Here is a 94516-nt window from a genome sequence, read left to right as displayed (position 1 = left end):
CTGTTGCGGTAAGTTTTGTGTGGGGCCCACCTGGGGGGGGGGGGGTTTTTGTGTGCCTGCCCCCCCCCGGGGGGGGGGGCCCGCTCCTGGGGCCGCGCCCCACGGCCAGGTGGTGCGGATGCCGGCAGTGGGGCACACGGCTTGTCGTACGGACCGGTCCGGGCGAGGACCCGGTCGCGGTCAGAACATGGTGTTGTCGTTGGCGCTCTTCTCGGGCACTTCCTGGATCACATCCCAGTGCTCGACGATCTTGCCGTCGGCCAGGCGCCAGAAGTCCGCGACGGCCATGCCCCGGTCACCGGGCCTGAGATGCAGGTTGCTGTGGGTGACCACCAGGTCCCCCTCGGCGACAGCCCGCTTGATGTCCAGACGAAGGTCGGGGAACTGGCCCCGCAGCCAGTGGACGTAACCGATGAACGCCTGCGGACTGTCCTGCGCCTCCGGGTTGTGCTGGATGTACGGAAGCCGATCACCACCGGGCCACCACCGCCGGGGCACCTTCACCGAGCGCCGGCACGAAGCCGGGAAGCGAGCCGTCCCACTGAGCGGGACTCAAAGCCTGCGGCACACATCGGGGGTGGCGAAGAAGCCCCTGGTCGCAGCGGTGCGAGCGAGACCTTCCCGGAGACGGGATTCACCTTCTGCACACTTCATTGATTGTACCGACCGTTGGGTCTATCTTTCCGGCAGCCCCACCCCCGGCGTCGCGCCGGGCATCCCCACCCCTGGACCAGAGCCGCACTCCGGTCCCCGCTCCCCTGGAAGGCCGCGATGCCCCAGACACAAGCCGCCGCTCCGCCGGCCCAGGAAAGATCCCTCTCCACCACGCGCAACGTCCTCGTGGTCGTCGCCCTCGTATGGACCGTCCAACTCGTCGCCCTGATGGCCGCCTTGTCCGGCATCGCACAGGCCGAGGTGGCGATCCACTTCCGGACCACGGACATCGCGTGGTTCACCCTGATGACCTTGCTGACCGGCACCTTCTTCCTGCCGTTCGCCGTAAAGGCCGCCGCGCTGTTCGGCAAGAAGAAGGTCCTGCTCGTCGCGACCGGACTCGGCTTCGTCGGTGACCTGATCGCCGCCGTCGCCACCGACTACCGCACCCTGCTGATCGGGCGCGGCATCGCGGGCGTCTACGCGGCCACCGCGCCCCTGGCCTACGCCATCACTCGTGACGTCTTCCCGCGCCGCTGGGTCGGACTGGCCAGCGGCATCCTCGCGGGCGGCGTCGGACTGGTCGCGTTCGGCGGACCGTTCCTCTCAGGCTGGCTCCTGGACGACTACGGCTTCCGCGGCGTGCTGTGGTTCATGGCCATCAGCACCGCGGTGAGCTTCACCCTGGTGGCCACCCTCGTGCCCGAGAGTCCGGTCCGCGAGAAAGGCGGCCGGATGGACTGGATCGGTGGACTCCTCCTCGGCGGAGCGATCACAGCGATCGTCTACGCCGTCGGCCAGGGCTCGCGCTGGGGCTGGAGCAGCGGGAAGTTCGCGGCGTACATGGTCGGGGCGGCACTTGCGCTGATCGCCTTCGTACTCGTCGAGCGGCGCGTCGCCGAGCCCCTGTTCCCGCTGACCATGACCCGGCGCCGCCAGGTGTGGACCGTGCTGCTGGCCACGTCCGTGGCGGCCGGTGCGCTCAGCGCCGTCGGCGTGGTGATCCAGATGCTGATCCTGATGCCGAAGATCCCGGGCGTCTCCGAGGGGCTGGGCTGGTCCGGCACCCACAACGCCATCGTCACCAGCCCCATCAGCGCCATGATCATCGTCTCGGCCGTCGGCACCGGTTGGCTGGCCCGCCGCCTCGACGCCCGCGTCCTGCTGGGGGCCGGCTCCGCCCTCACGGTCATCGGTTACGGCATCGGCACCCAACTGCACCACAGTGCCCAGCAGATCGTGGGCATGGGGCTGATCGCCGGGCTCGGCACGGGCATGGTCATGGCCATCGTGCCCATCATGATCATCGAGGCGGTCACCCCCGAGGAACAGGCCCTGGCCAACGGTGCCCAGACGCTGGGCCAAGGCGTCGCCCAGATCGTCGTGTCCCAGCTGGCGTTCGTGGTGATGGCCCAGCACGGAGCGATCATGCACGGCACTCAGTTCTACCTCGACTCCGGTTTCACCAACGGCCTGTGGCTGGTGGTCGGATGCTGTGCGGTGGGCGCCGTGCTCGTCGCCCTCATCCCCAGGAACAAACGCCTCGACGAGGTCGAGGTCGGCCAGGCGGTCTGACCCCGCACTCCCCCGGCGCCCCTCGCACGGGACCGGCTCCGATCGCTTCGTCCTTCGCACCCCTCCGGGTGGGGAGGACGGAGCGTGGAGCCGGTCCCGTGCCGTCTCCTGTTCCGGCGGGCGCGTACCCCGGCCCGCGCCGGTGCCACGCCCCCTGCGCTCACACAGCACGAAGGCCGGGCGTCCCGCCCGGCCCCGGTCCATCACCCTCCACACCACGACGTTACGGCGACACGCCCCCTCCACGTGTCGCCGCTCCGCCTACGCGTCCGCGGAACCCCCGGGCAGCGTGAACTGGTGCTGCAGGAACGCACCCGACCACGCCATCAGATCCGACGGCACGTAGTAGCCCTTCTCGTCGTTGACGGCATCCCAGTTCGCCGCGACGTCCTCGATGGTGGCGGGGCCGTCCTGCTGCACGTATCCCGGGGTCGAGGCGATGAAGAGGCGCGCGAAGCGGCCGGCGCCGGCCGTGTAGATCTCCCCGCTGACGGGGCAGCTCTCGTGGGCGAGATACGCCACCATCGGCGCGACCGCGTCGGACGGCATGTAGGGCTGGCCGGGGACGGCCTCGGTGGGCTCCTCCTCGGGGCCGCCGCCCATGCGGGTCATGGCTGCCGGCGCGATCAGGTTGACCTTGATGTTGTGCGGTTCGCCGGCCAGCTTCGCGCTGCGGGCGAGTCCGATCGTGCCGCCCTTGGCCGCCGCGTACGACAGGTTGTTGGGCAGTCCGAGCACACCGCTCGACGTCGTCAGCACGACCCGGCCGTAGTCCTGCTCCACGAAGTGCGGCCATGCGGCCCGCAGCGTGTTGAAGGAGCCGACGAGGTGCACCGCGAGGTGGCGCTCCAGGTTCTCCACGTCGATGTCGGGCAGACCCGCGTATCGGATGATCCCGGCGTTGTTGACGAGGATGTCGACGCGGCCGAAGCTCTCGAGCGCGGTGTCGATGACGGCCTGTCCGCCGGCGGCCGTGGAGACGTCGTTGGTGTCGGCCGCCGCCTCACCGCCCGCCGCGGTGATCTCCTCGGCGACCTTCCGGGCGGGGCTGACGTCCGCGCCGTCACCCTCCATGGACCCGCCCAGGTCGTTGACGACGACCTTCGCCCCACGCGCCGCCAGAAGGCGGGCATGGGCCCGGCCGATCCCCCGGCCGGCGCCGGTGACGACCGCGACGCGTCCTTCGAAACTGAACTCGCTCATGCCTGACTCCTGTTGTGCTGCGGGTGTGGATACGGACGCGGGCCCCACCCGTACGGAAGGGACCCGCGGTTCAACGGCCGGACGTCCCTGTCACCAGGTGACCGGCAGCTCGCCGATGCCGAAGGCGAGCGCGTCGGCCGGCCGGAACGAGAGTTCGTCGCGGTCGACCGCGAGGCGCAGGGTCGGGACGCGCCGGTAGAGGGTGCCGTAGACGACCTGGAGCTCGATCCGGGCGAGTTGCTGGCCCAGGCACTGGTGGATGCCCCAGCCGAAGGCGTGGTGGTGTGTCGCCTTGCGGGTGAGGTCGAGCTTCTCGGGCTCCGGGAAGGCCTCCGGGTCCCAGTTGCCGGCGGGCAGCGGGACGATGATGCCGTCGCCCGCCTTGATCTGCGCGCCCTCGAACTCGAAGTCCTCGGCGGCGATGCGCCGTTGTCCGAACGTCGCGACGGTCAGATAGCGCAGGATCTCCTCGACGGCGCCGGCCGCTTCCCGGGTGTCCTCCACCTGGCGCAGCCGTGCGATCTGGTCGGGGTTCTCCAGTAGCAGGGCGGTGCCCAGCGTGATCATGTTGGCGCTGGTCTCGTGGCCGGCGATCAGCAGGATCATGGAGAGCAGGGTGGCCTCGGGGAGGGTGAGATCGCCGTCCTGGATCCGCGCGGCGAAGTCCGAGAGGACGTCCTCGGCGGGCTCCTCCATCTTCTTCTGGAGCAGCCCGGCCAGATAGCCGCCCAGCGCCTGGTTGGCCGCGTTCTGCTGCTCGGCCGTCTTGTCGCTGCGGGTGGCGAAGGAGGCGTGCTCCTGGAAGAAGTCGTGGTCCTCGTAGGGCACTCCGAGCAGTGCGCAGATCATGAGTGAGGGCAGCGGCAGCGACAGCGCCGTCACCAGGTCCACCGGCTTGGGGCCGGCGAGCATCTTGTCGATGAGCTCGTCGGTGAATCGCTGGATGTCCGGCCGCAGCGCCTCCATCCGGGGGCGGGTGAACGGCCGGGTCATCATGCGGCGGATCCGCGTGTGGTCGGCGCCGTCCGCGTTGAAGATCGTGAGCGGGTGGTGATGGGCGGTCTCCGCCATGGCCTTGTTCGGGTACGGGAAGCCCGGCCGTTTGTCGTCCGAGCTGACCCGGGGGTCGGACAGGACGGCCCGCTGCGCCGCGTGCCCGGTCACGAGCCAGGGGGTGCTGCCGTCCCAGATGCGGGCCCTGGAGACGGGCCCCTCCTCGTTGAGGGCGCGCAGACCCGGCGGTGGGGCGAACGGGCACTTGGCGTCCCGGTCGTCCTGGTAGAAGTACGTGCTCTCGTCGGCGGTCTGCCGGACGGATCCCTCAGCCATGGTCGTCCTTCGGTGATGGGGTGGGGGGAAGGAGTGAGGTTCGAGACGGCTATTCCTCGATACGGATGGCCAGAGCGGGGCACACCGCGGCGGCGTTGCGGACGTCGTCGGCCAGTTCGGCCGGCGGGTTCGGGTCGAGCAGGACGACGATGCCGTCGTCCTCGCGCTGGTCGAACACGTCCATGGCGGCGGCCACGCACTGTCCTGCGGCTACGCACTTGTCCTCGTCGATGACGATCTTCATGGTGCTTCTCCTGGTGGTGACGGGGTGGGGGCGAAAGGGGCTCAGGGGGCGACGGCGAGGTCGTCGAGGATCTCCTGGCGGCGCAGCCGCGTCTGCTTGGGCATGTTCCAGCCGAGGACACCGGTGACGCGGCCCTCGCTGCGGTACCGGGCGACGAAGCGTCGTGCGGCCAACTCCCCTTCCACGATGTCCACTTCGGCGCCGGTCGGCAGGAAGCCGTGGACCTGGAGCTTGGCGTCGAACTGGTCGGTCCAGAAGTAGGGCAACGGGGTGTAGGGCTGCTCGTCGCCGAGGATGCCCGCCGCGACGGCGGCGGCCTGTTCGGTGACGTTGGTCCGGTTCTCCAGGCGGATGAGCCGGCCGAGGTGCTCGTGGTGCCAGCGGGCCACGTCGCCCACGGCGTAGATGCCCTCCTCGGCGCGGCAGCGGGAGTCGCAGACCACACCGTTGTCGAGTTCGAGGCCGCTGTCCGCGAGCCAGGCGGTGGTCGGGACGGCACCGATGGCGACCACCACGACATCGGCCGGCAGCTCCTCCCCGCTCGTCAGCCGTACCCCCGTGACCCGCCCCGCCTCGGAGGTGAATCCCTCGACACCGCTGCCCAGCCGCAGCCGTACCCCGCGTTCGGTGTGGAGCTCGCCCAGGGCGCCGGAGACCAGCGGTCCGACCTGGAGGGCCATCGGCGCCGCCAGCGGGCCGGTGAGGGTGACGTCCAGGCCGAGGGTGCGGGCGGTGGCGGCGATCTCGGAGCCGAGCACGCCTTCGCCGACGACCACGACGCGAGAGGCGCCGAGCAGTTCCTTGCGCAGGGTCAGGGAGTCGTCGACGGTGCGCAGGACGTGTACGCCGGACAGGCCCTCCTGGCCGGGCAGGGTCCGCGGCCGTACTCCCGTGGCGATCACGACGGCGTCGGCGCGCAGCTCACGTCCGGAGCCGGTGCGCACCGTCCGGGTCGCGGTGTCCAGGGAGACCGCCGGGTCGCCGAGGACGAACTCCGCGTCCAGAGCGTCGAGCATGTCCTGTGTGCGCAGGGCGGCGCGGTCCGGTTCCCAGGCCCCGGAGAGCACCTGCTTGGACAGCGGCGGGCGGTCGTAGGGCGCGTGCGGCTCGTCGCCGAGGACCGTGATGCGGCCTTCGTAGCCCTTGCGGCGCAGGGCCTCCGCGGTGGTCAGTCCGGACGCGGAGGCGCCCACTACCAGGACGTGGGCGGGGGCCCTGACGTCGTCCTCGATGCTCATGCTCGGCTCCAGTGGGGCGTTGGTGCGTGGTTCGGTGCGTGGCGGGCGGGGGTCAGTAGAAGTAGCGGCCGCCGTTGACGCTGATCGTCTGGCCGGTCACATAGCCGGCTTCCTCGGAGGCGAGGTAGGCGACCGCGTGGGCGATGTCCGCCGGTGAGCCGGCCCGCTTCATGGGCATGGTGGCCGCGGCGGCGTCCACGTCGACGGGGCCCTGGCGCACCAGCGGGGTGTCGATGAACCCCGGTGGGACGTGGTTCACGGTGATGCCCTGGCCTATGTATTCGAGCGCCAGCGCTCTGGTGAGGCCGATGACGCCGCCCTTCGAGGAGGCGTAGTGCGCCATGGCGGGTGCGCCGGTCTGGGCGGACGACGAGGAGATGTTGACGATGCGGCCCCAGCCCGCCTCGATCATGTCGGGGATGAGCTGCTGGGTGACCAGGAACGGGCCCTTGAGATTGATCCCGATCATGCGGTCCCAGGCCGCCTCGCTGATGCTGGTGAAGGGTTCGTAGGCGGTCGTCCCGGCGTTGTTGACGAGGATCGTGACGGGCCCGAGTTCGTCGCGGGTGCGTGCGGCGGAGCGTGCCACGGCCGCGGCGTCGGCGGCGTCACCACCCACCGCGATGGCCTTGCCGCCTGCCTCGTGGATCTCGGCGACGGTCTTCTCGGCGCCCTCGGTGTTCAGGTCCCAGACCGCCACCGCGGCCCCCTTCGCCGCGAGGACGGTCGCGATCCCGCGTCCGATGCCCCGCGCGCCGCCCGTGACGACCGCGACCTTTCCCTGCAGTGACATGTGTGCTCCTCGTGTGCTCGTGGTGTGCGGGTGCCGGCGACTGAAACCCCGACCGGGTACCGGCGGCTGACACCCCGGCCGGTGGCGGTGGTCAGCTCTCCAGGGCCTCGCGTGCGGCGGTGCGGGCCGCGACCGCGCGCGGGAACCCGGTGTAGCCGCTGGAGTGGTAGATGACCTCGGCGATCTCGTCCTGGGTCAGCCCGTTCGTCAGCGCGATGCGGACGTGGGTCTTGAGTTCCGTCTCCGCGCCGAGGGCGATGAGGATGCCGAGGGTGACCAGGCTGCGGTCACGCGGGGCGAGTCCTTCGCGGCCCCACAGCGCCCCCCACACGCTGGTGAGGCCGATGTCCACGAGGTCCTCCCCGAGGCGGCCGTCCCGCAGGTCGATGTCCTGCTCGGGGAACACGCCCGGCAGGGCGGCCCGCATGGCCTTCCAGCCCGCGGCCCGCAGATCAGTGGCTTCTTCGACACTTCTGTCACTCATGGCTGACTCCCGTTGCGCGTCGTCGCGTCCCTGAGCGAAAGTTAGACCAGACGGTCGGTACAATCAATGTCTCGGATGAGATTCGCATCCATTGAACGAATCCGACCTCTCCTCTACTCTCAGCCTCATTATTCGACTGACCGGTCGACTTAACAATCCAGGCTCACGCGGGAGAGCACATGAGCGAAACCACGAAGGCCGGCCCGGCGGACCAGGGCCTCAATAACCACGGCGGCCTTGTCGACGTGCTGGTCATCGGAGCCGGCGTCACCGGCATCTACCAGCTCTACCGGGCCCAGGACGCCGGATTCTCGGTACGCCTCCTGGAGGCGGGCAGCGGCGTCGGCGGCACCTGGTACTGGAACCGTTACCCCGAAGCGCGCTTCGACTCCGAGAGCTACACCTACGGCTACCTGTTCTCCAAGGAACTGTGGGAGGAGTGGGAGTGGTCGGAGCAGTTCGCCGGCCAGCCCGAGATCGAGCGGTACTTCAACTACGTGGTCGACCGGTTCGACCTGCGCCGGCACATCGTGTTCGGCGCGAAGGTGGCCTCGGCCGTGTGGGACGAGACCTCCGGCACCTGGACGGTGCGCACCGAGGACGGCACCGAGCACCGGGCGCGCCACGTCGCCGCCGCCACCGGCATCCTCTCCGTACCGTTCGTCCCCGACATCCCCGGCCGCGAGGAGTTCCGCGGCGAACAGCATCACACCGGCCGCTGGCCCAAGACGCCCGTGGACTTCGCCGGCAAGCGGGTGGCCCAGATCGGCACCGGCTCCAGCGGCGTCCAGATCGTGCCCGCGATCGCCGACGAGGTCGCGCAGCTGACGGTGTACCAGAAGGTGGCCGACTGGCTGACGCCGCTCAACAACCGGCCCATCACCCCCGAGGAACAGGCCGACCTCAAGGGGAGTTTCGAGTCCATCCGGGACACCCTCAACACCTCGCCCAGCGGCTTCCTCCACCAGATCACCATGCGGTCGGGCCTGGAGGACACCCCGGAGCAACGCCAGGAGTTCTACGAGCAGAAGTGGAACAGCCCCGGCTTCACCAAGCTCTCCGAGCACTACTACGACATGACCACGAACCCCACGGTCAACGAGGAGTTCTGCGCGTTCATCGCCGCCAAGATCCGCTCCATCGTCAAGGACCCGGCGACGGCGGAGAAGCTGATCCCCAAGGGCCACGGCTACGGCGGCCGCCGCCCTCCGTTCGGCACCGGCTACTACGAGGCGTACAACAAGCCCACCGTCGAGCTCGTCGACATCAACGAGACGCCGATCGTGCGGATCACCGAGACCGGGATCGAGACCTCCGAGGGTCACCAGGACTTCGACATCATCATCTGGGCGACCGGCTACGACTTCGGCACCGGGGCCCTCAACCGGCTCGGAGTGCGGGGCCGGCAGGGTCTCCCACTGAAGGAGTACTGGGCGGACGGCCCCTCCACCTACCTGGGCGTCGTCACCGCCGGGTTCCCCAACCTGTACTTCCCCGGCGGCCCGCACGGCGCCCTCGGCAACAACCCGCGCTACTCCGGCGACCAGGTCGACTACGTCATGGACCTGCTCGTCCACGCCCGCGACCACGGCCATGCGGTCGTCGAGGTGACGGCCGCCGCCGAGCAGGAGTGGACGGACCTCGTCAACGCGAGCGAGGCCCAGCTCTCCTTCAACAAGAGCAGCTACTTCTACGGCGCGAACATCCCCGGCAAGGCGGTCAAGCAGCTGCTGAACCCGCTGGGACGCTGGAAGCTCCAGGAGCTGATCAAGGAGTCGGTCGAGAACGACTTCCCGGCCTTCGCCTTCTCCAAGGCGCAGGACAGCACCGACGAACCGGCCACGGCCTGACCGCACGGAACGTCCGTACCGCGGGAGCGGTACGGACGTTCCGTGTTTCGGCGGCCCGTTACGGCAGGAACGTGGTGATCCTGCGCCGGAACCTCCACACACCGTCGTGGCGGAGCAGCGTGTCGTCGTAGCGACCGACCAGCTGCACCGCCCACCCCGCCTCGCCCCGCTGGAAGAAGGCGAGGTTGCTCACGGCCGTGGCCTCGTCCTCGGAGACCGCGGTGACGACCGTGTTGGCCGTCAGGTGCAGCTGCGGCTGCGCGGGGGCGAAGGCGGCGTAGCCCTCGCGGATCGCGTCCCGACCCTCGAAGGTGGCGACGCCGGCGATCTCGGCGACGCCGTCGGGGGTGAACAGCTCGGCGATGTCGTCCGTGTGACCGGAGTCCAGGGCCTGCGCGTAGGCGCCGATGGCGGCCAGCACACCGGCCGCGACCGCGGCTTCGGCATCGGCCTGGGCGTCGAAGGAAGTGGTGCTCATCTCACTCCAAGGTGGAAGGGGCGGCGGACGGTCAGACCTGGTACGTCGTCGTGCGGCGCGACAGCAGCCAGGTGCCGTCGACCCGGCGCAGTGTGTCGTCGTAGTGCCCGGTGACCTGCACGCTCCAGCCCGACTCACCGCGCTGGAGGAAGGCCACGTCGCTCGCCGCCGTTGCCTCGTCGAGGTCGGCGGAGGTCACGACCGTGTTCGTCACCAGGTGCAGCTGGGGCTGCGTCGGCTCCCACCCCTTGAAGGCGGCACGCAGCGCGTCGTGGCCTTGGATGGGGTCGGTCCCCGGCAGCTCCAGCACCGCGTCGGACGTGTACAGCGCGACGATCTCGTCGGTGCGGCCGGCGTCCTGGGCCTGGGTGTGTGCTCCGATCACGGCGCGCACGCCCGCCGCGACCCACGCCTGTGTGGATTCGCTCATCGTCTCTCCAAGTGGTAGGTGTTTCGACCGCTCAGTCTATTGATCTGGGCGGGTAATATGAAGGCCCAAATCTCAAGCAGTCAGACTTGTTGACCGAGCGGTACATTAGAAATAGCATGCGGACGACTGTCGACGGGGACCGTCGTCTAAGGAGGCGTTTATCGTGACGAAGCGTTGGAAGCAGCGGCCGCCGGGTTCGACCTGGGGCGACTTCGGTGAGGACGACGAGCTGGGGCGTATCAACCTGCTCACGGCCGAGAAGGTCCTTCAGGGAGTGCGGGAGGTCGAGCACGGGGTCACCTTCAGCCTGAGCCTGCCGCTCGACTATCCGGGCGGCACCTCGCTGAACCAGCGCCGCTACCCGCCGATCCTGCGGCCCACCGAGGACCTCCAGCACAAGCAGGACGTCTTCTACAACATCAAGGCGAGCGAGCACTTCTCGCCCGACCTGATCGACGTGTGGTCGGACGACGTGGTCACCCTGTGGCTGCAGTACTCGACCCAGTGGGACGCCCTCGCCCACCAGGGCGCCGAGTTCGACGCCGACGGCGACGGCGTCGCCGAGGCGGTCTACTACAACGGCTACCGGCCCGGCGCCGACCTCGTCGGACCGGAGGACGACGCCAAGGGCGACGGCAGCGGGAGCCTCAGCTTCGCCCGCCACCTCGGCCTGGAGCACATGGCGCAGCACGGCGTCCAGGGCCGCGGTGTCCTCATCGACATCGCCCACCACCTGGGCACCGGCTATCAGGCGGTCAACTTCCAGCAGCTTCAGGAGATCATGGCGGCGGACAACGTCGTGGTCGAGCCCGGCGACATCCTCCTGCTGCACACGGGCTTCGCCACCCAGATCCTCGCCTGGCAGAAGAACCCCGACCCCGTGGCGATCCACCAGACCGCGGCCTACCTCGACGCGGACGACCCGAAACTGCTCGAATGGATCGCCGAGTCGCAGATCTCCGCGATCGCCTCGGACAACTACGCGATCGAGGGCGTGGGCGTCACCCAGGCCCAGGGCCCGCACACGCTGCTTCCGCTGCACCACCTGTGCCTGTTCAAGCTCGGTGTCCCGATGGGCGAGCTGTGGTACCTGCACGACCTGGCGGCCTGGCTGCGCGAGCACAACCGCAGCCGCTTCCTGCTCACCGCTCCCCCGCTGAACCTGCCCGGCACCCAGGGCAGCCCGCTCACTCCGGTCGCGACCGTCTGACGGACGGGCGGGACCGGACCCGCCGCCGGCCCGGAAGGGTCCTGCCGATCACGCGGGCCGGCGGCGGAACCACACAGAGGATGCCCCAGGACCAGGTCCTGGGGCATCTCTTCGTCATAGGGCGCCGCGTGCGGTGGGCGCGCTCCTCGGGCGCGCCCACCGGGGGGTCACACCGCCGCGATGCGGCGCAGCGTGTCGGCGATGGTGTCGCGCGAGGGCAGCCACACCCGTTCCAGGGAGGGCGCGTACGGGGCGGGAACCGGGGGCGCCGCGACCCGGGTGACAGGTGCGTCCAGGTGCCAGAAGCCCTCGTCGACAGCGAGAGCGGACAGTTCGGCGCCGACGCCGAAGTCCCGTACGGCCTCGTGCGCGATGACCAGGCGGTTGGTCTTGGCGAGGGAGGCGAGCACCGTCTCCCGGTCCAGCGGGGCGATGGTGCGCAGGTCGACGACCTCCACGCTCACGCCGTCCGCGGCCAGCACCTCGGCGGCGGCCAGGGCGTCTTGCACCATCCGCGACCAGGAGACGAGCGTGACGTCGGTGCCCTCGCGAACCACCTTCGCCTTGCCGAGCGGGACCGTGTGGTCGGACGGCGGCTTGGGACCCTTGAACCCGTACTGGAGACGGTTCTCGATGAACACCACCGGGTTGGGGTCCTGGATGGCCGCTCGCAGCAGGCCGTAGGTGTCGGCCGGGTTGGACGGCATCACGACGGTCAGCCCGGGGATGTGGGCGAGCAGCGCCTCCAGGCTCTGCGAGTGCTGGCTGCCGGAGGAACGCCCCGCGCCGAACTGGGTGCGCACCACGAGCGGCATGGACGCCCGTCCGCCGGTCATGAAGCGCAGCTTGGCGGCCTGGTTGAGCAGCATGTCCAGGGCTACGCCGATGAAGTCCATGTACATGATCTCGACGACCGGCTTCATCCCGGCCATGGCCGCCCCCACCGCCGTACCGAGGATCGCGCTCTCACTGATCGGCGTGTCCCGCACCCGGCCCGGAAACGCCTGCGCGAGCCCCCGGGTGAGGCCGAAGACATTGCCGCCCGCGCCGACGTCGATACCGGCGACGAACACGGACGGATCGGCCGTCAACTCGTGCTCCAGGGCCAGTCGTACGGCGTCCATGGAGCGGAAGATCTCACCGCCGGCGGCGGGAGTCGCGGGCTCGGGGAGGGCGGGACGGGGAGCGGAGACGAAGTCGTACAGCGTCTCCGGGGCGGGCTCGGGCAGGCTCCTGGCCCAGTGGACCGCCGCCTCGATCTCCTTGTCGATCTCCTCGTCGACGGCGTCGGCGAGCGCGGCCGGGACGCCCGCGTCGGCCAGGTGCCGTCGGGCGATGACCAGCGGGTCGCGCTCCTTGGCGGCGGCGACCTCCTCGGGGGCGCGGTACCGCTCGGGGTCGCCCTCGTAGTGGCCGTGCCAGCGGTAGGTTTCCGCCTCGACCAGCACCGGGCCGCCGCCCGCCCGCAACCGCGCCACCACGTCGGTCATCATCCCGGCCATCGCGAGCACGTCGTTGCCGTCGACGTGCGCGTACCCGATGCCGTATCCCGCCGCCCGGGCGGACAGGCCGGCCCGGTGCTGCTCGGCGGCGGGCGAGAACTCCGAGTAGTGGTTGTTCTCGCACAGGAAGACGACCGGCAGATCCCATACGGCGGCCAGGTTGACGGCCTCGTGGAACATCCCCTGGGCGACCGCGCCGTCCCCGAAGAACGCCACGACGACGTCGCCCGCTTCGCGGAGTTTCGCCGCGGTCGCCACCCCGGCGGCGATCGGCAGTCCGGCGCCGACGATGCCGTTGGCGCCGTAGATGCCGAGACCCGGGTCGGCGATGTGCATCGAGCCGCCCCGTCCGTGGCAGGTGCCGGCCTCCTTGCCCATCAGCTCGGCCATCATCGACGCCGAGTCCAGGCCCTTCGCCAGCACATGGCCGTGGCCACGGTGGGTGGAGGTGATGCCGTCGCTCGGGCCGAGCGGCCAGCACGCGCCCACGGCGGAGGCCTCCTGACCGATCGACAGATGAAGGAAGCCGGGAATCTCCGTCGCCTTGTACAACTCGGACGCCCGCTCCTCGAACCGTCGGATGCGACGCATCCGCCGGTACATCTCCAGGAGCTGGTCCGCGTGCCCGGATCCGGTCGGGATCTGCTGCGGTGCCTCAGTCGTCATGCGCGTCCTCGCAATGCTCGCGCGGTCGGCACATCGCCGCACCGCCTGAGTCGTACTTTTAATGTACCGTCTGGTCTAGCAAACTGATTGCAGCACAACGAGAAAAAGGCCACAACGCGCTGACACATCGGCTTATCGGGCGGGGAGAAAAACAATGCCCAGACCACCGGGCCACGGACCTGGCTTCGAGGTCAGACGCCAGAAGATCATCGACACCGCCGCGGAGCTGTTCGCGCGCCAGGGCTACGCGGCGACCTCCGTCAACGATCTGGGCCGTGCGGTCGGGCTCGCCAAGGGGGCGCTGTACTACTACATCGACTCGAAGGAGAACCTGCTGATCGAGATCCAGTCCCGGGTAATGACCCCCCTGCTCTCCCGGGCCCGGGAGATCGCCGCGCTCGAATCCCCGCCGCTGGTCCGGCTCCGTCTGCTCTCGGAGTCGCTGCTCACGATCATCTTCCGCAGGCTGGACCACATCCGGGTGTACGAGCACGACTACCGCAACCTCACCGGCGTCCCGCTCAGGGCCCTGCTGGACCAGCGCGCCGCGTTCGAGCGGGTGGTCACGAGTCTGCTCACGGAGGCGATCGAGCAGGGCGACTGCCGCGCGACCGATCCCCGCCTGGTCACGCTGCAGTTCCTCAACCTGCACAACCACACCTATCAGTGGGCGAAGCCAGGGGGCCGGTGGGACGCCGCCCGGCTGTCGCGGGAGTACTGCCACACCCTGCTGCTCGGGTTCGGCGCACCCGGCGCCACCCTGCCGGACGTGGAAGAGGCGGCGAAGGCGTTCAAGCGCGCCCACCCCCGTCTGCCGCTCGATCCCGAGGCCCCGTGGCCACCGGTCTCACTGGCGAGTTGACTCCGGGGCCCGCGGCGTACCCCGCGGGCCCCTTCGCCGCTCAGACCTGCTTCACCAGCGCCCGCGCGATGACGTCACGCTGGATCTCGTTCGTCCCTTCGCCGATCTCCAGGATCTTGGCGTCGGCGTAGAACCGCGAGATCTCCGACTCCCGCACATAGCCGTAGCCGCCGTGGATCTGCACCGCCTGGGAGGCGGCGCGGTGGGCGACCTCGGAGGCGTACAGCTTCGCCATGGCCGCCTCCTTGCTGTACGGGCGGCCCTGGTCGGCGAGCCAGGCGGCGCGGTAGACCATCCAGCGGGCCGCCTCGAACTCCGTGCCGATGTCAGCGATCTTGTGCGCCACCGCCTGGAAGGACGACAGCGGCCGACCGAACTGGTGCCGCTCGGTGGCGTGTTTGACGGCCAGTGCGAGCGCCGCCTTCGCCAGGGACATGCCGAGAGCCGCCACGCTGATGCGGCCCTTGTCCAGGACGGAGAGGAACTGGCGCAGCCCGCCCCCCTCCTCGCCGATGAGATGGTCGTCGGGGATCCAGCAGTCGTCGAAGACGAGTTCCCGGGTGTCCATGGCGTGCCAGCCGAGCTTCTTCAGCTTCGCCCCGCAGCCGTAGCCGGGGGTGCCGGTCGGGACGTAGAAGGTGGCGAACCGTTTCCGCCCGTCCTCGTCCCTGCCCGTGGTGGCCAGCAGGGTGACGCCCTGGCTGATGTCGGTGCCGGCGTTGGTGATGAACATCTTGGTGCCGTTGAGCACCCAACCGCCGTCCCGGCGCTGGGCGGTGGTGGTGATGCCCGCCGCGTCGGACCCGGCGCCGGGCTCGGTCAGCCCGAACGCCCCGATGGCCTCGCCCCGGGCGAGCGGGGCCAGCCAGCGCTGCTTCTGCGCCTCGGTGCCGTAGGTGAGCAGCGGCAGGGTGGCGATGGTGGAATGCGCGTTCCAGGAGGAGGCCACCGACTGGTCGGCGGCCCCGAGTTCCTCCATCACGGCCACGTAGGAGACGGTGTCGGAGCCCGCACCCCCGTACTCCTCGGGCACCAGCATGCCCATCAGGCCGAGGTCGCCGAGCTTGGTGAAGATGTGCGTCGGGAACACCTCGTTCTCCGACCACTCGGCCGCGTTCGGGGTGATCTCCTTGGCCGCGAACTCGCGGACCATGTCCTGCAGGTCCCGCGTCTCCTCAGGCAGGTCGAAATCCATGTCACTTATCCCTTCGGGGTCAGCAGCACCTTCAGGTGCCGTGCGCGGTCGGCCGCCAGGTCCGCGAAGACCCCGGCTCCTTCCGAGAGCGAGAAACGTCCGGTGATCAGGGGTGAGGCGTCCAGGCGCCCGGTGCTCATCAGGTCGATCACCCGGGGGATGTCGAAGTTGTAGCCGAGCGTGCCGACCACGGACCGCTCGTAGAAGACGAGTTGGCCCATGTCGAACGAGACACTGCCGTGCCCGACCCCGGCGAGCACGACCTTTCCGCCCCGCCGGACGGTGGCCACCGCCTGGGCCGCGAGCGCGGGGACACCGGTCGCGTCGATGACGACGTCCGGGCCGATGCGGCCGGTCCGCAGGAACACCTCGCGGCGCACGTCACTCTCGCGCGGGTCGAAGGCCTCAGTGACCCCGAGGCCGAGGAGCTTGTCCCGGCGCTCCTCAAGGGGTTCGCCCACATAGAGCCCGGCGGCCCCGGCGAGGCGGGCGGCGAGGACGACGGCGAAGCCGATGGGGCCACCGCCGACGACCAGGACGTTGTCGCCGGGCCGGACACCGGCCCGGGTGACGGCGTGCAGGCCCACCGCGAGCGGCTCGGCGACGGCCGCCATCTCGTCGCTCACGTTGTCGGGCAGCCGGGTCAGTCCCGCGATCGGCACGGTGACCCGGTCGGCGAAGGCACCGGGCGAGGCGAGGCCGACCGAGCCGCTCTTCGGGCAGATGTGGTACTCACCGCGGGTGCACCAGAAGCAGACGCCGCACCGCCACACGGGGTCGGCCGTCACCCGGTCCCCCACCGCGATCCCGGGCACCTCGACGCCCAACGCCCTTACCGTGCCGCTCAGTTCGTGGCCCAGGGCGAGGGGCGGACGGGCACCGGTCAGCGGGTGCGGATCGTCGCGGATCATGTGCGGGCCCTCGGTGAACTCGTGCAGGTCCGTGCCGCAGACCCCACACCAGGCCACATCGATCACGGCTTCGTGCGGCCCGGGTTCCGGCGGGTCCGGTACCTCCTCCAGCCGCAGGTCACGGGCACCGTGCCAGCGCAGCGCCTTCATCTGCTCCACCCTTTCGTGTCGTACCGCTGTCCCGCGCGCCTAGTTGTCCCGCGCGGGGCCCTCGAAGCGGGCCTTGCCAGGGCCGTGATCGAGGAAGGACCGGAGGCCGGTGGCGGCGTCGGCGGTGCCGAACACCCCGGTGAACAGGGCGCGTTCGAGGGCCAGGCCGGCGGAGAGGCCCGTGTCGCCGCCGTGGTCGACGGCCTCCTTGATGGCCTCCAGCGCCGCGGCGGGCCCGTCGGCGAGCCGCCGGGCATACCGAAGGGCGGCCTCGTACACCTCGTCCGCAGGCACGACCTCGTCGACCAGCCCGAGGCGCAGCGCTTCGCCGGCGGCGACCCGACGGCCGGTCATCAGCAGGTTCTTGGCCCGGGACGGTCCGATCAGCCGGGTCAGCCGCTGCGTGCCGCCGGAGCCCGGGATGATGCCGAGCCGCACCTCAGGCTGCCCCAGGACCGCGTCGTCGGCCGCCACTCGGTAGTCGGCGGCGAGAGCCAGTTCCAGGCCGCCACCCAGCGCGTATCCGGTGACCGCGGCGATCACCGGTACGGGCAGCCGGGCGACGTCGTCGAAGGTCCGCTGGAGCGCCCGGTTCCAGCCCCGCACCTCCTCGGGGCCCATCGCGGCGAGCGCTTTGACGTCCGCCCCCGCGGCGAAGAGGCGCTCGCCGCCGTACAGCACCACGGCGCGCACCCCGCGGTCGTCCGCGAGGTCGCGCACGGCGGAGGCCAGCTCGCCGCGCTGGGCGGTGTCGAAGGCGTTCATCGGTGGATGGTCGAGGCGGACGGTGACGACGGGTCCGTCGGCTTCCAGGCGGATGCGAGGCAAGGGGGCCCTCCTCGGTGGGGGAAGCGACTCGGCCCGCCCGGATGGTTGTCGGCCGGTGGGCTCCGTCGTAAAGTGCGGCTCAGCGTTTTATAGACCAAGAGGTACACTAAATCTTGGTAGCGGGCAACCGACCGGTCGGGACAATCCCGGCCGCCGAGCCGGAGAGTCGCCGTGCACAATTTTTCGAGCATCCTCGATTACCACCTGGCCCAGCGGCCCGACGCCGTGGCCGTGACACAGGACGAGCGCCGTCTGACCGTGCGCGCCCTGCATGAGCGGGTGAACCGGCTGGCCGCCGGTCTGTCGGAGCTGGGCGTCGGACGCGGCGACGTCGTGGCCCTGCTGCTCTACAACCGGCCCGAGTTCCTGGAACTCGTCTACGCCGTCAATCGCGTCGGCGCGGTGTTCCTGCCGCTGAACTACCGCCTGTCCGAAGAGGAATGGGCGTACATCGTGGGCGACGCCCAGGCGAAGGTCATCGTCACCGAGCCGGAGTTCGAACGCGCCGCGGACCGCATCGCGGGGAAGCTGCCGGAGCTGGAGCACCGGATCCTGGTGGAGGGCGAGCCCCTGCCCGACGGGTGGACCGACTACGAGGCCCTCCTGGACCGGCATCACGGCGCCCGGGTGGAGCCGGTGGACGTCGGCCCCGACGACCTCCAGCGCCTGATGTACACCTCGGGCACCACCTCACGGCCCAAGGGTGTGCGCATCACGTACGGGAACGTGCAGGCGAAGAACCTGGCCCACATCGTCCACTTCGGTCTGACCGCAGCCGACACCACGCTGGTCTGCGGCCCGCTCTACCACGTGGGCGGCCTGGACATGCCGGCCCTCGGCGTCCTCTACGCGGGCGGCGGCGTGGTCCTCCAGCGGAAGTTCGACCCGGTGGGCGCCCTGAGCGCGATCCAGGAGCACCGCGTCACCAACGCGTGGCTCGCGCCCGCGATGGTCAACGCGGTGCTGGAGGTCCCGGACCGGGCCTCGTACGACACCGCGTCCGTCCGCTTCATCCTGGGCGGCGGCGAGAAGACACCGGAACCGGTCCTGCGGCGCATCATGAACGCCTTCCCCAACGCCTGGTTCGCCGACGCCTACGGCCTCACCGAGACCGTCTCCGGCGACACCTTCCTGGACCGGGAACACGCGCTGTCCAAGCTGGGTTCGGTCGGCCGCCCCGTGCCGCACACGCGCGTGCGGATCGTCGACGACGCGGACAGAGAAGTCCCGGCCGGCGAACTGGGCGAGATCACGCTGCGCGGCCCGAAGGTCTTCGCGGGCTACTGGCGCGACGAGAAGGCCACGGCCGCCGCCCTCAGGGACGGCTGGTTCCACACCGGCGACATCGGTCACCTCGACGAGGACGGCTTCCTCTACATCGACGACCGCAAGAAGGACATGATCGTCTCCGGCGGCGAGAACATCGCCACACCCGAGGTCGAGCGCGTCCTCTACGAACACCCCGCCGTCCTGGAAGCCTCCGTGGTCGGCCTGGTCCACCCCCGCTGGGGCGAGGTCCCGCGGGCCTTCGTGGTGTTCCGGCCGGGAACGAGCGCGGGAGCCGATGAACTGCGCGCGTTCTGTCTGGAGCGGCTGGCCAAGTTCAAGGTGCCGGTCCGCTTCGAGGTCGTCGACGAACTGCCCCGTACCCCTTCGGGCAAGGTCCTCAAGCGGACCCTGCGTGACATCCCCATGGAGGGCTGAGCCATGGCCGACGTCAACACCGACCTGCGCCTCGACGGCAGAACCGCCTGGGTGACCGGTGCGGGCAAGGGCCTGGGCCGGGCGATCGCGGTCGCCCTGTCCCAGGCCGGGGCGGACGTGGCGGTGACCGCCCGCACGGGCGCCGACCTGGAGAGCCTGGAGGCCGAACTCGCCGCGCACGGCGGCAAGGTACTGGTGCTGCCCGGTTCGGTCGCCGACCCGGACGCCGTCCGCACGACGGTGGGGCGGATCACCCGGGCGACCGGGCGGCTGGACGCCGTCGTCAACTGCGCGGGCATCAGCCCGCACTTCACCCGCAGCGAGTTCGTCACCGACGAGGACTTCCGGCGGGTGCTCGACATCAACCTCCAGGGCACCTTCTCCTGCTGCCGCGAGGCCGGCAAGGTCATGCTGGAACAGGGCTTCGGCTCGATCGTCAACGTCTCGTCGGTGCACGCGAGCACGGGCTTCGAGCGCATCGCGGCGTACGCCGCCAGCAAGGGCGGTGTCGAGGCGCTCACCAAGGCCCTCGCGGTCGAGTGGGCGGACCGCGGGGTGCGGGTCAACTCCCTCGCGCCCGGGTACTTCCGTACGGACCTCAGCTCGGGCCTGCTGGACAGCCGCTGGGGCGAGCGGATCGTGAAGGGCACTCCCCTGGGCAGGGTGGGCAGTGTCGAGGAGCTGGGCGGGGCCGCGGTGTTCCTCGCCTCGGACGCCTCACGCTTCGTGACCGGTACGACCGTCACCGTGGACGGGGGCTGGACAGCATGGTGACCACACCTCGGCCGGCCGGCTGACGAGACACGGGACCGTGCGAAGCCGCCCCAGTCCTCACTGGGGCGGCTTCGCACTATGCGGAGACGTCAGGCACTTCGCGGCGGTACGACGCCGAGGCGCCGAAGAGGTCCTCGGAGACGGCCCGCACCGCGTTGACCACCAGCGGGGCCACGAACTCCAGGGAGGAACGGCCGTCGCCGACCACGGAGATCGCCCCGACGGGCCCGTCCGGCCCGCGCAGGGCGAGCCCCACGCAGCCGAGATGGGGGAAGCACTCCCCCCGGTCGATCGCCAGGCCGTTGCGGCGGCGCACGAGGCCGAGTTCACGGTGGAGTTGGTCGAGACTGCCGATGCTGTGATGGGTGCGGCGCTCGATCGCCTGCGTGTACCGCGCGTCGATCTCCTCCGCGCTGAGCCAGGCGAGCATGGCCTTGCCGAGGCCCGTGCAGTGGGCGATCGCCCGTCCGCCGACCCGCGACGGTATGTCCACGGCAGCCCGGCCTCCCACCTTGTCCAGGTAGTAGACCTCCGGCCCGTCGAGCACGGCCAGGTGCACGACCATCCTGGTGCGCACCGCGAGGTCCAGCAGATGCGGTGCGGCGGCGGCGCGCAGTGCGCTGTGGCCGATCTCGCGCCCCCCGAGGCCCAGCGCACGGGTGCCCAGGGTGTATCCGGCCACCGTGTGCCGCAGCCAGTCCAGGCGGACCAGTTGGTCGAGGATCCGATGGGTGGTCGAGCGCGGAAGGTGCGTGAGGCGGGAGACGGCCTCCAGTGTCAGGTGCGTCTGTGGACTTTCGAAAAGGTCCATGATCAACGTCACGCGCTCCATCATCGACGGAGGCAGCGCGGGCCCGTCGGCCTCGGACGATCGCGTGCTCAGGCGAAGGGCAGACGTCATCGTCGGTGCCTCTCTGCTCAAACTGAAATCAATTCTAGTTCGGCGCCTGCGTCAAGGTATCAATGGCATGGGCCGCAGAGATAGAGTCATGCACCTAATAAATTGGGACGACCGGTCTATTTGACTGGTGGCACAAAAATGTACCGCTGCCCGGAAGAGCGGTTCCGGGCAGCGGTACGTCTCTTTCGGGATCAGCCGCGGGCGGTGAGGTCCAGTGCGATGTCCACGATCATGTCCTCCTGCCCGCCGACCAGCCCACGCCGGCCGACCTCCTCCAGGATGGTGCGGGCGTCGAGACCGTACTGCTCGGCCGCGGTCTCGGCATGGCGCAGGAAGCTGGAGTAGGCGCCCGCGTAGCCGAGCGTGAGCGTCTCCCGGTCCACCCGCACCGGCCTGTCCTGGAGCGGGCGGACCAGGTCCTCGGCGGCGTCCTGGAGGGCGAACAGATCGCAGTCGTGCTTCCAGCCCAGGAGGTTGGCGACGGCGACGAACGGCTCGATGGGGCAGTTGCCGGCGCCCGCGCCCTGCCCGGCGAGCGAGGCGTCGACCCGGGTCACCCCCTCCTCCACGGCCACCACGGAGTTGGCGACGGACAGGGAGAGGTTCTCGTGCGCGTGGATGCCGATCTGGGTGGCCGGGTCCAGGACGTCCCGGTAGGCGCGGATGCGGTCGCGCACACCGTCCATGGTCAGCCGGCCGCCGGAGTCGGTGACGTAGACACAGTGCGCGCCGTAGGTCTCCATCAGTTTCGCCTGTCGGGCGAGGGCTTCCGGGGGCGCCATGTGGGCCATCATCAAGAACCCCGAGACGTCCATGCCGAGTTCGCGGGCGGTGGAGATGTGCTGGGCGGCCACGTCCGCCTCGGTGCAGTGGGTGGCGATGCGTACGGAGCGCACACCGAGGGCGTAGGCCCGCTTGAGCTCCGCGATGGTGCCGATGCCCGGCAGCAGCAGGGAGGTCAGGACCGCACGGTCGATGGCGTCCGCGGCCGCCTCGATCCACTCCCAGTCGGTGTTGCTGCCCGGCCCGTAGTTGAGGCTGCCGCCGGCCAGGCCGTCGCCGTGGGCGACCTCGATCGCGTCCACACCCGCCCGGTCGAGGGCCGCGGAGATCCGGGACACGAACTCGGGCGTGATCCGGTGCCGGATGGCGTGCATGCCGTCCCGGAGGGTGACGTCCTGTACATAGAGCCTGCGCGTCACTTGGTCACCTCAGGGGTCGTCCGCCGGGCGATGCGCTCGGCGACGCGCAACGCGGCCGAGGTCATGATGTCGAGGTTCCCCGCATAGGCGGGCAGGTAGTGCGCGGCGCCCTCCACTTCGAGGAACACCGAGACCTTGGTGGTCGGCCTCTTGGGGACGTCGTCGGGCAGCAGCGTGTGGACGGGGTCCTCGGCGGGGACCGGGGTGAACTGCACCTGCTGCTTGAGCCGATAGCCGGGAACGTACTCGGCCACCGCCGCGACCGTCTCCTCGACGGAGGTCCGGACCGCGTCCTGGTCCGCGTCGCCGATCAGGCAGTACACCGTGTCACGCATGATCAGCGGAGGTTCCGCCGGATTGAGCACGATGATCGCCTTGCCCCGCCGGGCCCCGCCCACCTTCTCGATCGCGCCGGACGTGGTCTCGGTGAACTCGTCGATGTTGGCCCGCGTGCCGGGTCCGGCGGACCGGGAGGAGATCGAGGCGACGATCTCGGCGTAGGGCACGGGGGTGACCCTGCTGACCGCGTGGACGATCGGAATGGTCGCCTGACCGCCGCAGGTGACCATGTTGAAGTTGTCGACAGCCACACCGGCGTCGGCCAGCTGTTCGTCCAGGTTCACCGTCGGTACCACGTACGGTCCCAGGGCCGCCGGGGTGAGGTCGACCAGTCGTTTGCCGTAGGGGGCGAGCTTCTTCGCGTTCTCGATGTGCGCCTTCGCCGACGTGGCGTCGAAGACGATCTCGATGTCGTCGAAGCCGTCCATCCCGATCAGGCCGTCCACTCCCTCATGGGTGGTGGGCACCTTCAGGCGGGCGGCGCGCGCCAGACCGTCCGAGTCCGGGTCGATGCCCACCATCGCGGCCATCTCCAGGGTCTCGGACAGGCGCATGACCTTGATCATCAGGTCGGTGCCGATGTTGCCGGAGCCGATCACGGCCACCTTGGTCTTCGTCATCCTGTGTGTTCCTCGGTCGAGAAGGTCGCGGTCACCGGTCCCAGGCCCGACATCTCGGCCCGTACGGTGATGCCTGGCGGGGTGGGGACGAGCGGGCCCAGGGCGCCGGACAGCACGACCTGTCCGGCGCGCAACGGGTCGCCGAACTCCCGGGCCGTGCGGGCCAGCCACAGCAGCGCGGCGAGCGGATCGCCAAGACAGGCGGCGCCGTCGCCCTCGGAGGCGAGCTCGCCATCGGCGTACAGCCGCATGGTCGCGTCCCGGGGCGTGAACTCGGTGAGAGGGACCCGCCGTTGCCCGAGGACGAAGAGTCCGCTGGAGGCGTTGTCGGCGACCGTGTCCGTGATCGCGATGTCCCAGTCCGTCACCCGGCTGTCCACGATCTCCAGCGCGGCCACCGCGTACCCGACCGCCGAGCCGACCCGTTCGATATCGAGTCCGTCCTCGTCGAGGTCCTCGGCGAGAACGAAGGCGATCTCCGCCTCGACCCTGGGCTGGAGCAGCCGGCCGCTGGGCACGGCCGGCAGTCCGCTGACGTCCATGTCGTCCAGCAGGACGCCGAAGTCGGGCCGGTCCACCCCCACTTGACGCTGCACCGACGCCGACGTCAGCCCGATCTTGCGGCCGACGACCCGCGCTCCGGCCGCGATCCGCCCGTCGATGACCCGCCGTTGAACGGCGTACGCGAGGCTGATGTCCCTCGCGCCGAGCAGGTCGCGTACGGGCGTGCAGGGCTTGTGGTCCTCGGCCGCACGGATGAGCCGGGCGGCGGCCTCGGCCACGGCGGTCTCCCGGTCCGCGACGGCTGTCGGTTCCCAAACGTCTGTCATTCGCATCCTCTGGCTCGTGCCTGCCCCCAGCCTGAGCGGGCGCGAGGCGCGGCAACGGCGAGCGTTCCGCTCACCGGGACCGGAACGCCGTCCGGGCGGTCTCGCTCAGCGAGATGACCCAACAGCGGGGCGGGCGGGGCTCATTACCTTCGTCGGGCGAACTGCCGCATGGCCGCCGGCGCGCCTCTGCCCGACGTCCCCACCTGCGACCGCGGTCCCGCACACCCCCCACCAAGAACGTCGGCACTCATGAGGAGGTTCGGATGAGCAGCAACGAGGATGCCTACGACGTGATCGTCGTGGGGTCGGGCGGAGGTCTGGTCGGGGCGTACGTGGCGGCCTCGCGCGGCCTGCGCACGCTCGTCGTCGAGAAGACCGACCGGGTCGGCGGCACCGTGGCGTACTCCGGCGCAGGCTTGTGGTTCCCCGGGTCCGCGCCGCTGACCCGGGCCGGCCTCGGGGACGACGTCGAGCAGGTACGGACGTATCTGCGCAGCGCCGTCGACGACCCGTCCCGGGAGGCGCTCCAGGACGCCTACCTGGCCGCCGGGCCCCGGCTCATCGACGAGCTGGAACAGAACACGTGGTTCCAGTCCTTCGTCCACGGCCCCGTTCCGGACTACTACGCGTCGACACAGGGGGCCTCCCCCACGGGCCACACCGTCTTCCCGCCCCCCGTCGAGGCCGCGGAGCTCAAGGAGCGCAGAGCACTCCTGCGCGAGTCCCTGCCCACCGAGCGGTTCGGCTTCGACGAGGGACCCGTGCTCAGCGGCGGCCGTGCGCTCATCGGCCGGGCCCTGTCGGCGTTCCTGGAGACGGGCCACGGCGAACTCCGGCTGAACACCGCCCTGGAGAGCCTGATCGTGGAGCACGGCAGGATCGCGGGGGTCGAGGTCGTCAGCGACGGCGAGCGGACCAGGATCCGGGCCCGGCGTGGCGTCCTGCTCGCCGCCGGCGGCTTCGAGCACGACCGTGAGCTGCGCGAGAAGTACCAGCCCCCGCTCACCGGGGAGTGGTCCGACGGCGCCCCGGCCAACACCGGCGACGCCCTGCGGGCGGGCATCGCCGTGGGCGCGGACACCGACCTGCTGGACGAGGCCTGGTTCGTGCCGGGGCTCGTCCACCCGGACGGTCTGCCCCTCTTCCACACCGGCACCCGGGGCGGCATCTGGGTCAACGGCGCCGGCGAGCGCTTCGTCAACGAGACGCGGCCCTACGACCAGGCCGCGCACGAGATCGTACGGCTGCACCACGGGACCGGTGTCAGCCACATCCCGGCGCACTGGGTGTTCGACCAGCGGCAGTTGGACCGGGACGGCATCGGCTTCCCGCCGGCCACACCGGCGCTCGACGAGTGGCTGGCCTCGGGCGCTCTGAAGAAGGCGGACACCCTGGAGGAACTGGCCCGCCTCATCGGCGTGCCGTTCGACGCGCTGCGGCGGACCGTCGAGGAGTTCAACACGTACGCCCCGACCGGCGTCGACGAGCGGTTCCACCGTGGTGAGACGCCATGGGACCAGATGTTCCACCACATCGTGCCCTTCCCGGCCGACCCCCGGCAGAACTTCCCCGCCACCCCGGCCCCCGGGTGGCCGAACCCGCTGCTGCTCCCCATCGACGAACCGCCGTTCTACGCGGCCACCATCGTCCCCTCCGACATCGGCACCAAGGGCGGCCTGCGGATCGACACCCACGCGCGCGTGCTGCGCTCGGACGGGCGGCCGATCGACGGGTTGTACGCGACCGGGAACACCGCGGCCGCGATGTCGGGGCGCGTGTACCCGGGCGCGGGCACACCCATCGGTTCCAGTCTCGTGTTCGGGTATCTCGCCGTGCTGGACATGACCGAGGCGACGGACTGACCCACACGAGTGCCCGGGACACGGCAGGTGACGTGTCCCGGGCACTGTGCCGTGCGCTATCGCGCCGCGATCAGCCGCGCGGCCAGCCGTAGGGCCGCCTCACCCTCCGCTGTGGAGATCTCCTCGGTCAGCATGGCCACGAACAGCCCCCACCAGCTGTAGACGAGCAGCCGCACCCTGCTGTGTGCGGTCTCCGTGTCGGCGCGGCTCCCGAGCAGGCACAGGAGCCGTTGTCCCAGCGGCCGCGCGACGATGTCGAAGCGGGTGGGCACGGCACTCGCGTACTCCGTGAACGACGACAGCGCCACCGCCGAAGCCAGCAGGGGGCTGCCGAGCAGCTTCCCGCTGAGCGCGACGAGTGTCTCGGCGACCTCGGTCGCGGGGTCCGTCGCCTCCTGGGGTACCGGGCCGGTGGCGCCGTCTCCGAGGAACTGCTCGATGTGCCACTCGAGGACCGAGAGGAACAGATAGGGCTTGGAGGGGAAGTACCGGTAGAGCGTGGCGATGGCGACGCCGGCCCCCTTGGCCACGTCGTGCATCTGCACCCTGGCCAGCCCCTCGCGTGCGCCGAGTTCGGCGGCGGCGCGCAGGATGCGGACCCGGCGAACGGCCTGGCCGCTCGACGCGGGGGTGGCCGGTCGCCGTACTTCCACGGGTCTCGCCATGTCGTCGTCCCCCACGTGTCGGCTGCTCCCGCCGTCGGCACTCAGTCGGCCTCCGGCCGGGTCAGGAAGGCCAGCACCGCGCTCTCCCAGGCCTGCTTCTGCTCGATCATGGCCCAGTGCCCGCAGTCGGGCAGCACATGCAGTTCGGCCCGGGGAATGGTCCGCAGCGGAAGGAGCGCGTTCTCCAGCGGGGTGACCCGGTCGTCCCGGCCCCAGGTCAGCAGGGTGGGCGCGGTGACCTTGTGCAGCGCGGCCCACACGGGCTGGTCGGACTGGGCCTGGGCGGCCTGGATGGCGGCCATGGCCTGGCGGCCGTAGATCCGGCGGGACGCCTCCAGTGTCTCCGGCTCGGTCGCGCTCGCCCAGCGCTGCTCGATGAGCTCCTCGGTGAGCAGGGCAGGGTCATGGACCATCGAGCGCAGCCACTGGACGAGGTTCTCCCGGGTGGGGTTCTCGGCGAACTCCACGAGCAGGTTGAGGCCTTCGCTGGGCGCCGGGGAGAGGAGGTTGCGTCCCACGCCGCCGATGGTCACGACCCGGCGGAAGAGGTCCTTGTGGGCGACCGCGAGCCCCACCGCGACGAAGCCGCCCATGGAGTTGCCGATCACGTCGACGCGCTCCAGGCCGAGGCCCTCCAGGAAGCGCAGCACGGCCTTGGGGGCCGCCGCCATCGGGCTCTCGGCGGTCGGGTCGCTCACTCCGAAGCCGGGGAACTCCAGGGCCAGGCAGCGGAAGTGCTCGGCGAACACGGGCAGGTTGTGCTGGTAGTTGCGCCAGCCGGTGACGCCCGGCCCTGACCCGTGCAGCAGGAGCAACGGCGGTCCGTCACCGGCCTCGTGATAGCGCAACGTGCCATCGTCGGTGGGGAGTTCGCGCAGGGTGTCCTCGTAGCTGAGTGTCATGACGCTCACCGTGGCACCCACCAGGTGGCGGTCGCGGCCGGCCTCCCGATCAGTGGGACGGTCCCGGCCGCGGGCACCGCGGGCTGTCTACCGTCACGGACGTACCGATACCGGGGCCCCGACGGGCCGCCCCGGACCTGACCGAATGTGATGTGAGGGGAGGGCCTGATGGGTGTGCGCTCACTCGGGTACCTGCGTCTGGAGTCCAACGACCTCGGCAAGTGGAAGACCTTCGGTGCCGACTTCCTCGGCCTGATGCCGGTCGAGGGCGGCGACTCCGAGTCGCTGTCCTTCCGCATGGACGACTATCCGGCCCGAATCGTGGTCTCCCCGGGCGCCCAGCCCACGATGACGGCGCTGGGCTTCGAGGTCCTCGACGAGCGGGAGCTGGCGAACCTGGTCGCGGACGTCGAGAAGGCCGGGATCAAGGTGACGGCCGGCACCGAGGCCGAGGCGGCGGAGCGGAAGGTCACGGGCTTCGTCAAGTTCAACGACCCGGGCGGCAACCCGGTCGAACTGTTCTACGGCACGACCCTCGACCATGTGCCGGTCCAGACACCGCTGGTCTCGAAGTTCGTCACGGGCGACATGGGCTTCGGGCACGCCATCATCTCGGCCGAGGACGCGCGGTCGACGTTCGACTTCTATGTGAACGTCCTCGGCTTCATCGAGCGCAACACCATGCGCTCGCCCGGCGGCACGACCTGGTTCATGGGCTGCAACCCCCGCCACCACACCCTCGGCGTCACCCCGATGCCGGGTTCCGGGCGGCTGCTGCACTTCATGGTCGAGGGCGCCGCCCTGGACGATGTGGGGCGGGCTCTGGACCGGGCCGCCACGTACGAGGTGCCGATGATGCACTCGCTCGGCAAGCACACCAACGACCACATGGTGTCGTTCTATGTCTGGTCGCCGGAGAACTACGCGGTCGAGTTCGGCTGGAACGGCCTGAAGGTGCCCGAGCCGGTGCCCGTCTACGAGATCACGGACGGCGCGTTCTGGGGCCACCACTTCACGCCGCCGCCGCAGCCGGCCGGCTGAGCCCCGGCGGGCGAGAGACGACTGAGCCCCACGGCCAGGGACCGTGGGGCTCAGTCCTGTCCGCGCCGGGTCACTCGACGGTGATCGCCCGTTCCGGGCAGGCCCGCTCGCCGTCGCGGGCGGCCTCTTCGAGACCCCGGGGCACCTCGCCGTCCAACGGCAGCGCGTAGCCGTCGTCGTCCAGCCGGAAGAGTCCGGCGGCGGCCGCCGCGCACCGGGCGTGCCCGGAGCACGAGGACGTGTCGATCGTGATCTTCATTCGATCCACTCCGTTCTACGGCTTGTTGGTCGACCCCGCGTCCACGGTGAACTGCAGCCCCGTGACGTACCGGGCCTCGTCCGAGGCGAGGAAGAGGACGGCGTTGGACACGTCCCGGGGCTCGACGTAGGGGGCCAGCGGGTTCATGGCCGCGAGGGCGAACAGCGGCTCGCGTGCGGCGAGTTCCTCGACCGGCACACCGACGGTGATGCCCGTGTCGCTCACCCCGGTGGGGTGCACGGTGTTCACCCGGATGCGGTGCGGGGCGAGTTCGTTGGACAGGGCCTTCATCAGGCCCACCACGCCGTGCTTGGCGGCCACGTAGTGGGCGTACGGCACATGACCGCGCAGGCCGGCGGCGGAGCTGGTGATGATGATCGAGCCGCCCTCCCCCGCCTCGATCATCCAGGGGATCGCGGCCCGCGCGGTGTTCCAGGCGCCCTTGAGGTTGACGTCGACGGTGACGTCCCAGGCCTCCTCGGACAGCTCCCAGGCGGCGCCGATGCTCATGACACCGGCGTTGGCCACGACCACGTCGAGCCGCCCGAACTCCTCACGTGCCGTGTCGACGGCGGCGCGCATCTCGGCCACCGACCGGACGTCGGCTCGTACGGCGACGCACCGCCGGCCGGTCTTCCTGACCAACTCGGCCGTCTCGTCGAGCTGTTCCCTGGTCGCGAGCGGGTACGGCAGCTCGGCGCTGATGTCGTGGCAGACGTCGGTGACGACGACGTCCGCGCCTTCCTCCGCCAGTCGTACGGCGTGCGAGCGACCCTGGCCGCGGGCCGCTCCCGTGATGAGCGCGACCTTTCCCTCCACCCGTCCCATGGCTGCCTCAGTCCTTCCGCGGCTGGTCGATCAGGTCCTCGGCGGCCTCGCGCAGGGCGCGCAGCCGGGAGCGCAGGAGTTCACGCTCGGCCGCGGCGGACTCGCTCTCGCCGAGTCCGGCCAGTCGTACGTCCGTCTCGGCGATCTCCGCGACCAGACGGCCGTGAGCCTCCTCGCGGGTGAGCAGGTCGAGGTCGGTCCAGTCGGAGCGCTCGGACTCCGGGACGCGGCTCATGCGGGCAGGTTGTACAGGCGGCGGGCGTTCAACTCCACGATCTGATGCACCTCTTCGTCGGGCACGTCGGCCAGGACCTCTGCCGCGTAGGCGCGGCTCCTGGGCCAGTAGGAGTCGGAGTGGGGGTAGTCGCACTCCCAGGTGATCTTGTCGACGCCGACATGGTGGCGGTTCTCGACGCCGAACCGGTCGTCGATGAAGCACCCGTGGAAGTGTTTGTGGAACAGTTCCGAGGGCCGCACGCTCTGGTTGACGTTCTGGTAGAAGCGGTGCCGCTCCCAGGTGCCGTCGCTGCGTTCCAGGAGGTACGGGATCCAGCCGATCCCGCCCTCGGACAGACCGATCCTCAGCTTCGGGTGCTTGTGCAGCACCGGGGAGAACAGCAGGTCGGCGGTGGCGTACATGGCGTTGCAGCCGAACAGGGCGATCGTCACGGCGAACGGGGCGTCCTCGGCCGTCTTCGGCGGCTTGCCCGAGGTGCCGAAGTGAAGGCACAGCGGGAGTCCGGCCTCCTCGGCCGCCGAGAACACCGGGTCCCAGTGGTCGGTGTGGAAGGAGGGCAGGCCTCGTGGCACCGGGTTCTCCGGGAAGGAGATCGCCTTGGCGCCCTTGGCGGCGGTGCGGTGGATCTCGGCGACACAGGCCTCGACGTCCCACAGGGGCAGGATCACCAGGGGGATGAGCCGGCCCGGTGCGGTGGCGCACCATTCGTCCAGCACGAAGTCGTTCCAGGCCTGGACGCACAGCCGGGCCAGCTCACGGTCCTGCCCGTCCAGGAAGACCGTGCCCGCGAACCCCGGGAACGACGGGAAGCAGAGGGCTCCCCACACCCCGTCGAGGTCCATGTCCCGGATGCGGGCCTTCGGGTCGTAGCAGCCCGGGATCATCTCGTCGTAGCGCGTCGGTTCCAGGCCGAACTCCTCGGGCTTCTTGCCCGCTACGGCGTTCAGGCCGATGTACGGGTGGACCCGGTCCTCGTACACCCACACCTCGGCCGGCGCCTGCCCCTCTCCCCGCGGCTGCTCCACTATGCGCGGACCGGTGTCCCGGAACCGTGCCGGGAGGCGGTCCGACCACAGCCGCGGGGGCTCGATCAGATGGTCGTCGGTCGACAGCAACTTCATCCACGGCTGCAACGGCATGCTGGGCTCCCTCGGTCTCGGAACTCTCTAACACCGGGCGGATTGTGTGCACTGATCGGGTCTCGCTGAGCGGGAGCCCCGACCCCAACTCCCCCATTGAGGCTACTCTTTTATTCGACGGAAGGAGACCCCATGGGTCGAGTGCAGGACAAGGTCGTCTTCATCACCGGGGCCGCGCGCGGCCAGGGCCGGGCCCAGGCGATCCGGCTCGCCACCGAGGGAGCTGACATCATCGCCGTGGATCTGTGCGCGGACATCGCCACCAACGGCTACCCTCTGGCCACCGAGGCGGACCTGGAGGAGACCGTTCGGCAGGTCGAGAAGCTCGGCCGGCGCATCGTGGCCTGCACAGCCGACGTGCGGGACCCGGCAGCGCTCAAGGCCGCCGTGGCCGACGGCGTGGCCGAACTGGGGCGCCTCGACGCGGTCGTCGCCCAGGCCGGCATCTGCCCGCTGGGGCCCGGGCAGAGCGCGCAGGCCTTCCTCGACGCCGTCACCGTCGACTTCAACGGAGTGGTCCACGCCGTCGACGCCGCCCTGCCCCATCTGCCCGACGGTGCCTCGATCGTCGCGACCGGATCGATCGCCGGACTGATACCGGCGACCGTCGACAACCCGGCCAACGGGCCCGGCGGGCTGGGCTATTCGTTCGCCAAGCGCCAGGTCGCGGCGTTCGTGCACGACCTGGCGACCGTGCTCGCGTCCCGGCAGATCCGGGTCAACGCCCTGCACCCGACCAACGTCAACACGGACATGCTCAACAGCGACCTCATGTACCGGTCCTTCCGGCCCGACCTGGAGAACCCCACCCGCGAGGACGCGTTGCCCTCCTTCCCCGCGACGACCGGGTTCGGCGTCCCCTACGTCGAGCCGGAGAACATCGCCGACATGGTGCTCTTCCTGGTGTCGGACGAGTCGAAGTACGTCACCGGGATGCAGATGCGGGTGGACGCCGGCGGCTACGTCAAGCGGCGCCCACAACTACCCACGTTCTGAGCGGAGTTCATGACCCGCTCGTCATGTCGATGACCACCTTGCCGGTGGTGCGGCGTTCCGCCACGTCGGTCAGCGCGGCGGCCACCTCGGCGAGCGGGTGGACCCGGGAGACGAGCGGGCGCATCCCGTCCCGGACCATCCGGGCGAGCGCCCGGTCGCCTGCGGCCACCGTGTCCGGTGCGTACCGGCGCAGCATGCGGATCTCGAAGCCCCGTACGACGGCGTCCTTGAGCAGCACCAGGTTGAGCGGGATCCGGGGGATCGTCCCGTCGGCGTACCCCACGGTCACGAACCGGCCGCCCCGTCGCAACCCGCGCAGGGCGGCCTCGGCGTGGTCGCCGCCCACGGGGTCCACCACGAGGTGGGCGCCCTCACCGGCGGTCAGCTCGCGGATCCGGGTCTTCAGCTCCTCGTGGACGTAGTCGATCCCGGCCTCCGCGCCCAGCTTGCGGGCGACCGCGAGCCGTTCCCGGCTGGACGCCGCGGCCACGACGCGCATCCCGAGCCGGTTCGCGATGTCGACGGCCGCGCTGCCGACCCCGCCGGCGGCCCCGAGGACCACCGCCCACTCCCCCGCCGTGCCGCGGCCGACGGTGACCAGGGAGTGGTAGGCGGTCGCGTACGTGACGTGGAACGCGGCGGCGTGGACCATGTCGAGGCCCTCGGGGACGGGCCGCAGCCCCTCGACGGGTACGACGACCTGCTCGGCGAACGCGCCCGTCAGGACCGCGCCGGCCACCGGCGCGCCGACCGCGGGGCTCGTCACGCCGGGGCCGGCGGCGGCGACGACCCCGGCGAACTCGCTGCCGGGGGTGAACGGCAGGGGTGGGGTGATCTGGTAGCGGTTCGCGACGAGCAGGACGTCGGGGAAGTTGACCGCGGCGGCGTGCACGCGGACCAGGACTTCGCCGGGGCCGGGTTCGGGCACGTCGAGGTCGACGACCCGCAGCCCGTGCGGTGGTCCGTACCGCGTGCAGCGTGCGGCTCTCATCGCGCCCTTCCGATGGTCGGCGTCTCCGGGTCCCGGGGCAGGCCCAGGACCTGCTCGGCGATGGTGTTGCGCTGGATCTCCGCCGTACCCGCGCCGATCGTCGAGGCTCGGGTGCGCAGGAAGCCCCAGACCCAGCGGCCGTGCTGGACGGCGTGCGGGTCGCGGCGGCCCAGGAGACCGTACGGGCCCAGCAACTCCACCGCGAACTCGTGGAGTTCCTGCTCGAAGGTGACGATGAAGAGCCGGGACGTGGAGGAGGCGGGGCCCGGTTCGCCCTTGGCCATGATGTCGGCGATGGTCCGCATTCCGGTGAGCCGCATGATGGTCACCCGGATCTCGAGGTCTGCCAGCCGGTCGCGGATCAGGGGGTCGGCGGTGGCACCGCGTTCGTGGGCGAGGGCGATCAGCTCGTCGAGCACCCGCCGGTACCGGGCCGCCTGGTTCATCGCCCCGGCGGCGCGTTCATGGCCGAGGCTGGTGCGGACCAGGGGCCAGCCGCCGTTCTCCTCGCCGATCCGGTCGGCGACCGGCACCCGGACGCCGTCGAAGAAGATCTCGCAGAAGTGCGCGTCCCCGGTCAGGTCACGCAGCGGACGCACGGTCACGCCGGGGGCGTGGGCGTCGATCAGCAGGTAACTGATGCCGTCCTGGCGGGAGTCGGGCGGTCCGGTGCGTACGAGCGTGAAGAGGATGTCGGCGAGGTCGGCGGAGCTGTTCCACACCTTCTGCCCGGTGACCACGTACTCCGCGCCGTCGCGGCGTGCCGTCGTCCGCAGCGCGGGGAGATCCGAGCCCGCCTCCGGCTCGGAGTAGCCCTGCGCCCAGACCGTGTCGCCGCGCAGCATGGGGCGCAGGTAGCGGTCCTTCTGCTCGCTGGTGCCGTACCTGATGAGGGTCGGCGCGGCGATGCCGAGGCCGGTGCCCAGGGGGCCGGGGACCCGGGCTCGGGCGTACTCCTCCTGGTAGATGACCTGGCGGGCGAAGGAGAGGTCCATGCCGCCGTACGCGCGCGGCCAGCCCGGCCCGGCGTATCCGGCGTCGTACAGCGCGGCCAGCCACTTCTTGTGCCATGCCAGGCGTTCGGCGGGATCCTTGGGGCGGCGGCCGGGGTGCTGTTCCGTCAGGAAGGCACGTAGGCGGGCGCGGAACTGCTCGTCGGTCTCCACCGCTGTCATCGCGGGGCCATGCGGATGGCGCCGTCGAGGCGGATCGTCTGGCCGTTGAGGTAGGGGTTCTCCAGGGCCTCCACGGCGAGGCGGGCGAAGTCGTCGGGGTCGCCGAGGCGCTTGGGGTGGGGCACGGTCGCCGCGAGGCCGTCGCGGATGTCCTCGCGCAGCCGGCCCAGCATGGGGGTGTCCATGACGCCCGGGGCGATGGTGTTCACGCGGATCTGCCAGCTGGCGAGGTCACGGGCGGCAACGAGGGTCAGACCGTGCACGCCGGCCTTGGCCGCGGTGTAGGAGGTCTGGCCGATCTGGCCGTCGAAGGCGGCGACCGAGGCGGTCAGGACAATGGCCCCGCGGTCGCCGTCGACGACGTCGTTGCCCGAGAGCCGGGCGGCTGCCAGACGCAGCACGTTGTAGGTGCCGATCAGATTGACCCGTACGACCTCGGCGAAGGTGTCGAGTCCGCCGGGGGTGCGGTCGCGATCGATGATGCGGGTGCGGTCGCCGCCGCGCCCGGCGCAGTGCACGACACAGCGCAGCGGGCCGAGCTGCCGCGCGGCGTCGAGGGCTGCCGTGACCGAGACCTCGTCGGTGACGTCGGCGCGGACGAAACGGGCGGCCTCACCCAGGTCGGCGACCGCCTTGGCGCCCTGCTCCTCGGAGATGTCGGCGAGGACGACACGGCCGCCGCGGTCGATGAGGCGGCGTGCGGTGGCCAGGCCGAGGCCGGAGGCGCCCCCGGTGACCAGGGCCGCCGATCCTTCGATGTTCACATCAGGCTCCTCACAGTCCCAGGGACTTGCTGATGATGGTCTTCAGGACTTCGCTGGTGCCGCCGTAGATGCGGGTGGCCCGGGCGTCGGCGTACAGCCGGGCGATCGGGGATTCGAGGATGTAGCCGTATCCACCGTGCAGTTGCAGACAGCGGTCGATCACACGGCCCTGTGTCTCGGTGCAGAACAGCTTGGTCCTGGCCGCGTCGGCCGGCGTCAGCTCGCCGGCGACCAGCGCCGTGACCGCCGCGTCCAGGAGGGTCTGGGCGGCCTCCGACTCGGCTGACATGGCGGCGAGTTCGAACTTCGTGTTCTGGAAGTGGGCGACCGGCCTGCCGAACACGGTCCGGTCGCGGACGTAGGTGAGCGTCATCTCGATCGCGGCGCGGGCCTGGGCGACGGCACCGACGGCGATGGCCAGCCTTTCCTGGGCCAGGTTGCGGCCGAGGAGGGTGAAGGCGGCGCCTTCCTCACCGAGGAGGTTGGCGACGGGGACGCGGACATCGGCGAAGGTCAGTTCCACGGTGTCCTGGACGGCGAGGCCGATCTTCTCCAGCTTGCGCCCCACGGTGAAGCCCGGCATGCCCTTCTCCACCACCAGCAGGGACAGTCCGGCGCGCCGGTCGTCGGGGTCGGTGGCGGTGCGGGCCACGACGATCACCAGGTCCGCGTGGTGGCCGCCGGTGATGAAGGTCTTGGCGCCGTTGAGCACGTAGTGCTGGCCGTCGCGGACCGCCCGGGTCGTGACGCCCGCGAGGTCGGAGCCGGTGTCCGGTTCGCTCATCGCGATGGCGGTGTACAGGTCGCCCGAGGCCAGCCCTGGGAACCAGCGGGCGCGTTGGCCGGCGTTCGCGAGGCCCGTGAAGTACGGGACGACGATGTCGAGATGGGTCCGCAGACCGCCGAGGGTCACGCCCGCGCGGGCGCACTCCTCCTGGAGGACGACGTTGAAGCGGTAGTCGTCCTGGCCGCCCCCGCCGTACTCCTCGGGGACGGCCGTGCCGATGATGCCCAGCTCGCCCAGTGCGGTGAACAGGTCACGGGGGACGAGTCCGGCGCGTCGCCAGTCCTCGTACACCGGGAGCACTTCGCGGGCGATGAAGTCGCGGACCAGGCGGCGGAAGTCCTCGTGGTCCTGCTCGAACAGGGTCCGGCGCATCGAATCTCCTTCGATCGGACCCTATTGAGTATACGTAATTAGTTTCCCCGGTCCAGAGAATCGGACCTGCGGTCAGTGCCACCAGGGAATGAGTGCATCCAAATGCCGTCGCATCCGGTGCCGTGCCACCCCTGTGTCGCCCTGCACGATCGCGTCGAGGATGCGCTGATGGACGTGCTGGACCTCGTCGGCCACCCGGTCCCCGGGCAGCGGCCGGTCATGGCCGGACGCGTGCCGGCGGAACAGCTCGGTGATGATGGCGAGGAACAGTGACAGCACGGGATTGTTCGCCAGGTCCGCCAGTTCGGAGTGGAACAGGTCCGCCTTGCGCGCATCGTCCGCCGGGCCCTCGGTGGCCCAGCGGACCGCCTTCGCGAGACGCTCGACGACCTTGGGGTCGCCCGCCGCCTGCCGGGCCGTCACCCTGGCGACGACGCCGAGTTCGATGGCGTTGCGGACGATCCGCAGGTCGTCGGCGGTGACGCCCTGGTACTCCAGGAAGAGCGCCATCGTGTCGATGCTGGCCTGCGCCTCGGGCTCGGTGACGACCAGGCCGCCACCGGGACCGCGGCGCATCCGGGCCACCGAGTGGTACTCCAGCAGCCGTACGGCTTCCCGGAGCACGGCCCGGGAGATCTCGTACCGGGCCAGCAGGTCCGCTTCCGAGCCGAGGACCATGCCGGTCTGCCAGCCCCGGGCGGCGATGTCATCGTGGATCCGGGCGGCCACCACCTCGGCGAGCTTGGCCCGCGGCCCCTCGACCAGTTCCGGCTCGACCACGTGTCCGGAGATCCGCTGTGCGCCGCGGCGCACCCGGTGCTTCACGATCCAGGCGGCCACCGACTCCAGATGGGCGGTGAGTTCGGACTGCGCGCGCGCTCCGTCGTCCGCGACGACCGCGTCGACCACGGCGCGGTGTTCGCGTTGCGAGACCTCCTTGGCGGCGTGCATCTCCGCCTTGGAGATACGACGGGAGGTGTGCGCGTACCGGGCGGTGAGGCGGGTGAGTACGTCGATGAACAGGTGCAGCACCGGGTTGCCCGACAGCCGGCCGAGCACCGGGTGCAGCGGGTCCTGGGAGTGCACCGACGGGTCGTCGTGGTGGGCGAGTTCGGAGTCGAGGGTGGCCCGGAGCGTGGCGATGCCCTCCTCGGTGATCCGCTCGGCGGCCAGGCCCGCGGCGATCGGTTCGAGGAGTTGGCGGGCCTGGAGCAGGTCGGTGACGCTGGTGCCGACATACTCGAGGTAGATGACCATGGCCCGGGTCGCCGGTCCCGCGTCGGGGGCGCAGACGATCAGGCCGCCCCCCGGGCCGCGGCGCATGCGGGCGACCTGATGGTGCTCGACGAGCCGTACCGCCTCGCGCAACACCGCGCGGCTGACCCCGAGTTGCTCCCGCAGGTCCACCTCGGAGCCCAGCGACTCACCGACCGGCCAGCCCCGGCGGATCACGGACGCCTCGATACGCCGCGCGGTCTGTGCGGCGAGCTTGCCCACGGGGACGCCGGTCTCGCCGTCGGCGGGCTCGCGGTCGACGGCAGTCGCCATGGCCAACTCCTCTGCGGGGACATTTCGGATCCCCAGTCTATTCACCACGGATGCCAGGCACTGACAGACGGGCCAGCGCCGGGTTTAAAGTATACTCATTTTCGGGCAGCGGCCGCAGAGCGAGCCGCTTGACCACAAGGAGCGTCTGTCATGCGCCTGGAGTCCATGCCCGAGCTGGAGGCGTTCCGGAGGAAGGTGCGGGCCTTCGTCGCGGAACACGCACCCGGCGTCAAGCGCCACTCCGGTGTCCGCGCGCCCGAGGCGGCACTGATGCCGGCGATCCGGGAGTGGACCGCCAAGCTGTACGAGGCGGGCCTGCTCGGCATCGACTGGCCCGCCGAGTACGGCGGCCGGCCCGACGCCCATCCGCTCGAACCGTCCGTCGTCGCGGAGGAGATCGCCCGCGCCCGCACCTGGCCGCCGATCGGCGCGGCGTCGTTGGCCTCGGCGGCCCTGGTCGAGTTCGGAACCGATGAGCAGCGGGCACGTTTCCTGCCCCGCGTCCGCTCGTGCGAGGACGTGTGGTGCCAGCTCTTCAGCGAACCGGAGGCGGGCAGCGATCTGGCGGCGCTGCGTACGCGGGCGATCCGCGCGGGCGAGGGCGACGACGCGGTGTACGTCGTCGACGGCCAGAAGGTGTGGACGACCAACGGCCAGCACGCCGACATGGGCTATCTGCTCGCCCGCACCGACGGCGACGCCCCCAAGCACAAGGGCATCACGGCCTTCGCGCTGGACATGCGCAGCCCGGGGGTCGAGGTGCGGCCGCTGCGCGAGATCACCGGGACCACCGACTTCAACGAGGTCTTCCTCGACGGCGTGCGCATCCCGGTCGCGAACGTGATCGGCCCGGTGAACGGCGGCTGGCGGGTCGCGATGAGCAGCCTCGGCCGTGAGCGTTCCGGTGTGGCCGCGCGGGGTGCCGAACTGTCCGCCGTACTGGACGACCTGGTGGCGCTCACGGCGCGGACGCCGGTCGACGGGCGGCCCGCGCTGGACGACTCCGCCACCCGGCAGGCGGTGGGCGAGCTGGCCGCGCGGGTACAGGTGAACGCCGCGATGATCGCCCTTGCTCAGTCGCGGATGATCCACGGGACGGAGCAGCCCGTCGACGCGCTGCTCGGCAAGATCTTCTTCAGCGAGCTCAACCACGACCTGGTGGACCTCGGCCTGCGGTTGCAGGCCACGGACGGGCTGCTCGCCGAGGGCGACCCGGGGGTGTGGGCCGACGGCTGGTGGCAGGACGCCCACCTGTACGCGCGGGCCTACACGATCGCCGGCGGGGCCAACGAGGTCCTGCGGACGCAGGTGGCCGAGCGGGGGCTCGGGTTGCCTCGCGAGCCGCGCTGATCCTCGCCCGCCCGGACGGGGCATGCCCTACGCGAGTTATTGATTGTACCGACCGGTCGTCGTAATCTTCGCGGCAGCTACGAGAAGGCGAGGAAGCCATGGCCGAGAACGTGTCCGCAGCCGCCGGGGAACTCCCGGAGTTCCCCTCCCCCCGGTCGAGCCGGTGCCCGTTCGCGCCACCACCGGGACTGCTCGAACTGCATGACGACGGCAAGCCTGTCCGCCGGGCCAGGACCTGGGACGGCACCACCCCGTGGCTCGTCACCTCGCACGCCGCCCAGCGCCAACTGCTGACCGACCCAAGGCTCAGCGCCAACATCGGCGCACCCGGCTACCCGCACACCACGGAGGCCATGAAGGCGCACGCGGCCCAGATGCAGCCGTCGATCAACAACACCGACGGGGCCGAGCACACGCGGTGGCGGCGGATGCTCACCAACTCCTTCACCCGACACCGTATGGAGAAGCTCCGCCCGGAGATCCAGCGGATCACCGACGACCTGCTCGACAAGATGCTGGCCGGCCCCAACCCGGTCGACCTCAACGAGGCGCTCTCCCTGCCCCTGCCGTCGCTGATGATCTGCGCGCTGCTCGGCGTGCCCTACACGGACCACGACTTCTTCCAGGAGCACGCCGGCGTCACCAACGCGCGGTTCAAGACGCCCGAGGAAGCCGCCCGGTCGACGGCGGATCTGCGCGCCTACATCACCGGCCTGATCGAGGCCAAGACGGCCGATCCCGGCGAGGACGTCCTGTCCGACCTCGGTGCCAAGGTCGCGGAGGGCGAGCTCGCCATGCCGGACGCGGCGGCGCTCGGCCACATCCTGCTGGTCGCCGGGCACGACACCAGCGCCAACATGATCACCCTGGGCACCGCGCTGCTGTTGCAGAACCCCGGCCAGCTGGCAGACCTGCGGGAGCACGCGGACGACCCGAAGTACGTGACGAAGGCCGTCGAGGAACTGCTGCGCTATCTCACCATCCCGCATCTGCTGGCCCGGCGGGCGGTGCTGGACGACATCGAGATCGAGGGGGAGGTCATCCGCGCGGGCGAGGGCGTCATCGCCTCGCTGCCGGCCGCCAACTGGGACCCGCAGGCGTTCCCCGAGCCCGAGAAGCTGGATCTCACCCGCAGCGCGGCACACCACCACGCCTTCGGCTGGGGCCCGCACCAGTGCGTCGGACAGCAGCTGGCCCGCATCGAACTGCACGTCGTGTACAGCACGCTGTTCCGCAGGATCCCGACCCTGCGGCTCGCCGTCGACGTATCGGAACTGAAGTTCAAGGAGGACTCCCAGGCGTACGGCATCTACGAGCTGCCCGTCGCCTGGTAGCGGCCCTCCCCCCAGCCTGCGCGGCGGCCTACTCCGCCCTCCGCAGCAGCATCGCCCCCGACGGCACTCCCCCGCCCGCGGTGGCCACGGCCACCCGGGCGTCGGTCACCTGACGGCCGTGCGCCGCGCCGCGCAGTTGCAGGACGGCCTCGCGGACGAAGCCGTAGCCGTGCAGGCGGCCGGCCGAGAGCTGGCCGCCGTGCGGATTCAGCGGGAGGTCGCCGTCCAGGGCGATGGTCTTGCCCCCGGCGATGAAGTCGGTCGCCTCCCCCGGTCCGCAGAAGCCGAGGCCCTCGATCCAGGACAGGGCGTTGAAGGTGAACCCGTCGTAGAGCAGGGCGACATCGACGTCCGAGGGTGTGAGGTCGGTGCGGGTCCACAGATGCGCGGAGGGGCCCAGCGACTGCGGCGTGTGGGTCAGGGTGTCCTGGTCCCAGCTCAGCCGCTCCCCCACCGCCGTGCCGACGGCCTCGACGAGGACGGGCGGGCTCGGACGGTCGTACGCCGTCTCGATCGCGGAGACGACGACGGCCACCGCTCCGTCGCAGGGGACGTCACAGTCGTACAGGCCGAACGGGGTGGTGATCATCCGGGCGGCGAAGTAGTCGTCGAGCGTCAGCGGATCGCGGTGCAGGGCCTCGGGATTGCGTGCCGCACCCGCCCGCGCGGTGACGGCGATCGCACCGAGGGCCTCACGCCCGACACCGTAACGGTGCAGGTAGTGAGATGCGTTGCAGCCGATCCACTGAGCCGCGGACATGGCGCCGAAGGGCGCGCGGAACTCGAACATGCCGGTGGCCCGGCCGCCGGACGGCTCCCAGCGGCCGGAGCGGAGCAGGGCGCTGTGTGAGGACTCCCAGACCGTGCGGAAGCACAGCACGTGCCGGCACAGCCCGGCGGCGACCGCGAGCATGCCCGCGGTGACCGAGCCGATCTGGCCGGGCACCTCGGACGCGCCGTTGACCCAGGTGGGCCGTAGCTGAAGGGCCTCGGTCAGCGCGGTGACGCCGCCCTCGCTCATGCCGTCGGGCCGGGGCCCCGGGTAGGTGGAGAGCCCGTCGATCTCGTCCAGGGTGAGCCCGGCGTCCTCGACCGCCGCGAGACAGGCGTCGACGGTGAGCGAGAGCGGATCGATCATGAGCCGTCTGCCGACACGGGACTGGCCCACCCCGGTCAGCGCGACCCGGTCCTCGTACTTCCGCGGGGAGGCCTTGGGCCGGGCCCGGACCGCGCGCGGCTCCGGCAGGGGTCCCTCGGCGGTGTCCGGGTCGGGTTCGAAGAGCGGGAGGTGGATGTCCTCCTCCAGCCGCTCGAACCGCACCCGGACGCGCATGCCGACGTGCACCTCGTCAGGGCCGCAGCCCACGATGTTGGTGGTCAGCCGCGCCCGGTCGTCCTCGGCCAGGGCGACCACGGCGACGACGTACGGCGGCGGGAACCGCGGCAGCCAGGTCTGGTGGTTCACGCTGAAGCCGACCACGACCGCCTTGCCGGACACGGGGGCGAGGGCCACGGCCCGGCCGCGGCACGAGGGGCACACGGGCAGGGGTGGGTGAAAGTGGCGGTCGCAGTCCGCGCAATGGGAGATCCTGAGCACCCCGTCGGCGCCCGATCCCCAGAACTCGGCACTGGCCAGGGTGGGTTGGGGGCGGGGCCGGGTCATGACACCAGCTCGACGAGCGTGGCGTTGGCGGTGCCGCCGCCCTCGCACATGGTCTGGAGGCCGTAGCGCACGTTCTCGCTCCGCATCCGGGCGAGCATCCGGGTCATCAGGATGGCGCCGGAACCGCCGAGCGGGTGGCCGACCCCGATGGCCCCGCCCAGCGGGTTGAGCCGCTCGGGGTCCGCGCCGGTCTCGGCCAGCCAGGCCAGCGGAACCGGGGCGAAGGCCTCATTGACCTCGTACACGCCGATGTCCGCCAGGGGCACACCGGAGCGGCGCAGCACCTTCTCGGTCGCGGGGATCGGGCCGAGCAGCATGGTGATCGGGTCCGCACCGCTGACCGCGCCGGTGTGATAGCGGGCGATCGGGGTGAGGCCCAGTTCGCGGGCCCGCTCCGAGGTGGTGACGAGCAGCGCGGCCGCTCCGTCGGAGATCTGGGAGGAGTTCCCGGCGTGGATGACACCGTCCTGTCTGAACGACGGTGTGAGACCGGCCAGCGTCTCGACCGAGGTCCCCCGCCGCAACCCCTCGTCCACCGTGAACTTGGTGCCGTCGACCTCGATCGGCACGATGTGGTCGTCGAAGACGCCGGCGTCGATCGCCGCGGCGGCCTTCGCGTGCGAGGCGGCGGCGAACTCGTCGAGACGGGCCCGGGTGAGACCCCAGCGCTCGGCGATGAGTTCGGCCCCGATCCCCTGGCTGAACTCGGCGCCGTCGTAGCGGGCCACGGCGGCGGGCCCGTACGGCTGTCCCGTGGTCCGGTGCGAGCCGAGCGGCACCCGGCTCATGGTCTCGACCCCGCCCGCGACGACGAGGTCGTACTGACCCGACATCACGGCGTGCGCGGCCTGGTCGACCGCCTGCTGGCTGGAGCCGCAGGCCCGGTTGACGGTGACCGCCGGGACATGTTCGGGCCAGCCGGCCGCGAGCACGGCGAACCGGCCGACGTTGCTGGACTGGTCGCCGATCTGGGTGACACAGCCCCAGACGACGTCGTCCACCGTGCCCGGGTCGATGCCGGTGCGCTCGACGAGCGCCTTGAGGACCTCGGCCGACAGATCCGCCGCGTGCACCGACGCCAACGTTCCGTTCCGCTTGCCGATCGGGGTGCGTACGGCGTCGACGATGACCGCGTCTCGCATGTCAACTCCTTGGTGTGTCAGGTCGGTCGGGCAACCGCACGCCCCAGTCCCGGGACACGGCCCGGATGTCGGCACCGACGGGCGGGGCCACGCGGCCCGGGCGGGTGGGCGTGGCCGAGAAGCGGGGCGCGGCAGCGGGCTGGACCACCCCGTCGCGGGTGAACAGGCTTCTCCGTGCCGCCAGATGGGAGTGCAGCGCGGCCTCGGTGAGGCTGAGTACGGGCGCCACGCAGGCGTCGGTGCCCTCGAAGAGCTCCGCCCACTCGTCGCGGGTGCGCTCGGCGAAGCGTCGCGCGAGCAGCGCCCGCAGCTCCGGCCAGGTCGAGCGGTCGTGCTGCCGGTCCGGATCCACGTCCAGCTCCAGCAGTTCGAGCAGGGTGCGGTAGAACGTGCGCTCCAGCGCGCCGACGGCCACATGCCGGCCGTCCTTGGTCTCGTAGACCGCGTAGAAGGGCCAGCCGCCGTCGAAGCGGTTGACGCCCCGTTCGTCGCTCCACTCGTCGCGTGCGAGCTTGGCGTAGGTGCTGGCGAGGAGGTGGGCGGTGCCGTCGACGATGGCCGCGTCGACGACCTGTCCCTGTCCGGTGCGGGCGGCGGCATGCAGGGCGGCCAGCACGCCAATGACGAGATAACAGCCGCCGCCTCCGAAGTCACCGACGAGGTTCAGCGGGATCTGCGGCGGACCTTCGGGACCGCCGATGGCACCGAGCGCGCCGGTGAGCGCGATGTAGGTGATGTCGTGCCCGGCCGCGGCCGCGAGAGGTCCGTCCTGGCCCCAGCCGGTCATCCGGCCGTAGGCCAGGCGGGGGTTGCGGGCCAGACAGGCGTGCGGTCCGATGCCCAGGCGTTCGGTGACGCCGGGGCGGAACCCCTCGATCAACACGTCGGCCCGCTCGACGAGTCGGAGCAGCGCTGCGGTCGCGGCCGGGTCCTTCAGGTCGAGGACGACCGACCGCTTGCCTCTGTTGAGGAGGTCCGCCGGTCCGCCCGCGTCCGGTTCGTCCGCCCGTCCGGGCCGATCCACCCGGACGACGTCCGCACCGAGGTCGGCCAGGAGCATCCCGGCGAACGGCCCCGGTCCGATGCCGCCGAGTTCGACCACGCGGACGCCGTTGAGAGGCCCCGTCACGGCGTCAGCGTCCCTTCCAGACCGGCGCCCGCTTCTCCGCGAAGGCCGCCGCGCCCTCCCGGGCGTCCTGCGACCGGAACACCGGCTCGGCGATGTCGAACTGCCTGCCCCACGCCTCGTCCAGGGTCCAGTCGGCGGTGGAGCGGGCGATCTCCTTGGTCGCGGCGACCGCCAGAGGCCCGTTCGCCGCGATGGTCCGGGCGAGTTCCAGCGCGCCCCCGAGCGCGCCGCCCTCCTCGGTGAGCCGGTTGACCAAGCCGTGCACGGCTGCTCGTTCGGCATCGATGGGTTCGCCGGTCAGCAGCAGTTCCAGGGCGATGGCGTACGGGACACGGCGCGGCAGGTGGAGGGCGGCGCCCGCGCGGGCGACCAGCGAGCGCTTCACCTCGGGCACGCCGAGCCGTGCCGTGCGCGAGGCGACGACGAGATCGCAGGCCAGCAGGAGTTCGAACCCGCCGGCCAGCGCCCATCCCTCGACCGCGGCGATCAGCGGCTTGCGCGGCGGGGTCATGGTGATTCCGCACAGACCGCGGCCCTCGATGCCCGGCGTCTCGCCGCGCAGCCAGGCCTTGAGGTCCATCCCCGCCGAGAACGTGCCACCGGCCCCGGTCAGGACCCCCGCCCGTAGTTCGTCCGACTCGTCGAGCTCGTCCACCGCTGCCATCACTCCGGCGGCCACCGACGCGTCCAGCGCGTTCCTCACCTTAGGCCGGTTGATCGTGATGACCTGGACCGCGCCGTGGCGTTCCACCAGTACGTCGTCCGACATGTGTGCCTCCTGCGTTCTCAGTTGACGGCGAACCGGGACAGTTCGTGGGCGACCATGCCGTCCAGGTCCGCGGCGGGAGGCCGGGGCAGCTCGACGGCGCGCTCGCGGGTCGGCAGCAGGACGACCGCCATGCCGGGCGTGGTGATCTCACCGCGCTGGTTCTCGCAGCGCACCTCGACGTATACCTCGGCCCGTCCGTCCAACTGCCGTTTGTCGACGACCGTGCCGCGCACCCAGGTGGTGTCGCCGACGTAGTTGAACCTGCGGTGCTCGCAGCGCAGTTTCCACAGCCAGCCGTCGTCGCCCATCCAGTCCGTGAGCAGATGGCACAGCCAGGTCTCGCGCATACCCCCGTAGTCGTAGGGTCCGGGCAGCCCCAACTCCCGTGCCCGCTCGGGCTCCCAGTGCAGTCGCTGCACGGTGTCGGGGATGTTCAACGCGTTCGGCGGGTAGAGGCCGGGCGCCTTGCGTCGGACCTTCGCGGCGATCCCGAACACACCGGGCGGGGTGAGCTGCATGCCCCAGCCCAGATGCCAGACGACCACGTCCGTGGTGGTCAACGGCCCCTTCACCCGGGATTGGAGTTCCTCGCCGATCTCGACGTCCTCCCAGTGGCGGGGGGCGGCGCCGCGCCGGGTCTCGGCGGCGTACGCCGCGTCGATATCGGCCAGTTCGTCAGGGCTGTAGGGCCCTTGGACGAGGCGTTCCTTGGCCCGCTTCTTCGAGGTGTGCCGCTCGGCGTTGATCCAGGTGCCGCGTCTGAGGGCGTGCAGCTCGCCGTGTCCGTCGGTGTAGAGGTAGTCGCGGACGACATGGGCGGTGCGGCCGCCGAAGCGGCTGGGCTTGAGATCGACGCCCACCTGAGTCTGCAACACCCGGCAGCGGTCGCCGAGTCGAAGCGGGCGCCACCACTCGAACTCCATCACCGCCTGGTAGGACCCCAGCCCGGCGAAGGGGTCGCCCTTGAGCAGCGCCCTGGTGTCGGCGTCCGGCGCCGGGGCGGCGTCCTCACCCATCGTGTACAGGAAGGTGGGCGGCGCGATCAGCGTCCCCCAGCGGGTCGCGGCCGCGTGCGCCGGTTCGCAGTACAGGGGGTTGTCGTCGCCGTAGCCGTAGGCGAAGTGGCGTACGCCGTCCCAGGTCACCTCGTAGTTGTGCGGGGGGTTGCGCTGGGGCTCGGGAACGCCGAGGCGGCGGCGGGAACGCTCCACGGCCTCGTCCGTCAGCAGGCCGAACTGCTCGGCGGTGGTCAACTGCGTGCCTCCTGTGCGATCCGGGTGCGCACGAGCTCCAGCAGCTCCACTCGGCTGACCTTGCTCGAAGGGGTGCGGGGCAGTGCGTCGACGACGATGATGTGGGCCGGGACCTCGTACGGCGTGAGCCGTGCCCGGCAGTGGGCGACGAGTTCGCCGGGGTGCGGGGCGGGGCGGCGCGGCTCGGCCTCGACCGCCGCGACCGGCACCTCGCCCAGCCTCGTGTCCGCGAGTCCGGCCACGGCGGCCTCTCGCACGGCGGGGTGCGTCTCCAGCACGCCTTTGACGATGTCCGGTTGCACCTTGAAGCCGCCGCGGATGATGGCGTCGTCCGCTCGTCCCTCGATCCAGACGAACCGGTCCGCGTCGATGCGGGCGAGATCACTGGTTCGTGTCCAGTCCCCGCCGCCCCGGGTGCTCTGCTCGCTACGGACCTCCAGCCGTCCCGTCCTGCCGACGGGCAGCTCGGCCCCGTCCTCGCCGGTCACCCGCAACTCGACGCCCTCGAAGGCCCGTCCGGCGCTGCCCGCCTTCCGCCGCCACCACCGCTCGTGCAGCGGAAGCGTCCAGCCGACCACGGCTCCGGCGAACTCCGTGGCCCCATAGGTCATCAGAACCGGAATGCCGTACGCCCGCGAGAACCCCTCCGCGAGCTCGGCGGGGCAGGGCGCGGTACCGGAGGTCACGACCCGCAGACTCGCCAGCCGCTCCTTGGGCACACCGGCGTCGAGCACCGCGCGCAGGGCCGCGGGGACCAGGCTCGCCGCCCGCAGCTGGTGCCGCTCCACGGCGCTCACCCACGGTTCGACGGCGAACTTGGGCATCAGGAGCATGCGGCGGCCCGTCGCCAGACAGGCGAGCGCGCGCCACAGGCCGCCGATGTGCACGAGCGGCGCGGCCACGAGCGCCGCCGACCGCGACAGCAGCCGCTCCGCCTTCGGGATCTGGCCGCCGGAGACGAGGGCCTGGTCGAGTTGGCTGATGCGCAGCGGGACACGCTTCGGGGGTCCGGTGGTGCCGGAGGTGAGCATCTCCAGGGCGACGCCGGGGGCGGCCGGGGCCGCCTCGGCGGGTGCCTTGCCGCCCGCGGGTCGCAGAGTGCCGTCGGTGCCCAGTTCCAGGGCAGCACCGTGAGCGGTGACCGCCCCCGCCACGCCCTCGCGGGCGAGCGGTTCGGCTCCGGCGACGACGACGGGCAGTGCGCAGCCCGCGATGTCCGCGGCGAGCCGAGCAGCTGGCTGCAACGGGCTCAGCATGACCAGACAACGTCCGGAGGCGATCACGGCGGCGACCGTGGCGACATGCTCGGGCCGGTTCTCGAGGACGACGCCGACGCGGGCGCCGGTCTTCAGACCCGCCGTGTCCAGAGCCTCGGTGACGTGCTGGGCGGTCCGCTGGACCTGCCCCCAGGTCCACCACTGCCCCTCGTGCTCGATCGCCTCCGCGTCGGCGGCCGCTTCGGTCAGCAGCCGGGACAGTCGGTCCCCGATTCCCACGTGCTCAGCCCTTCTTCGCCGTGGTCACGGAGATCCCGACCAGGTCGGCCAGCCGTCTCCGGTGTGCCGCCGGGCTTCCGAGGAGCAGCTCGGACGACTTCGCGCGCCTGAGATACAGATGCGCGTCGTGCTCCCAGGTGCAGCCGATGCCGCCGTGCAGCTGGATGTTCTCCTTGGCCGCGTGAGTGAAGGCGTCCGCGCAGTACGCGGCGGCGAGCGCGGCGGACACCGGCAGCTCACCGTTGTCTCCGGCCGCCGCCGACAGGGCGTGGTAGGCCGCCGACCGGGCGCCCTCGACCTTCAGCAGCATGTCGGCGCACTTGTGCTTGACCGCCTGGAACGACCCGATGGGGCGGCCGAACTGCACCCGCACCTTCGCGTACTCCACCGCCGCGTCCAGGCATGCCTGGGCCCCGCCGACCTGTTCGGCGGCCAGCGCGACGACCGCGAGGTCGAGCACGGTGCGCAGATACGCGGTGGCGTCGCCGTCCGCGCCCACGCGCAGCGCCGGAGCCCCGTCGAGGTCGAGGCGTGCCAGCCGTCGCGTCGGATCGAGGGGGTCGAGACGCAGGCGGGTCACGCCGGCCGCGTCACCCTCGACGGCGAACAGCGCGGGTCCGGTGTCGGCGCGGGCCACGACGAGGAGCAGGTCGGCGGTGTGACCGTCGACGACGAACATCTTCGTGCCCGACACCCGCCACCCGGCACCGTCGTGGACGGCCTCGGTCGCCGTGTCCTCGATGTTCCAGGAGCCGCTCTCCTCGGTGAGCGCGAGCGTGCCGGTCAGCGTGCCGGCGGCGATCGACGGCAGCCAGCGGGCCTTGGCCGTGGGGTCGCCGGACGCGACGAGGGCCTGTCCGGCGAGGGCCACGGTGGCGAAGTACGGTGAGGGCAGCAGGGTCCGGCCGAATTCCTCCAGGACGATGCCGAGGTCGACGGGGCCGCCGCCGAAGCCGCCGTACTCCTCGGGCACCGCCAGTCCGTGCAGGCCGAGTTCGTCCGCCATCTGGCGCCAGAGCAGTGGGTCGTGTCCCTGCGCGGACTCCGTCGACCGGCGCACCGCGTCGCTCGGTGCCTTGGCCGCGAGGAAGCGGCGCAGGGTCGCGCGGAGTGCTTCCTGCTCCTTGGTGAACGTCGCGCTCACGCCGGCGCCTTCGCACTCAGGTAGGCGTCGAAGTCGGGGATCCTCGCGCGGTCCACGATCTCGATCCGCAGGCCGCTGGGGGCGAGGTGGTAGGCGAACACCGACGGCGTGCCGTCGATCACCGCGCACGCCTCCAGCGCGAACCCCGCTTCCGTGAGCCGCTTGGACGTGGTGATGAGGTCGTCGCAGAAGTAGCCCAGGTGATGGGTCGCGAGGTGCTCGGTCGCGGTCCAGGGCGTTCCGGGGATCTCCTGCACGAGTTCGAGGTGCGGGGCGTCGAGCGAGTACGCGTAGCGCAGGTCCAGTGTCCGGTCGCCGTCCGCCAGCCGGACCGGGAGCCGGGCGGACATGGTCTCGGTCCAGCTGTGGCCCGCGACCTCGGTCATCCTGGACTTCCAGGCCTCGACGTCCGGGACCACGATCCCGGTGTGGTAGAGATCCGTCGCGCTGAGGGGAGCGGTCATGGCCAGTCACCACTCCAGTCGCAGGGACTTGATGCCGTACATGTTGCCGTGCTGCCACAGGTCCTGGCCGGGCGCGATCCGGTACTCGGGGATGCGCCGGTGCCACTCCTCGACCGCCACGTTGAGTTCGAGGCGGGCCAGGTGGGAGCCCAGGCAGCGGTGCGGGCCGGAGCCGAACGCGATGTGGTTCGTGGCCTTGCGGTGCAGGTCCACCTGGAGGGGGTCGTCGTACCGGTCGGGGTCGCGGTTGGTGACCGCGAGCGGGAGCATCACCATCTCCCCCGCCTTGACCGGGCATCCGCCGATCTCGACGTCCCTCCTCGCCTTGCGCGCCGGTACGACGAACGAGTAGACGCGGAGGATCTCCTCGACGCCGGTGGGGACCAGGGAGGGATCGGCGAGGATCTCCGCCCGCTGCTCGGGATGCGTGGCGAAGTGGTAGAGCGCCCAGCCGATGGAGATGGGGACCGTGTCGAAGCCGGCCTGGAACATCAGCACGCAGAAGGCGTGCATGTCCCGGTCGTCGATGGGGTCGCCGTCGATCGTCCAGGTCATGGCGTGGGAGAGCAGATCGTCGCGCGGTGTGCCGCGGCGCAGGGCGATCTGTTCCTCGAAGTAGGCCGACACCTCGCGCATGGCGGTCAGTTGGCGGGTGCCGTCGGGGTCCTCGCCGTGGGAGAGGTGCAGCAGCTCATGGGTCCACGCGAGGAAGGTCGGCAGGTCCTCCTCGGGCAGGCCCATCAGCCGCATGAAGATCAGGGTCGGGAACCGGCGTGCGAACGCGTCGAGCACGTCGGCGCCGTCGCGGCTCGTCAGGTCGTCGATCATCCGCCCCGCGACCTCGCGGACCTCGGGCTCCCGGGCGGCGACGCTGCTCGGTGAGAAGTAGCGGCCGAGCAGCCGCCGCCACACACTGTGCGTGGGCGGGTCCAGCATCTCAGGGATCCACAGGAACTTCGGATCGGGTTCCAGCGCGGTCACGGACTTGTTGGAGAACGTCCGCCAGTCCTGGAGCGCCTTCTGCACCTCGGAGCCGTCGGTGACGACCCAGTAGCCGCGGGCGATGGTGCTGCGGAAGCCGTCGTGGGCGCCGGCCATCTCGTCCCAGCGCCGCTGGTGGCTGAGGACCGGGCCGCCGAGCCGGTTGTCGAAGTGGTAGGCGGGCAGCCCTTCGTGGGTTCCGTCGGGTTCGAGCGTCGTACTCATCACGGCTCCTTACTCGTCAGTCCGTCAGGTCGCCGCGCCGTCGATCTTGAGCGCGATGAGCTCCTCGTCGCTCAGGCCGAGGGAGCGCAGGACCTCGTCGGTGTGTTCCGCGAACTGGGGCGCACGGGTGAGGCCGGCCGGGGTCTCGTCGAACTGGACCGGATTGGCGACGAGTTCACGGTCGACCCCGTCGGCATCCACCACGGACGCGATGAGACCGTTGGCGCGCAGGGCCGGGTCCTGGCCGACCTCCCAGGCGTTCTGGACGGACGCCCACTGGCCCTCGCCCCGGGAGAGGATCTCCACCCAGTGCGCGTAGGGACGGGAGGCGATGACCGCGGCGACGATCTCGGCGGCCTCGGCGGCGTTCGCCATCAGCTTCTCGGTGCGGCCGAAGCGCTCGTCGCCGGCCAGGTCCTCGCGGCCGACCAGGGTGCAGAACTCCGCCCAGTACCGGCCGGGTTGCAGCATGGACAGTTCGATCCAGCGGCCGTCCGAGGAGCGGTAGGCGCCGACGAGCGGGTTCGTGACCGAGCCGTACCGGGGTGGTGTGTGCACCGGAAGCGGCCCTTTGGCCATCAGCGCCATGTTGACGGTGAACTGCGTGGCCCAGGCGCCCACGCCGAGCAACGACACGTCCACGACGGACGGTTCACCGGTCACGGCCCGGGAGTAGAGCGCGGCGGCGATTCCCCCCGCTATCGTCATCCCGCCCACGTTGTCGCCGTAGGCCCCGGCCGGCATGCGGGTCATGCGCTCCGCGCCGGGCGGGGTGACCCCCGCGGCGCTGCCGCCGCGGGCCCAGAACGCCGTGCTGTCGTAGCCGCCCTTGCCGGCCTCCGCACCGCGCGGCCCGAAGCCGCTGCCCCGGACGTAGACGATGTCGGGGTTGACCGCCCGGACGTCCTCCACATCGATCCGCAGCCTGGCCCGCGCCTCGGGCAGGAAGTTGGTGAGGAAGACGTCGCTGCCCCGGATCAGTTCCTCCAGGACCGGGCGGGCGGACGGCTTCTCCAGAGCGAGGCCGACGCTGCGTTTGCCCCGGTTGGGGCCCTCGACGATCGGGGCGAACGACGATCCCCCGCTGACGGCGTCGTAGCCGAGCACGCGGACCAGCCCGCGCTGGGCGTCACCGCGTTCCGCATGCTCGATCTTGATCACGTCCGCGCCCCAGTCGGCGAGCACGGCACCGGCCGCCGGGACGAAGGTGAACTGGGCGACCTCAAGGACGCGAACGCCCTCCATCGGCCTCTGCATCGGACCAACTCCTCTGCGGCTCATCACCTATTGCGCATACCCAATAGGCCGAGTCTGCCCTTGAGTATGGACCGAGAGCAACAATAAGTATACTGTTTTTCTCATGCTGGATTTCACGATCGAGCCTGACTTCCAGGCCAAGCTGGACTGGGCGGCTGCCTTCGTACGCGACGAGGTCGAGCCGCTCGACCTCCTCTTCCCGCACGGCGGCGACCCGTACGACACCCGCAACGAGAAGTCGCGCGCGATCCTCGGACCGTTGCAGCGCCAGGTACGGGAGCAGGGACTGTGGGCCTGCCATCTCGGCCCCGAACTGGACGGACCCGGCTACGGCCAGGTGAAGCTCGCCCTCCTCAACGAGATCCTCGGCCGCTCCTACTGGGCCCCGACGGTGTTCGGCACCGCCGCCCCCGACACCGGTAACGCCGAGATCCTCGCCATGTTCGGCACCGCGGAGCAGAAGGCCCGCTATCTCCAGCCGCTGCTGGACGGGCAGATCGTCTCCACGTTCTCGATGACCGAGCCGCAGGCGGGCGCCGACCCCAAGGAGTTCGAGTGCCGCGCCTGGCGGGACGGGGACGAGTGGGTCGTCGACGGTGAGAAGTGGTTCTCCTCCAACGCCCGCTACGCGGCTTTCCTGATCGTCATGGCGGTCACCGATCCGGACGCCCCGCCGCACCGGCGCATGTCGATGTTCATCGTCCCGGCCGAGACTCCCGGCATCGAGATCAAACGGAACGTCGGCACGATGGACGAACGCGAGGGCCTGGACGAGGGCATCCACGCCTACATCCGTTACCACCAGGTCCGGGTGCCGCTCGATGCCCTGCTCGGCGGCCCGGGCGAGGGCTTCGCGGTCGCCCAGGCCCGCCTCGGCGGCGGCCGGGTGCACCACGCCATGCGCACGGTGGGCAAGTGCACCCGGGCCTTCGACATGATGTGCGAGCGGGCACTGTCCCGCCGGACCCAGGGCACGCTGCTGGCCGAGAAGCAGGCGGTGCAGCAGTTCATCGCGGACTCCTGGGTGGAACTCCAGCAGTTCCGGCTGCTCGTCCTCCACACGGCCTGGCTCATCGACACCCAGCCGCACGGCGCCGCGCGCACCCAGATCGCCATGTGCAAGGTCCAGACGGCCAAGGTGCTGCACGACATCATCCAGCGGGCGGTCCATCTGCACGGCTCGCTCGGCACCACCGGCGAACTCCCCCTCGCCAAATGGTGGATGGCCGCCCCGAACCTCGCCCTCGCCGACGGCCCGACCGAGGTGCACCGCACCACCATCGCCAGGCAACTGCTCAAGAACTACCGTCCGGCACAAGGCCTGTTCCCCACCGAGCACCTCCCGCCCAAGCGGGAAGCCGCGCGCAAACGCTACGCGCACATCATCGACGACCACGGCCTCACGGGCCGGGTGGAGGCGTGAAACCCCCCGCCGAGCTGTTCGACCTCTCCGGCAAGGTCGCCCTGGTCACCGGCGGGAGCCGCGGGCTGGGGCGGGAGATGGTCCTCGCCTTCGCCGCCGCCGGTGCCGACGTGGTGATCGCCAGCCGCAAGGCCGACGCCTGCGAGAAGGTCGCCGAGGAGGTCCACGCCCTCGGCCGCCGCGCCCTCCCGGTCGCCGCCCACGTCGGCCACTGGGCCGACCTGGCCCGGCTCACCGACACCGCGTACGACGCCTACGGCAAGGTCGACGTGCTGGTCAACAACGCCGGTATGTCACCGCTCGCGCCCTCCTCGGCCGAGACGAGCGAGGAACTGTTCGACAAAATCATCGGGGTCAACTTCAAAGGCCCGTTCCGGCTCGCCTCCCTGATCGGGCAGCGGATGTCCGAGGGCGCCGGCGGCTCGATCATCAACGTCTCCTCCTCCGGAGCGCTGTTCCCCCAGCCGCGGTTCGGGCCCTACGCCGGCGCCAAGGCCGCGCTCAACGCCCTCACCACCGTCTTCGCCCTGGAGTACGGCCCGAAGGTGCGCGTCAACACCCTCTCGGCCGGCCCGTTCCTCACCGACATCTCCAAGGCCTGGTCACAGGAGAAGCGCCGGACCACACGCAGCGCGGCCGGCCGCCCGGGCCGCCCCGAGGAGATCATCACCACCGCCCTGTACCTGGCGAGCGACGCCTCCAGCTACACCACCGGCTCACTGATCCGGGTGGACGGCGGGCTGTACTGAGCGGACTGGGCGAAGTCGACTGCGGTTCGGCAACGCCCTCAAGGGGCGCGGGGAACTGCGCGACCAGCCACAACGGCGCAGCCGAACGACGGCATCACGCGGCACTTCCAGCGGAGCGCCTAGCCGCTACGGCCCAGGAGTTCCGTCGCCTCCGCCAGCAACACCGGCAGCGCGGGCAGCATCCGCCGGTGCATGTCCTTCAGCTCCCCCGCCTTGCGGGCGCGTTTGATCAGCAGGGCGGTCGCGGCGGACTCCTTGTACTTGGTCAGTGCCTCGAACCACGCCAGGTCACGCAGGGGCTCGCCCCTGATCTCCTGGTAGGCGTCGACCAGTTCGGCCTTGCCCGGCATCCCGGTCGGCTCGTCGGACGGCGAAGCCGGGTGCCGGGCCTCGTCGGTGAAGAAGGTCAGCCAGGTCAGATCGACACGGGGGTCGCCCAGCGCCCAGATCTCCCAGTCGATGATCGAGGTGACCGAGTCACCCGCGCAGAGGGTGTTGCCGAGCCGGTAGTCGCCGTGGGTGAACACCGGCATCATCGCCGCGGGCATCGTGGCGTGCAGCCGGTCCGCGACCGCCAGGTAGCCGGTGCGCAGGTCGTCGGGGACGGTGGTAAAGGCCCGGGTCCAGCGGTCGATCTCGGCACCGAGCGTCACAACGGGCTCCACCGCCAGGGGCGTTCGCTTCGGGTCCGCGCGGTGCAGCCGGGCGAGCATGCGGGCGGCGTCGAGGGCGCGGGCCCGCACCTGCCCCGCGGGCACGGTCCCCCGGGGCACGAGCACCGGCTCCACGCAGTCGCCGGCCACCAGCTCCATCGCGACGAAGGGCTGCTGGGCCGTGGGCGCGCCCTTGTCGGTGAACAGCACCTTCGGCACCCGTACCCCCGCCACCCCGGCCAGCACCTGCATCAGCCGCGCCTGCCGCAGCACGTCCCGGTTGCGGACCGGTTCCAGGCCGGGCGGGGCCACCTTCAGCACGACACGCTCGTACGGTACCGGAGCGCCCGCCAGCCGAGCGACGTAGGTGAGGCTGGACGTACCGCCGGCGAGCGGTTCGACCGACTCCACCGCGGTGTCGGGGGCCCAGCCGCGCAGCGCGACGGCCGTGCGCCACGTCAACTCCGCGATCAGACCTGCGCTGTTGTATGTGACGGTCATGTTCTCATCCCTGTCGGCCGACGGCCTGGCGGCGTGCGGCGGTCAGCGCCTCGACGATGTCGCGGCGGACGAGTTTGCCGGTCGGTGTGCGCGGCAGTTCGGGCCAGTGGCTGATGCGATCGGGCGTCTTCGAGCCGCGCAGGGTGCCGCGCACCCGCGCGCGCAGGGTGTCGGGATCGACCGTCACGCCGTCACGCAGCACGACCACCGCCTCGATCCGCTGACCCCACTCCTCGTCCGGGACGCCCACCACGACCGCGTCGAGCACGTCCGGATGGCCGAGCAGCACGTCCTCGATCTCCGCCGGAGCGATGTTCTCGGCGCCGCGGATGATGGTGTCGTCGGCTCGGCCCTCGATGTGGAGGTAGCCGTCGACGTCGAGGTGTCCCTGGTCGCGGGTGTGGAAGAAGCCCCGCTCGTCGACCGCGGCGCCCAGCCCGGTGTACTCCCCCGACACCTGCTCGCCGCGCACCCAGATCTGGCCGCTCTCGCCGGGACCGGCCAGCGCGCCGGCCGGGTCGCGTATCTCCAGTTCGACACCCGGCACCGGCCGACCCGCCGATCCCAGCCGCGCCCGCACCACGGGCTCGTCGCCGGCGACGGCCGCCCGGTGCTCCTGCGGCCCGAGCACCGTGATCGTGGACGAGGTCTCGGTGAGCCCGTAGGCGTTCACGAAGTCCACCCGCGGCCACTCGCGCAGCGCCGTCTCGATGATCCGCACCGGCATCCGGGCCCCGCCGTAGGCGAGCGTGCGCAGGGAGGGCACCGAGCGGTCCAGGCCGTCGGTGTCCATGACGCGGGCGAGCATCGTCGGCACCACCATCGCGTGGGTGATCCTCTGCTCCCGGACGAGACCGAGCCAGCCCTCCGGTGTGAACTGCTCCAGCGTCAGGGCCCGGCGCCCCGCGTACAGGTTCGTCAGCACATTCGACACGGCCGCGATGTGGTACGGCGGCACGCTCACCAGGGTTGCCTCGTCAGGGGCGGCAGCGGCGAACTCCACGGTGCCGAGCACGTACGACACCAGGTTCTGGTGGCGCAGGACCACGCCCTTCGGTGCGGACGTGGTGCCGCTGGTGTAGATGAGGACGGCTGGCGCGTCGGACGGCACCGGATCGGCGCCGGGTGGCTGTTCGCCGGCTCGTGCCAGCCATTCGGCCGGGGTGAGGGACGGCAGTCCGGTGCGGCGCAGCGCCTCGCCGTGCTCCGGGTCGGCGATGCCCAGTGCGCGGGGGTGGTTCGCCAGCAGCGCGTCGAGCTGGGCCGCGCCGAGACGGTAGTTGACCGGGACCAGCGGTACTCCGGCGCGGGCCGCCGCGAACAACGCGACCGGGAAGGCCGGGCCGTTCACCGCGAGGTACACGAGGGCGTCGGCACCGGATGTGTGCACCAAGTGCGCCCCACCGATGGCCAGTTCGCGCAGCCGCCCGGCGGTCAGTCCGTCGTCGGTGCGTCCGATGACGACGCGGTCGCCGAATCCCTCGGCGGCCATGTCCAGCAGCATCCCTGTGTTCACGGACCGCCCGCCCCCTCAGTCCGACGCCGGCAGTGGCTTGGCGCTCTTCATGGGCAGCGGTGCGCCGTTGACGGCGAGGGTGCCCTGCCCGGGTTTGGTGCACAGCAGTTCAAGGCCGAGGCCCTCGTCGGCGTATCGCTTGCCGAGCAGCGCACCGCCCATCAGCTGGGGGTCGGGTGTACCGGTGGCACCGCCGTCCGGACCGGCCCCCTCCGTCATGGCGGCCCCGCCGCACGTGATCTCCAGGTCCTCGTCCGGGCACCGCACGACGATCACCGCCGTGGTGTCGACCGTACTGGCGAGCATCTGCCCCACGCGTGGCCTCATCGCAGTCCTCCGCGGCTCTCGTGGTACCGCGTCAGCGATACCGAGTAACCCGAGAAGAGTATACTGCTTTCTTCGATCGCGTCGAGAACGGAGATGCCGGATGGAACTCGAGACCGTGCTGTACGACGTGACCGACCACGTCGCGACGATCACCCTCGACCGCCCCGAGGTCATGAACGGCTTCAACCAGCGGATGCTGGAGGAGTTCTCCGCTCTCTGGCACACCGTCAAGTCCGACGACGACGTGCGCGTCGTCGTGCTGCGCGGCGCCGGCGAACGGGCCTTCAGCACGGGTATGGACGTCAAGGAGGGCATCGACCGCCACCCCAACGTCTGGTCGCGGAGCGATCCCGGGGAGTTCCTGTCCCCGAAGCTCAACCAGGTGTGGAAACCCCTGGTGTGCGCGGTGCACGGGATGGCCGCCGGCGGCGCCTTCTACTGGCTCAACGAGGCCGACATCATGATCTGTTCGCAGGAGGCCACGTTCTTCGACCCCCATGTCAGCTACGGACTCACCGCGGCCCTGGAGCCGATCGGCCTGGCCCGGCGCATCCCGCTGGGCGAGGCGCTGCGCATCGCCCTGCTGGGCCTCGACGAGCGCGTGTCCGCGGCGCGCGCCCTCCAGATCGGCCTGGTCAGCGAGGTGTTGCCCCGCGAACGACTGTGGGGCCGGGCCGACGAGATCGCGCGGATCATCGCCGCGAAGCCGCCCGCCGCGATCCAGGGCACGGTCCGCGCGATCTGGGAGTCCCTCGACGCGACCCGCACCCAGGCGCTGCGCACCGGACTGTCGTACACCGAGATCGGCAACCCGATCGGGAAGGCGGAGATCGACCGCTCCACCGTGCCCCGGGGGCAGTGGAAACTGCGCTGACACTTCCCTCCCCTCCCGTAAAACAGTGTACTGTTTTACGGGATTGGCTCGGGTATCGACTCAGGTGATCGACTCAGGTATCGGGAGGCTCTGATGCGCTTCGGCATGCCCTGGCCGGGCCGGGACGTAGGCCGGGAGGCCGAGCGGGCGGGGGTCGGCGCCTTCTGCGCCGGGGAGTTCGCCGACCACGACGCCTATCTCACGGTGGCCGAGATCGTGGCGAACACCGAACACGCTCTCGCGGGACCCGCCATCGCCTACGCCTTCGCCCGCACCCCCTACGCGCACGCCACCGCCCTGCGCCAGCTGCACGCCCAGGCACCGGGCCGACTCTTCCTCGGCCTCGGCAGCGCCGCGTTCCGCGTCAACCGGGACTGGCTCGGTGTGCCCCCCGAACGTCCCGTGGGCCGGATCGCCGAGACCGTGGGCGCCGTGCGCGCCTGGCTCCGCGCGGAGAACGGCGAACGGGTGCGCTATTCCGGCGAGTTCTACGACATTGACGCCGACGTCCGCGCTCCGGTGCTGGGCCGGCTCGACATCCCCGTCCTGCTGGCCGCCTTCAACACCGGCATGGCCACCGCCGCGGGCCGCACCGCGGACGGCGTGATCGGCCACGGGCTGTTCACGGGCTCCTGGTGGAACGACGTCGTACGGCCCTCCGTCGAGCGCGGCGGCCACGACCGTGGGTCACACCTCCTCGAACACGGCTGGGTCATCACGGCGGTCGACGACGCGGCTCCCGAACGTGCGATCGTCGACGCGCGGCGGATGATCGCCTTCTATCTCACGGTCAGGACGTACGACCCCTTTGTGGCCCACCACGGCTGGGAGCAGCCCGTCGCACGACTGCGGGCGGCGTTCCGCGCGGGCGACACCGACGCGATGGCGCGGGCGGTGACCGACGAGATGCTCACCAAGATCGCCGTGTGCGGGACCACCGCCGACGCCAAGGACGCCCTCGCCCGCCGCGCGGGGTCCCTGCCCCGTGACGTCGGCTACTTCGCGCCCCCCAGCTTCCTGGTGAGCGCCCGGCGCCGGGCGGCCTACGCCCTGTCCAGCCTCGCACTGCTCGACTCCGTGCCCGGTCAGGAATGAGGTACCGGCCCCGGAGCTTCCGGGGCCGGTCTCGGGTTCAGGCGTCCTGCGGAAGGGGCGCCAGTTTCCTGCTTTTGTCGAAGTGCACCACGTCGGCGAGCGTGCCGCCCAGGATGGCGGCCCGGTCCTCGTCGGGGACGCCGTCGAAGTTCTCGGCGATGCACTCGGCGCTGCTGCGGAAGGTGCCCTCCGCGTGCGGGTAGTCATTGCCCCACATCACCGTCGACAGTCCGGTGATGTGACGGGCCTTGACGGCGGTCGGGTCGTCCGCGAACTGCACATGGATCTGGCGGCGGACGTACTCGGTGGGCTTGAGCGGGTAGGGCCACTGGTCGTTGATGGCGAACAGCCGTCCCATGGAGGGCTGTTCGCCCGGCCCACGGCTGTCGTCCCAGAAGCCGAGCCACCAGTCGGGGTCCTGGCCGGTGCCCGTCTTCCAGGCCTTGTCCATGTAGCCCATGAAGGAGACGAGCCAGCCGGCGGTGTACTCGATCAGGTTGAAGTGCAGGTCCGGGAAGCGTTCGCAGACCCCGCCGCCGACGAGGCTGGCGATGATGCCCTGCGGACCGGCCACCGCCGAGCCGACCGCGCTGCCCATCGTCCGGCCGGCCACCATGTCGTCGGTGAGGTTGCCCTTGCCCATGTTCATGGCCGTCATCAGGCCCCGGACGGTCTGCGCCGTCCCGGACACCTGCTCCTTGACCTTGACCCCGCCGGTCGCCACATGAATGAACACGGGCAGCCCGTGCGCCTGGGCCGCGGCCCACACCGGGTCGTACTCCCGGGCGTAGTACGGCAGGGGCGGGATCTCCGGCAGCAGGATCGCGCCGAGGCCCATCCGCGCGCAGCGCTCGATCTCGGCCACGGCCTCGGGAACGTCCGTGAGCGGGATCGCAGCGGTGGGGCGCAGCCGGTCCTTGTAGGGCAGATAGCGCTCGACGAGGTAGTCGTTCCACACGCGGGCGTGTGCCATGGACAACTCGTGGTCGTCGGTGAACAGCACGAACAGCGAGAGGTTGGGGAACATGACCGACGCGTCGACACCGTCGAGGTTCATGTCCCGGATGATGTGGTCCGGATCGCCGTCCGGGGTCTCCCCGCCCAGCTGGCGGTACTTGGAGATGGTCCAGCCGTCGAACCCGATGGTGTGCAGCTTCTTGAACTCGGTGTGGCCGCCCGGAACGATCGGCTCATCGAGCGTGAACTCCTCTTCCCACAAGGCCCGTTCGCGTAGCTGCTTGGGCAGTCGGGACTTGAACAGATCGACCGGCTCGATGATGTGCGAATCGCCGGACACGACAAATTCCTTGAACACAGGCGGTACCTCTTTCGAACCTCGTCGTTCGTGACAGAACCCACCCGGGGATGAGGCCGAAGTTAGCTGTACCGATCGGTCCAGTCAATCATTCGGCATACGGATTGAGGCTGAGAAGCATCACACCTTCCCCATCCGAGGTAATTACGTACACTCAATCATCGGGGGCCCGCAGGCGATCAGGAGACGGCACATGGCAACGGCGTACTCGTTCGCATCGCAGCTCTACATAGACGGACGCCGCACCGACGGCCGGTCCGACACCCCGATCCTCGTCCGCAACCCGGCCACGGAGGAGACGGTCGCCGAGGTGCCGGGCTCCTCGCCCGCGGACGTACGGGAAGCCGTGGAGGCCGCCCGGCGCGCCTTCGACGAGGGGCCCTGGCCGCGGATGACGCCCGCCGAACGAGCCGCCGTCCTGCTGCGCATGGCCGAGGAGATGGAGCGCAGGCTGCCCGAACTCGTGGCGGTCAACATGGCCGAGGCCGGCTCGGTCCGTGTGCTCGCCGAGACCCTGCAGACACGGGTCCCGGTGGCGCATCTGCGCGACATGGCCCAGCGGGTCATGCCGGCCTTCTCCTGGGAACGTCCGATGGACCCGACGGTCGCCCCGGGCATCGGCATCTCCCAAGGAGTGCTGCGTCGCGAGGCGTTCGGCGTGTGCGCGTTGGTATCCGCCTACAACTTCCCCTTCTTCCTCAGCATGATGAAGGTCATCCCGGCCCTCGCAGCGGGCTGCACCGCCGTGCTGAAACCGGCCCCCGCCACTCCCCTGGAGTCGCTGCTGATCGGCGACTTCGCCGACGCCGCCGGACTGCCGCCCGGCGTACTCAACATCGTCACCGGCGATGCCGAAGCGGGGCGCGAGCTGACCACCCATCCCATGGTCGACCTGGTGAGCTTCACCGGGTCGGACAGCGTGGGGCGGCTGGTCTACGCCCAGGCGGCGGCCTCTCTGAAGAAGGTCGTCCTGGAGCTCGGCGGCAAGTCCGCCACCATCGTCCGCGCCGACGGCGATCTCGACGGCGCCGTGCGGTCTGCGTTCGTGGGCATCACCACCCATGCGGGCCAGGGCTGCTCGCTGCTGACCCGCTCGCTCGTCCACGAGTCCGTCCACGACGAGTACGTCGCCCGGCTGAGCGCGGCACTCGCCGAGGTCAGGACCGGCGACCCGGCCGACCCCTCCACCACCATGGGCCCGCTGATCAGCGCGGCACAGCGGGACAAGGTGGAGAAGCTGATCCGGATCGGCGAGGAGGAGGGGGCGCGCCTCGTGCGGGGCGGGAAACGCCCGGCAGGCCTCGACCGGGGCTACTTCGTCGAACCCACCCTCTTCACCGCTGTCGACAACCACATGACCATCGCCCGTGAGGAGTTCTTCGGACCGGTCGGAGTCGTCATCCCCTTCCGTACGGACGACGAGGCGGTACAGATCGCCAACGACAGCCCGTACGGTCTCGCCGGCGGCGTCTGGAGCGCCGACACCGTGGCCGCGTACGACATGGCGTCCCGCATCCGGGCCGGTGGCGTCACGATCAACGGCGGGAGCGCCGGCGTGAATCCGCGGGCCTCGTTCGGGGGGTACAAGCAGAGCGGACTGGGTCGGGAATGGGGAGAGTTCGGGCTGGACGAGTACCTGCAGACCAAGACGGTCAGCTGGGCCGCGCGGTGAGCGGCGTGGCGGGCGGTACGCGTCTCGACGTGCCGCCCGCCACGGTCACACGGTCAGGACCATGGCCGAGCCCATGCCGCCTCCCGCGCACATGGCCGCCACCGCGGTCCCGCCGCCCCGGCGGCGCAGCTCGTGGGCGAGAGTGACGATCATGCGGGTGCCGGTGGCAGCGATCGGGTGGCCGAGGCTGCACCCGCTGCCGAACGGGTTGACCCGCTCCGGGTCGAGACCCAGCTCACGGGTGGTCGCCACGGCCACCGCGGCGAAGGCCTCGTTGACTTCGAACAGGTCGACGTCGTCGACGCCGAGTCCGGCGCGGCCAAGGGCCTTGCGGATCGCGGCGACGGGCGCGAGCCCGGTCTCGACGGGGTCGACGCCCACGCTCGCCCAGGCCCGTAGCGTCGCCAGGGGCGCGAGGCCGTGCGCGGCGGCCAGGTCCGAACCGGCGACGACGACGGCCGCCGCACCGTCGTTGACACCGCTGGAGTTGCCCGCGGTGATGGAGAACCCCTCGATCTCGGGGTGCAGCACCTTCAGCGCGGCGAGCTTCTCCGCGCTGGTGTCCCGCCGCGGATGCTCGTCGGTGTCGAAGACCGAGCCGGCCCCGGCGCGGCCGGTGACCTCGACCGGCACGATCTCCTCGGTGAACCGGCCTTCGTCGACGGCCCGTAGGGCTCGCTCGTGGGAACGCAGCGCCCAGGCGTCCATCTCCGCGCGGGTGAGCCCGGCCAGCCGGGCCGTGTTCCAGCCGACGAGGACACCCATGTCGTCGTTGGGCGCCTCGGACGTCGGGACATGGGTCGGCGCCATCCAGGGGTCCTGCCAGTCGGCGGTTCCCGGGATGCGTCGCCGGGCCAGGGGCGCCGTGGAGGACGAGTGGGTCCCGCCCGCCACGACCGCCCGGTCCATGCCGGCCCGTACGCTCGCGGCGGCGGTCGCCACGCTCGCGAGGCCGGAGGCGCAGTGACGGTTGTGCGCGAGGCCGGGAACATGCGTCAGTCCCGCCTGGAGCGCTGCGTAGCGGGCGATGTCACCACCTCCCGCGAGGGATTCGCCGAGGACGACGTCGTCGATCACCTCGGGGTTCAGCCCGCTGCGCCGCACGGCCTCACGGACGACGACGGTGGCGAGGGTGAAGGCGTCGGTGTCCCGCAGCGCCCCTCGGCGGGCGGTTCCGATCGCGGTGCGGCACGCGGAGAGCAGAACGGCATCCATGAATTCAGAGTACTTAAATGTCGCGTTGATCGACAGCAAGCCTGCGAGATTGCACGATCTCTCGACCCATCCAATAAAAGAGGATACCTTGTTACGGTGAACTTCGAGCTCAGTGAGGAGCAGCGCCTGATGCGCGAGGCTTCGCGCGACCTGCTGTCGGAGCGGGCCCCGATCGGGCACGTCCGGGCCTGGACGGAGCGCGACGAGGACGTCGATCCCGAGGTGTGGCGGCTGACGGCCCGATCGGGCTGGCCCGGCCTGGGGCTGCCCGAGGAGTACGGCGGCACCGGCCAGGGCCTCGTGGAACTCGCGCTCGTCGCGGAGGAGATCGGGCGGGCGCTGGGGCGGGTCCCGTTCACGCCGACGGTGCTCGTCGGCCGGGCGCTCGCCATGTCGGGCACGCCCGACGTGCGCGCCGAGGTACTGCCCGAACTCGCCTCCGGCACGGGCTGGGCCGCGTGGGCCTTCGCCGAGCCGCGCGCCCCCTGGACTCTCGACGGCGTCCACGCCACCGCCCGGACCGACGGGGACGCGATCGTCCTCGACGGCGTCAAGACCGCGGTCCAGGCCGCGGGGGGCGCCCGCTGGCTGCTCGTCACCGCCCGCCACGACGGGGTTCCGGCGTCGTTCCTGGTCGACCGCACGGCGCGCGGTGTCAGCGTCCGTCGGCAGCAGGTGCTGGATCTGACCCGCTCGTTCCACGAGGTCCGGTTCGAGGGCGTACGGGTCCCACGGGAGCGCCGGCTCATCGGCGGGCCGGACGCCGTCCAGCGGCTGCTCGACGAGGCGTCGGTGCTCCGCTGCGCCGACGCGCTCGGGGTGATGGACCGCATGTTGGCGCTCACGGTCGAACACACCACGTCCCGTGTGCAGTTCGGCCGGGCGATCGGCACGTTCCAGGCCGTCAAGCACGCGTGCGCCGACATGGCACTCCTGGTCCACGCGACCCGGGCCGCCACAGGTTACGCGGCGATGGCCGCCGATGCGCGCGCCGACGACGCCGAGCGGGCGGCCTGTGCCGCCGCCTCGTACGTCGCGGCAGCGGCCGGCGAGGTCGCGGCCCGGGCCCTCCAACTGCACGGCGGTATCGGCTTCACCTGGGAGCACGAGCTCCACCTCCACCTGCGCCGGGCCCGGGCGGACAGCGTGCTGTACGGCGACGCCGCCGTGCACCGCGATCGGCTGTGCACCCTCCTGCGACGGCCCGGCGTGTCCGCCTGAGAGTGCGAACCGAAAGGCTCCCGATGGAGATCAAGGGCAAGAAGGCCGTGGTGTTCGGCGGCGCCTCCGGCATGGGCCGGGCGACCGCCGAGCTCCTCGCGGCCCGCGGCGCCGAGGTCGCCGTACTGGACCGTCCCACGTCGGCCGGCGCCGAGGTCGCGGCGGCGTTCCAGGGGCGCTTCCACCCCGTCGACGTGACGGACTTCGAAGGGACTGAGAGTGCGCTGGACGCCGCTGTGGCGGCTCTCGGCGGGCTGCACGTGTCGGTCACCACCGCCGGCGGGGGCAGCGTGGGGCGCACGCTCGGCAAGGCCGGGCCGCACGACCTGGAGACCTTTCGCCGAGTACTCGATCTGAACGCCGTCGCCACCTTCAACATCAGCCGTCTGGCCGCCGCGCACATGAGCCGCAACGAGGCGGAGGAGCCCGACGGGGAACGCGGCGTCATCGTCAACACGTCCTCGATCGCCGCGTTCGAGGGGCAGATCGGCCAGGTCGCCTACTCGGCGGCCAAGGCTGCCATCGCCGCGATGAGCCTCACCATGGCCCGCGACCTCGGCTCGCTCGGTATCCGTGTCGTCGCCATCGCGCCCAGTCTGTTCGAGACGGGCGCCACCGAGAAGATCCCCGCCGAGACGCGGGCGACGTTGGTGAAGGACGCCGCGTTCCCCCGTCGGCTGGGGCGGCCCGAGGAGTACGCGAAGCTCGCCCTCGCGGTCGTCGACAACCCGATGCTGAACGGCCAGTGCCTGCGGCTCGACGCCGGCCAGCGGTTCGGCCCGAAGTGAGGATGTGCTGATGGAACATCACGGCAGAGTGGCCCTGATCACCGGCGGCGGTCGCGGCTTCGGCAAGGCGTTCGGAGAGGCGCTGTCGGCGGGCGGCACCCATGTCGTGCTCGCGGACATCGACGGCGCCGCGGCGGCCGACGCGGCGGCGGAACTCACCGCGAAGGGTCTGCCCGCGACCGGGGTCACCTGCGACGTGGCGGACGAGGACGATGTCGGCGCCGTGATCCGCGACATCACCGAACGCCACGGCGGACTCGACATCCTGGTCAACAACGCCGGACTGCACGCCGCCTACAACAAGCCCTTCACCCAGCTGGGACTGGACGACGTGCGACGCGTGCTCGACGTCAATGTCATGGGCGTCGTCATCTGTTCGCTGGCGGCCCATGAGGCAATGCGGGGGCGGCCCGGCGCGAGCATCGTCAACATCTCCTCGTCGGCCGCCTACGCGAACCGGAGCATCTACGGCGTCTCCAAGCTCGCCGTCAGGGGCCTGACCATGTCCTTCGCGCGGGAGTTCGCCGCCCAGGGCATCCGGGTCAACGCGATCGCCCCGGGCCTCATCCTCACCGACACCGTGAGGGCTCAACTGTCCGCCGCCGAGACCGAACGCGTCCTGGGCGAGCAGATCCTCCGGCGCGAGGGCGAGGAGCAGGACATCGTGGAGGCACTGCTCTACCTGGTGTCCTCGAAGGCGTCCTTCGTCACCGGCGAGACGCTGCGGGTGACGGGCGGGTTCGCGCTGTCGGTCTAGCCCCGCCGACACGGCTGTGGCCCCGCGGCGTTCACCGCGGGGCCACCCGGCTGTCCTGCCCGGCTGTCCTACACGGTCACCGGTTCGTTCGCCGGCTTCCCGGCCAACTCCTTCTCCTCGTCGGTGATCGCTTTCAGCAGCACATACGGTGTGGCGATCTTCCACAAGGCGTAGGCGATCGAGGGGACGAGGTATGCGAGGAATCCGTTCCAGGCGAGCGGTCCGGTCTGGTTGAGGAAGACGAAGGCGCCCGGGATGAGCGTCACTCCCAGCACCACGCTGAGCCAGCCGTACCAGCGCGGGAAGAGCGGCCTTTGGCGGGTGTGGTCGACGAACGACGCGTATCCGATCGACCAGACCTGCAGGACGAAGATGCAGGCGTTGCCGACGAACATGAGCCAGAAGGTCTCGACCATCGCGGACAGGACGTCAGGAGAGTGGTTCTCCGGACGGTAGGCCGCGGCGGCGAGGATCGCGAGCGGGAAGAAGAACCCGAGCGGGGCCACCACGCCCGTGGTGAGCTGGATCATGGACAGCAGTCCCCAGCCGCCCTCGACCCGGCGCAGTTGCATGCTCGTCACGACGACATACGGGTATTCGAACGGGACGAGCAGCACCATCAGGGCGACGCAGGTGAGGATCGCCGTGCGGTGGTCGTGAAGGAAGGCGACGATGTCGTCGGGGCTCTCCGTCGGGCTCATCGGCGGATACAGATGGCCTATGGAGAACGCGACGAGCATCCCCACGAACAGGAGAACGCCGCACCACGCCGACACTCTCTGCAGTCTTATATGGAGGTCCTTCTTCATCTGCGGCTCCCTTGTGTTCCGGCCGATGTCTGCCGGCCGATCTCGTCCCAGCCCACGAGCCTGTCCAGCAGCAGGCCCGCGCTCGACAGGTAGTCGCCGTACCCGCCCCGGAAGAACAGCAGCGGGGTCTTGGGCGACTCGACCCTCAGGTCCCGGACCCGTCCCACGACCAGCAGGTGATCTCCGATCTCGACGACCTGCTCCACCGCGCAGTCCACCCACGCGACGATCCCGTCCAGCACGGGATTGCCCAGCGGTGAGGCCCGCCAGGGCGTGCCCTCGAACCGCCGCGCCGCCGGGCCGGTCGCCAACTGCCGCGACAGCCGCTCCTGGTTGCCCGCGAGGGCGTTGGCACAGAAGCGGCCCGCGCCCCTGATCGTCCGCAGGGTCACGGAGGAGCGGTCCGCCAGAAAGGACACCAGGGGCGGGTCGAGGGACACGGAGGTGAAGGTGCCGACGATCATGCCGTGCGGCCGCTGCTCGGGATCCGTGGCGGTGATCGCGACCACGCTCGTGGGGAAGTTGCCCAGGACGTCACGGAAGCGCCGGGCGTCGATCGCGTCCGCGTCCGGCGTCCGGGAGTGCGTCGCGCCGTCGCTCATATCAGGATGCGCATCGGCTCGGGCAGTTCGAGTCCCATCTGTGCCAGGGCGTTGGCGTGGTAGGCGCTGCCGGGCACATGGATCATGTGCTGGAGTCCGACGTGGGCGTCCCGCCAGAACCGCTGCATCGGATTGCCCCGCCGGATCGCGTTGCCGCCCGACCGGGCGAAGATCTCGTCCAGCGCGGAGACGGCCCGCCAGGCGCAACGGATCTGGTTGCGGCGTACGTCGGCGCGGTCCTGGAGGCTGATGGGCTTGCCCGCCTCGGCCCGGTCGTACAACCGGCTGATGCCGTCGATCAGTTGGACCCGCGAGGCGGCGATCTCCGCCGCGGCCTCCCCTGCGGCGTAGAGGACGTACGGGTCGTCACGCACCTGGACGCCGGTCACCGCGACCCGGTCCCTCTGCTGGCCCAGGTGGACGGCTAGGGCGCCTTCACAGATGCCGATGACCGCGGCGGTGATGCCGAGCGGGAACATCGAGCTGAACGGCAGTTTGTACAGCGTGTCGGTCAGCCCGACCGCCTCGGCGGCGGTTCCCTCCTGGACCGCTTCCTGCCTGATGGTGCGGTACGCGGGAATGAACGCCTTGTCGACGACCACGTCCTTGCTGCCGGTGCCGGACAGTCCGACGACGTCCCAGGTGCCGTCGATGATCTCGTAGTCGTCGCGGGGCAGGACGACGTGCAGCACGCTGATGGGACCGGCGGGCTTGCCCTTGCCGTCGCCGAGGAGCGCGCCGAGGAAGTCCCAGCGGCAGTGGTCGCTGCCGGAGGAGAACGGCCAGCGTCCGCTCAGTACATAGCCGCCCTCGACCGGGTCGGCGATGCCGTTGGGCATGTACGGCGAGGCGATCCAGGTGTCCGGATCGTCGTCCCAGACCTCGTGCGCGAGCCGGGGGTCCAGCTGGGCCAGCTCCCACGGGTGCACCCCGACCACGCCGCTCACCCAGCCGGCGGCGCCGTCGTGCCGGGCGACCGCCATCACCGCTTCCGCGAAGTCCCGCGGGTGGGCGGCGAATCCGCCGAACTCCTTGGGCTGCAGCAGCCGTATGACCCCCGCGGAGCGGAGCAGTTCGACGGTCCGGTCGCTCAGCTTGCCGAGTGACTCGTTCTCGTCGGCGAGCCCGGCGAGTTCCGCACCCAACTCCTCGACCCGGCCGACCACTTCATGCGTCACGGCGCACACCTCCTGGTCACTGATCCCTCGCATGTGCCGCGCGTCCCGGCGGCCAGACGGCCCCAGTGTCGAGGGCGGGAACCAGCGCTCGCTGAGCGGTTTCCGCTGACCGGGACTCACCCGCCCGGCGTGAGGCGTGGGCGCGGCGCGGCGCCGGCACCGCCCTGACTTCGGGGAACCGGCTGGTGAGGGCGCCGGACAGAGGGCCGCCACGTCAGACGGCGAAAGAGCCCGGGGCGGGCCGGTCCCCCGGTCCGCCCCGGGCTGTGTGTCCGCCGCGGTCGTCACCTGCTGACGGCCGCGACCACACCGCCGTCGACGAGGATGTCGATGCCGTTCAGGAAGCTCGCCTCGTCCGAGAGCATGAAGGCCACGACGGCCGCGACCTCCTCCGAGCGGCCGGTCCGGCCGAGAGGTGTGGCCTCGATGAGCCGCTGCATCGACGAGCTCTTGGCCGCCTCCTGACGACCCTGCGGGGTGTCGATGATGCCGGGCGCGAGCGAGCAGACGCGGGCGCCGACGGGCCCGAGCCGCACCGCTTCCCTGCGGGGCGAAGCGCGCCACTCCGTGCTTCGCCCAGGGGTAGGCCAGCGTGGACTGCTCGAGGTCCGGCCCGACCGCCTCACGGATCCGGTCGAGGAAGTCCTCCCGCAGCGGCTCGTCCAGGATCTCGCCGGCGGCCACGTCGGGCTCGACCCGGGCGAGAGTGGGGGACATCGAGGAGAAATACACGTGCGCCGTGCCCTCGGTGGCCAGCGGGCGCAGTGCCTCGGCCAGCAGCGCGGTGCCCACGAGGTCCACCTCGAAGATGCGGCGCCAGTCGGCCATGGTGGGTGAGATGCCGGCCGCGTGGGCGACCGCCCGCAGTGTGCCGGCCTCCGCGACCCGCTCGGCGAGCCGGGCCAGGCCCTCGCGGTCGGTGACGTCGAGGGCGAAGGGCTCGGCGGTCGCCCGGAGTTCGGCGTCGTTCAGCTCCTTGGCGACGGCCGCCGCGCGCTCCCCGTCCAGGTCGACGAGCAGCAGCACGTCGACCATGTCGGCCAGCCGCCGCGCGCATGCCTCTCCCATCCCGCGTCCGGCACCGGTGACTATTCCTACGGTGGTCATGCGCTGCTCCTCTGAGAAGTGGTGTTCGTGTGCTGTGAAGTCAGGTGAGGGGGTGAGCCCCGGGTCACCGCGCCCAGCTCTGCTCCATCGACGGCTGGGCGGCCCTGCTGACGAGTTCGACTCGGAAGCCGGTCTGCTCGCCACTGCGCAGGTAGGCGAAGAACAGCCCGCCGCCGGGACCCTTGCGGGTCGCCTCGATCACATAGCCGTGCCGTTCGAGCTCGGCGACGTCCGCCGCGACGTCGTCGGACCAGTAGCCGAAATGGTGGATGCCGGATCCGGGCGTGGGCTCCCACAGCGTTCCGGGGACGCGCCGGACGATCTCCAGCCGGGGCGCCGTCCCCTGCGTACGCGAGTACGCGCAGTGGAAGTCGATGACGGTGTCTCCGGTGGGCAGGCCGACCTCGGCGGGCCCGCCCATGTCGTCGCACCACTCGAAGCCGAACAGCTTCGAGAGCTGGTCCTTCGTCGCCTCGAAATCCTCCGCGACGATGCCCACATGGAACTGGTCCGAGGGCCGCAGGGTGCCGACCATGGTGTCTCCTCGCTACTGGGCTCCGGGCGCGTGGCCTGCGGAAGCCGGGGGGCAGTGCGTGGCGCCCACGTAAGCGCGGCGGTCTGACGCGTCACTGACGGCTTCCCGACGATTTCCCGACGTGGCGGGCGTCACATCCAGGGCCGGCGGCCCGGCGGCGGCTCAGTCGCGAGGGAGCCCGAGCCAGTAGCCGAAGCCCCTGCTGGTGTGGATGAGCGCGGGGGCGTCCTGGTCCACCTTGTGCCGCAGGCGGGAGACGAGCTTCTCGATGGCGTCGCTCGCCCGGAAATCACCCCAGACATGGCGGCTGATCTGGTCCTTCGACACCACGCGTTCCGCGTTGGCCAGCAGGTGTTTCAGCAGCCGGTACTCGGCGGGGGTCAGCCCGAGCGGCCGGGGACCGCGCCGGGCCTGACAGGAGGCGTCGTCGAGGACCAGGTCGCCGTACCCGGTCGTCGCCGTGCCGCTGCCGCGGGAGCCGCCCCGCAGCAGGAGCTCGGCCCGGGCAAGGGCCTCGGTGGTCCGCAGGGGCTTGGTGACGTAGTCAGCGTTTCGCTGGCCGAGGCCGGGGAGGAGGGTGTGGAGGTAGTCGCAGGTGATCAGGAACAGGACGGGCGGCAGATCGGCCGGCGCGGGCCGTGAGCCCCTGTCGAGGTCCCTCAGGTCCGGGAGCGTGGCGTCCCAGACGACCAGGTCGAACCGGCGTCGGGTGATCCGGGCGATACCTTCCGCGCCGGTGTCCGCCGTGCCGGCCACCGTGTATCCGGCCAGCTGGAGGCTCGTGGTGAGCACATCGGTCTCAGCGGGATCGCCCGCCACGATCAGGACGTCGCGCCCGCCCGTCCGGGACGGCGACGGCTTCTCGACGAGGTTGACCATGGCAAGACCTTTCGCACGGGCGCGCGGAACCTTCACCGTAACACGGTTACTTGCTTTACTTAAGTAACTCGACACGCGAGGTCGACGCCCCCGCACTCACCAGCTCCCCGATCACCCCGCCGCACATAGAGTGCACTTAATTAGGATCGACTGAAAGGGTGGAGGTCGGGATGCGTATCGGTATGCCCCTGAGCTACAGCGGCGGCTTCAAGGAATCCGTCGCCGAACTCCGCGACTACGAGAGGGCCGGGCTGGACATCGTCTTCGTCCCCGAGGCCTACTCGTTCGACGCGATCAGTCAGCTCGGCTTCATCGCCGCCCGCACCGAGCGGCTGGAGATCGCCTCCGGAATCCTCCAGATCTACACCCGCACCCCCACCCTGACCGCGATGACGGCCGCGGGACTGGACTACGTCTCCGAAGGACGCTTCACCCTGGGGATCGGCGCCTCGGGGCCCCAGGTGATCGAGGGCTTCCACGGGCAGCCGTACACCGCTCCCCTGGCACGCACCCGCGAGATCGTGGAGATCTGCCGGTCCGTGTGGCGCCGGGAGAAGGTGGAGCACGACGGCCGCCACTATCAAATCCCCCTCCCGCCCGGCGAGGGAACGGGACTGGGACGCCCGCTCAAGCTCATCAACCGACCGGTGCGCGAGCGCATCCCGATCGTGCTGGCCGCGATCGGGCCGAAGAACGTGGCCCTGGCCGCCGAGACGACCGAGGGCTGGATGCCGATGTTCTTCCACCCGGAGCGGGCGGGAACCGTGTGGGGCCCGGCGCTGGCCGACGGCCGAGCGCGGCGGGACCCCGCCCTAGGTCCGCTCGACATCGTGGTCTCGCCGCCCCTGGCCATCGGTGCGGACGTAGATGACCTCATCGATCTGGCACGGCCTCAACTCGCCCTGTACATAGGCGGTATGGGGGCGCGGGGACACAACTTCTACCACGACCTCGCCTGCCGCTACGGCTACGAGTCCGCCGCGGACACCATCCAGGACCTCTATCTCTCGGGCCACACGGAGGAGGCCGCGGCCGCCGTGCCCGCCGATCTGCTGCGGGCCACCTCCCTGATCGGCCCGGCCTCCTATGTCGCCGAACGGCTCGCGGCCTTCCGGGCGGCCGGGGTCACCACCCTCCAGGTCCGCCCCCTGGCGCGCACCACGGCACGGCGGCTGACCGACGTCGAACGGCTCAGGACGATGGTCTCCTGAGCCGGAATCCGCTGCTCACACCGGCTACCGGGGCTCCGCGGCCTCGGCGGCCAAACCCCGCATGACGTGTTCGAGGAGGGCGAGGAGCACCGTCTTCACGGACTCCCGGTCACGGGCGTCGCAGAGCACCAGCGGTACGACGGCATCCAGGTCGATCGCCGCGCGGATCTCCTCGGTGTCCTCCTCGATCCGGCCGTCGAAGCAGTTGACGCCGACGGCGAAGGGGATGCCTCGGTGCTCGAAGAAGTCGACGGACGGAAAGCAGCTCTCCAGCCTTCGGGTGTCCGCCAGGACGACCGCGCCGAGCGCGCCGCGGGACAGGTCGTCCCACATGAACCAGAAGCGGTCCTGCCCAGGGGCTCCGAAGAGATAGACGACGAGTGAGGGGCTGAGCGTGATCCGGCCGAAGTCCATGGCGACGGTCGTCGTGGTCTTCCGCTCCACACCGGCCAGGTCGTCCACCCCGACGCTGGCCTCCGTGATGAGCTCCTCGGTGCGCAGGGGCTCGGTCTCACTGATCGCACCGACCAGGGTGGTCTTGCCGACCCCGAAGCCACCGGCGACGAGGATCTTGGCCGTCGCCGCGTCGGGCACGGGCGCGGTGCGGCCGGAGTCAGATACTGCGGATGCCATCGATCACTGCCTGGATGAGACGGGCGTCGGGCGAACCGACCGCGGCGGGCGAGGAGACGGAGACGAGCCGGTGGTCCAGGAGGTCGTCGAGGAGCACGCGCACCACGGCGACGGGCAGGTCGAGACGGGCGGCGACCTCCACCAGCGCGGTCGGTGTCCGGCACAACGCCAGGAGCCGGTTCTGTTCGGGCTGCATGCGCTGGTCGCGGGTCGGCGGCCGGACCGTGCTGATCAGTGAGATCAGTTCGATACCGGGGCGAGCCGTCGAGGTCCTTCCGCGGGTCACGGTGTAGGGGCGAACGAGCGAGCCCGGGTCGTCGTCCGCCCAGGGGTCTTCCTCCGACCAGTGCCTCATTCATGCTCACCCGCGAAGGGTCTGCCGCCGTACTCGGGGAGCCTCGGGGCCGCGCTGAGGAACTGGCCCACCTGACGGACGAGCATGGTCATCTCGTAGCCGACGACGCCGACATCCACGGCGGAGGTGGCAAGCACGGCGAGCCGGGCGCCACCGCCCGCCGTGGTGACGAACAGGAAGAGATCGTCCATCTCGATGACGGTCTGCTGCACCCGTCCCCCACCGAAGTGCCGGCTGGTGCCCAGCGCCAGGGAGTGCACGCCGGAGGCGATCGCGGCGAGTTGCTCGGCATCGGCGCGTTCGAGTCCCTCGCTCGCCGCGACGAGCAGACCGTCCTCCGACAGGACGATGGCGTGCAGGGTCTCGGGAATCCGCTCGATCAGGCTGTCCAGGAGCCAGGCCAGTTGGCCGTGTGCGGTGTTCGTCGCTGTCATGGGGTGGTGTTCCTCGTGGGCCGGGGACGGGTGGGCAGCGGACTCCCCTCGGGCGGAGCCGAGGGCCAGGGGCGTATGGGGACGTCTTCCTGGGCCCGGGCCCGCCGAGTGCCGTCCCGCAGCGCGGCGAGCATGGAACGCGCCTGCTCCGGCCTCCGTTCCGGAGCCTGTCCGTCACGGTCGAACCCGGTGTCCGGCGTCGCGGGCCGCTCCCGCAGCTCCGGAGCCAGATGGGCCTGGCGGACGCGACGCGGGAGGCGGCTGGGACGGGTGACCCGGGGGCCGCCGAACGGCGGTGCGCCGGGATCCGGAGGGCCTGACGTACCGTCGCCACCGTCCCTGGGCGTCGGCGGGCCGGGAGGCGCCGTCGGGTTCCCGGCCGTGCGGATACGCCGCAGCGGGCCGCCGGTCGTCGCGGCCGCGCCTGCCGGGCTGACCGAGGCCAGATGGCGCTCCGCCCTGGGGTCGAGCGGCGGCGGGGCTTCGGTGACGGGCTCGACGAGTGGGTGCGGAAGGACCACGACGGCCAGCGTTCCGCCGTACGCCGAGGCCTGGAGACCGGCTGAGATGCCGTGGCGGTGCGCGAGGTGACCGACCGTGAAGAGCCCCAGGCGAGGGTCCTCGCCCAGCGCGGTGAAGCTGAAGTCCTTGGGGTCACGCAGCAGTTCGTTCGCCGTCTCGTACTCGTGCGCCGACAGGCCCAGCCCACGGTCCTCCACCTCGACGGCGTAGCCCTGCGCCACCGGCAGTGCCCGGACCCGTACCTCGGTGTGGGGCGGGGAGAAGGTCACGCCGTTCTCGATCAGCTCCGCCATGAGGTGGATCGTGTCGCCAACCGCGGACGCCGCGACCGCGATCGGCGGGATCGGCTCGACCACCACCCGGTCGTATCCCTCGATCTCGGACACCGCGCTGCGCAGGACGTCCGCGAGGGGCACCGCCTGCTTCCAACGGCGCCGCGGAGCCGCACCGGACAGCACCGTCAGACTCTCCGCATTGCGCCGCATCCGGGTCGCGAGATGGTCGACCCGGTAGAGATCGGCCAGGAGCTGCGGATCCTGTTCCTTGCGTTCCATGCTGTCGATGACCGTGAGCTGACGGTGCACCAGGACCTGGATGCGCCGCGACATGTTGTGGAACACCAGACGCGCCCCCTCCCGGAGCGAGGCCTGCTCCAGAGCGACACTCACCGCGGTCCGCTGGGCGCTGTTGAAGGCGTCCGCGACCTTGCCCAACTCGTCGGTTCCATAGTCGAGTTCGGGCAGCTCGTCGACGCCGGCCCGGCTGCCCTCCGTCCTGAGACGGACGATGAGCTCGGGCAGCCGGTCCTCGGCCAGCTCCAGCGTCGCCGCACGCAGCCCGGCCATGCGGCCGAGCAGGGATCGGGTGATGCGCCAGGACAGGAAGCCGACCGCGAGCACCGCCAGCAGGGTGAGGGCGCTGACCATCAGCACCCGGACGAACAAGGCGTGGTTGCGGTCCGCCGCGTTCTGGGTGACCTCGGGCAGGTACCGGATCTGCACGGCCCGCACCTCCGCTGACACACGTCCGGCCGCTGCCGCGCGGGCCGTCGTGACGCGCGGGATCTCGATGGTGCCGTCCTCAGCCGCGGTCGCCGCCGCGACGGCTGTCTCCAGGGCTGCCAGTTCGGACCAGTCCCGGCCGCCCATCACCTTTTCCAGCGCAGCTCGGAAGTCCTTGGGCAGGTACGGCACCACTTCGTCGGAGAGTACGGAGGCCCGGACCGCGGCTGCGGCCGTCAGCTCCGTCCGCTCCTGAACGCTCAGCCGCCGGGAGGCGCCGGCACCGCCGAGGATCGCTTCCTCTCGCGACAGCGCTTCCGTCGCCCGCATGAAGGCCAACGCGTGGCCGGCGTCGGCTGCGGTGGCGCCGCTGGTGTTGTCCGTGTTCAGCATGCCGAAGAGATTCAGCACCGACGTCACGGCTTCGGAGTACACGTCGAAGGCATGCCCGCGGGTGGTCTTGCCCTGGTCCACCGCGGCCCGTTCGGCGACAAGGGCGGCGAGCCGCTTCCGCACCACGGCCCGCTGGTCCCGGTACTGTGCCGAACCCTCTGACGCGGAGCGGGAATCCGCCTCGCGGAAGTCGGCCAGGATGACATCGGTCCGGCGCCGTTGCGCCCGCAGTTCGGCGGTGCCGTCCTGCGTCGAGATCCGACGCATCGTCAGCTTCCGTTCCTCCTGGAACGCGTCGACGCCGGGCACCAGCGCATATGTGGTCGCGGCCGGATTCCCCTCCTGTTCGGCCTTGTGCCACTGGTTCAGCTGTACGGCCGAGCCGCTGGCCCACAGCAGCGCCAGAGCGGCGGCCGGAACCACCGTGAGCGCGATGAGCGACGTCCGGATGCTGCGACCGTGCCGCACGCCGGGCCTGGTCCGCTCGGGTTTGCCCCGGTGCCGGCTCATCCCACGCTCCCGCATCGGACGGTTCTGCCGGGGAGACGAACTGCGGTGGGGAACGAGGGCACCGGGATTTCCTTTCCAGGGTGGCGCATGAAACAGCGGAGCTGTCGGGCAGAAGAGGGCACGCGAGAACGCGTCGGCGATGGGGCGAAAGGAGCACTGGGAGGGATCACCGGCGAGAGCGGAAACACCGGCGGCGGACTGCGGATCGGCGACGGGGTCCCGTCCCCGCCGCACAGCAGGATAGGTATGAAACCGAGCCGCCCTCGCGGGGTCAAGAGGCGTCACAAGCGCACCGACCGTCGGATTAGGACGACCAGTCCAATCTTCTCTTCGATAAGCGGGTCCTGCCGCCCGCCCGGCGAGCGGGCCATGACGGCGTTTCAGCCGATTACCCAGGACGAAGAGGGAGGCACGGCATGTCGCGGCCGGCATCGGCAAGGCGGCGGCGAGCGGTGCGGCGACCCCGTGGCATCGACGGCGACTGTGACCCGGATCACGGGCGGTGGTGCAGCCCGCTCCACCACCCGCCCGGGAGTCTGGTCCCTCGCGCTCGGCCCACCGGCAACGGATCGTTGGCTTACGGAAGTTCAGTGGAGCCCCGGCAGGGGAACCCACACGTCCTCCCCCGAAAGGAAAGCCGAGTGAAGACGGCGCCGCTCCCGGCCCTGTGGTTCCTGATACTCCTCAATTTCGTCGTCGCCGTCGGCTCGGGCCTGATCGTCGACGACTCGAGGGCCCTCGCGACCTCGCTCGCGACGGCCCTCGTCTCGGCCGGTATCGGCTTCAGCCTGCCCCGGCACCCCCCACGGCAGCGACCGCGCCGGCCCTGACCGGACCTGATGGTCGCCGCACGCCGCTCAGCCGTCCCCGAGCGCGGCGCACAGGCCCCCGTCGACGACGACATCGACCCCGCTCACGTAGCTCGCCTCGTCCGACAGCAGGAAGGCGGCGACGGCGGCGACCTCCTCGTGCCGGCCAGTGCGGCCCAGCGGCGTCTGCTCGATGAGTTGCCGTACCGACTCGTACCGCGCCGCCTCCAGCCGGGTCTGCGACGTGTCGATCGCACCGGGCGAGAGGGAGCACACGCGTGCGCCCACCGGCCCGAGGCGGACCGCTTCCGCCCGGGCGAAGCGCTGCACTCCGTACGTGGCCCAGGGATAGGCCCACGCGGGGTCCTCCAGGGCGGGGCCGATCACATCACGGATCCGATCGAGGAAGCCCTCCTCGGCGGGGTCGTCCAGGACCGCGGCGACCGCCGGGTCGGGCTCGATATGGGCCATCAGCGGAGACACCGAGGCGCTGTACACGAAGGCCGTACCGGCGGCGGCCAGAGGGCGAAGCGCCTCGGCGAGCAGTACGGTCCCGAGGAAGTCGACCTCGATGATCCCGCGCCAGTCGGCGTTCTCCGGCGCCACGTTGGCGGCGTGCGCGACAGCACGCAGAGCGCCGAGCTCGCCGACCCGCCGGGACAGGCGGTCAAGGCCCTCACGATCGGTGACATCCACTGCGAAGGGCTCGACGACGGCTCTGCCGAAGCCGGACAGGTCCTTCGCGACCGCTGTCACCGCCGCGTCGTTCCGGTCCGCGAGCAGCAACACGTCCACCATGTCGGCGAGGCGCCGCGCGCATGCCTCGCCCGTCCCGCTGCCGGCACCGGTGGCAATACCTACCGTGGTCATGCGTCACTCCTCGCTCGAGACGCCCGCTGGTGGGCGCGAGTGCCTCCCGGGTGGTGAGGTCCGGGCCCGCCCCGGCATCCCACGTCTTCATCCTGTCGGGACGGACGGCGACAGTCGTCCCACTCGGGAGTCCGGAGCCCCTGAGCTCCGTCTTTAACGTACCGTTTGGTCCAACGAACTGGGAGAGGTCCCGGAGTCCACTTCCCCCGGACGCACGAAAAGCCGTCCGACGTGGCCCCGGGAGTCGATCGTCATCGATACGTCGTCACACCAAGCGGGGAGAAGAACCCATGCCACGACCGCCGGGCCACGGACCGGGCTTCGAGATCAGACGCCAGAAGATCATCGATGTCGCGGCGGAGTTGTTCGCCCGGCAGGGGTATGCGGCGACCTCCATCAACGACCTGGGCCGGGCGGTCGGACTCGCCAAGGGTGCCCTGTACTACTACATCGGCTCCAAGGAGAACCTGCTCGTCGAGATCCAGTCGCGGGTGATGGGACCGCTGCTGTCGCGGACCCGGCAGATCGCGGAACTCGACACCGACCCCCTGTTGCGGCTCCGTCTGCTCTCGGAGTCCCTGCTGACCATCATCTTCCGCAGGCTCGACCACATCTGGGTCTACGAGCACGACTACCGCAGCCTGAGCGGCCCGGAGCTGAAGACCTTGCTGGGCCAGCGTTCCGACTTCGAGGAGTTGATCTCGGGGCTGCTCTCCGAGGCCGTCGCCCAGGGCACGTTCCGTGAGCTGCCGCCGCGCCTGGCCACCCTGCAGTTCCTCAACCTCCACAACCACACGTACCAGTGGGTCAAGCCGGACGGACCGTGGGACGCGCCTTTCCTGTCCCGTGAGTACTGCGCGACGCTGTTCCGCGGCTTCGGTGCGCCCGATCACGCTCTGCCGAAGGTCGAGGAACAGGCCGAGGCGTTCAAAAGCGACCGGCCCGGCCTGCCGCTCGATCCCGAATCGGAGTGGGAGCCCCTCACCGACGACGAGTGACGGGCGGCGGCGCCGGGCGCCGCGCACCGCAAGTGGCCGTGCCCCGGGAGGGGCACGGCCTTTGGTGTAGCCGGCTACACCATCGGGTGGGGAGGGCGCTCCCTCGTGTCGAGCAGCACGGCTTGCGATCGTTGACTTACGCAAGTTCAGCGGCTGCCCCTTGGGGGTCCGCTCACTCCGGAAGGAAGTTCCTTGAAGACTCCGCCCCGCCCCGTCCTGTGGTTCCTGTTCCTGTTCAACCTCGCCGTCGCCGCCGTCGCACCCTTCGCCGTGGACGGCGCCCAGGGCGTGGCGACCGCCGTCGGCATGGGCGTGGTGTCGCTCGGTGCCGGCGTCACCCTCCTCCGGGGCCGCCGCGTACGGCCTCAGCACGGCTGACCCGACGTCGGAGGGGCGTCTGCCCGCCCTGCCGGCGACGCCTCGCGTGCGGCGGACGCCATGCCGCGCGCTCTTGAGCCGTGACCGTGCACCGCGCCCCTCATCACCTCCCCGAGCACGTTCCAGCGGAGGCGGCACTCTTGATCGAAAACCTGAGGCGAAGCCTGCGCCGGCATCCCCGTACCGCCGACGCCGCGTCCAGCGCCGCCCTCCTCGCCTGCTCCTACTCCTCCGCCCGGACCACCCTGCCGGGGCAAGGCCCCGCACTCCCCTGGTGGCCCGCCGTCCTGCTGTGCGGTGTCTCCTGTGTCGCGTTGGCAGGGCGCCGCGCTCGGCTTCGTACCGCGGTCACGGTGGCTCTGTGCTGCGTCACGGTCGCGATCGCCCTCGGCTATCTCGTCACGGTCCTCCTGCTCATGCCGGCGATGATCGCGCTCTTCTCGCTGGCCGTCCGCACCGACCGCAGGACCGCGAACGTCTTCGCCTTCTCCGGCATCACGCTGGTGACCTGCACGGCCCTGGCCGTCGCGGCCTACGAACCTCTGACGCTCAAGCTGCTCAGCCCTGCCTTCTGGCTGCTGCTGCCCACCTCTCTCGGCACCCTGACCCGGTTCCACAGGGCCTGTCTGGAGGCCGCCCAGGGCCGGGCCGAGCACGCCGAACGCACGCGGGAGCCGGAGGCACTGCGGCGGGTCACCGAGGAACGCATGCGCATCGCCCGGGACCTGCACGACGTGGTCGCTCATCACCTTCTGCTGGCCAAGATCCAGGCGGACGCCGTGGCCCGCGTCCTTCACACTCGGCCCGACGAGGCCGCGCGTCTCGCCGCCGAGCTCACCGACACCGCCTCCTCGGCACTGCGTGAACTCAAGGCCACCGTGGGCCTGCTGCGACACGTCGACGATCCGATGGAACCGCAGGCACTGGCCCCCGGCCTCGCTCGACTGCCCGCCCTGATCGCCTCTTTCGAAGCGGCCGGCCTGCGGGTCACGGTCACCGAGGAGGGCGAGCCGCGGCCGCTCACGGCCGGCGTCGACCTCACGGGCTACCGCATCGTGCAGGAGGCGCTCACGAACGTGGCCAAGCACGCGGAGACCGGCTCCGCCGAGGTTCGGCTCGTCCACGCCCGCGACCGGCTGACGCTCATCGTCACCGACGACGGACCCGGCGGAGGGGCCCGGCACCGTCATGTCGACAGTGGATTCGGACTCGTCGGCATGCGCGAACGAGCCCACTCCGTCGGCGGTCGATTGCGTGCAGGTCCGCGGGCGCGGGGCGGGTTCGAGGTGGTCGCGGACCTGCCCTTGACGTCCGGGACGGTCGGCTCGCCGGCGGTGCGCTGACGCGAAACGCGCGGCGGTCACCTTGCTCCGTCACGCCTACCCGGGCCCGAGCACAACCGAGCGGTAACTTGCGTAACTCAAGCAATCTCAATATCTTTGAGTAAGTCAAGCAATCCCTCATTGGTCCTGACGGAGGCCCTCCCATGTCCGACGCCCTTGCCCACCCCGCCGCAGCAGGGGCGTCGTCCCCGCCCCGGCCGAACGCCGTGGTGGCGGTGCTGGCCCTGGCCGGGATTGTCGTCTCCCTGATGCAGACTCTGGTCATCCCGATCGTCCCTGAGCTGCCCAAACTCCTGGACGCCCCCGCCTCCGACACCGCCTGGGCCGTCACCGCCACCCTGCTCGCCGCCTCGGTCGCCACGCCGGTCGTCGGCCGCCTGGGCGATATGTTCGGCAAGCGGAGGATGCTGCTGCTCAGCATCGTGCTGCTGGTCTCAGGGTCGGTGGTCTGTGCTCTGGCCGACTCCCTCGTGCCGATGATCATCGGCCGGGCGCTGCAGGGCCTCGCCGCGGCGGTCGTCCCGCTCGGCATCAGCATCATGCGGGACGTGCTGCCCGCCGAGCGCCTCGCCGGCTCCACCGCGCTGATGAGCGCCTCGCTCGGGGTCGGTGGCGCCCTCGGTCTGCCCGCCGCGGCGTTCATCGCCGACGAATGGGACTGGCACCTGCTGTTCTGGACCTCCGCCGCCCTCGGCGCCGTCGCCTTCCTGCTGGTCCTCACCGTGATCCCGGAGTCCAAGGTCCGCACCGGCGGCCGATTCGACCTCGTCGGCTCGCTCGGACTGTCCGCCGGTCTCATCTCGCTCCTGCTGGCCGTCTCCAAGGGCGCCGACTGGGGCTGGACCAGCGCCACCACGCTGGGCCTGGGTATCGCCGCCGTGGTGATCCTGCTCGGCTGGGGCTGGTGGGAACTCAAGTCCAGGCAGCCGCTGGTCGACCTGCGCACCACCGCTCGCCCGCAGGTGCTGTTCACCAACCTCGCCTCGGTCGCGCTCGGCTTCTCGATGTTCGCGATGTCCCTGGTCCTGCCGCAGCTGCTCCAGCTGCCCGAGCAGACCGGCTACGGTCTGGGCCGGTCCATGCTGACCGTCGGCCTGGTGCTCGCCCCGCAGGGCCTGGTGATGATGGCCATGTCCGCCGTGTCCGCCGCCATCACCAAGGCCAAGGGCCCGAAGGTGACACTGATGATCGGCGCGCTGATCGTCGCCGCCGGCTACGCCCTCAACATCGTGCTGATGAGCGAGGTCTGGCACCTCGTCCTGGTCTCCTGCATCATCGGCGGCGGCGTCGGCTTCACCTACGGCGCGATGCCCGCGCTCATCATGGGTGCCGTCCCGGAGTCGGAGACGGCCGCGGCCAACAGCCTCAACACCCTGATGCGGTCCCTGGGCACCTCGTTCGCCAGCGCCATCGCCGGTGTGATCCTGGCGCAGATGACCACCGACTTCGGCGGCTTCGCGCTGCCCTCGGAGAACGGCTTCAAGGTCGTCATGGCCATCGGCGCGGGAGCGGCGCTGCTCGCCTTCGTCCTCGCCTCCTTCATCCCGAGGCATCGCACTCCCGCCGGGCCGACGTCCGTGGCCGATCGCCCGGCACCCGCACCGGAAGCCGTCGGTGACCGGCAGTCGTAGGACAGCGCCGACGGCGGACAAGGAGGAGGCCGCCGTCCGCACCTCGGACGGCGGCCTCCCCGTGTCGTACTCACCCACCAGTGCCGGTCCCTCTCCTTCCAGCGGCGGGGAAACCCCGTTCCCTTCTCGATGGCAGACGGTCCGTCATGCGGCGCGCGCCACGGTCCACCTCTTCGTGGCCGCGGCGATCGCCTTCGGCATGTGGCTCTTCATCACCGTCCTCGAGATCGCCGTGATCGGTACGATCGCCGTCGTCGGCGCCTGGCTGCTGCCCGAGACGGTGCTGCTGATCCGGCGGATCGCCGGGGCCAAGCGCAGGCTGACCGCCACATGGACCGGCGTGAGGATCCCCGAGGCGTACCAGCCTCTCACGGGGACGATGCGTGAGCGGTGGCTCAAGGCCGTACGGGACCCCGGCACACACGTCGACGTGAGCTGGATGGTCGCCTACTGGTTCTACGGCGCGCTGCTCGCCCTCGCGTTGCCGCTGTGGCCTGTCGCGCTGATCGTCGACGGGGTGTGGTGCGGGCTGCTGCGACGTGAAGCCGTCGTCCTGCCGTTGATCGTACGCATCGCGGACCTTGAGGCCGACTGGTCGACCGCACTGCTCAAGCCGTCCCCGCAGGCACAACTGACCATCCGGGTGGAGGAACTCGCCGCGACCCGGGCCGACGCCATCGCCGCGCACGGCGCCGAACTCCGGCGTATCGAAAGGGATCTGCACGACGGCGCGCAGGCGCACCTGGTGGCACTGTCCATGCGGATCGGGCTCGCCAAGCGCGCCTACGGTCGTGACGAAGAGACCGCCCTCAGGCTGCTGACCGAGGCCCAGGAACAGGCTGAGAAAGCGCTCACGGAGCTACGGCAGGTCGTGCGCGGGATCCACCCGCCGATCCTCAGCGACCGTGGACTCGTCGGCGCGGTGCGGGCCCTCGCGGCCGGTAGCGGACTGGACGTCACCGTGGATGTCACCGGCCTGGACGCCGGCCTGAGAGCGCCGGCGGCCGTGGAGGCCGCGGCCTACTTCGCGGTCGCCGAGTCCCTCACCAACGTGGCCAAGTACAGCGGGGTCTCCCGTGCCGAGGTGCACCTGGTGCGGGTCCGACGTGGCCTGCGGGTTCGGGTCAGGGACGAGGGCCGCGGCGGCGCCGACGAAACCGACGGCTCGGGGTTGCTCGGCATGCGGCGCCGCGTCGCCGCACTGGACGGGACCATGGAGGTGGCCAGCCCCGTCGGGGGACCGACCTTGATCAGTGTGGAGCTGCCGTGCGTGTGGTGACGGCCACCCCGCTACGGCAGCCCCACCCGGCTATGCCGTAGCGGGCGCGGTGTCGGCGGCGAGCGTCCACACGACGGTGTCGGTGTGTGTGGAGCCGTTGATGGTCGCGGTCACCGCCACGGTGTTCTCGCCCGCTCGCAGCGTGACGTCGGTCCATCGGAAGATGCGGTCGCCGCTGCGCAGGGCCCCGAGCGGGGTGCCGTTGAGGGTGGCGGTGACCTCGTCGGCGTTGGAGTAGACCTTGAGTTCGGTGTGCGCGTCGGTGCGCCGGGTCCAGCGGCGGCTGGCGATGTGGAGGGTGGGCGTGGTCGCCCAGTTGGCCTTGTACCAGTAGAAGGCGTCCTTGCGGATCTGCCGGTCGTGGGTGACCAGACCCTTGTCGTTGATGCCGGGCCGGCCTCCTTCGTTGCGGCCGTCGGAGGCGAAGTCGAACATGGCCCAGACGTAACTGCCCCAGATGTAGGGGCGGGCGGCGAGTTGTTTCCAGTACGCCTCGTGGAACAGCGACTGGTACTCCTCGGGGTGCCAGGTACCGCCCGGTTCGGGCCGGGGCGGGTTCAGCGCGTGCTGCGCGGTGTCGGCGCCGGCGCCGTACTCGGAGATGCCGATCCGGCGGGACGGGGAACTCGTGTGCAGGCGGTCGGCCCAGGCGCCGAGTTCGGCGTCCTTGGAGCCGTAGTACCAGCCGAGATACTTGTTGAAGCCGGTCGTCCGGGTGTGCAGTCCGGCCTGCGCGTCGTCGGGGTCCTCGCTGCGCACCGCATAGGTGGAGAGCCGGCCCGGGTCCTCGGACTCGATGATGCGCGCCAGGGACTGGAGCAGTGTGTTGGTGGCGGTGCCGTTGTAGTCGGTGAGTTCGTTGCCGATGCCCCAGAAGACGATCGACGGGTGGTTGTAGTTCTGCCGGATCAACTCTCTTAGTTGGTTCTGGGTGCTCGTCGTGAAGGCGGTCGAGTCGGTGACGGTGTTGACCAGGGGGATCTCCGCCCACACGACCAGGCCGCGTTCGTCGGCGAGTTCGTAGTCCTTCTGGTCGTGCTGGTAGTGCGCCATCCGTACGGTGTTGGCGCCGAGTTCCCGGATGAGGTCGAAGTCCTGGGTGTGGTCGGCGTCGCTCAGTGCCCAGCCCTTGCCCATCCGCTCTTGGTGCAGGTTGACGCCGTGCAGGCCCACCTGCCTGCCGTTGAGGTGGAAGCCGGTGTCGGCGTCGACGGTGAGGGAACGCAGGCCCAGGCGTTCGGTCACCACGTCCGCGATCCGGTCCGCGCCCGCGGTCACGTCATGGATCTCGACGCTCACGTTGTAGAGGTACGCATCCGCCAGCCCGTTCCACAGGCGTGGCCGGTCGATGCGGACCGTCTGGCTGACCTCAGCGCCGGTGGCCGCGGCGACGGTCTGTGCGGTGCCGCGGGCTTCCGCGACGATGGTCCCGCCCTGGTCGGCGATGACACTGCGGACCACCACCGACCTGGTGCCGCCGCTGTCGTTCCACAGCTTCGTCGTCACGGTCACCGTGGCCGCCGTCGCGGACACCTCGCTCTGGCGCAGGTACACGCCGGGTCCCGCGTAGTCCTCCATCCGCACATGGAGGGTGTCGAGGGCCCACAGGCTCACGTTGCGGTAGATGCCGCCCTCGAAGCTGTAGTCCGCGTTCACCGGTGCGATGCCGGTGTCGCGGGTGTTGGTCACCCGCACCGCGATCACGTTGTCCGGGCCCGGGGCCAGCACGCCGGTGACGCGGAACCTGAACCGGGCGTAACCCCCTTCGTGCTGCCCGAGATAGGTGCCGTTGACCCAGACGTCGGCGACCTGATTGACCCCGGCGAACTGCAAGTACAGCTGCTTCCCTGCAAGTTGCGACGGAACGGTGTAGTGGCGGCGATACCAGCCCACACCTCGGTAGTAGTTGTTGCCGCCGTCGGCGCCGTCGAAGGCGTTCCAGGTGTGGGGCGTGTTCACCGGCGTCCACGCGGAGTCGTCGAAGCCGGGCTTTTCGGCGCCGGGGGCATCCGCTCTGAGGAACCGCCAGCCCGCGTTGAGATCGATGCGGAGGCGCGGGGTCGGCGCCGTGTACGTCGCTGCCGAGGAGGCGGCGCCGGCCTTCGGGGTGGCCGTCAGCGAGGCCAGCACTCCCCCGGCCGTCCCGCTGAGCACCTGTCGACGCGTGGGCGAACCTGGCATTCGAGAACTCCTCTTCTCTTGGGGCGAGTTGGGCGTGCTATACGACGCGCAGTTCGGCGAGCTGGAGTCGGTACTTGGCGGTCTCGTCGGCGGCCGGCGCGCCGAGCCTGGTGGCCTTCAGGCGCAGATGGCGTCCGGTGGCGGAGGTGAGGGGGTAGGTCTGGGCGGCGCCGCCGGGGTCGGGCTGACCGGTGACGGTCAGGGCGGTGGTGTAGGCGGTGCCGCCGTCGGCCCGGGTCTGGAGGGTGAAGTCGACCGGGAAGCCCGCACTGCCACCGCCGGCCGCCGCCGTGTCGCTGCGGGGGTGGAGGACGACGGACCCGATGGCACGGTCGGCACCGAGGTCGACCTCGATCCACACGGGCGTGGCGCTGACATCGGCGGCCGGGAAGTCGATGCTGGTGAAACCCTTGCCACCGGACACGCTGGTGAGCGTGCCGTCCAGCAGGCGCGTCTTGCCCCAGTCGCCGTTCTCCAGGGGGTAGTTGCTGGTGACGGTGGTCGCGGCGGTGGGCACGGTCAGTTCGGCGAGTTGCAGGCGGTACTTCGCCGTCTCGTCGGCGGCGGGCGCGCCGAACCTGGTGGCCTGTAGGCGGAGGTAGCGGCCGGTGGTGGTCCTGAAGCCGTAGGTCTGGACGCGCCCGTCCGGGTTCGGCTGGCCCGTGACCGTGCGGACAGTGGTGTAGGTGGTGCCACCGTCGGGACGGGTCTGGAGGGTGAAGTCGACCGGGAAGCCCGCGCTACCGCCTCCGGCCGCCGCGGTGTCGGTGCGCGGGAAGAGCCGTACGGCGTCGAGGTCGGTGTCGGCGCCGAGGTCGATCTCGACCCAGACCGGGTTGGCGCCGGCATCGGCGGAGGCGAACTCGTTGCTGGTGAAGCCCTTGGCGCCGGTCACACTCGTGAGCCTGCCGTCGGTGAGGCGGTCGCGGCCCCAGTCGCCGTTCTCCAGGCTGTTGTTGCTGCTGACCGGTCGCCCCAGGGCGAGGTCGTCGAGACGGCCGGCGCCGGTGACCGTGAACGTCCAACTCCCCGGTTTCACGGTGAAGTAGACGTAGGAGGCGTCTTTGCTCTCGTACGTGAGGCCGGGCACGCCACTGGTGGGGGAACCGCCGCTGAAGACGGTGGTGCCGCCCGCCTTCACGACCGGTGAGGAGCCTCGGTAGGTCGGGAGGCCCACCCGCGCGGTGGTTCCGCTCGGCGAGGTGAGGGTCAGGGCCACCTGGCTGCCGTCGCGTGTGAGGGCGAAGCGGATGTTCCCCTGGACGGTGGGCACGACGGTGTCGAGCGTCGTCAGGGTGCCGGTCTGCGGGACGATCTCGTACGTCGTCCAGCCCGGCCGGGTCGGGCGCACCCCGGCGGCGTAGGCGGACAGGGCGTACAACGGGCCGCCGTTCCAGGCGTGGTTGTCGGTGCCGTCGGCCTTGGTCCACAGCTCCCACAGCGTGTGGCAGGCGGGATCGGCGACCTGTGCGGCGTACCGGTTGCGCATCCGCTCCTCGGCGACGACGGGCGCGCCCATGAGGTAGAGCGCCTCCAGGACGTAGAACTCCATGTAGGGGCTGGCGTTGAGGTGGGTGCGCAGTACCTCGGTGACCGGCCGGTGACGGGCGGCAGGGGCGAGTCCGGCGACGACGGCGAGGGCGTTGGCGCGGTCGTCGGTGTCGCCGTTGTAGCCAGGTGAGCGGTACTCGTTCCTGGACGCGTTCCACAGCACGCGGTCGAAGTTGGCGTTGATGCTGTCGCGCCGGGTCTGCCAGCCGGTCACGTCACCGCTGTTGCCGCTGAGGTCGGCGAGCTTGGCCGCGGTGTCCAGGGCCAGGTAGTACCAGCAGTTGTCCAGGACCCGGGCGTCGATGTTGGCGCCCCAGTCCTCCCAGTCCCAGTCGCCCGCCCGGTGGTTGACGAGGCCGTCACTGTCCAGGCTCCACAGCTGGAGGTACCTCTTCACCGCCGGGTAGGCGCCGGTGACCGCGCTCGCGTCGCCGGTGTAGAGGTAGTACGTCCAGAACGACCAGACCGAGGCGAGCATCTGCACAGGGAGTTCGGCGGTCCAGATGGTCGTCGGGACCGGCGAGTAGAGCGCCCCGCTGTCCTTCTGCCAGGCGGCGAGCTGGGCGATGGCCTTCTTGCCGAGGGCGTGGGCGCGGGTGTCGAAGGTGTAGAAGCCCTCTTTGAGCTGGTTGACCACATCGCCCCACCACTGGGCGCGTTCGCGGGTGGGGCAGTCCATGTAGTTGTCGCGCATGTTGACGTACATGGTTCGGGCGGCCTTGGCCCACAGGGTGTCGAGGAAGGCGTCGCTGCTGCTGAAGGAACCGGTGAAGTCGGTGTCGTAGCCGGACTCCCGGTACTTCAGGTCCAGGATGCGCACGCCGGCCGGGATCGTGTACTTGACGGCGGTGCCGCTCATCCAGGCCAGGGGCTCGAACTCCTGGACGCCGCCGGTGCAGACGTAGGTGGCACGTACGTTGTACTGCGTGCCGGGCTCGATCCCGGTCAGGCCCGCGCCGTCGTCGTAGTGGTCGCTCTGGACGCCGATCACCGCGCCGGCCGGGGCGTCGACCTTCAGGAACGGGGTCACCTGGATGTTGGACGGCAGCGCGCCCGTGATCGCGGTGGCGCCCTGTCCGGCGGTCGGCAGCGAGGCGGCGTTGGTGTAGGCCCGCAGACCGGAGTAGCGGAACTGCGGGATCGGCCGCTGGACGAGGGCGTTCCACGGTGCGGCACCGGCCGCGCCGAAGTCGGTCGGCGCGCTCCAGCCGACGTCGTCGAAGCCGGGTGACCGCCAGCCCGACACGACGGCGGCGGCTCGGGCGTCGTAGAAGATGTTGGACTCGGGCAGCCGGAAGTTGACCTGTGTACCGCCGGTGTTGTTCGAGTAGCCGGGGTGGACGGTGTGCTTCCAGCTGGTGTCACTGATCAGCCGGGTGGTCGTCGAGCCGGTCTGGATGTCGGACTGGAACAGCAGTCCGCCCTTGCCGCTGCCGTGGTGCGAGAAGCCCTCCTTGCCGAAGTACCAGACCAGCAGGGCGACCGTGTTGGTGCCGGTGGTGAGGTGCGGGGCGAGGTCGATCTCGTCGTAGTAGGTGTCCGTGCGGTTCGGGCCGCGCTTGAGTCCGCCGTCGAAGACGACCAGCGTGCCGTTGACCCACAGCCAGTACTTGGAGTCCGCGGCGATCTGTGTCACCGCCTTCGAGGGTGCGGCGTTCAGGGTGAACTTCTTGCGGAACGCCACCCATTGGTTGGTTGCGCTGGACGGCGCCCAGATCCAGCGCGCGCTCCAGGAGACCGCGGCGTCTGCCGTGGAGGCGAACCCCGGCAGCAGCGTCGAGCCGAGGGTGGGCGCGAGGGCGACGGCGATGGCGGAGCGCAGAACGGACCGGCGAGGGATGCACTGCATGGGGCACCTTCGGATGGGGGTGGGTGGGGGTGGGGGTGCGCGTGCTCGCGTGAATCGATTCAGTAAGGCCGGGCTCGCTGAACTGGTCAGCGAGCCCGGGAGGGGGGTCAGTTGATGCGGACGATCTTCCAGAGCTGGTCGTCGACGTCGAGGCTGTTCCACTGGATGACGGCCCCGCCGTCGGCGGTGGAGGACTGGGCGATACCGGCGACGAGGGCGCTGTTCACGTTGCGGAGCCGGTAGTAGCCGTCACCCGCGTCGGTGAGGGTCCATTTCTGGGAGTCGGAGCTGGAGGCGGTGTTCTGGACGACGGCGGCGCCCGCGGTGCCGGAGGAGTCGCGGATGTCCAGGTTGAGGTTGCTGTTGACGTTCCTGATCGTCCAGGCTCCGCCGCCCGCGGACTGGAAGGTGAACAGCTGGCAGAAGCAGGCGGAGTTGCGCCACTGGTCGGCGGCCGTGTTGGTGGCGGTGGAGGCCTGCGGGATGTCGAGGTTCTTGCCGCTGTTCTTGTTGACCAGGACGTACTGACCGGTGCCCAGCGGCGGCAGGGCGGTCTGCGCGAGGTTCCAGCGCTGGCAGGCGCAGCCGGTGCTGCTCCACTGGGCGGCGGTGGTGCCGGTGGCCGTGGAGGCGTTGGGGATCTCCAGGAACTTGCCGGTGACACGGTTGGTGATCGTATAACCGCCGGACTGGTGCGGGGAGACGGCCCACTCATGGTCGAGGGTGCCGTTGTCGTCCCACTGGAGGACCCTCGCGCCGTCGGCGGTGGACTGGTTCTCCACGCCGAGGACCTTGCCGCTGGCCACGTTGAAGATCTTGAAGTAGCCGGAGGACTGCTGGACGAAGCGCCACTGCTGGTCACCGGCGTTGGTGGTCGCCTGCTGGGTGGCGGTGGTGCCGTTGGCGGTGGAGCCGCCCGCGATGGTGAGCTTCAGGCCGCTGTTCGCGTTGGCGACGGTGTAGGTGGCGCCGTTCGAGATGCCACCGCCCAGGTCGACGACGCTGTACGTCAGCGGGTTGACGCCGGTGCTGCGCGCGCGTCCTCCGCTGAACACCATCAGGCTGTGCCCGTCGGGCAGCGGGAGCATGCCGCGGCTGTATCCGCCCGCGACATTGGAGCGCATGCGGTTCCAGGCGTTGGCGGCACCGTTCTCGGTGTTGACGAACAGGTCGTCCTGGCTCTCGCCGCTCAGTACGAGGGTGCCGTTGGGGCCGCCGGTGGGCAGCCAGGTGATGAAGGGCGCGCCGCTCGGGATGACGCCGTCGGTCGACCGCAGCACGTGGCCGGTGACGGAACCGAAGCCCTCCGGGTCGGCGGAGATCTTGTAGTAGACGGAGCATCTGCCCTCGGGGGCGTTGCAGTACTCGTAGCTCATCACGTAGTTGCCGTTCGGCAGCCGGGTGACCACCGGCATACCGGGCCGGTCCGCGTAGGTGGGCATCGACACGTCGTCCACGACCGCGCCCCAGTTGCGCAGGTCCGTGGAGACCTGGTGCACGATCTCCTGGCCGTGCGCGGTGTCCCGCTGGTCGGAGTAGTAGACGACGAGCCGGTCGCCGGAGAGCAGGAAGTAGGGCTCCCACACCGGGGTGTGTCCGTTGCTGGATATCGCCTCGCCGCCGGTGGCGATGTTGGTGACGAACGTCCAGCTCTGCCCTCGGTCGGTGCTGGCGTACAGGTCGATCTTGGTCCCGCCCCGGTTGGCCGGGACGGAGTCACCGGCGGCCAGGATCGTGCCGGCGGGGAAGCCGCCCATGGCGCGGGGAAGTTCGAACAGCTCGGGCTCCCAGCGCATGCCCCAGCCGTTCTGGGTGTCGGCGACCTCGGAGATCTTCGTCCACGAGGTGCCGTTGTCGGTGCTGCGGTAGATCGGGAAGACGGGAGTGCCGTTGGTGTACTGCTCGAAGGTGGCGAGGATGGTGCCGTTGGCGGCCCCGTTGTTCTGGAGACGCATCGCGCGGGGATAGAACGTTCCGGGCGAGGGCGCGTCCGCGGGCGGGGTGTACAGGGTCTGCGACGGACGGGTCTCCGCCGCCGCACGGCCCGCGGCCGGCAGGGTCAGGGTCGCCACCGCGGCGAGCAGGGACACCATCAAGGCCAGCAGCGTACGGAAATGTGGAGCGGCGCCGGGTCTGGCGCCTTGCTGTGCAGGGGACATGTGCGGCTCCGTTGAGGGGAAGGGGGGTGTTTTGGTGCCCGCCGCTCCTGGGTCCCGACGGGTCCGGGATCGGCGGGGTCCATAAGCGGGGCATGCGCGGGCGCGGCGGGTGGTGCCGTCACCGTGCGGGATCACCTCGCCGGTGACGGACAGCAGCGCGTGAACGCCCCGAGGGGGGTGGTGCGACGGGGCTCAGGTGGTGGTGCGTCGCGCCGTACGGCTCCGGCGGGACGGCGGGGGCGCGGTCGAGCCGCGGACGACGAGTTCGACGGGCGGCTCCCCCGCCTGCGGCGGTTCGGTGTCGGGCTGCTCGATGGCGTGCACCAGCAGGCCGATCCCCTCCCGCGCGGCGGCCTGGAACGGCTGCCGGACGGTGGTCAGAGGCGGGGACACATAGGCGAAGACGGGGTTGCCGTCGAAGCCGACGACACTCATGTCCTCCGGCACCCGGCGGCCCGCTTCCCGCAGGGCGTGGATCAGGCCGATGGCCATCTCGTCGCCGGCGGCGAACACCGCGGTCACGGAGGTGTCCGAGGCGAGCGCACGGCCCGCCGCGTACCCGGAGGCGGCGGACCAGTCGCCGTTCAGCAGCGGCGGTTCGTGCGCGCCCCGCGCCGCCAGTGCCGCCCGCCATCCCTCGATGCGGTCCTTGGTGGCGTACCACTGCCGAGGACCCGCCAGATGATGGACGGTCTCGTGCCCCAGGTCCAGCAGGTGTTCGGTGGCGGCGCGCGCCAGGTCATGGGCGCCCACGCCGACGGTCAGCGTCCGGGAGGCGGTGAAGCCGGGTGCGGGTGGTGCTCCGACGAAGAGGACGGGTACGTCCACGCGCAGCGCGACCTCGCCTTTCACGATGGGTTCGGAGACGATGACGCCGTCCACGCCCTGTTCGAGGAGTGACTCGACGGCACCGGTGATGTCGTCCGGAGCGCCGTCCGGCGTGTTGACCACACGGAGCGTGTATCCGGCGTCCCGCACGGCCTGCTCGATGTGTACGAGCAGGGAGGCCGTGCCGAACCCGGCTGTACCGAGCGCGACGACGCCGATGGAGCGGGTGCGGCCGGACGCCAGCGCTCTGGCCGCCTGGTTCAGCCGGTATCCGAGTTCCTCGGCGGCCGCGAGGACACGTCGGCGGGCCTCGTCGGAGACGTACGGTTCGCCGTTGAGGACGCGAGAGACCGTCTTGCGCGACACTCCCGCGACCCGAGCGACGTCCGCACTGCGCGGCGCGGTGGAAGCCGCGGCGCGCTCCCCTTCTGGTGCCATGAAGTCTCCTTACAGCGTCGTTCCCCATCGAATGACGCCACGATATGACCGCGCGGTCTGACCGCGCGGTCATATCTACGCAGCGAGCCCCACCGCGCGTCAAGACGTCGCGCATCGCCTTTCTGACCGACAGATGTGCCGCACAGGCCGTCAAGGCCGGGTACGGGAGACGAGGAAGGGGCACGTTCTCCCAGTTCAAGTGACTAATGACCGAACCGCCACCCCTGGGTCAGGAGGTTCGGAACAGACGGGCGACGCGGATCCCGGACGTGACGCGAACAAATCGCGCCAGCCCCGAAGGCTTGACACTGACCCCGCACAACGTTCACGCTTCCTGGCATCTCGCCGATCGGCTTTGTTCGATCGAGTTGATTTTTGGTCGCTTCATCGACCGCCCCCTCCCCTCGCCATACCCGGCTGACGTGCCCTGCCCGTGTGCCGTCGCCCCCTCAGGAGCCGAAATGCACGTTTCACCCTCTGGTTCTCCCCTGTCCGGCACCAGCCGCAGATCCCTGCTGCGCGGCATGGGCGGCGCCGCCGTACTCGGCGCCGGCATCCCCCTGCTCAGCGCCTGCGGCGGCAGCGGTGCCTCCTCCGACCCGAAGACCGTCACCCTCGGCTCCAACCAGTCCGACGCGGTGCCGAAGAAGGCCTACGGGGAGATCTACTCGGCTTTCACCAAGCAGTCCGGGATCACGGTCGACGTGAACACCAAGGACCACAACACGTTCCAGGAGCAGATCAACTCCTACCTCCAGGGCACACCGGACGACGTGTTCAACTGGTTCGCCGGCTACCGGATGCAGTTCTTCGCCGAGAAGGGCCTGGCCTCCCCGATCGACGACGTGTGGGCGAAGATCGGGGACAACTTCCCCGAGGCGATGAAGAAGCTCAGCAAGGGCGCGGACGGCAAGTACTACTTCGTGCCGCTGACGACGTCCCTGTGGGCGGTCTTCTACCGCAAGAGCGTCTTCAAGCAGTACGGCTACGAAGTTCCCACCAGCTGGGACCAGTTCATCGCCCTGTGCAAGCAGATGCAGAAGGACAAGCTCGTCCCCATCGCCTTCGGCGACAAGGACGCCTGGCCGGCAATGGGCACCTTCGACCAGATCAACTTCCGGCTCAACGGCTACGACTTCCACGTCGAACTGATGGCGGGCAAGGCCTCCTGGACCGACGCCAAGGTCAAGGCGGTCTTCGACCACTGGTCGGAGATCCTGCCCTACCACCAGGACGGGTTCATGGGCCGCACCTGGCAGGACGCCGCGCAGACCCTGGTGTCGAAGAAGGCCGGCATGTACGTCTTCGGCTCCTTCGTGGCACAGCAGTTCACCGCCAAGGCCGACCTGGACGACCTGGACTTCTTCGCCTTCCCGGAGATCGACTCCGCATACGGCCAGGACACCGTCGAGGCGCCGACCGACGGCTTCATGCTCTCCAAGTCGCCCAAGAACAAGGCGGGTTCCGTCCAGCTGCTGGAGTACCTGGGAAGCCCGGCCGCCGAGGGAATCTACGTCAAGTCCGACTCCAGCCTGGTGGCCTCCTCCCACAAGGCCGACACCACCTCCTACACGGCGCTGCAGAAGAAGGCGTTCGACATGATCTCCGGCGCGAAGAGCCTCACCCAGTTCATGGACCGCGACAGCCGCCCCGACTTCACCTCGACGGTGATGCAGCCCGCGCTCCAGAACTTCCTGCGCAACCCCAAGAACGTCGACAGCATTCTGTCGTCGGTCGAACGTCAGAAGAAGACGATCTTCGCCTCGGCATGAGCGGCACGATGACCACCGAAACCCACACCAAGAGCCCGGCGACGGCCCCCGTGCCTTCCCCGGGCCCCGCCCACCGGAAAAGGCGCGTCCCGCAGGGACACAAGCGCCTGTTGACGCGCCGCGACCGGATCACCCTCGGTCTGATGGCGGGCGTGCCGACGATTTTGCATGTCGCCCTCGTCTGGCTCACCGCGCTCGCCTCGATCGCTTTGGCGTTCACGACCTGGGACGGCATCGGGTTCGACTCGATCAAGTGGGTCGGCCTGGACAACTTCCGTGAACTGTTCACCACCAACCCGCAGTTCTGGCCCGCCGTCCAGCACAACGTGATCTGGTTCGTGGTGCTGATCCTGCTGCCCACCCCGTTCGGCCTGTTCCTGGCCGTGCAGCTGGACAAGAAGATCCGGTT

The 94516-nt window shown here is 70.6% G+C and carries 85 protein-coding genes and 2 pseudogenes; 28 read left to right on the top strand and 59 right to left on the bottom strand.

Annotated elements, in window-relative coordinates:
- Window positions 1-180: 180 nt before the first annotated feature.
- Window positions 181-504, bottom strand: a complete 324-nt coding sequence (locus ACIHIX_RS44500; protein ID WP_399966340.1) for a nuclear transport factor 2 family protein — start codon at window positions 502-504, stop codon at window positions 181-183.
- Window positions 505-771: 267 nt separating this feature from the next.
- Between ACIHIX_RS44500 and ACIHIX_RS44495 the strand changes: the two genes are divergently transcribed.
- Window positions 772-2229: an MFS transporter gene (locus tag ACIHIX_RS44495; RefSeq protein WP_399966338.1), complete on the top strand. Its 1458-nt coding sequence runs from the start codon at window positions 772-774 to the stop codon at window positions 2227-2229.
- 261 nt (window positions 2230-2490) lie between these two features.
- Here ACIHIX_RS44495 and ACIHIX_RS44490 read toward each other — a convergent pair whose 3' ends face one another.
- The 6 genes from ACIHIX_RS44490 to ACIHIX_RS44465 form a co-directional block, all read right to left on the bottom strand.
- Window positions 2491-3432 carry an SDR family NAD(P)-dependent oxidoreductase gene (locus ACIHIX_RS44490; protein WP_399966336.1) on the bottom strand — a complete coding sequence of 314 codons (942 nt, stop codon included), beginning with the start codon at window positions 3430-3432 and terminating at the stop codon, window positions 2491-2493.
- A 90-nt stretch (window positions 3433-3522) separates the two neighbouring features.
- A complete protein-coding gene (locus tag ACIHIX_RS44485; protein ID WP_399966334.1) occupies window positions 3523-4761 on the bottom strand; it encodes a cytochrome P450 in 1239 nt (412 codons plus the stop codon).
- A 49-nt stretch (window positions 4762-4810) separates the two neighbouring features.
- Window positions 4811-5005, bottom strand: coding sequence for a ferredoxin (locus tag ACIHIX_RS44480; RefSeq protein WP_399966333.1), 195 nt, complete (start codon window positions 5003-5005; stop codon window positions 4811-4813).
- A gap of 41 nt (window positions 5006-5046) precedes the next feature.
- A complete protein-coding gene (locus ACIHIX_RS44475) occupies window positions 5047-6243 on the bottom strand; it encodes an NAD(P)/FAD-dependent oxidoreductase (protein WP_399966332.1) in 1197 nt (398 codons plus the stop codon).
- A gap of 52 nt (window positions 6244-6295) precedes the next feature.
- Complete coding sequence (locus tag ACIHIX_RS44470; RefSeq protein WP_399966331.1) at window positions 6296-7036, bottom strand: SDR family NAD(P)-dependent oxidoreductase; 741 nt, start codon at window positions 7034-7036, stop codon at window positions 6296-6298.
- A 91-nt stretch (window positions 7037-7127) separates the two neighbouring features.
- Window positions 7128-7520 (bottom strand): carboxymuconolactone decarboxylase family protein, encoded by a 393-nt coding sequence (locus ACIHIX_RS44465; RefSeq protein WP_399966330.1) that lies wholly within the window; start codon window positions 7518-7520, stop codon window positions 7128-7130.
- A gap of 179 nt (window positions 7521-7699) precedes the next feature.
- Here ACIHIX_RS44465 and ACIHIX_RS44460 point away from each other — a divergent pair, with 179 nt between their 5' ends.
- Window positions 7700-9370 carry a flavin-containing monooxygenase gene (locus ACIHIX_RS44460; RefSeq protein WP_399966329.1) on the top strand — a complete coding sequence of 557 codons (1671 nt, stop codon included), beginning with the start codon at window positions 7700-7702 and terminating at the stop codon, window positions 9368-9370.
- Window positions 9371-9428: 58 nt separating this feature from the next.
- Here the strand turns inward: ACIHIX_RS44460 and ACIHIX_RS44455 are convergent, their stop codons facing one another.
- Both ACIHIX_RS44455 and ACIHIX_RS44450 read right to left on the bottom strand, forming a co-directional pair.
- A complete protein-coding gene (locus ACIHIX_RS44455) occupies window positions 9429-9848 on the bottom strand; it encodes a nuclear transport factor 2 family protein (protein WP_399966327.1) in 420 nt (139 codons plus the stop codon).
- Window positions 9849-9879: 31 nt separating this feature from the next.
- Window positions 9880-10278, bottom strand: coding sequence for a YybH family protein (locus ACIHIX_RS44450; RefSeq protein WP_399966326.1), 399 nt, complete (start codon window positions 10276-10278; stop codon window positions 9880-9882).
- Between the two features lie 163 nt (window positions 10279-10441).
- Here ACIHIX_RS44450 and ACIHIX_RS44445 point away from each other — a divergent pair, with 163 nt between their 5' ends.
- The gene (locus ACIHIX_RS44445) at window positions 10442-11488 is read left to right on the top strand and encodes a cyclase family protein (RefSeq protein ID WP_399966324.1); all 1047 of its coding nucleotides are present in this window, start codon (window positions 10442-10444) and stop codon (window positions 11486-11488) included.
- Between the two features lie 167 nt (window positions 11489-11655).
- Here ACIHIX_RS44445 and ACIHIX_RS44440 read toward each other — a convergent pair whose 3' ends face one another.
- Entirely contained in the window at window positions 11656-13656 is a 2001-nt protein-coding gene (locus ACIHIX_RS44440) for a pyruvate dehydrogenase complex E1 component subunit beta (RefSeq protein ID WP_399966323.1), read from the bottom strand.
- A 154-nt stretch (window positions 13657-13810) separates the two neighbouring features.
- On the opposite strand from ACIHIX_RS44440, the gene ACIHIX_RS44435 reads away from it, so the two are divergent.
- The gene (locus ACIHIX_RS44435) at window positions 13811-14518 is read left to right on the top strand and encodes a TetR/AcrR family transcriptional regulator (RefSeq protein ID WP_399966322.1); all 708 of its coding nucleotides are present in this window, start codon (window positions 13811-13813) and stop codon (window positions 14516-14518) included.
- A gap of 40 nt (window positions 14519-14558) precedes the next feature.
- Here ACIHIX_RS44435 and ACIHIX_RS44430 read toward each other — a convergent pair whose 3' ends face one another.
- The 3 genes from ACIHIX_RS44430 to ACIHIX_RS44420 are packed head-to-tail and all read right to left on the bottom strand — an operon-like array spanning window position 14559 to window position 17602.
- Window positions 14559-15713, bottom strand: coding sequence for an acyl-CoA dehydrogenase family protein (locus ACIHIX_RS44430; RefSeq protein ID WP_399966321.1), 1155 nt, complete (start codon window positions 15711-15713; stop codon window positions 14559-14561).
- A gap of 5 nt (window positions 15714-15718) precedes the next feature.
- Window positions 15719-16774, bottom strand: coding sequence for an alcohol dehydrogenase catalytic domain-containing protein (locus ACIHIX_RS44425; RefSeq protein ID WP_399966368.1), 1056 nt, complete (start codon window positions 16772-16774; stop codon window positions 15719-15721).
- Window positions 16775-16813: 39 nt separating this feature from the next.
- Window positions 16814-17602 (bottom strand): enoyl-CoA hydratase/isomerase family protein, encoded by a 789-nt coding sequence (locus ACIHIX_RS44420; RefSeq protein WP_399966320.1) that lies wholly within the window; start codon window positions 17600-17602, stop codon window positions 16814-16816.
- Window positions 17603-17773: 171 nt separating this feature from the next.
- On the opposite strand from ACIHIX_RS44420, the gene ACIHIX_RS44415 reads away from it, so the two are divergent.
- Both ACIHIX_RS44415 and ACIHIX_RS44410 read left to right on the top strand, forming a co-directional pair.
- Window positions 17774-19306 carry a long-chain fatty acid--CoA ligase gene (locus ACIHIX_RS44415; protein ID WP_399966319.1) on the top strand — a complete coding sequence of 511 codons (1533 nt, stop codon included), beginning with the start codon at window positions 17774-17776 and terminating at the stop codon, window positions 19304-19306.
- Between the two features lie 3 nt (window positions 19307-19309).
- Window positions 19310-20080 carry an SDR family NAD(P)-dependent oxidoreductase gene (locus ACIHIX_RS44410; protein WP_399966318.1) on the top strand — a complete coding sequence of 257 codons (771 nt, stop codon included), beginning with the start codon at window positions 19310-19312 and terminating at the stop codon, window positions 20078-20080.
- Window positions 20081-20156: 76 nt separating this feature from the next.
- Here ACIHIX_RS44410 and ACIHIX_RS44405 read toward each other — a convergent pair whose 3' ends face one another.
- The 4 genes from ACIHIX_RS44405 to ACIHIX_RS44390 all read right to left on the bottom strand — a co-directional run bounded on the left by ACIHIX_RS44405 (window position 20157) and on the right by ACIHIX_RS44390 (window position 23972).
- The gene (locus ACIHIX_RS44405; RefSeq protein WP_399966367.1) at window positions 20157-20915 is read right to left on the bottom strand and encodes an IclR family transcriptional regulator; all 759 of its coding nucleotides are present in this window, start codon (window positions 20913-20915) and stop codon (window positions 20157-20159) included.
- Between the two features lie 257 nt (window positions 20916-21172).
- On the bottom strand, window positions 21173-22183 hold the full coding sequence (dmpG, locus tag ACIHIX_RS44400; RefSeq protein WP_399966317.1) for a 4-hydroxy-2-oxovalerate aldolase: 1011 nt from the start codon (window positions 22181-22183) through the stop codon (window positions 21173-21175).
- Window positions 22180-23142 (bottom strand): acetaldehyde dehydrogenase (acetylating), encoded by a 963-nt coding sequence (locus ACIHIX_RS44395; RefSeq protein ID WP_399966316.1) that lies wholly within the window; start codon window positions 23140-23142, stop codon window positions 22180-22182. The genes dmpG and ACIHIX_RS44395 overlap by 4 nt, the downstream gene beginning before the upstream one ends.
- Window positions 23139-23972, bottom strand: a complete 834-nt coding sequence (locus ACIHIX_RS44390; RefSeq protein ID WP_399966315.1) for a 2-keto-4-pentenoate hydratase — start codon at window positions 23970-23972, stop codon at window positions 23139-23141. The genes ACIHIX_RS44395 and ACIHIX_RS44390 overlap by 4 nt, the downstream gene beginning before the upstream one ends.
- Window positions 23973-24235: 263 nt before the next feature.
- Between ACIHIX_RS44390 and ACIHIX_RS44385 the strand changes: the two genes are divergently transcribed.
- Entirely contained in the window at window positions 24236-25834 is a 1599-nt protein-coding gene (locus tag ACIHIX_RS44385) for an FAD-binding protein (protein ID WP_399966312.1), read from the top strand.
- A 56-nt stretch (window positions 25835-25890) separates the two neighbouring features.
- Here ACIHIX_RS44385 and ACIHIX_RS44380 read toward each other — a convergent pair whose 3' ends face one another.
- Both ACIHIX_RS44380 and ACIHIX_RS44375 read right to left on the bottom strand, forming a co-directional pair.
- The gene (locus ACIHIX_RS44380; RefSeq protein ID WP_399966311.1) at window positions 25891-26499 is read right to left on the bottom strand and encodes a TetR family transcriptional regulator; all 609 of its coding nucleotides are present in this window, start codon (window positions 26497-26499) and stop codon (window positions 25891-25893) included.
- Window positions 26500-26540: 41 nt separating this feature from the next.
- On the bottom strand, window positions 26541-27401 hold the full coding sequence (locus tag ACIHIX_RS44375; protein WP_399966310.1) for an alpha/beta fold hydrolase: 861 nt from the start codon (window positions 27399-27401) through the stop codon (window positions 26541-26543).
- 168 nt (window positions 27402-27569) lie between these two features.
- Between ACIHIX_RS44375 and ACIHIX_RS44370 the strand changes: the two genes are divergently transcribed.
- Window positions 27570-28442, top strand: coding sequence for a VOC family protein (locus ACIHIX_RS44370; protein ID WP_399966309.1), 873 nt, complete (start codon window positions 27570-27572; stop codon window positions 28440-28442).
- 70 nt (window positions 28443-28512) lie between these two features.
- On the opposite strand, the gene ACIHIX_RS44365 is transcribed toward ACIHIX_RS44370, so the two are convergent.
- Genes ACIHIX_RS44365 through ACIHIX_RS44350 form a run of 4 tightly spaced genes read right to left on the bottom strand, consistent with a single transcriptional unit; the run spans window position 28513 to window position 30906 of the window.
- Window positions 28513-28701 (bottom strand): ferredoxin, encoded by a 189-nt coding sequence (locus ACIHIX_RS44365; protein ID WP_399966308.1) that lies wholly within the window; start codon window positions 28699-28701, stop codon window positions 28513-28515.
- A 15-nt stretch (window positions 28702-28716) separates the two neighbouring features.
- Window positions 28717-29529: a mycofactocin-coupled SDR family oxidoreductase gene (locus ACIHIX_RS44360; RefSeq protein ID WP_399966307.1), complete on the bottom strand. Its 813-nt coding sequence runs from the start codon at window positions 29527-29529 to the stop codon at window positions 28717-28719.
- A 7-nt stretch (window positions 29530-29536) separates the two neighbouring features.
- Window positions 29537-29764, bottom strand: coding sequence for a hypothetical protein (locus ACIHIX_RS44355; protein ID WP_399966306.1), 228 nt, complete (start codon window positions 29762-29764; stop codon window positions 29537-29539).
- The gene (locus ACIHIX_RS44350; RefSeq protein ID WP_399966305.1) at window positions 29761-30906 is read right to left on the bottom strand and encodes an amidohydrolase family protein; all 1146 of its coding nucleotides are present in this window, start codon (window positions 30904-30906) and stop codon (window positions 29761-29763) included. The genes ACIHIX_RS44355 and ACIHIX_RS44350 overlap by 4 nt, the downstream gene beginning before the upstream one ends.
- 132 nt (window positions 30907-31038) lie before the next feature.
- On the opposite strand from ACIHIX_RS44350, the gene ACIHIX_RS44345 reads away from it, so the two are divergent.
- Window positions 31039-31902, top strand: coding sequence for a mycofactocin-coupled SDR family oxidoreductase (locus ACIHIX_RS44345; protein WP_399966304.1), 864 nt, complete (start codon window positions 31039-31041; stop codon window positions 31900-31902).
- A gap of 7 nt (window positions 31903-31909) precedes the next feature.
- On the opposite strand, the gene ACIHIX_RS44340 is transcribed toward ACIHIX_RS44345, so the two are convergent.
- The 5 genes from ACIHIX_RS44340 to ACIHIX_RS44320 form a co-directional block, all read right to left on the bottom strand.
- Complete coding sequence (locus tag ACIHIX_RS44340; RefSeq protein WP_399966303.1) at window positions 31910-32893, bottom strand: NADPH:quinone oxidoreductase family protein; 984 nt, start codon at window positions 32891-32893, stop codon at window positions 31910-31912.
- Window positions 32890-34068 carry an acyl-CoA dehydrogenase family protein gene (locus ACIHIX_RS44335; RefSeq protein WP_399966302.1) on the bottom strand — a complete coding sequence of 393 codons (1179 nt, stop codon included), beginning with the start codon at window positions 34066-34068 and terminating at the stop codon, window positions 32890-32892. Before ACIHIX_RS44335 ends, ACIHIX_RS44340 begins: the two co-directional genes overlap by 4 nt.
- Window positions 34065-34832, bottom strand: coding sequence for an SDR family NAD(P)-dependent oxidoreductase (locus ACIHIX_RS44330; protein WP_399966301.1), 768 nt, complete (start codon window positions 34830-34832; stop codon window positions 34065-34067). Before ACIHIX_RS44330 ends, ACIHIX_RS44335 begins: the two co-directional genes overlap by 4 nt.
- Before the next feature lie 10 nt (window positions 34833-34842).
- On the bottom strand, window positions 34843-35991 hold the full coding sequence (locus ACIHIX_RS44325) for an acyl-CoA dehydrogenase family protein (RefSeq protein WP_399966300.1): 1149 nt from the start codon (window positions 35989-35991) through the stop codon (window positions 34843-34845).
- A gap of 72 nt (window positions 35992-36063) precedes the next feature.
- A complete protein-coding gene (locus ACIHIX_RS44320) occupies window positions 36064-37539 on the bottom strand; it encodes a FadR/GntR family transcriptional regulator (RefSeq protein WP_399966299.1) in 1476 nt (491 codons plus the stop codon).
- 150 nt (window positions 37540-37689) lie between these two features.
- Between ACIHIX_RS44320 and ACIHIX_RS44315 the strand changes: the two genes are divergently transcribed.
- Both ACIHIX_RS44315 and ACIHIX_RS44310 read left to right on the top strand, forming a co-directional pair.
- Entirely contained in the window at window positions 37690-38889 is a 1200-nt protein-coding gene (locus ACIHIX_RS44315; RefSeq protein WP_399966298.1) for an acyl-CoA dehydrogenase family protein, read from the top strand.
- Window positions 38890-38987: 98 nt separating this feature from the next.
- The gene (locus ACIHIX_RS44310) at window positions 38988-40223 is read left to right on the top strand and encodes a cytochrome P450 (protein ID WP_399966297.1); all 1236 of its coding nucleotides are present in this window, start codon (window positions 38988-38990) and stop codon (window positions 40221-40223) included.
- 28 nt (window positions 40224-40251) lie between these two features.
- Here ACIHIX_RS44310 and ACIHIX_RS44305 read toward each other — a convergent pair whose 3' ends face one another.
- The 10 genes from ACIHIX_RS44305 to ACIHIX_RS44260 are packed head-to-tail and all read right to left on the bottom strand — an operon-like array spanning window position 40252 to window position 51746.
- On the bottom strand, window positions 40252-41886 hold the full coding sequence (locus tag ACIHIX_RS44305) for a thiolase C-terminal domain-containing protein (RefSeq protein ID WP_399966296.1): 1635 nt from the start codon (window positions 41884-41886) through the stop codon (window positions 40252-40254).
- On the bottom strand, window positions 41883-43028 hold the full coding sequence (locus ACIHIX_RS44300; RefSeq protein WP_399966294.1) for a thiolase family protein: 1146 nt from the start codon (window positions 43026-43028) through the stop codon (window positions 41883-41885). The genes ACIHIX_RS44305 and ACIHIX_RS44300 overlap by 4 nt, the downstream gene beginning before the upstream one ends.
- Window position 43029: 1 nt before the next feature.
- Entirely contained in the window at window positions 43030-44157 is a 1128-nt protein-coding gene (locus ACIHIX_RS44295; RefSeq protein WP_399966293.1) for a CaiB/BaiF CoA transferase family protein, read from the bottom strand.
- 4 nt (window positions 44158-44161) lie between these two features.
- Window positions 44162-44926 carry a crotonase/enoyl-CoA hydratase family protein gene (locus tag ACIHIX_RS44290; protein WP_399966292.1) on the bottom strand — a complete coding sequence of 255 codons (765 nt, stop codon included), beginning with the start codon at window positions 44924-44926 and terminating at the stop codon, window positions 44162-44164.
- A gap of 17 nt (window positions 44927-44943) precedes the next feature.
- Window positions 44944-46179 carry a MaoC family dehydratase N-terminal domain-containing protein gene (locus ACIHIX_RS44285; RefSeq protein WP_399966291.1) on the bottom strand — a complete coding sequence of 412 codons (1236 nt, stop codon included), beginning with the start codon at window positions 46177-46179 and terminating at the stop codon, window positions 44944-44946.
- Window positions 46176-47675, bottom strand: coding sequence for a class I adenylate-forming enzyme family protein (locus tag ACIHIX_RS44280; RefSeq protein ID WP_399966290.1), 1500 nt, complete (start codon window positions 47673-47675; stop codon window positions 46176-46178). The genes ACIHIX_RS44285 and ACIHIX_RS44280 overlap by 4 nt, the downstream gene beginning before the upstream one ends.
- Window positions 47676-47679: 4 nt before the next feature.
- Window positions 47680-48819, bottom strand: a complete 1140-nt coding sequence (locus ACIHIX_RS44275; RefSeq protein ID WP_399966289.1) for an acyl-CoA dehydrogenase family protein — start codon at window positions 48817-48819, stop codon at window positions 47680-47682.
- On the bottom strand, window positions 48816-49283 hold the full coding sequence (locus ACIHIX_RS44270; protein WP_399966288.1) for a VOC family protein: 468 nt from the start codon (window positions 49281-49283) through the stop codon (window positions 48816-48818). Before ACIHIX_RS44270 ends, ACIHIX_RS44275 begins: the two co-directional genes overlap by 4 nt.
- 6 nt (window positions 49284-49289) lie before the next feature.
- Window positions 49290-50489, bottom strand: coding sequence for a cytochrome P450 (locus ACIHIX_RS44265; protein WP_399966287.1), 1200 nt, complete (start codon window positions 50487-50489; stop codon window positions 49290-49292).
- A gap of 24 nt (window positions 50490-50513) precedes the next feature.
- Entirely contained in the window at window positions 50514-51746 is a 1233-nt protein-coding gene (locus ACIHIX_RS44260; RefSeq protein WP_399966286.1) for a CaiB/BaiF CoA transferase family protein, read from the bottom strand.
- 103 nt (window positions 51747-51849) lie between these two features.
- Here ACIHIX_RS44260 and ACIHIX_RS44255 point away from each other — a divergent pair, with 103 nt between their 5' ends.
- The gene (locus ACIHIX_RS44255) at window positions 51850-53169 is read left to right on the top strand and encodes an acyl-CoA dehydrogenase family protein (RefSeq protein ID WP_399966285.1); all 1320 of its coding nucleotides are present in this window, start codon (window positions 51850-51852) and stop codon (window positions 53167-53169) included.
- Window positions 53166-53918: an SDR family NAD(P)-dependent oxidoreductase gene (locus ACIHIX_RS44250; protein ID WP_399966284.1), complete on the top strand. Its 753-nt coding sequence runs from the start codon at window positions 53166-53168 to the stop codon at window positions 53916-53918. The genes ACIHIX_RS44255 and ACIHIX_RS44250 overlap by 4 nt, the downstream gene beginning before the upstream one ends.
- Before the next feature lie 119 nt (window positions 53919-54037).
- Here ACIHIX_RS44250 and ACIHIX_RS44245 read toward each other — a convergent pair whose 3' ends face one another.
- The 3 genes from ACIHIX_RS44245 to ACIHIX_RS44235 are packed head-to-tail and all read right to left on the bottom strand — an operon-like array spanning window position 54038 to window position 56915.
- Window positions 54038-55072, bottom strand: a complete 1035-nt coding sequence (locus tag ACIHIX_RS44245) for a phosphotransferase family protein (protein WP_399966283.1) — start codon at window positions 55070-55072, stop codon at window positions 54038-54040.
- A 4-nt stretch (window positions 55073-55076) separates the two neighbouring features.
- The gene (locus ACIHIX_RS44240; RefSeq protein WP_399966282.1) at window positions 55077-56588 is read right to left on the bottom strand and encodes a class I adenylate-forming enzyme family protein; all 1512 of its coding nucleotides are present in this window, start codon (window positions 56586-56588) and stop codon (window positions 55077-55079) included.
- Window positions 56589-56603: 15 nt separating this feature from the next.
- The gene (locus ACIHIX_RS44235) at window positions 56604-56915 is read right to left on the bottom strand and encodes a hypothetical protein (protein ID WP_399966280.1); all 312 of its coding nucleotides are present in this window, start codon (window positions 56913-56915) and stop codon (window positions 56604-56606) included.
- Window positions 56916-57015: 100 nt separating this feature from the next.
- Here ACIHIX_RS44235 and ACIHIX_RS44230 point away from each other — a divergent pair, with 100 nt between their 5' ends.
- Both ACIHIX_RS44230 and ACIHIX_RS44225 read left to right on the top strand, forming a co-directional pair.
- The gene (locus tag ACIHIX_RS44230) at window positions 57016-57789 is read left to right on the top strand and encodes an enoyl-CoA hydratase/isomerase family protein (RefSeq protein ID WP_399966279.1); all 774 of its coding nucleotides are present in this window, start codon (window positions 57016-57018) and stop codon (window positions 57787-57789) included.
- Window positions 57790-57882: 93 nt separating this feature from the next.
- Window positions 57883-58884: an LLM class flavin-dependent oxidoreductase gene (locus ACIHIX_RS44225; protein ID WP_399966277.1), complete on the top strand. Its 1002-nt coding sequence runs from the start codon at window positions 57883-57885 to the stop codon at window positions 58882-58884.
- 37 nt (window positions 58885-58921) lie between these two features.
- Here ACIHIX_RS44225 and ACIHIX_RS44220 read toward each other — a convergent pair whose 3' ends face one another.
- Window positions 58922-60181 carry an amidohydrolase family protein gene (locus ACIHIX_RS44220; protein ID WP_399966276.1) on the bottom strand — a complete coding sequence of 420 codons (1260 nt, stop codon included), beginning with the start codon at window positions 60179-60181 and terminating at the stop codon, window positions 58922-58924.
- Window positions 60182-60392: 211 nt separating this feature from the next.
- Here ACIHIX_RS44220 and ACIHIX_RS44215 point away from each other — a divergent pair, with 211 nt between their 5' ends.
- Window positions 60393-61871, top strand: a complete 1479-nt coding sequence (locus ACIHIX_RS44215) for an aldehyde dehydrogenase family protein (RefSeq protein WP_399966275.1) — start codon at window positions 60393-60395, stop codon at window positions 61869-61871.
- Between the two features lie 45 nt (window positions 61872-61916).
- Here the strand turns inward: ACIHIX_RS44215 and ACIHIX_RS44210 are convergent, their stop codons facing one another.
- Complete coding sequence (locus ACIHIX_RS44210; RefSeq protein ID WP_399966274.1) at window positions 61917-63086, bottom strand: thiolase family protein; 1170 nt, start codon at window positions 63084-63086, stop codon at window positions 61917-61919.
- 96 nt (window positions 63087-63182) lie between these two features.
- Between ACIHIX_RS44210 and ACIHIX_RS44205 the strand changes: the two genes are divergently transcribed.
- The 3 genes from ACIHIX_RS44205 to ACIHIX_RS44195 are packed head-to-tail and all read left to right on the top strand — an operon-like array spanning window position 63183 to window position 65852.
- The gene (locus tag ACIHIX_RS44205) at window positions 63183-64307 is read left to right on the top strand and encodes an acyl-CoA dehydrogenase family protein (protein ID WP_399966273.1); all 1125 of its coding nucleotides are present in this window, start codon (window positions 63183-63185) and stop codon (window positions 64305-64307) included.
- Window positions 64308-64330: 23 nt separating this feature from the next.
- Window positions 64331-65095 (top strand): SDR family NAD(P)-dependent oxidoreductase, encoded by a 765-nt coding sequence (locus ACIHIX_RS44200; RefSeq protein ID WP_399966272.1) that lies wholly within the window; start codon window positions 64331-64333, stop codon window positions 65093-65095.
- Between the two features lie 10 nt (window positions 65096-65105).
- Window positions 65106-65852, top strand: a complete 747-nt coding sequence (locus ACIHIX_RS44195) for an SDR family NAD(P)-dependent oxidoreductase (protein WP_399966271.1) — start codon at window positions 65106-65108, stop codon at window positions 65850-65852.
- Between the two features lie 68 nt (window positions 65853-65920).
- Here the strand turns inward: ACIHIX_RS44195 and ACIHIX_RS44190 are convergent, their stop codons facing one another.
- The 7 genes and pseudogenes from ACIHIX_RS44190 to ACIHIX_RS44160 all read right to left on the bottom strand — a co-directional run bounded on the left by ACIHIX_RS44190 (window position 65921) and on the right by ACIHIX_RS44160 (window position 70962).
- Window positions 65921-66592, bottom strand: coding sequence for a hypothetical protein (locus ACIHIX_RS44190; RefSeq protein WP_399966365.1), 672 nt, complete (start codon window positions 66590-66592; stop codon window positions 65921-65923).
- A 65-nt stretch (window positions 66593-66657) separates the two neighbouring features.
- The gene (locus tag ACIHIX_RS44185; protein ID WP_399966270.1) at window positions 66658-67263 is read right to left on the bottom strand and encodes a flavin reductase family protein; all 606 of its coding nucleotides are present in this window, start codon (window positions 67261-67263) and stop codon (window positions 66658-66660) included.
- Window positions 67260-67721 (bottom strand): annotated as a pseudogene (locus ACIHIX_RS44180) (hydroxylase); the annotation flags it as partial. The gene ACIHIX_RS44185 and the pseudogene ACIHIX_RS44180, both read right to left, overlap by 4 nt.
- A 1004-nt stretch (window positions 67722-68725) precedes the next feature.
- Window positions 68726-68977 (bottom strand): SDR family oxidoreductase, encoded by a 252-nt coding sequence (locus tag ACIHIX_RS44175; RefSeq protein WP_399966364.1) that lies wholly within the window; start codon window positions 68975-68977, stop codon window positions 68726-68728.
- 226 nt (window positions 68978-69203) lie between these two features.
- Window positions 69204-69476 (bottom strand): annotated as a pseudogene (locus tag ACIHIX_RS44170) (SDR family NAD(P)-dependent oxidoreductase); the annotation flags it as partial.
- A gap of 136 nt (window positions 69477-69612) precedes the next feature.
- Window positions 69613-70083 carry a VOC family protein gene (locus ACIHIX_RS44165; RefSeq protein ID WP_399966269.1) on the bottom strand — a complete coding sequence of 157 codons (471 nt, stop codon included), beginning with the start codon at window positions 70081-70083 and terminating at the stop codon, window positions 69613-69615.
- Window positions 70084-70245: 162 nt separating this feature from the next.
- Window positions 70246-70962, bottom strand: a complete 717-nt coding sequence (locus ACIHIX_RS44160; RefSeq protein WP_399966268.1) for a response regulator transcription factor — start codon at window positions 70960-70962, stop codon at window positions 70246-70248.
- Window positions 70963-71132: 170 nt separating this feature from the next.
- On the opposite strand from ACIHIX_RS44160, the gene ACIHIX_RS44155 reads away from it, so the two are divergent.
- Window positions 71133-72173, top strand: a complete 1041-nt coding sequence (locus ACIHIX_RS44155) for an LLM class F420-dependent oxidoreductase (RefSeq protein WP_399966267.1) — start codon at window positions 71133-71135, stop codon at window positions 72171-72173.
- Between the two features lie 24 nt (window positions 72174-72197).
- Here the strand turns inward: ACIHIX_RS44155 and ACIHIX_RS44150 are convergent, their stop codons facing one another.
- Genes ACIHIX_RS44150 through ACIHIX_RS44135 form a run of 4 tightly spaced genes read right to left on the bottom strand, consistent with a single transcriptional unit; the run spans window position 72198 to window position 76021 of the window.
- Entirely contained in the window at window positions 72198-72806 is a 609-nt protein-coding gene (locus ACIHIX_RS44150; RefSeq protein WP_399966266.1) for a GTP-binding protein, read from the bottom strand.
- Window positions 72787-73161 (bottom strand): DUF742 domain-containing protein, encoded by a 375-nt coding sequence (locus tag ACIHIX_RS44145; protein ID WP_399966265.1) that lies wholly within the window; start codon window positions 73159-73161, stop codon window positions 72787-72789. The genes ACIHIX_RS44150 and ACIHIX_RS44145 overlap by 20 nt, the downstream gene beginning before the upstream one ends.
- Window positions 73158-73595, bottom strand: a complete 438-nt coding sequence (locus ACIHIX_RS44140; protein WP_399966264.1) for a roadblock/LC7 domain-containing protein — start codon at window positions 73593-73595, stop codon at window positions 73158-73160. Before ACIHIX_RS44140 ends, ACIHIX_RS44145 begins: the two co-directional genes overlap by 4 nt.
- Window positions 73592-76021, bottom strand: coding sequence for a nitrate- and nitrite sensing domain-containing protein (locus ACIHIX_RS44135; protein WP_399966263.1), 2430 nt, complete (start codon window positions 76019-76021; stop codon window positions 73592-73594). The genes ACIHIX_RS44140 and ACIHIX_RS44135 overlap by 4 nt, the downstream gene beginning before the upstream one ends.
- 641 nt (window positions 76022-76662) lie before the next feature.
- On the opposite strand from ACIHIX_RS44135, the gene ACIHIX_RS44130 reads away from it, so the two are divergent.
- Window positions 76663-76851, top strand: coding sequence for a hypothetical protein (locus ACIHIX_RS44130; RefSeq protein ID WP_399966262.1), 189 nt, complete (start codon window positions 76663-76665; stop codon window positions 76849-76851).
- A 27-nt stretch (window positions 76852-76878) separates the two neighbouring features.
- Here ACIHIX_RS44130 and ACIHIX_RS44125 read toward each other — a convergent pair whose 3' ends face one another.
- Complete coding sequence (locus ACIHIX_RS44125; protein WP_399966261.1) at window positions 76879-77700, bottom strand: SDR family oxidoreductase; 822 nt, start codon at window positions 77698-77700, stop codon at window positions 76879-76881.
- Window positions 77701-77990: 290 nt separating this feature from the next.
- On the opposite strand from ACIHIX_RS44125, the gene ACIHIX_RS44120 reads away from it, so the two are divergent.
- The 5 genes from ACIHIX_RS44120 to ACIHIX_RS44100 all read left to right on the top strand — a co-directional run bounded on the left by ACIHIX_RS44120 (window position 77991) and on the right by ACIHIX_RS44100 (window position 83329).
- Entirely contained in the window at window positions 77991-78698 is a 708-nt protein-coding gene (locus ACIHIX_RS44120) for a TetR/AcrR family transcriptional regulator (RefSeq protein WP_399966260.1), read from the top strand.
- Between the two features lie 192 nt (window positions 78699-78890).
- Window positions 78891-79076, top strand: coding sequence for a hypothetical protein (locus tag ACIHIX_RS44115; protein ID WP_399966259.1), 186 nt, complete (start codon window positions 78891-78893; stop codon window positions 79074-79076).
- Window positions 79077-79216: 140 nt separating this feature from the next.
- Window positions 79217-80419 carry a sensor histidine kinase gene (locus ACIHIX_RS44110; RefSeq protein WP_399966258.1) on the top strand — a complete coding sequence of 401 codons (1203 nt, stop codon included), beginning with the start codon at window positions 79217-79219 and terminating at the stop codon, window positions 80417-80419.
- Between the two features lie 143 nt (window positions 80420-80562).
- On the top strand, window positions 80563-82050 hold the full coding sequence (locus ACIHIX_RS44105) for an MFS transporter (RefSeq protein WP_399966257.1): 1488 nt from the start codon (window positions 80563-80565) through the stop codon (window positions 82048-82050).
- A 175-nt stretch (window positions 82051-82225) separates the two neighbouring features.
- The gene (locus ACIHIX_RS44100; protein ID WP_399966363.1) at window positions 82226-83329 is read left to right on the top strand and encodes a sensor histidine kinase; all 1104 of its coding nucleotides are present in this window, start codon (window positions 82226-82228) and stop codon (window positions 83327-83329) included.
- 30 nt (window positions 83330-83359) lie between these two features.
- On the opposite strand, the gene ACIHIX_RS44095 is transcribed toward ACIHIX_RS44100, so the two are convergent.
- The 4 genes from ACIHIX_RS44095 to ACIHIX_RS44080 all read right to left on the bottom strand — a co-directional run bounded on the left by ACIHIX_RS44095 (window position 83360) and on the right by ACIHIX_RS44080 (window position 92335).
- Window positions 83360-85510, bottom strand: coding sequence for a glycoside hydrolase family 2 protein (locus ACIHIX_RS44095; RefSeq protein WP_399966256.1), 2151 nt, complete (start codon window positions 85508-85510; stop codon window positions 83360-83362).
- 37 nt (window positions 85511-85547) lie between these two features.
- Window positions 85548-88910 carry a discoidin domain-containing protein gene (locus tag ACIHIX_RS44090; RefSeq protein ID WP_399966255.1) on the bottom strand — a complete coding sequence of 1121 codons (3363 nt, stop codon included), beginning with the start codon at window positions 88908-88910 and terminating at the stop codon, window positions 85548-85550.
- A 107-nt stretch (window positions 88911-89017) separates the two neighbouring features.
- Window positions 89018-91069 carry an RICIN domain-containing protein gene (locus ACIHIX_RS44085; RefSeq protein ID WP_399966254.1) on the bottom strand — a complete coding sequence of 684 codons (2052 nt, stop codon included), beginning with the start codon at window positions 91067-91069 and terminating at the stop codon, window positions 89018-89020.
- Window positions 91070-91261: 192 nt separating this feature from the next.
- Window positions 91262-92335 carry a LacI family DNA-binding transcriptional regulator gene (locus ACIHIX_RS44080; RefSeq protein ID WP_399966253.1) on the bottom strand — a complete coding sequence of 358 codons (1074 nt, stop codon included), beginning with the start codon at window positions 92333-92335 and terminating at the stop codon, window positions 91262-91264.
- A 461-nt stretch (window positions 92336-92796) separates the two neighbouring features.
- On the opposite strand from ACIHIX_RS44080, the gene ACIHIX_RS44075 reads away from it, so the two are divergent.
- Both ACIHIX_RS44075 and ACIHIX_RS44070 read left to right on the top strand, forming a co-directional pair.
- Window positions 92797-94107, top strand: coding sequence for an ABC transporter substrate-binding protein (locus tag ACIHIX_RS44075; protein WP_399966252.1), 1311 nt, complete (start codon window positions 92797-92799; stop codon window positions 94105-94107).
- 8 nt (window positions 94108-94115) lie between these two features.
- Window positions 94116-94516, top strand: a 401-nt coding sequence (locus tag ACIHIX_RS44070) for a carbohydrate ABC transporter permease (protein ID WP_399966251.1), incomplete at its 3' end; no start/stop codon positions are given.

The organism is Streptomyces sp. NPDC051913 (assembly GCF_044593635.1).
Classification (GTDB): Bacteria; Actinomycetota; Actinomycetes; order Streptomycetales; family Streptomycetaceae; genus Streptomyces.
This window is presented reverse-complemented; position numbering and strand designations above follow the sequence as displayed.

Excerpts from the sequence above, each read along its gene's own strand:
- ACIHIX_RS44495 (WP_399966338.1), top strand. The coding sequence starts at position 772 with ATGCCCCAGACACAAGCCGCCGCTCCGCCGGCCCAGGAAAGATCCCTC.
- ACIHIX_RS44490 (WP_399966336.1), bottom strand. The coding sequence starts at position 3,432 with ATGAGCGAGTTCAGTTTCGAAGGACGCGTCGCGGTCGTCACCGGCGCC.
- ACIHIX_RS44485 (WP_399966334.1), bottom strand. The coding sequence starts at position 4,761 with ATGGCTGAGGGATCCGTCCGGCAGACCGCCGACGAGAGCACGTACTTC.
- ACIHIX_RS44480 (WP_399966333.1), bottom strand. The coding sequence starts at position 5,005 with ATGAAGATCGTCATCGACGAGGACAAGTGCGTAGCCGCAGGACAGTGC.
- ACIHIX_RS44475 (WP_399966332.1), bottom strand. The coding sequence starts at position 6,243 with ATGAGCATCGAGGACGACGTCAGGGCCCCCGCCCACGTCCTGGTAGTG.
- ACIHIX_RS44470 (WP_399966331.1), bottom strand. The coding sequence starts at position 7,036 with ATGTCACTGCAGGGAAAGGTCGCGGTCGTCACGGGCGGCGCGCGGGGC.
- ACIHIX_RS44465 (WP_399966330.1), bottom strand. The coding sequence starts at position 7,520 with ATGAGTGACAGAAGTGTCGAAGAAGCCACTGATCTGCGGGCCGCGGGC.
- ACIHIX_RS44460 (WP_399966329.1), top strand. The coding sequence starts at position 7,700 with ATGAGCGAAACCACGAAGGCCGGCCCGGCGGACCAGGGCCTCAATAAC.
- ACIHIX_RS44455 (WP_399966327.1), bottom strand. The coding sequence starts at position 9,848 with ATGAGCACCACTTCCTTCGACGCCCAGGCCGATGCCGAAGCCGCGGTC.
- ACIHIX_RS44450 (WP_399966326.1), bottom strand. The coding sequence starts at position 10,278 with ATGAGCGAATCCACACAGGCGTGGGTCGCGGCGGGCGTGCGCGCCGTG.
- ACIHIX_RS44440 (WP_399966323.1), bottom strand. The coding sequence starts at position 13,656 with ATGACGACTGAGGCACCGCAGCAGATCCCGACCGGATCCGGGCACGCG.
- ACIHIX_RS44435 (WP_399966322.1), top strand. The coding sequence starts at position 13,811 with ATGCCCAGACCACCGGGCCACGGACCTGGCTTCGAGGTCAGACGCCAG.
- ACIHIX_RS44430 (WP_399966321.1), bottom strand. The coding sequence starts at position 15,713 with ATGGATTTCGACCTGCCTGAGGAGACGCGGGACCTGCAGGACATGGTC.
- ACIHIX_RS44425 (WP_399966368.1), bottom strand. The coding sequence starts at position 16,774 with ATGAAGGCGCTGCGCTGGCACGGTGCCCGTGACCTGCGGCTGGAGGAG.
- ACIHIX_RS44410 (WP_399966318.1), top strand. The coding sequence starts at position 19,310 with ATGGCCGACGTCAACACCGACCTGCGCCTCGACGGCAGAACCGCCTGG.
- ACIHIX_RS44405 (WP_399966367.1), bottom strand. The coding sequence starts at position 20,915 with ATGATGGAGCGCGTGACGTTGATCATGGACCTTTTCGAAAGTCCACAG.
- ACIHIX_RS44395 (WP_399966316.1), bottom strand. The coding sequence starts at position 23,142 with ATGACGAAGACCAAGGTGGCCGTGATCGGCTCCGGCAACATCGGCACC.
- ACIHIX_RS44390 (WP_399966315.1), bottom strand. The coding sequence starts at position 23,972 with ATGACAGACGTTTGGGAACCGACAGCCGTCGCGGACCGGGAGACCGCC.
- ACIHIX_RS44385 (WP_399966312.1), top strand. The coding sequence starts at position 24,236 with ATGAGCAGCAACGAGGATGCCTACGACGTGATCGTCGTGGGGTCGGGC.
- ACIHIX_RS44380 (WP_399966311.1), bottom strand. The coding sequence starts at position 26,499 with ATGGCGAGACCCGTGGAAGTACGGCGACCGGCCACCCCCGCGTCGAGC.
- ACIHIX_RS44375 (WP_399966310.1), bottom strand. The coding sequence starts at position 27,401 with ATGACACTCAGCTACGAGGACACCCTGCGCGAACTCCCCACCGACGAT.
- ACIHIX_RS44370 (WP_399966309.1), top strand. The coding sequence starts at position 27,570 with ATGGGTGTGCGCTCACTCGGGTACCTGCGTCTGGAGTCCAACGACCTC.
- ACIHIX_RS44365 (WP_399966308.1), bottom strand. The coding sequence starts at position 28,701 with ATGAAGATCACGATCGACACGTCCTCGTGCTCCGGGCACGCCCGGTGC.
- ACIHIX_RS44360 (WP_399966307.1), bottom strand. The coding sequence starts at position 29,529 with ATGGGACGGGTGGAGGGAAAGGTCGCGCTCATCACGGGAGCGGCCCGC.
- ACIHIX_RS44355 (WP_399966306.1), bottom strand. The coding sequence starts at position 29,764 with ATGAGCCGCGTCCCGGAGTCCGAGCGCTCCGACTGGACCGACCTCGAC.
- ACIHIX_RS44350 (WP_399966305.1), bottom strand. The coding sequence starts at position 30,906 with ATGCCGTTGCAGCCGTGGATGAAGTTGCTGTCGACCGACGACCATCTG.
- ACIHIX_RS44345 (WP_399966304.1), top strand. The coding sequence starts at position 31,039 with ATGGGTCGAGTGCAGGACAAGGTCGTCTTCATCACCGGGGCCGCGCGC.
- ACIHIX_RS44340 (WP_399966303.1), bottom strand. The coding sequence starts at position 32,893 with ATGAGAGCCGCACGCTGCACGCGGTACGGACCACCGCACGGGCTGCGG.
- ACIHIX_RS44335 (WP_399966302.1), bottom strand. The coding sequence starts at position 34,068 with ATGACAGCGGTGGAGACCGACGAGCAGTTCCGCGCCCGCCTACGTGCC.
- ACIHIX_RS44325 (WP_399966300.1), bottom strand. The coding sequence starts at position 35,991 with ATGCGCCGGACCCTGTTCGAGCAGGACCACGAGGACTTCCGCCGCCTG.
- ACIHIX_RS44320 (WP_399966299.1), bottom strand. The coding sequence starts at position 37,539 with ATGGCGACTGCCGTCGACCGCGAGCCCGCCGACGGCGAGACCGGCGTC.
- ACIHIX_RS44315 (WP_399966298.1), top strand. The coding sequence starts at position 37,690 with ATGCGCCTGGAGTCCATGCCCGAGCTGGAGGCGTTCCGGAGGAAGGTG.
- ACIHIX_RS44310 (WP_399966297.1), top strand. The coding sequence starts at position 38,988 with ATGGCCGAGAACGTGTCCGCAGCCGCCGGGGAACTCCCGGAGTTCCCC.
- ACIHIX_RS44305 (WP_399966296.1), bottom strand. The coding sequence starts at position 41,886 with ATGACCCGGCCCCGCCCCCAACCCACCCTGGCCAGTGCCGAGTTCTGG.
- ACIHIX_RS44300 (WP_399966294.1), bottom strand. The coding sequence starts at position 43,028 with ATGCGAGACGCGGTCATCGTCGACGCCGTACGCACCCCGATCGGCAAG.
- ACIHIX_RS44290 (WP_399966292.1), bottom strand. The coding sequence starts at position 44,926 with ATGTCGGACGACGTACTGGTGGAACGCCACGGCGCGGTCCAGGTCATC.
- ACIHIX_RS44270 (WP_399966288.1), bottom strand. The coding sequence starts at position 49,283 with ATGACCGCTCCCCTCAGCGCGACGGATCTCTACCACACCGGGATCGTG.
- ACIHIX_RS44265 (WP_399966287.1), bottom strand. The coding sequence starts at position 50,489 with ATGAGTACGACGCTCGAACCCGACGGAACCCACGAAGGGCTGCCCGCC.
- ACIHIX_RS44260 (WP_399966286.1), bottom strand. The coding sequence starts at position 51,746 with ATGCAGAGGCCGATGGAGGGCGTTCGCGTCCTTGAGGTCGCCCAGTTC.
- ACIHIX_RS44255 (WP_399966285.1), top strand. The coding sequence starts at position 51,850 with ATGCTGGATTTCACGATCGAGCCTGACTTCCAGGCCAAGCTGGACTGG.
- ACIHIX_RS44245 (WP_399966283.1), bottom strand. The coding sequence starts at position 55,072 with ATGACCGTCACATACAACAGCGCAGGTCTGATCGCGGAGTTGACGTGG.
- ACIHIX_RS44235 (WP_399966280.1), bottom strand. The coding sequence starts at position 56,915 with ATGAGGCCACGCGTGGGGCAGATGCTCGCCAGTACGGTCGACACCACG.
- ACIHIX_RS44230 (WP_399966279.1), top strand. The coding sequence starts at position 57,016 with ATGGAACTCGAGACCGTGCTGTACGACGTGACCGACCACGTCGCGACG.
- ACIHIX_RS44225 (WP_399966277.1), top strand. The coding sequence starts at position 57,883 with ATGCGCTTCGGCATGCCCTGGCCGGGCCGGGACGTAGGCCGGGAGGCC.
- ACIHIX_RS44215 (WP_399966275.1), top strand. The coding sequence starts at position 60,393 with ATGGCAACGGCGTACTCGTTCGCATCGCAGCTCTACATAGACGGACGC.
- ACIHIX_RS44210 (WP_399966274.1), bottom strand. The coding sequence starts at position 63,086 with ATGGATGCCGTTCTGCTCTCCGCGTGCCGCACCGCGATCGGAACCGCC.
- ACIHIX_RS44200 (WP_399966272.1), top strand. The coding sequence starts at position 64,331 with ATGGAGATCAAGGGCAAGAAGGCCGTGGTGTTCGGCGGCGCCTCCGGC.
- ACIHIX_RS44195 (WP_399966271.1), top strand. The coding sequence starts at position 65,106 with ATGGAACATCACGGCAGAGTGGCCCTGATCACCGGCGGCGGTCGCGGC.
- ACIHIX_RS44190 (WP_399966365.1), bottom strand. The coding sequence starts at position 66,592 with ATGCTCGTCGCGTTCTCCATAGGCCATCTGTATCCGCCGATGAGCCCG.
- ACIHIX_RS44185 (WP_399966270.1), bottom strand. The coding sequence starts at position 67,263 with ATGAGCGACGGCGCGACGCACTCCCGGACGCCGGACGCGGACGCGATC.
- ACIHIX_RS44165 (WP_399966269.1), bottom strand. The coding sequence starts at position 70,083 with ATGGTCGGCACCCTGCGGCCCTCGGACCAGTTCCATGTGGGCATCGTC.
- ACIHIX_RS44160 (WP_399966268.1), bottom strand. The coding sequence starts at position 70,962 with ATGGTCAACCTCGTCGAGAAGCCGTCGCCGTCCCGGACGGGCGGGCGC.
- ACIHIX_RS44155 (WP_399966267.1), top strand. The coding sequence starts at position 71,133 with ATGCGTATCGGTATGCCCCTGAGCTACAGCGGCGGCTTCAAGGAATCC.
- ACIHIX_RS44150 (WP_399966266.1), bottom strand. The coding sequence starts at position 72,806 with ATGGCATCCGCAGTATCTGACTCCGGCCGCACCGCGCCCGTGCCCGAC.
- ACIHIX_RS44145 (WP_399966265.1), bottom strand. The coding sequence starts at position 73,161 with ATGAGGCACTGGTCGGAGGAAGACCCCTGGGCGGACGACGACCCGGGC.
- ACIHIX_RS44140 (WP_399966264.1), bottom strand. The coding sequence starts at position 73,595 with ATGACAGCGACGAACACCGCACACGGCCAACTGGCCTGGCTCCTGGAC.
- ACIHIX_RS44135 (WP_399966263.1), bottom strand. The coding sequence starts at position 76,021 with ATGAGCCGGCACCGGGGCAAACCCGAGCGGACCAGGCCCGGCGTGCGG.
- ACIHIX_RS44125 (WP_399966261.1), bottom strand. The coding sequence starts at position 77,700 with ATGACCACGGTAGGTATTGCCACCGGTGCCGGCAGCGGGACGGGCGAG.
- ACIHIX_RS44120 (WP_399966260.1), top strand. The coding sequence starts at position 77,991 with ATGCCACGACCGCCGGGCCACGGACCGGGCTTCGAGATCAGACGCCAG.
- ACIHIX_RS44105 (WP_399966257.1), top strand. The coding sequence starts at position 80,563 with ATGTCCGACGCCCTTGCCCACCCCGCCGCAGCAGGGGCGTCGTCCCCG.
- ACIHIX_RS44095 (WP_399966256.1), bottom strand. The coding sequence starts at position 85,510 with ATGCCAGGTTCGCCCACGCGTCGACAGGTGCTCAGCGGGACGGCCGGG.
- ACIHIX_RS44090 (WP_399966255.1), bottom strand. The coding sequence starts at position 88,910 with ATGCAGTGCATCCCTCGCCGGTCCGTTCTGCGCTCCGCCATCGCCGTC.
- ACIHIX_RS44085 (WP_399966254.1), bottom strand. The coding sequence starts at position 91,069 with ATGTCCCCTGCACAGCAAGGCGCCAGACCCGGCGCCGCTCCACATTTC.
- ACIHIX_RS44080 (WP_399966253.1), bottom strand. The coding sequence starts at position 92,335 with ATGGCACCAGAAGGGGAGCGCGCCGCGGCTTCCACCGCGCCGCGCAGT.
- ACIHIX_RS44075 (WP_399966252.1), top strand. The coding sequence starts at position 92,797 with ATGCACGTTTCACCCTCTGGTTCTCCCCTGTCCGGCACCAGCCGCAGA.